83 protein-coding genes and 1 tRNA gene (1 of these 84 cut by a window edge) are annotated in these 85,680 nt (G+C 58.5%); 39 read left to right on the top strand and 45 right to left on the bottom strand.

The genetic code is table 11. The annotated features are described in order from the left end of the window. A partial coding sequence (locus VK574_RS10310; RefSeq protein ID WP_472799758.1) for a GNAT family N-acetyltransferase occupies positions 1-319 on the top strand: 319 nt, incomplete at its 5' end. Between the two features lie 20 nt (positions 320-339). On the opposite strand, the gene VK574_RS10305 is transcribed toward VK574_RS10310, so the two are convergent. Next, the gene (locus tag VK574_RS10305) at positions 340-1,224 is read right to left on the bottom strand and encodes a menaquinone biosynthetic enzyme MqnA/MqnD family protein (protein ID WP_472799757.1); all 885 of its coding nucleotides are present in this window, start codon (positions 1,222-1,224) and stop codon (positions 340-342) included. 189 nt (positions 1,225-1,413) lie between these two features. Between VK574_RS10305 and dprA the strand changes: the two genes are divergently transcribed. The 6 genes from dprA to VK574_RS10275 all read left to right on the top strand — a co-directional run bounded on the left by dprA (position 1,414) and on the right by VK574_RS10275 (position 8,127). After that, positions 1,414-2,595 (top strand): DNA-processing protein DprA, encoded by a 1,182-nt coding sequence (gene dprA, locus VK574_RS10300; protein ID WP_472799756.1) that lies wholly within the window; start codon positions 1,414-1,416, stop codon positions 2,593-2,595. 308 nt (positions 2,596-2,903) lie between these two features. Next, positions 2,904-5,780, top strand: a complete 2,877-nt coding sequence (topA, locus tag VK574_RS10295) for a type I DNA topoisomerase (RefSeq protein WP_472799755.1) — start codon at positions 2,904-2,906, stop codon at positions 5,778-5,780. 132 nt (positions 5,781-5,912) lie between these two features. Further along, positions 5,913-6,374 carry a DUF4760 domain-containing protein gene (locus tag VK574_RS10290; RefSeq protein ID WP_472799754.1) on the top strand — a complete coding sequence of 154 codons (462 nt, stop codon included), beginning with the start codon at positions 5,913-5,915 and terminating at the stop codon, positions 6,372-6,374. 100 nt (positions 6,375-6,474) lie between these two features. Continuing rightward, positions 6,475-6,798: a hypothetical protein gene (locus VK574_RS10285; RefSeq protein WP_472799753.1), complete on the top strand. Its 324-nt coding sequence runs from the start codon at positions 6,475-6,477 to the stop codon at positions 6,796-6,798. Between the two features lie 554 nt (positions 6,799-7,352). Beyond that, entirely contained in the window at positions 7,353-7,637 is a 285-nt protein-coding gene (locus VK574_RS10280; RefSeq protein ID WP_472799752.1) for a DUF427 domain-containing protein, read from the top strand. 28 nt (positions 7,638-7,665) lie between these two features. Next, the gene (locus VK574_RS10275) at positions 7,666-8,127 is read left to right on the top strand and encodes a DUF3574 domain-containing protein (protein WP_472799751.1); all 462 of its coding nucleotides are present in this window, start codon (positions 7,666-7,668) and stop codon (positions 8,125-8,127) included. Between the two features lie 155 nt (positions 8,128-8,282). On the opposite strand, the gene VK574_RS10270 is transcribed toward VK574_RS10275, so the two are convergent. The 4 genes from VK574_RS10270 to VK574_RS10255 all read right to left on the bottom strand — a co-directional run bounded on the left by VK574_RS10270 (position 8,283) and on the right by VK574_RS10255 (position 11,155). After that, positions 8,283-8,735: a nuclear transport factor 2 family protein gene (locus VK574_RS10270; RefSeq protein ID WP_472799750.1), complete on the bottom strand. Its 453-nt coding sequence runs from the start codon at positions 8,733-8,735 to the stop codon at positions 8,283-8,285. Positions 8,736-8,945: 210 nt separating this feature from the next. Then, the gene (locus tag VK574_RS10265; protein ID WP_472799749.1) at positions 8,946-9,371 is read right to left on the bottom strand and encodes a hypothetical protein; all 426 of its coding nucleotides are present in this window, start codon (positions 9,369-9,371) and stop codon (positions 8,946-8,948) included. A 354-nt stretch (positions 9,372-9,725) separates the two neighbouring features. Then, positions 9,726-10,556 carry an Ig-like domain-containing protein gene (locus VK574_RS10260; protein ID WP_472799748.1) on the bottom strand — a complete coding sequence of 277 codons (831 nt, stop codon included), beginning with the start codon at positions 10,554-10,556 and terminating at the stop codon, positions 9,726-9,728. Next, complete coding sequence (locus VK574_RS10255) at positions 10,553-11,155, bottom strand: hypothetical protein (RefSeq protein ID WP_472799747.1); 603 nt, start codon at positions 11,153-11,155, stop codon at positions 10,553-10,555. The genes VK574_RS10260 and VK574_RS10255 overlap by 4 nt, the downstream gene beginning before the upstream one ends. A 374-nt stretch (positions 11,156-11,529) precedes the next feature. Here VK574_RS10255 and VK574_RS10250 point away from each other — a divergent pair, with 374 nt between their 5' ends. Together VK574_RS10250 and VK574_RS10245 are read left to right on the top strand one after the other, a co-directional pair. Next, the gene (locus VK574_RS10250; RefSeq protein WP_472799746.1) at positions 11,530-12,432 is read left to right on the top strand and encodes a TIM barrel protein; all 903 of its coding nucleotides are present in this window, start codon (positions 11,530-11,532) and stop codon (positions 12,430-12,432) included. Positions 12,433-12,545: 113 nt separating this feature from the next. Further along, positions 12,546-13,115 (top strand): dihydrofolate reductase family protein, encoded by a 570-nt coding sequence (locus VK574_RS10245; RefSeq protein WP_472799745.1) that lies wholly within the window; start codon positions 12,546-12,548, stop codon positions 13,113-13,115. Between the two features lie 301 nt (positions 13,116-13,416). Here the strand turns inward: VK574_RS10245 and VK574_RS10240 are convergent, their stop codons facing one another. Beyond that, positions 13,417-14,901, bottom strand: a complete 1,485-nt coding sequence (locus tag VK574_RS10240) for a hypothetical protein (RefSeq protein ID WP_472799744.1) — start codon at positions 14,899-14,901, stop codon at positions 13,417-13,419. 158 nt (positions 14,902-15,059) lie between these two features. Between VK574_RS10240 and VK574_RS10235 the strand changes: the two genes are divergently transcribed. Then, positions 15,060-16,334 (top strand): PP2C family protein-serine/threonine phosphatase, encoded by a 1,275-nt coding sequence (locus VK574_RS10235; protein ID WP_472799743.1) that lies wholly within the window; start codon positions 15,060-15,062, stop codon positions 16,332-16,334. 539 nt (positions 16,335-16,873) lie between these two features. Here VK574_RS10235 and VK574_RS10230 read toward each other — a convergent pair. The 3 genes from VK574_RS10230 to VK574_RS10220 form a co-directional block, all read right to left on the bottom strand. Continuing rightward, entirely contained in the window at positions 16,874-17,443 is a 570-nt protein-coding gene (locus tag VK574_RS10230) for a GNAT family N-acetyltransferase (protein WP_472799742.1), read from the bottom strand. Next, a complete protein-coding gene (locus tag VK574_RS10225) occupies positions 17,440-17,859 on the bottom strand; it encodes a VOC family protein (RefSeq protein WP_472799741.1) in 420 nt (139 codons plus the stop codon). The genes VK574_RS10230 and VK574_RS10225 overlap by 4 nt, the downstream gene beginning before the upstream one ends. Positions 17,860-17,925: 66 nt before the next feature. After that, on the bottom strand, positions 17,926-19,362 hold the full coding sequence (locus VK574_RS10220) for an ATP-binding protein (RefSeq protein ID WP_472799740.1): 1,437 nt from the start codon (positions 19,360-19,362) through the stop codon (positions 17,926-17,928). Between the two features lie 180 nt (positions 19,363-19,542). On the opposite strand from VK574_RS10220, the gene VK574_RS10215 reads away from it, so the two are divergent. Continuing rightward, positions 19,543-21,774: an alpha-galactosidase gene (locus tag VK574_RS10215; protein WP_472799739.1), complete on the top strand. Its 2,232-nt coding sequence runs from the start codon at positions 19,543-19,545 to the stop codon at positions 21,772-21,774. 413 nt (positions 21,775-22,187) lie between these two features. Here VK574_RS10215 and VK574_RS10210 read toward each other — a convergent pair whose 3' ends face one another. From VK574_RS10210 to VK574_RS10190, 5 genes are all read right to left on the bottom strand, one after another. Beyond that, positions 22,188-22,964, bottom strand: a complete 777-nt coding sequence (locus tag VK574_RS10210; protein WP_472799738.1) for a class I SAM-dependent methyltransferase — start codon at positions 22,962-22,964, stop codon at positions 22,188-22,190. A 387-nt stretch (positions 22,965-23,351) separates the two neighbouring features. Beyond that, positions 23,352-24,428 carry a hypothetical protein gene (locus VK574_RS10205; protein ID WP_472799737.1) on the bottom strand — a complete coding sequence of 359 codons (1,077 nt, stop codon included), beginning with the start codon at positions 24,426-24,428 and terminating at the stop codon, positions 23,352-23,354. A gap of 295 nt (positions 24,429-24,723) precedes the next feature. Beyond that, complete coding sequence (locus VK574_RS10200; RefSeq protein ID WP_472799736.1) at positions 24,724-25,854, bottom strand: alpha/beta hydrolase; 1,131 nt, start codon at positions 25,852-25,854, stop codon at positions 24,724-24,726. Between the two features lie 143 nt (positions 25,855-25,997). Further along, positions 25,998-26,855: a 3-hydroxybutyryl-CoA dehydrogenase gene (locus VK574_RS10195; RefSeq protein ID WP_472799735.1), complete on the bottom strand. Its 858-nt coding sequence runs from the start codon at positions 26,853-26,855 to the stop codon at positions 25,998-26,000. A gap of 330 nt (positions 26,856-27,185) precedes the next feature. Beyond that, a complete protein-coding gene (locus tag VK574_RS10190) occupies positions 27,186-28,118 on the bottom strand; it encodes a hypothetical protein (RefSeq protein WP_472799734.1) in 933 nt (310 codons plus the stop codon). A gap of 350 nt (positions 28,119-28,468) precedes the next feature. Between VK574_RS10190 and eno the strand changes: the two genes are divergently transcribed. From eno to VK574_RS10170, 4 genes are all read left to right on the top strand, one after another. Then, complete coding sequence (gene eno / locus VK574_RS10185) at positions 28,469-29,869, top strand: phosphopyruvate hydratase (protein ID WP_472799761.1); 1,401 nt, start codon at positions 28,469-28,471, stop codon at positions 29,867-29,869. Positions 29,870-30,004: 135 nt separating this feature from the next. Continuing rightward, the gene (gene ampH, locus VK574_RS10180; protein ID WP_472799733.1) at positions 30,005-31,270 is read left to right on the top strand and encodes a D-alanyl-D-alanine-carboxypeptidase/endopeptidase AmpH; all 1,266 of its coding nucleotides are present in this window, start codon (positions 30,005-30,007) and stop codon (positions 31,268-31,270) included. 1,038 nt (positions 31,271-32,308) lie between these two features. Beyond that, the gene (gene gpmI, locus VK574_RS10175; protein WP_472799732.1) at positions 32,309-33,922 is read left to right on the top strand and encodes a 2,3-bisphosphoglycerate-independent phosphoglycerate mutase; all 1,614 of its coding nucleotides are present in this window, start codon (positions 32,309-32,311) and stop codon (positions 33,920-33,922) included. Positions 33,923-34,147: 225 nt separating this feature from the next. Further along, positions 34,148-35,122, top strand: a complete 975-nt coding sequence (locus VK574_RS10170) for a DMT family transporter (RefSeq protein WP_472799760.1) — start codon at positions 34,148-34,150, stop codon at positions 35,120-35,122. Positions 35,123-35,192: 70 nt separating this feature from the next. Here VK574_RS10170 and VK574_RS10165 read toward each other — a convergent pair whose 3' ends face one another. Beyond that, the gene (locus VK574_RS10165; RefSeq protein WP_472799731.1) at positions 35,193-35,675 is read right to left on the bottom strand and encodes a hypothetical protein; all 483 of its coding nucleotides are present in this window, start codon (positions 35,673-35,675) and stop codon (positions 35,193-35,195) included. A gap of 210 nt (positions 35,676-35,885) precedes the next feature. Beyond that, a complete protein-coding gene (locus VK574_RS10160; protein ID WP_472799730.1) occupies positions 35,886-36,857 on the bottom strand; it encodes an MBL fold metallo-hydrolase in 972 nt (323 codons plus the stop codon). A 163-nt stretch (positions 36,858-37,020) separates the two neighbouring features. Between VK574_RS10160 and VK574_RS10155 the strand changes: the two genes are divergently transcribed. Beyond that, positions 37,021-38,163, top strand: coding sequence for a prenyltransferase/squalene oxidase repeat-containing protein (locus VK574_RS10155; protein ID WP_472799729.1), 1,143 nt, complete (start codon positions 37,021-37,023; stop codon positions 38,161-38,163). A gap of 162 nt (positions 38,164-38,325) precedes the next feature. On the opposite strand, the gene VK574_RS10150 is transcribed toward VK574_RS10155, so the two are convergent. Continuing rightward, a complete protein-coding gene (locus tag VK574_RS10150) occupies positions 38,326-38,724 on the bottom strand; it encodes a VOC family protein (RefSeq protein WP_472799728.1) in 399 nt (132 codons plus the stop codon). 55 nt (positions 38,725-38,779) lie between these two features. Between VK574_RS10150 and VK574_RS10145 the strand changes: the two genes are divergently transcribed. Then, positions 38,780-39,220: a MarR family winged helix-turn-helix transcriptional regulator gene (locus tag VK574_RS10145; protein ID WP_472799727.1), complete on the top strand. Its 441-nt coding sequence runs from the start codon at positions 38,780-38,782 to the stop codon at positions 39,218-39,220. A 30-nt stretch (positions 39,221-39,250) separates the two neighbouring features. On the opposite strand, the gene VK574_RS10140 is transcribed toward VK574_RS10145, so the two are convergent. Together VK574_RS10140 and VK574_RS10135 are read right to left on the bottom strand one after the other, a co-directional pair. Then, entirely contained in the window at positions 39,251-39,967 is a 717-nt protein-coding gene (locus tag VK574_RS10140; RefSeq protein ID WP_472799726.1) for a lysostaphin resistance A-like protein, read from the bottom strand. Between the two features lie 89 nt (positions 39,968-40,056). After that, entirely contained in the window at positions 40,057-41,349 is a 1,293-nt protein-coding gene (locus tag VK574_RS10135) for a sensor histidine kinase (protein WP_472799725.1), read from the bottom strand. Between the two features lie 143 nt (positions 41,350-41,492). Here VK574_RS10135 and ribA point away from each other — a divergent pair, with 143 nt between their 5' ends. Then, a complete protein-coding gene (gene ribA / locus VK574_RS10130) occupies positions 41,493-42,155 on the top strand; it encodes a GTP cyclohydrolase II (protein WP_472799724.1) in 663 nt (220 codons plus the stop codon). Between the two features lie 117 nt (positions 42,156-42,272). Here the strand turns inward: ribA and VK574_RS10125 are convergent, their stop codons facing one another. Next, on the bottom strand, positions 42,273-42,740 hold the full coding sequence (locus VK574_RS10125) for a DUF1801 domain-containing protein (protein WP_472799723.1): 468 nt from the start codon (positions 42,738-42,740) through the stop codon (positions 42,273-42,275). Between the two features lie 164 nt (positions 42,741-42,904). Then, positions 42,905-43,315 carry a nuclear transport factor 2 family protein gene (locus tag VK574_RS10120; RefSeq protein ID WP_472799722.1) on the bottom strand — a complete coding sequence of 137 codons (411 nt, stop codon included), beginning with the start codon at positions 43,313-43,315 and terminating at the stop codon, positions 42,905-42,907. Positions 43,316-43,450: 135 nt separating this feature from the next. Here VK574_RS10120 and VK574_RS10115 point away from each other — a divergent pair, with 135 nt between their 5' ends. Together VK574_RS10115 and VK574_RS10110 are read left to right on the top strand one after the other, a co-directional pair. Further along, a complete protein-coding gene (locus VK574_RS10115) occupies positions 43,451-44,704 on the top strand; it encodes an ABC transporter permease (protein WP_472799721.1) in 1,254 nt (417 codons plus the stop codon). A gap of 146 nt (positions 44,705-44,850) precedes the next feature. Continuing rightward, on the top strand, positions 44,851-46,092 hold the full coding sequence (locus VK574_RS10110) for an ABC transporter permease (protein WP_472799720.1): 1,242 nt from the start codon (positions 44,851-44,853) through the stop codon (positions 46,090-46,092). A gap of 62 nt (positions 46,093-46,154) precedes the next feature. Here VK574_RS10110 and VK574_RS10105 read toward each other — a convergent pair whose 3' ends face one another. Further along, positions 46,155-46,772, bottom strand: a complete 618-nt coding sequence (locus VK574_RS10105; RefSeq protein ID WP_472799719.1) for a TetR/AcrR family transcriptional regulator — start codon at positions 46,770-46,772, stop codon at positions 46,155-46,157. Positions 46,773-46,965: 193 nt separating this feature from the next. Between VK574_RS10105 and VK574_RS10100 the strand changes: the two genes are divergently transcribed. Together VK574_RS10100 and VK574_RS10095 are read left to right on the top strand one after the other, a co-directional pair. Further along, positions 46,966-47,406 carry an SRPBCC family protein gene (locus VK574_RS10100; protein WP_472799718.1) on the top strand — a complete coding sequence of 147 codons (441 nt, stop codon included), beginning with the start codon at positions 46,966-46,968 and terminating at the stop codon, positions 47,404-47,406. A gap of 10 nt (positions 47,407-47,416) precedes the next feature. Then, positions 47,417-47,818 carry a DUF1761 domain-containing protein gene (locus tag VK574_RS10095; protein ID WP_472799717.1) on the top strand — a complete coding sequence of 134 codons (402 nt, stop codon included), beginning with the start codon at positions 47,417-47,419 and terminating at the stop codon, positions 47,816-47,818. On the opposite strand, the gene VK574_RS10090 is transcribed toward VK574_RS10095, so the two are convergent. Further along, the gene (locus tag VK574_RS10090) at positions 47,815-48,018 is read right to left on the bottom strand and encodes a LolA family protein (protein ID WP_472799716.1); all 204 of its coding nucleotides are present in this window, start codon (positions 48,016-48,018) and stop codon (positions 47,815-47,817) included. The genes VK574_RS10095 and VK574_RS10090 overlap by 4 nt on opposite strands. A gap of 62 nt (positions 48,019-48,080) precedes the next feature. Here VK574_RS10090 and VK574_RS10085 point away from each other — a divergent pair, with 62 nt between their 5' ends. Continuing rightward, entirely contained in the window at positions 48,081-49,265 is a 1,185-nt protein-coding gene (locus VK574_RS10085) for a PP2C family protein-serine/threonine phosphatase (protein WP_472799715.1), read from the top strand. Between the two features lie 98 nt (positions 49,266-49,363). On the opposite strand, the gene VK574_RS10080 is transcribed toward VK574_RS10085, so the two are convergent. From VK574_RS10080 to VK574_RS10070, 3 genes are all read right to left on the bottom strand, one after another. Beyond that, positions 49,364-50,023, bottom strand: coding sequence for a LolA family protein (locus VK574_RS10080; RefSeq protein WP_472799714.1), 660 nt, complete (start codon positions 50,021-50,023; stop codon positions 49,364-49,366). Between the two features lie 74 nt (positions 50,024-50,097). Continuing rightward, positions 50,098-50,634 (bottom strand): prepilin-type N-terminal cleavage/methylation domain-containing protein, encoded by a 537-nt coding sequence (locus tag VK574_RS10075; RefSeq protein WP_472799713.1) that lies wholly within the window; start codon positions 50,632-50,634, stop codon positions 50,098-50,100. Positions 50,635-50,883: 249 nt separating this feature from the next. Beyond that, a complete protein-coding gene (locus tag VK574_RS10070; protein WP_472799712.1) occupies positions 50,884-52,158 on the bottom strand; it encodes a M16 family metallopeptidase in 1,275 nt (424 codons plus the stop codon). A 223-nt stretch (positions 52,159-52,381) separates the two neighbouring features. Between VK574_RS10070 and rlmN the strand changes: the two genes are divergently transcribed. Beyond that, positions 52,382-53,482: a dual-specificity RNA methyltransferase RlmN gene (gene rlmN / locus VK574_RS10065; protein ID WP_472799711.1), complete on the top strand. Its 1,101-nt coding sequence runs from the start codon at positions 52,382-52,384 to the stop codon at positions 53,480-53,482. Positions 53,483-53,570: 88 nt separating this feature from the next. On the opposite strand, the gene apaG is transcribed toward rlmN, so the two are convergent. Beyond that, positions 53,571-53,978: a Co2+/Mg2+ efflux protein ApaG gene (gene apaG, locus VK574_RS10060; protein ID WP_472799710.1), complete on the bottom strand. Its 408-nt coding sequence runs from the start codon at positions 53,976-53,978 to the stop codon at positions 53,571-53,573. Positions 53,979-54,273: 295 nt separating this feature from the next. Between apaG and VK574_RS10055 the strand changes: the two genes are divergently transcribed. Next, a complete protein-coding gene (locus tag VK574_RS10055) occupies positions 54,274-54,741 on the top strand; it encodes a Spy/CpxP family protein refolding chaperone (protein ID WP_472799709.1) in 468 nt (155 codons plus the stop codon). After that, on the top strand, positions 54,738-55,517 hold the full coding sequence (locus VK574_RS10050; protein ID WP_472799708.1) for a DUF4383 domain-containing protein: 780 nt from the start codon (positions 54,738-54,740) through the stop codon (positions 55,515-55,517). Before VK574_RS10055 ends, VK574_RS10050 begins: the two co-directional genes overlap by 4 nt. Before the next feature lie 45 nt (positions 55,518-55,562). On the opposite strand, the gene VK574_RS10045 is transcribed toward VK574_RS10050, so the two are convergent. Beyond that, positions 55,563-58,718 carry a M14 family zinc carboxypeptidase gene (locus VK574_RS10045; protein ID WP_472799707.1) on the bottom strand — a complete coding sequence of 1,052 codons (3,156 nt, stop codon included), beginning with the start codon at positions 58,716-58,718 and terminating at the stop codon, positions 55,563-55,565. 275 nt (positions 58,719-58,993) lie between these two features. Between VK574_RS10045 and VK574_RS10040 the strand changes: the two genes are divergently transcribed. From VK574_RS10040 to VK574_RS10030, 3 genes are read left to right on the top strand one after another with little or no spacing between them, the layout of a single operon-like run. Then, the gene (locus VK574_RS10040) at positions 58,994-59,440 is read left to right on the top strand and encodes a GntR family transcriptional regulator (protein ID WP_472799706.1); all 447 of its coding nucleotides are present in this window, start codon (positions 58,994-58,996) and stop codon (positions 59,438-59,440) included. After that, a complete protein-coding gene (locus VK574_RS10035) occupies positions 59,437-60,369 on the top strand; it encodes an ABC transporter ATP-binding protein (protein ID WP_472799705.1) in 933 nt (310 codons plus the stop codon). The genes VK574_RS10040 and VK574_RS10035 overlap by 4 nt, the downstream gene beginning before the upstream one ends. After that, positions 60,366-61,949, top strand: a complete 1,584-nt coding sequence (locus VK574_RS10030) for a hypothetical protein (RefSeq protein ID WP_472799704.1) — start codon at positions 60,366-60,368, stop codon at positions 61,947-61,949. Before VK574_RS10035 ends, VK574_RS10030 begins: the two co-directional genes overlap by 4 nt. Positions 61,950-61,992: 43 nt before the next feature. On the opposite strand, the gene VK574_RS10025 is transcribed toward VK574_RS10030, so the two are convergent. From VK574_RS10025 to VK574_RS10015, 3 genes are all read right to left on the bottom strand, one after another. Then, positions 61,993-63,048, bottom strand: a complete 1,056-nt coding sequence (locus VK574_RS10025) for a gluconeogenesis factor YvcK family protein (RefSeq protein ID WP_472799703.1) — start codon at positions 63,046-63,048, stop codon at positions 61,993-61,995. A gap of 62 nt (positions 63,049-63,110) precedes the next feature. Then, the gene (locus VK574_RS10020) at positions 63,111-63,674 is read right to left on the bottom strand and encodes a tetratricopeptide repeat protein (RefSeq protein WP_472799702.1); all 564 of its coding nucleotides are present in this window, start codon (positions 63,672-63,674) and stop codon (positions 63,111-63,113) included. Between the two features lie 145 nt (positions 63,675-63,819). Beyond that, complete coding sequence (locus VK574_RS10015; RefSeq protein WP_472799701.1) at positions 63,820-64,437, bottom strand: DUF4254 domain-containing protein; 618 nt, start codon at positions 64,435-64,437, stop codon at positions 63,820-63,822. A gap of 82 nt (positions 64,438-64,519) precedes the next feature. Between VK574_RS10015 and VK574_RS10010 the strand changes: the two genes are divergently transcribed. From VK574_RS10010 to VK574_RS09975, 8 genes are all read left to right on the top strand, one after another. Continuing rightward, positions 64,520-65,725: an ATP-grasp domain-containing protein gene (locus tag VK574_RS10010; protein WP_472799700.1), complete on the top strand. Its 1,206-nt coding sequence runs from the start codon at positions 64,520-64,522 to the stop codon at positions 65,723-65,725. Positions 65,726-65,849: 124 nt separating this feature from the next. After that, on the top strand, positions 65,850-66,533 hold the full coding sequence (locus VK574_RS10005) for a TetR/AcrR family transcriptional regulator (protein WP_472799699.1): 684 nt from the start codon (positions 65,850-65,852) through the stop codon (positions 66,531-66,533). A 25-nt stretch (positions 66,534-66,558) separates the two neighbouring features. Continuing rightward, on the top strand, positions 66,559-67,011 hold the full coding sequence (locus VK574_RS10000) for a GyrI-like domain-containing protein (RefSeq protein ID WP_472799698.1): 453 nt from the start codon (positions 66,559-66,561) through the stop codon (positions 67,009-67,011). Between the two features lie 73 nt (positions 67,012-67,084). Further along, on the top strand, positions 67,085-67,528 hold the full coding sequence (locus VK574_RS09995; protein WP_472799697.1) for a DoxX family protein: 444 nt from the start codon (positions 67,085-67,087) through the stop codon (positions 67,526-67,528). 108 nt (positions 67,529-67,636) lie between these two features. Further along, entirely contained in the window at positions 67,637-68,104 is a 468-nt protein-coding gene (locus VK574_RS09990) for a YybH family protein (RefSeq protein WP_472799696.1), read from the top strand. 22 nt (positions 68,105-68,126) lie between these two features. After that, complete coding sequence (locus VK574_RS09985; RefSeq protein ID WP_472799695.1) at positions 68,127-68,342, top strand: helix-hairpin-helix domain-containing protein; 216 nt, start codon at positions 68,127-68,129, stop codon at positions 68,340-68,342. A 33-nt stretch (positions 68,343-68,375) separates the two neighbouring features. After that, entirely contained in the window at positions 68,376-69,353 is a 978-nt protein-coding gene (locus VK574_RS09980) for an alpha/beta fold hydrolase (RefSeq protein WP_472799694.1), read from the top strand. Positions 69,354-69,404: 51 nt separating this feature from the next. After that, a complete protein-coding gene (locus VK574_RS09975; protein ID WP_472799693.1) occupies positions 69,405-70,451 on the top strand; it encodes a UDP-glucose--hexose-1-phosphate uridylyltransferase in 1,047 nt (348 codons plus the stop codon). A gap of 53 nt (positions 70,452-70,504) precedes the next feature. On the opposite strand, the gene VK574_RS09970 is transcribed toward VK574_RS09975, so the two are convergent. From VK574_RS09970 to VK574_RS09955, 4 genes are all read right to left on the bottom strand, one after another. Next, a complete protein-coding gene (locus VK574_RS09970; RefSeq protein ID WP_472799692.1) occupies positions 70,505-71,551 on the bottom strand; it encodes a diguanylate cyclase domain-containing protein in 1,047 nt (348 codons plus the stop codon). A 300-nt stretch (positions 71,552-71,851) separates the two neighbouring features. Then, a tRNA-Lys gene (locus tag VK574_RS09965) sits at positions 71,852-71,927 on the bottom strand. A gap of 259 nt (positions 71,928-72,186) precedes the next feature. Then, positions 72,187-73,779: a pilus assembly protein TadG-related protein gene (locus VK574_RS09960; RefSeq protein ID WP_472799691.1), complete on the bottom strand. Its 1,593-nt coding sequence runs from the start codon at positions 73,777-73,779 to the stop codon at positions 72,187-72,189. Between the two features lie 9 nt (positions 73,780-73,788). Beyond that, complete coding sequence (locus VK574_RS09955) at positions 73,789-74,175, bottom strand: hypothetical protein (protein WP_472799690.1); 387 nt, start codon at positions 74,173-74,175, stop codon at positions 73,789-73,791. Between the two features lie 130 nt (positions 74,176-74,305). Here VK574_RS09955 and VK574_RS09950 point away from each other — a divergent pair, with 130 nt between their 5' ends. Continuing rightward, complete coding sequence (locus VK574_RS09950) at positions 74,306-74,776, top strand: SHOCT-like domain-containing protein (protein ID WP_472799689.1); 471 nt, start codon at positions 74,306-74,308, stop codon at positions 74,774-74,776. 141 nt (positions 74,777-74,917) lie between these two features. Here VK574_RS09950 and VK574_RS09945 read toward each other — a convergent pair whose 3' ends face one another. From VK574_RS09945 to VK574_RS09935, 3 genes are all read right to left on the bottom strand, one after another. Beyond that, positions 74,918-76,042: a universal stress protein gene (locus VK574_RS09945; protein ID WP_472799688.1), complete on the bottom strand. Its 1,125-nt coding sequence runs from the start codon at positions 76,040-76,042 to the stop codon at positions 74,918-74,920. After that, positions 76,042-77,448 carry a HAMP domain-containing sensor histidine kinase gene (locus VK574_RS09940; RefSeq protein ID WP_472799687.1) on the bottom strand — a complete coding sequence of 469 codons (1,407 nt, stop codon included), beginning with the start codon at positions 77,446-77,448 and terminating at the stop codon, positions 76,042-76,044. Before VK574_RS09940 ends, VK574_RS09945 begins: the two co-directional genes overlap by 1 nt. A gap of 98 nt (positions 77,449-77,546) precedes the next feature. Beyond that, entirely contained in the window at positions 77,547-79,019 is a 1,473-nt protein-coding gene (locus VK574_RS09935; protein WP_472799686.1) for a hypothetical protein, read from the bottom strand. 340 nt (positions 79,020-79,359) lie between these two features. Between VK574_RS09935 and VK574_RS09930 the strand changes: the two genes are divergently transcribed. After that, positions 79,360-80,184 (top strand): polyprenol monophosphomannose synthase, encoded by an 825-nt coding sequence (locus tag VK574_RS09930; protein WP_472799685.1) that lies wholly within the window; start codon positions 79,360-79,362, stop codon positions 80,182-80,184. A 20-nt stretch (positions 80,185-80,204) separates the two neighbouring features. Here the strand turns inward: VK574_RS09930 and VK574_RS09925 are convergent, their stop codons facing one another. The 7 genes from VK574_RS09925 to VK574_RS09895 form a co-directional block, all read right to left on the bottom strand. Then, positions 80,205-80,930, bottom strand: a complete 726-nt coding sequence (locus VK574_RS09925; protein WP_472799684.1) for a ZIP family metal transporter — start codon at positions 80,928-80,930, stop codon at positions 80,205-80,207. A 12-nt stretch (positions 80,931-80,942) separates the two neighbouring features. Continuing rightward, positions 80,943-82,028, bottom strand: a complete 1,086-nt coding sequence (ychF, locus tag VK574_RS09920; protein ID WP_472799683.1) for a redox-regulated ATPase YchF — start codon at positions 82,026-82,028, stop codon at positions 80,943-80,945. A 139-nt stretch (positions 82,029-82,167) separates the two neighbouring features. Beyond that, positions 82,168-82,986 (bottom strand): CPBP family glutamic-type intramembrane protease, encoded by an 819-nt coding sequence (locus tag VK574_RS09915; protein WP_472799682.1) that lies wholly within the window; start codon positions 82,984-82,986, stop codon positions 82,168-82,170. A 61-nt stretch (positions 82,987-83,047) separates the two neighbouring features. Next, positions 83,048-83,650: a hypothetical protein gene (locus VK574_RS09910; protein WP_472799681.1), complete on the bottom strand. Its 603-nt coding sequence runs from the start codon at positions 83,648-83,650 to the stop codon at positions 83,048-83,050. 9 nt (positions 83,651-83,659) lie between these two features. Continuing rightward, the gene (locus VK574_RS09905) at positions 83,660-84,151 is read right to left on the bottom strand and encodes a DUF4149 domain-containing protein (RefSeq protein ID WP_472799680.1); all 492 of its coding nucleotides are present in this window, start codon (positions 84,149-84,151) and stop codon (positions 83,660-83,662) included. Positions 84,152-84,308: 157 nt separating this feature from the next. Next, positions 84,309-85,592: a peptidase associated/transthyretin-like domain-containing protein gene (locus VK574_RS09900; RefSeq protein ID WP_472799679.1), complete on the bottom strand. Its 1,284-nt coding sequence runs from the start codon at positions 85,590-85,592 to the stop codon at positions 84,309-84,311. A gap of 31 nt (positions 85,593-85,623) precedes the next feature. After that, a protein-coding gene (locus tag VK574_RS09895; RefSeq protein WP_472799678.1) for a hypothetical protein crosses the window boundary here: on the bottom strand, positions 85,624-85,680 show its 3' end. The gene runs 225 nt beyond the window's last position; 57 of the gene's 282 nt are visible here — the last part of the coding sequence; the start codon falls outside the window, past its right edge — the gene reads right to left on this strand; it ends in the stop codon at positions 85,624-85,626.

The raw sequence follows: 85,680 nt of genomic DNA, 5'->3' as shown, positions 1-85,680 counted from the left end.
GGCGGCACGCCAGTGCGACACGGGCTACTGGGTTCGCAAGAACGCACACGGCCGCGGCCTGGCAACCGAAGCCACGAATGCGCTGCTACGGTACGCGTTCGAAGTGCTGGGGATGCGCCGCGTGGGACTGACCCACGCCAGTGGCAATGAAGCCAGCCGCCGCATTGCACTCAATCTTGGTTTTATTCAAGAGGGCGTGCAGCGGTCAGCGAGCCTGCTTCCCGGAGGGCGATTCGCGGATAAGCTTCTCTACGCGCGGCTCGACGCAGTGGGCTTGCCTCAGTTGGAGGTCTCCTGGGGCGCGGAGCAGACGTATTGAAGGCACTGGATAGCCGCGTTTCAGTCCCCGGTGGCGGGCGCGATGAGTTCGAGCTTCGATGGCAGGTTATATTCGGGCAACACGCCGGTTTCAGCGGCCATCCGGAAAAAACCACGCATGCCTTCAATGCATTCCTCATCAAGAACGTAGTGGATATTGGTCGTGAGGTAGGAGCGGATTGTGCCTTCGGACAGCGGCATTTGGCGCGACCATTGAGCGACCAGCGCGTCGATGTTTTCGAGGCCGTGATCACGGGAGCGAATGAAATCCCGGCCAACGCGCTCGTCCAAAGGGCTGCCCGGCGCAGCCGCCCAGACTGCGGAGACAAAGGGAAGGCTGGTGAGCGTTCGCCATTCTTCGGCCAAATCGTGATAGACAAGCTCTTCCGCGGTGCGCTCGAAACGATTGGCGCGCTCTTCGAGTGCCATGAGAGCCGGATCGCCGATGAGAATTGCGGCATCGGCACGGTCGAGCATGGCATCAAGATCCGCCGTCATCGGAACATAGGGCACGGCTGCATTACCCCATTTGTGAAACATGATGCGCGTGTACGCAAGTGTCGCGCGGCTTGCCAGATCGGCGGCGATGCTGCGCAGATTTGCGAGCGGCTGATTTGCGCGCCGCACGAGCAGCAGGGAGCGGACACGCTGTTTGGAGGCTATGGTGCATCCGGGCAAAATGCGCAGTCCCGGCGTCGTCGCCAAAGATGCGATGGGAACGAGGCCGATATCCGCAGCGCCGCCAGCCAACCGATCCGCGCACTCCGAGGGAAGCATCCACTGGACGTCATAGCGCTCGGCGAATTCGGCGTTCAGGGGCGGATGTTCGAAGTCCCACATCAGCGGTGCGGGATTTAGAAAACGAATGGCGGCGACACGAATTCGAGGTTGCGAAGTTGAATTCACTCTGCTCTTTAGACTATCAACCCGGGCTTTGAGACTCTGCAGATGCGTGTCCGCGGTCACACCCTTCACCTTGACTTCCAAGTCGCGTCAGCTTAATGTGAGCCTCAAATACTAAAGAGATCTCTTTAGGCTAACTTGAAGGAAAGCACGCGTGTGCCTGCGCATGAAGCGCGTATGTAGATGTCAATATTGAACGAAGCAACTAGAAACACATCAACCCTTTCCGGTACGAAGATCGAGGAAAGCCAATTAGCCATGCTGGCCCTGGCGCTGACCCCGAACCTTGGACCGAAGCGCATTGTCGATGCGATCGCCCAACTGCATACGCCGGACCAGATCTTTGCCCTGACACTGACCGAGCTTGAGGGCCTTCGCCTTCCAGCGGATGCGGCGCAGTTCATATTTGACGGCAAGGCCCGACGCGCAGCGGACGAGGAGTGGGGCAAGATTGTGCAGCATGGCGGTTCGATCGTGACGCTGGCGTGCGCGGAGTATCCCGAGAGGCTGAAGGAAATCTACGATCCGCCTCCGGTGTTGTGGGTTCGCGGAGCGGTGCAACTGCTGACACGTCCATCGATCGCGGTGGTGGGAACGCGTCATCCTTCGCCCTATGGAACGGGCGTGGCCGAGATGTTGTCGCGCGATCTGGCAGCGCGGCGCCTGGTTATTGTGAGTGGCATGGCACGCGGAATCGACACTTGTGCGCACAAGGGCGCGCTCGCTGCGCGCACGCCGACCATTGCTGTATGGGGAACGGGCATCGACGTGGTCTATCCCAAGGAAAACAAGAGGCTAGCGGACGAGATCATTGCGACGGGAGGGACGATTGTGAGCGAAATGCCAATCGGCACCTTTCCCGCGCCGCAGAACTTCCCGCGCCGCAACCGGATCATCAGCGGACTCAGCATCGGCGTGCTTGTGGTGGAAGCCAGCGAGAACTCTGGCACACGCGTGACGGCGCGCTGCGCAGCAGAGCAGGATCGGGACCTTTATGCCGTGCCGGGCAACGTTACTGCGAAAAACTCGTGGACGCCTAACACGCTGATAAAACAGGGTGCCAAGCTTGTCGCAAGTTGGGAAGACGTGTGGGAGGATCTGCCTTCGCAGGTGCGGCTGCAACTGGAGCGCGAGGCTGGTGCTGAATCCAAACCTGAGGTTATGGCATCTCTTCTGCCGGACCCGGTGCTGCGGCCGGAAGAGGGTATTGTGCTGCATGCATTGCGCGCCGACGAGTCGCTGCAAATCGATGAGATTCTTGAAAAACTCGAGACACAATTGACGTCGTCCGAGGTGTTTACGGCGTTGTTTGAACTTGAAATGAGCGGCCGCGTACGCTGCTTGCCGGGAAAGAACTATGTTCGCACGCTGTAGTTGACGACGGACATCGCGCAATATTTTCGATGGTGCGCGAGAGGCGATGAGCCACACATTTCAGAAACTTTGCACGGTACCATGCAAACGATTTTGCGGCGAGAAATATCGATTTGGAGTGGAAACGAAGATGCCTTCCATGTTAGCTTGCAAATCTTGCGACCCATTTTAGGTGGGGAAGGCCAAGCGAGGCAGTCAGCCTCTCTACACCTGTGAAGACTTTCTTACAAACGCAAAAGAAACGGAAAGACCTTTATCCGAGTCCAACAGGCCGGATGGAGTAGAGTAGTACGGAATCAAGGATGGCAATGACCAAATCACTCGTGATCGTCGAATCTCCCGCGAAGGCGAAGACGATCGAAAAGTATTTAGGCAAGGGCTACGAAGTGCTGGCGTCAATCGGGCACATCATGGACCTGCCGAAGAACGACATCGGGGTGGAGCTGCAAAACCGCACCTTCGTACCGACTCTGATCGTGTCTCCAGGCAAGGAAAAGGTTGTAGCGCAGCTGAAGAGAGCCGCTGCCGGCGCGGACGAGATCTACCTGGCGCCTGACCCTGATCGCGAGGGCGAGGCTATTGCCTATCACCTTGCGATCCAGTTGGGAACGAACGCGAAGGAACGTAAAAAGATTCGCCGCGTGACCTTCAACGAAATCACCAAGAAGGCGGTTCAGGAAGCTTTCAATCACGCTCGCGACGTTGATCAGAATCTTGTGGATGCCCAGCAGACGCGACGTGTGCTCGATCGACTTGTTGGTTATCAGATATCTCCTTTGTTGTGGGACAAGGTCCGTCGGGGACTTTCGGCGGGCCGAGTCCAGACCGTGGCCGTGCGTCTGATCGTGGAGCGCGAGGCCGAAATCAATGCATTCCAGCCCGTGGAGTATTGGACGCTTGACGCGTTGCTGCACCCCGAGCGTCAGGCCGACAAGAGCTTCAAAGCGCGATTTGTCGGTATCGATGGCGAACCGGTGCGCGTCGCGAACGGCAAGGACAAGGATGGGAAAGACCAGTTCCTTGCTAATGCTTTGCCTGATCAGAAGTCGATGCAGGAAGTTCTTTCCGCTCTTGAGAAGGCAACGTGGTCACTGGCATCGGTACAGAGCCGAGAGCAACAGAGAAGGCCGCTGGCTCCATTTATCACCAGCCAGTTGCAGAGGGACGCAGCAAGCAAGCTCGGATTCAATGTCAGACGCACGATGGGAGTCGCGCAGCGGCTTTATGAAGGCATCGAGATCGGCGCCGATGGAACCACGGGCCTGATCACATATATGCGTACCGATTCGCCGCGCGTTTCGCCGGAAGCAGTTGAAGGCGCGCGCGAGTGGATCAAGAAGTCGCTGGGCGCGCAATATTTGCCTGCATCCGCTAATGAATACAAAGGCAAGAAGGATGCGCAGGATGCGCACGAAGCGATTCGTCCGACCGATGCATCGCGTACGCCGGAATCCATTGCACGCTATCTGAGCGACGAGCAGTTGAAACTTTACACGCTGATCTGGAGACGGTTCATCGCATCGCAGATGGTGCCTGCCATTTTCGACGTCACGACAGCGAAGATTGCGGCGGTATCTGAGAAGAACGGCAAAACCTATGACTTCAGGCTCAGCGGGTCCGTCGTTCGATTTGATGGCTTCCTCAAGGTCTACGAGGTTTCAGAGGACAAGAAGGACGACGATGATGAGTCGGCCAACAAGCTTCCGAACCTGGACAACGTGAAGACCCTCGAGTTGGAAAAGCTTGAGAATGAGCAGCACTTCACGTCGCCGCCTCCGCGCTATAACGAAGCGTCTCTCGTGAAGGTCCTGGAAGAAAAGGGTATCGGTCGCCCGTCGACTTATGCTTCGATCATCAACACCATCCAGGATCGCGAGTATGTGAAGAAGGTTCAGGCGAAGTTCGTGCCGACAGAGATTGGCACGGTTGTGACTAAGCTGCTGGTGGACAACTTTCCGTACATCTTCGACATGCAATACACGGCGAAGTTGGAAAGCGAACTGGACGCGGTCGAGGACGGCGAGGAGCGCTGGACTGACCTGTTGAATGGTTTCTATGACCATTTCGAAGAGGAGCTTGCCGTTGCAGGCAAGCACATGGAAGACATCAAGCGTATGGAAGAACCGACGAACGAGTTCTGCGACAAGTGCGGAAGTCCGCTGGTTCTGAAGTGGGGCAAATTCGGCAGCTTCTACTCCTGTTCGAACTTCAGCAAGAAAAAGCCAGTTACGGTTGCGATGGGCCCATGGAAGAAGGATGCGAAGGCGGTCACGAAGAAGATCACGACCGCGCTTCATTTTCCGATGACGGTTCGCGCCACCGTGGAGGACACGAACGTGTTCTCAAAAGAAGTGGCGGACACGAAGGCGTTGGTTGCCGCGATCGGCGAGGCGGCAGATGAACTGGCGACGAAGGGCAAGAAGATTTTTGTCGAGCAAGTGAGTTGCGACTTCACGAAGGAGAATTTCGCTGCCAAGCCGGATCTGAGCGCGCCCGGTGCAGACGACGTTCCTGAAAAAGAGTTTTGCGACAACTGCGGCAAGGAGATGGTGCTGAAGAACGGCCAGTGGGGGCCGTTCATGAGTTGCCCGGATTACTCAGCCGATCCGCCATGCAAGACGATTCGCAAACTTAGTCAGAAGCAGCAGCAGAAACAGAACACTGCCCAGCCGACCGGCGAAGCGTGCCCGGTTTGCGGCAAGCCGCTGGTGCTGCGACAGGGGGCGTACGGAGAGTTTGTATCGTGCTCGGGATATCCGAAGTGCAAGTACGTGAAGCAGAACCTGATCGAAGGGATGAAATGCCCCAAGTGCGGTGTGGGCGATATTGCCGAGCGCAAGGCGCGCCGCGGAAATGTCTTCTGGGGCTGTACCAATTATCCGAAATGCGACTTCACGTCGAACTACAAGCCGGTTGCGCAAAAGTGTCCGGAGTGCGGCAATCCCTATCTGATCGAGAAGACGCTCAAGAGCGGTATTTTCCTCGAGTGCCCCAACAAGAAGAGGGGCGCCGAAGAAGAGGTCAAGCCGAAGAAGGGCAAGAAGACGGCCGAGCCCGAACCGGGAGCTGCGGTGGTTTGCCACTACTCGAAGCGGATCGGGGATGCGCCTCCGCCGCCTACGGCCGAGACGCATGGTCCGGTGATTGAGAATCCGGACGCAAAGAAGGAATTGCAGCCGGCCTGATTGTAGGCGGGTTTTGGCTCAATCCAAGCATGGCGCGATCTTTCCGATCGCGCCACATCTTCATTCTCCGGCGCAATCAGGCACCACCCTTCGATGCGATCCGGTAACATTGGCAGCGGAGACCTATCACGAATGGAACGGATGCTCGCTACTCCCGCTGATGCTGAAATTATTCTCAAGCTATATCAATTGCGCACGGAACCGCTGATGCGCGAGGCGCGCGCCTTTATGACGGGAGAATTCTGGCCTAATACGCCGGAGGAGTTCTTTGCAGTGGCGCAGAATCCGGCCGATCCGCACAACGCTTTTTTCCGGCAGGTGGTGACGTACTGGGAGATGGCTGCTGCGATGGTGCTGCATGGTGCTGTGTCGGCCGAGTTGTTTGTCGACTGCAATGCCGAAGGTTTTTTCCTTCTTGCCAAGTTCTCACCTATTCTTGAACCGATCCGCGAGAAGATGCCGACTTTCCTCAACAAGACTTCGGAGTTGGTGAACCGGTTCACGGCGGCTTCAGCGCGGTACGAGGGGGTTCTCAAGAATGTCGAAGCGCGCCGTCAGAGATTGCAGCCGGGTCAAGAATGGCAGGTCAGGTAGTTCATCGGACGGAATCGTTTTTGCGGCGGCCTTGTGCAACGCGCGTCCGGTAGCGCATGATCAGGGTCGGCAAGATTAGATATCCCCATGGAGGTCACAAGTGAAACGTATCATCGCAATGCTGGTAGTTGCTCTCGCGTTTGCCGCCGTCGCGGCCAATGCTGCTGACTCGAAGACCATCAACGGTTGGATTTCCGACTCGATGTGCGGCGCCAAGCACGCGGGGTCGGGAGCAGCGTGCGTGAAAAAATGCATCGATGGCGGTATGACACCGGTGTTTGTGGATGAAGGCCAGAAGCAGGTCTGGACCATCGACAATCCCGATGCCGTGAAGAAGTACTATGGCGATCACGTCACCGTCAAAGCAACCGCCGACAGCGACAAGAAGTCAGTACACATCGACTCGATCGAAGCGGCCAAGTAGCCAGCCAGCCGGTCAATTCGGGTTTGCGTTATCCCCAGATGGCTAAGACGACATCTGGGGCACCTGAATGTAGTGTTGCGAGATATCCTACCCCCTATGACCCGGTCTCCTAGAGCGAGTGTTCTATTTTCCGAGGTTTACGGAGGGGGGCTGTCGCTAAGTGCTTCTACGGATTTAGCTTAGCCGTAGAGGTTTCTTGCCAAAGGACTTGCTGGGACGCATTCGCCTGATCAGGGAGACCTTGCCTGCTGCGTTGCCCGAATTCAGAATATCTGCGGCAGAAGAAGGTCTTTCCGATTGCTGACTTCATTCTGCTCCGAATCGGGAAATAACCTGCAAAACGGGCACAGGAATCTTTCATTTGGAATCAGGAACTTAGGGCATGGTTCAAAGGAAGGGGACTTGACATTGCCCTTTTGGTTAGACAGTTTGAGATTTGACTGTCTGGCGGAATCCAGCGCACTCGCCACAGAATCTAATCTCTGTTACTGTTCTAACGGTTAGCGTTCGCCCAGGCAGTAAAGCTATGAGGCGAATGCCGGTGTGGAAAGATCATGGCAAAAGCAGTTTGGAACGGCAAAGTGATTGCCGAGAGCGAAACTACAGAGATCGTCGAGGGAAATGTCTACTTCCCGGAAAACAGCCTGAAGCGGGAATACTTCCGACCCAGCAGCACCACCTCTACCTGTCCCTGGAAGGGGCAGGCGCGGTATTTGAGCCTGTATATCGATGGACAGGACAATCCGGACGCGGCCTGGTACTATCCTGACCCGAAACCTGCAGCCCGCAAGATCAAAGGATTTGTAGCTTTCTGGCGTGGAGTTGAAGTAGAAAAGTAGATTTCGCCTGTCGGGCCCGGGGGCCTCCATGCACGTCCGTCGCGTATTTCTCGCGCCACTTCTGGCGCTTGCGCTGGCAGCTTGTGCGCACAGACCGATCGCGCCTTCAGCAGTGACCGCGCCCACCTTACAAGGAGACGCGGCGCACCCCGGCCAGACGAGGGGCTGGGTGGATACGAAGCTGTACTTTGGACTGGGGCCGGTTGAGCATCCAGAACAGGGCGTGAGCGAAGCGAGCTGGCGGGGATTCCTCGACCGGGAGGTGACGCCGCGGTTCCCGGGCGGATTGAGCGTGGTGGATGTCTATGGACAGTGGCAGGGGAAGAGCCAGACTACGCCGGAGCGGCTGCGGTCGAAGATGTTGATTATCGACTACCCGGACACGGCGGAGAACCGCGCGAAGATTGAAGCGATCCGGTCGGCGTGGAAGTGGAAGACCGGCGACCAGTCGGTGATGCGGGTGACGGAACCGGCGGATGTGTCGTTCTGAGCATGGCGGACAACCGGGAAATACTGATCCTGGTTTTCCTGCAGTGGTTCTTAAAACTTGTGTGATGGCATCAACCACACCGGTCTGTACCGAAATTGGGTTATTACTGGGTAGGCGGTTACTCGACCGCAACTTCCGAAAATACCCCTGGAGTCTCAGTGGCCTTTGTCGAATGCTTGAAATGCCTCTCGCACCGCAACTGAAGCTTTCTCCTGACGAGACGAATGGCGTTCGGCTACCAGCCACTTTTCATTTCGAAAGACCCAAATATCTGTAATCAGAAAGTTGCCACTGATGTCGCGACCATTCAGGGGCTCTGCAGCTTGGGTGATGGCGAGCGTCACGACCGCCAGGTCGTTCCAGATAGACACATGCATATCCGTAATTTCGTAGTCATGGATTACATAACGGGGTAGGGCGGAGAGCCATAGCTCCTTCGGTATCACCTGTAGAGATTGACCCTCGACCCCAATGACTAATTTGAATTCTGACGCTTGAAAACTTGCAGCAGAGTCAACATCCCTTCTCAGAATGGCATCATTCCACAACCGCTCCACGTTTTCGATATCCACGACCATTGCATCCCTTGACTGCGCAATATCTGCCATGGTGACAGCCTCTGATTCTGAGAGGGAGGCCGAAAGTCATCCCTACAACGAGTGCTTGGATTCTCAGCTGCTTTTCGGGAGCCTAACCCGGATCATACGGTCGATCCGGAAATACCCCCCCCGTCTTTCCGTTTTCTGCGTTACTTTCCGCATAGGGGTCACGGACCCGAAATCGCAGTATCAGTGCCTTGGAACCAACGGAGAAAGCCATCATCGCAGAAGTTCATCAAGTGGGGGCGCATAACCTCCCAAATTGCCATTTTCCAGGGAATAGGGGCCGCGTACATCGTGGCCATCGACGTAGAGAATGGAATATCCAGAAATCTTTCCAAAGGGTTCACCAATTGGCTGTATGGCGACTGGTATTACTCGCTTCCCCGCAGCCTTCAGCGCATCGCAGAGCCCAGGTTGGGCCTCAATGTTCACAATATTGGGATACCGGGCAAAGTGCAGCGTCACGGGCTTGGCCTCAGGGTTGTTCCTGACAAAGTCGCTGACGTCGAAGTGTTCAGGTAGACCACACTCCCAGAGCATAGAGACAGTAATCGTTTTGTCTCGCAGACGTAGCCAGCTTACCCATACGGTCAGGAAAAGCGCCACTGCGGTGACTGGCCAAAACACTGGCTTCAGCTTCATACATGCGTTTCCCTTCCGATTGAACGATAAGACCCCGACGGAGGCTGATCCAGTTTATCTTTAGCTCGCGTGAACCCACGTGTGATCGGTGTGCGCTGATTTGTTGAAAAGACCGTAGATGCCTCTGGGGAGGATCGCGGACAACCCTGAACTAACCCGTTTTGGCGTTTCGAGGTTACGTCAGGATGGGCGGTCCTTGGGAAATTCTCGCGATCTAAGGAGAGTTGTTCCCACAATCAACGGTGGGTCAAGACGCTGGACTGGCGGGCGCAAGGTACGAAATCCTGGTGCCCGTGTTTGGCGGACCGAAGGGAATCAATCGGCCCGTCCGCTCAACGGGATTGGGGGCAACAGTTACTTCACTGTTATGTCTCGGGTTGCGGTCACCTTCAGACCAGCCGAATTACGTGCGGCGAAGGTCAGGTGGTATGTTCCGGAAGCCAGCGCGAGCTGCTGATTCATAGTTCCGCTGAAGGGCACGGATATCAGCTTCGTACTGCCCGACCACAATTCAAACCGGTATACTCCGCCATCCATGTTTGCCGCTGCATTGATCTGCACCGGCGAAGACACAGCGGAGTTTTCTGTCGGTGAACAAATGTTGATGGCATTCAAAGTGGTCTCGCCGCAGGAGGCCGCGGTGGAGCTCACCACGACCAGATTCACAGGGCTCGGGATCGAAATGACCGCTGACCGCACCATGATCTGCGAGTTCACCGTGAAGACAAAAAGCTTGTTCTCGCTTGTTGACGTGGCGTAAAGATGCCCGCTGGTGTCCCATGCCAGCTGGTCGATCGGATCCGTAACAGTATTCCAGGAAAGGGTTAGTGGAGAGGCTCCATTGAACTTGTAGATCTGGAGCCCGCTGCCCGGGTTCCCCCCGTAGTCACCCGCGATGGCGAAGAAAACTCCGTCTGGGGAGAAAGCGGACTCGGTCACCTGCAGATTCGTCTGCGGCATGTTGGCGGAAGTATTCGTGCTGGTGAGCGCCCCGTTCGGGCCTACGCTGAAGCTGCCAAGCTGGGGAAAACCGCTGTCGTTCAGATATTCCTGCAGAACGACGAAGTTTTCGGTGGGAGAGGCGTCTGGCCGATACGCCGTATAGCTCTTGCTGCCGCTGAACGTTGGATTCAGAGAACCGGAGTATTGGAGTGTCCCCGTGCTTTGCCGCTGAAATCCGATCACCTGATTGTTGAAGCTGAAGAAGTTGTCAGCGTATGCGAACGTCTCGTTCCCCAGAATGGAAGGAAGGGTCGTATAGCCCCCGACTGCACGCTCACCTGCGAGTCTCCATTGAAGGTGAAGCTGCCGTCGCTGTTCACGTTGTAGGTCTGGTAGGTGGTGCACAGCTGATCGCCTCCGCCCTGCAAAAGCACATAGGCGGTCTTTCCAGTGTGATCGAGCGCGGCCTGGGCGCCGACCGCGTTGGTGCTGCTGCCGCACGATCCGCCGGCGTAGTTGAAGAAACCGACCTGCGATAACTGGGAACCGAGCGCTCCGTTCGAGCCCACTGCATAGCTGTGCAGAAGGGACTTGCCGATGGTGAAGAATTTCGAACCTGTTCCGCCGACAATTTTGGTTCCCGGCTTGAAGGGCGAGCCGGAGATTGCAGTAAATTGGCCGTTGGACAATGCGGTGTATCCATAGACCGGCCCAGCGTTTCCCGCGGACTGCACGTAGATGTGCGCCAACGCTGACTGGGCTGAAATGGGCGGAACTGCCGCAAGGCTGGAAACGAACGCGAGGCCACCGGCAAGGCCGGAAACCCTGAAGGCTAACAACATGATTGTCCTCCAAAATCAGCTGTGCTGACCCGCTCTTCAATTTTCTGGGGGAAGTGAGAAAGCCAACCGTGGGCTACCGGGCTAGCCAGCGTGCATCCGGAGTAGCACGATCTGCTTAGAACCAGGATTGCAAAACCTTGGTTGCTTCCGGTCGGAAACGCTGACGAGAACGGATAGTGCCTCTTTCCTATGCCTGATCTTGACCCGGAAAAGAAGGAGGCAGGTTGAGGTTCGAGTAGGGATGGATTCGGCAGTCATAATCACCGCAGCGAGTAGCGGCTGGGTTATTGTCTGCTTCAGCGCGCGGGAGCATACTCTGCCCGCGTTCTTCTGCACTTTTGCTTGCCTCATAGCATCAGTTATTATCCGGACGCATGATCAATCGACGCAGATTTCTTGCTGGTTCTGCAGGAGTGGCCGCGATGGCTGCCGTTCCGGGTTCGGCTCTTCCAGTGGGCGACACCATTTCTCGCCAGGCCGGCGTGAAGCTCAAGCTCGGTCTCAATGCCTTCTCGTTCAACGGGCCGCTTCTTGCGGGGACGATGACGCTGGCGGATGCCGTGGATTTCTGCGCAATGAATGGTGTGGACGCGCTGGATGCAACCGGCTACTACTTTCCCGGTTATCCCAACGTCCCCACGGATGAGCACATCTACGCGCTGAAGCGGAAGGCCTTTGTGAACGGAGTCGCCATCAGCGGCACCGGAGTACGAAACAATTTTGCGGTGGCAGACGAGGCCGCGCGGAAGCGCGATGTAGAGATGGTGAAGGACTGGATTGTTGTGGCCAGCAAGTTGGGTGCACCCGTGATTCGCGTATTTGCCGGACCGGAGCGGCCCGCCGGGTACACGTTCGACCAGGCGCAGGAGTGGATTGTTTCCGATTTCAAGCAGTGTGCGGCGTTTGGCAAGGAACACGGCGTTGTCGTGGGCCTGCAGCAGCACAACGACTTCCTTAAGACTGCGGCGGAGACTATCCGCGTGATTGAGGCGGTGGATTCGGAGTGGTTCGCCTCAATTCTCGACATTGGCAGTCTTCGCTCCGGTGATCCCTACGCCGAGATTGAGAAGCTGGTCCCGTACGCCGTTTCCTGGCAGATCAAGGAGGAGGTGGGTCGCAACGGCAAGCCGGAGCCTACCGACCTCGCGAGGATCAAGGCCATCATCGACTCGCACGGCTACCGCGGATACGTGCCCTTCGAAGCGCTCGGTTCGGGAGACGCGCGCCAGAGGATTGTCAATTTCCTTGCAAAGATTCGCGCAGCATTTGGTTTGTAGAAATCGCACCTAAGTGGATTGGGCTAGCTGGATCCGGCGACTGAGCGCTCAAGGCGAGCAGTTTGGTCGGATTGTGGGGCCAACCGGACGTTGAGCCAAGGGCGGGAGGAACTATGCCGGGCGAGGGAAATGCAACGGGATCACGAGTCACATTGCATGTGGTTTCAAGCCTTGATGGGTTCATCGCGAGGAAGGACAACAATGTCTCCTGGCTCGATGTGCATGGGAGCGTCTACGAATCCGGGGTTTCCATTTCGGAGGAGGAAGCTGCGAGTTTCGTCAAAGGCATCGACTGCTATGTACTCGGTTCGCGAACGTATGAACACGCGCTTGAACTGGGCTGGCCCTATGGCGATACTCCGACAGTGGCGGTAACCGGCAGAACATGGCCGTCGACGAGGGAGAGCGTCGAATTCTATTCGGGCGATCTTGAAACGCTCGTTCGTGCGAAACTTGCGCCGCGATATCGAAACATCTGGCTGGTTGGCGGGGCGATGCTGTGCCAGGGTTTTCTCTCGCTCGGACTGGTGGATGAAATCCGGTTGACCATTGCGCCTGTTCTGCTGGGTGACGGGCTTCGGCTCTTTGGCGGTCTCCTGACAGAGTCAAATTGGGATTTGAGGAATGTTGTCGCTTACAAGAACGGCTTTGTTGATTTGACATATGCTGCATCGTCGGTGTGAGAGCGTGCCCAATGCATCCCGAATCTGAAAAGGAAACCCTTCAGGGGCTAAAGCCGATTGATTTTTCCTGCGCGTTTGCCGCAACCCAGAGGGTACTCCGAGTCGTACCCCGACACACGAGTCCGGAGGTGTTCCCGTTGCAGTGAAAAGGCAACTGCAGGTTCCTCGGCTCCCGGTGGTCGCTCGGAATGACAGTGCTGACCTGGGATGACAGATGCACGCTCTCTCCAGGCCAGAGGGCAAATCGCAGGATGACAGATCAATTGTGATGCGAATTTTAGAGGCCGGACACCAGGTGGGTTTACCGTTCGCTCTTCGTCAACAACGCCAGGCCCAAGCCTTCTATGGCGCCTCGGCGGCCGGGAGCATCCACAAGGGATTTGCGAAATGTGACGCCAGCCTCGTAGAGGTGATGCTGCTGGAGCAGGAGGTAGCCTAGCTGTTCGCGGGCGGGGATGATGGGGCCGGGAGTGGCGGGGGATTTCTCTATCGCGTCTTCCTGGTCGGCGGCTGCACGCATTTCGGTCAGGGCTTTTTGAGGATCTCTGTTTGCCTGGGCTGACCAGGCAGCCACTTCCGAAGCCAGAATGTGCACCTGCGCGGCCCAATATTCGTTACCCGCGCGATGCAAGTCATCTTCGTACTTTTGCAACTGCGTAATATTAGCGCCTACATCGGCCGGCTGCTTACCGCGCACGATACCCAATGTGCGCGCCCATACGGCGATGGCCGCAACGTGCGGCGGGGAACCTGGGATGGGCTGGATGTTTGCTGCCTCGTCCCACCTGGCCTGTTCGACGGCGAATCGCACGGGCATGGCGGTCGCGGCGTAGCCTGACTTGAAGTCGCCCCTGATGGCTTTGTTCATGCTTGCGAGATGGTCGAGAACCTGGTGCGCGTCATCATAACGACCAAGTTGAAGGTAGGCGTAGACGAGATAGTCCATCGAGTGAAGTTCTTCACCGAGGTCGCCTTGATCACGCGCAGCCTTGCCTGCGGCCAGATTCGACGCAATGGAATCCTGCCACAGGCCGAGACGCGTGAAGATATGCGATGGCATGTGCAGCGCGTGAGGAGCATCGGGCGCGATCTGCGCGTACTTGCGGGCGGCCGGCAGACCCCGTTCGGCGAGTTCGCTGCTGTCGCAGGCGTGGATGATGTAATGCGTGATCCCGGGGTGATCGGGATATTTGCGATCGAGCGGCTCGAGAATCGCGAGCGCCTGTTTCTGACGCGCGTGGGTTTTGTCCGCGAGGGAGACATTTGAAAGCAGGGACAGGGCGTAAAAGACCTGGGCTTCGACGTCGTCGTTGTCGCGTGCCAATTCGGCCATTGCGTGTTCGTAGTTCAGATCACGGGCAGCGAAGGGAACCGTATCTGAATTCGCAAACACAAGGGAAAGCGCATGAATGTATTCGCGTTCGCGCGTGCTCGGCGAGCCGAGGGTCTGCGCCAATTCGATTTCATGCTTTGCCTCAGGCAATGTTGCGGGCGGCAGTTGCGGCTCCCATTGCTCGTGAAAATCGGACATCGCTACGCCCCAGTGCGCGATGGCGCATTGAGGGTCTTTGGCGGCTATTTTGCGAAAGGTAGTGTGGGCGGCCGCGAATGCGAAGGAATGAAGCAAGGCGACGCCGCGATTGAATTCCGCACGGACTGCGGGAGCGCAGGAGATGTGAAACGACACGGTGCCGAGCCTGGCCGGGACGGGGTGGTCGCGCATCTCCTGGGCAGAGAGACCGAGAGGCGCGCATACCAGAAAAAGGAATATCCCGCGGGCAATCACGATGGTCGACCTCCGCTGCAGGTTACATAGATTTCTACCAGAAGCTGATGGCCTCACCTCCTGGCCCACCGCTTCAGGCCGGCAAAAGTGTTGAATCATGTTGCTTTTCCGGGCATCCATAAAGCAGGTGTCGCCCGCCCAGGGCAAAGGGGACTTCCATGGCTTCAGTCAGTGCAGGTCGTCCACGTGGCGCATTCATCCCAGCCCGCATTCACTCATCCGCAGACTTTACACAGACGCTGATGAAGCTGCAGCGGGCCACGCACCTGATTGCTTCGACCCTGGACTTCGAGACTCTTGTCGATCGCGTGGTGAAAGAGATTGCCAGTTCGATTGGGAGCGTTGAAGTGGCTGTCTGGCTGCGTGACGACGACGCAAACGAGATGGTCATGCAGGGCGTGTGTGGCTGCACGAAGTTCTCCAAGGGGAACCGGCTGCAGATCGGCACGCAGGGAATGGTGGGGCACGTTGGGGCTTCAGGGTGCATGCGCTATGCTCCCGACGTCAGCGTGGATCCGTACTTTATTCCATGCGAACCGGGAACGCGTTCTTCGGTGACGATTCCTCTGAGGACGGGTGAACGCGTGATGGGCGTGCTCTCGATCGATCACGAGGAACTGAATGCATTTTCGCCGGACCAGTTGACGGTTCTGGAGGCGATCGCAGGCCACATCGCGATTGCGATTGAGAATGCCCGCATTCTGCAACTGGAGCGGGAGCATCGGCAGCGATTGCAGAAGGAGTCGGCCGATGCGCGGGCTATCCAGGAGGCATTGTTTCTCAAGCCGGTGCCCTTGATTCCGGGGTTTGCGCTGGAGACGGCATGGCATCCGGCGGGTTCGGTTGCCGGCGACTGGTTTGACTTTATTTGTCTTGGGGAGGATCGGTACGGCATCGCCCTCGGTGATGTGTCAGGGAAGGGAATGCCGGCGGCGCTGTTGATGTCGGCCACGCGGGCGCTGCTGCGTTCGATTGCGCCGCTTTATCCCACGCCCTCGGAGACGCTCGGTCGCCTGAATCGGGCTTTGATTGAGGATTTTCCGGCAGGCAAATTCGTGACGATGATTTATGGAGTGCTGGATGCGCGAACGCGGCAGCTGACACTGGCGAGCGCGGGGCACCTGCATCCGCTGGTTGTGAATCACAAGACGGCGTTTCTTGAACTTGATACGGGTCTGCCACTGGGGCTCAGGGAGTCAGTGTATCCGGAGAAGACCATTACGCTCTCGGCCGATACGCATGTGGTGCTTTATACGGACGGGATTACGGAAGCCGAAAACACGTTGAGCGAGGAGTTTGGGGCCGATCGCCTTCGCGAACACTTTCTTGCCCCGGGAGCTTGCGTGGACGGCCTTGTGAACCAGGTAAAGGAATTCGTGGGCGGATCCCCGGACGTGGATGATGCAACGGTCGTGCTGCTACGCAGCCGGTAATCGTGCTTAGGGCCGGGGGAGCCGGTTCAAGTGGGTTTCCCGTGCACGCCACGGCGCCGGCTGAGTGGGCATCAGGGCCTTGGCGAGGAAGAATATCAAGTAAGACGAGCAGGAGATTGCCAGGTGCAGCATGGTGGGCCTCCGAAGGTGGATTGGTTCACAGCCTTGCGACGCACATGGAAGATGCACGACGCGTGCCAAACGAGCGTCAGGTGGCTTCGGCATTGTGGTTGTTTGAGTTGCGAGATCGCGACGGGTCGGCGGCGGCAGAGAGTGGCGAAGTGACGATGACGAGATGTCGTCATGTGACGAAAGGCCGTCAGTTGGAGTTCGTTGCAAATGAGAGCTTGCGGGATCTGGCGGGGGCAGTGGAAGGGCACCTGCAGGTTCCTCCACTCGCTTCGCGTCGGTCGGAATGACACGGGCTTAAGACTGCGCGGCGAATGACATGGGCTTGAGACTGCGCGGCGAATGACACGGGCTTGAGACTGCGCTGGCGAATGAGATGGGCTTGAGACTGCGCGGCGGTGAAGAGCGAATCAAAAACAGCGGACGTAGCTGAAGATGTCGCTTTTCTTTTGCGGCTTTAGATTTGGGAAGACGAAGTGCTCGCGGTGGACTTCCTCGCGGGTGAAGCCGCACTTCTCGAGGACGTGGGCGGACGGGGCGTGTTCGGCGTGGCAGATGGCCTCGAGGCGCTCGACTCCGGTCTGCTGCGCGATGTCGACCATGGCCTGCAGAGATTCAGTGGCATAGCCCTGGCCCCATGCATCCCTGGCAAAAACATAGCCGGTGATGGCGCGGGTGGGGCTCTTGTAGAAGAGGCCAGTGCTGCCCACGAGCTTTCCGGCGACGTCGCTATCTCGCGTATGCACCAGGTAGGGGCCAGCGGGCCAGCGCTGCCACTCGTCGTCGCTCATGGCGAGAAATGCGAGAGTGTCTGCAACGCTGCGGTGTGTGGGCCAACTGAGGTAGCGCGTGACATCGCGGTCGGAGGCGTAACGGTGAAAGACGGCCTGGGCGTCGCTTCGTTTGGGTCTGCGCAAGAGAAGGCGTTCAGTCTCGATGGTCTCCGGCGCTTTCAGGTCTTTGCCTTCCAGTTCCATCATCGCTCCGAGAGATCCTTGCCGATTTCCCAGTGGTGGCCGAAGGGATCGAGGACGCGGCCAATGCGCCATCCGTAGGACTCGTCGCGCACGGGGCTGATGGAAGTAGCACCGGCCGCAATGGCCTGATCGAAGAGGGTGTGGGGATCGTCGACGATGAGGACCATGTGCATGGTGCTGCCGCCGAGCGACTCGGGGCTGAAGTTCTGGTGGACCGGCGATTCCTCTGAGACCCAGAAGTCGCCGTTGCCCACGTCGAGGTGCGCGATGACGCTGCCATCCTCATTGTCCATACGTTCGATGGACGTTGCACCGAATGCGCGGAGGTAGAAGTCCAGCGCTGCGGCGCTACGTCGGACGTAGAGCATCGTGGTTAGGGTCGTCTCGACTCTTTTGCTGGTAGACACGGAATCGGCCATTGGAAGGCTCCTATGCTGGAAAGCTCCTATGGTGTGAACGAGCGGAGTTTTTTCAGTCTTGCTGCGTCAATAGGCCTGAAGCTGGTCGAGCGGGAGGCGAACGCGGAAGCAGGTTGACCCCGGATCGGAACGGACGCTCAGGTGGCCGCGATGTTTCCGCACAATGCGCATGGCGTTGTCGAGGCCCAGACCGAGACCCAGACCGGGCGCCTTGGTGGTGAAGAAGGGCTCGAAGATGCGGTCCTGCAACTCGGGAGGAATGCCGGGGCCCGTATCCCAGATCTCGACCAGCATCATCTCGCCTTCAAGGCGGCACGTGAGCTTTAATTTGCCGCCGTGATCTGTTTCTGCGAGGGCGTCGAGCGCGTTCTCGATGAGTGCCGTCCAAACCTGGTTCAGTTCGCTGCCATAAGCGCTGATGCGAGGCAGATCGGGCTGGTAATTGCGCTCGATCACGACCTTGTTCATGCGCGACTGAAGCATCTGGATGGTTGCATCGAGGCCGGCGGGTACGTCGACTTCGAGAATGGGAGCGCGGTCCATGTAGGAGTACGCCTTGACGGCGCTGATGAGATCGAAGATGCGCGCTGTTGAGTTGAGCAGAGTATCGACAGAGCGGGTGGATCTTAAGTAGCGCGCGAAGTATTGCAGGGAAACACAGGCTTCGTCGGAGCCGATGAGTGCACGAAGTTCCTCGAGGTCGGCGACGGTGGCGCGCTGCTCCGCGAGCTGAGCGGCTACTTCCCAAGCGCCTTCGCAGGGCAAAGCGGTGAGCCAGTTGCGGAGTTCCTCTTCGAGCTGGATCTGCTGGCCTGCGTCCTGGCGAGTGGAGCGACTCATGATTTTCTGTTCCCAGGCCTCGACGCCGTGGGTCTGTTGCTCGGTGAGGGCGAGGCTGACGAGCTTGAAACGGTTTTCGCGGTTCGAGCGGAGCTCCATCACCAGGCTGGAGGCAGAGCGCTGGGCGGCAGATGCGGGATTGTTGAGCTCGTGAGCCAGATTGCCAGCGAGCTTGCCGAGAGCGGTGAGCTTTTCGGCTTGCTGTTCGATGCGCGTGACTTCGCGCACGCGGTCGAGCAGGGTGGAGACGACGCGTTGCGTCATGGAGGGAATGGCCGCGAGCATCTCAGGGAATTTTTCCTTATGGACGAGCAAGGCCCAAACCGGTGTGATCGCGAAACCCTGGCCGCCTGACATCTTCATACGCGAGAAGGGAAGCAGGCCGGTCATCTGACCGGTGCGGCCGATGAAGAGTTCCATGGGTCCACCGCGCTGGCGGCGTACGTGGATCTCTCCCTTAAGGATGAGGATCATGCGATCGGCGGGCTGACCCTCTTCGAACATAATGTCGCCGGGCTGCGCGACGACCTCTTCGCCGTTTTGCGCGAGCCAGAGGCGGTCTTCGAAGGGAAGTCCCTGCAATGGGACGACGCGATCAATCGCCGCCGCGATGGTTTCGGCGGGAGTGGGACAGGCTGGCGCGGTTAGGGTAGGGGAGAGCATCCTGAACCTCCGGCTAGGTCAGCTTCAGGATAGCCCATACCCCGGTTGAAGCCTGAAAAGAAGTGTTGTGAAGCGGTATGGCAGATGGGTGAACGGCGAATGGCTGGCGGTCAAGTGCGGCGAAGTGGGGATGCCGGTGCTATGATGAGCGGTTTGAAAATTCACTTCAGGAAAGAGTTTATGTTCCGCAGAATATTTTCCGTTGCACTCGTTGTTTCCTCTTCATTTATCGCCATCGCGCAGACGTCCAGAGGTTCATTCGACGCAAACACAAAGGTATTTCGCCTGGACGGGGGAAACGTTACGTATGCGTTTGGCGTGAATGCGCGTGGAGAATTGCAGCAGCTTTACTGGGGCGGGCGGCTGGGGGCGGAGGATGGCGTTCCGGGTGCGGTGCCGGCGCGCGAATGGGCTTCGTTTGACTCGTCGTACAGCAACACTGCGCAGGAGTATGCGGGATGGGGTGCGGGTCTGTTTGTGGAGCCGGCGCTGAAGGTGACGTTCGCGGATGGGAATCGCGACCTGGTGCTGCATTACGACCGGCATGAGACTACATCGGATGGTTTCAATGTTGTCCTTAAAGACATCAAACGAAAGGTCTTCGTGACGCTGCACTACTCGATTGACGCGGGCAGCGGAATTCTGGCGAGGTCGGCGACGATTGAGAACCGGGAGGCGCAGCCGGTCACGATCGAGCAGGCTGCCGCGGCGGCGTGGGCTTTGCCGGCGGCGCATTACACGCTGAATTATTTGACTGGCCGCTGGGCGGGCGAGTGGACGCTGACGCAGGAGCAGCTTCGTCCGGGAGCGCGCGTGCTTGAGAGCCGGCGGGGGAACACCGGGAATCAGGGCAATCCGTGGTTTGCCATCGAGGCGGGTGACCGACCGGATGAGAACGCGGGCGAAGTGTGGTTTGGGGCGCTGGCGTGGAGTGGGTCGTGGAGGATAACCGTCGAGCAGGATCAACTGGATGCGGTTCGCGTGACGGGAGGATTCAATCCGTTTGATTTTGGATATGTGCTGCATCCCGGTGAAAAGCTGGAGTCGCCTGTGTTTTATGGCGGATATAGCGCGCATGGGCTGGGTGGGGCATCGCGGCTTTTGCATCACTTCGAGATCGCGCACGTGCTTCCGCATCGCGTTGGCGAAGGGGATGAGGAGGCACCCAAACCGCGGCCAGTTATCTACAACTCGTGGGAGGCGACCGAGTTCAAAGTCAGCGAAGAGGGCCAGATGGCGCTGGCGGAGAAGGCTGCGGCGCTTGGCATCGATCGCTTTGTGATGGACGACGGCTGGTTTGGTCAGCGCAAAGACGACCACGCTGGACTTGGCGACTGGTATGTGAACCCGCAGAAGTTTCCGCATGGGCTTAAGCCGCTGATCGACAAGGTGCATGCGCTGGGGATGGACTTTGGGCTGTGGGTTGAACCGGAAATGGTGAACCCTGATTCCGATTTGTATCGGCTGCATCCGGACTGGGTTTTGAATTTTCCGGGGCGTCCGCGGTCGGAGGAGCGCAACCAACTGGTGTTGAACCTGGCACGACCCGATGTGCGGGATTACATTCTTGGATTTCTTGACAAGCTGCTTACGGAAAACGATATTGCGTTTTTGAAGTGGGACTACAACCGGAACTGGAGCGAGCCGGGATGGGATCAGCTTCCACCAGCCGAGCAGAAGAAGGTTTACGTGGAGTTCACGCGCAACCTCTATGCGATTCTTGCGGAACTGAAGAAGCGGCATCCGAAGGTGGAATTGGAATCCTGCTCGGGCGGCGGAGGGCGCGTGGATCTGGGGATTCTGCAATATGCGGACGAGGTGTGGCCGTCGGACAATACCGATCCGTTTGACAGGCTCACGCAGCAGGATGGATTCACATACGCGTACACGCCGCAGATCATGATGGCGTGGGTGACGGATTCTCCTCATAATCTTGAGGGACAGCGCCGCGTGACTTCGCTGCAGTACCGGATGCTGAGTTCGATGCAGGGATCGCTTGGCATCGGCGCCAACATTACCAACTGGAATGACGAGGAGATGGCAACGGCCAAGCGACTGATCGCGGCGTATCACCAGGTGCAGGCGACGATTGTGCAGGGCGATCTGTACCGATTGATTTCGCCGCGGAATGGGAGCGAGTTCTCGGCTACGCAGACCGTGAATCGCGACAAGGGCCAGTCTGTCGTGTTCGCGTTCATTCATTCAACGCAGGAAGGACGCGGGTTTCCGCGGCTGAAGTTGGAGGGGCTCGATCCGAAGGCTAATTACGCCTTGACGTCGATTGAGGGCGCTGCGGCGAAGGGAACTCCTGCGATGGCGAGCGGCGCCTGGTGGATGAATCACGGGCTTGATATGAGTGACGATTTCAAAGGAGACTTTCAGGCGGCGGCCTTCCGGCTGGACAGGAAGTAGATCCCGAGTTGCGAGGTTACAGCGTGCGCGCACGGGTCCGACTCTGCATCGTTCTGCCGGCATTCATGACGGTTCTGCACATATGTCTGTTGGTCTTCGTGATTCAAGATAGTCGAAGCCTGCATACCTTACAAGACGCAAGGCAAACCAGCGTTCAACGCGCACCTCTTCAGGAAGATGAGACGGTCCCTTTTACTCCGAATCCACCAGGCCTTGGAGATCCCAGCGGGACAGCAGAAAATCAACTGCAGGTTCCTCCACTCCCCGTTCGCTGCGCTCAGGGTCGGTCGGAATGACAGAGATTTGATACGGAGAGCGGGCGAGACTCGCGCTTTCCCACCCTTGACTGCGTCAAGGATGGGGCACCCGGCGATGGCATTCCGGCTGGACAGGAAGTAGATGGAAGTCTCAAGTCACTTGACCACGCAATATTGTTTGCCGACATATCCCGTTGCTGGTGCCTGCTGCAGGTACACCAGTTTGCCGTTGAAGTCTTTGGCTGCAGTATTGGTTAACTGAATATCGGCGACACGGGCAGTGCCAAGGGCTTCCCGAACGACTGATTCGGGGAGGCAATGCATCTGCATGTCTCCGGCACTGGATCCAAGTATCCTTCGAATGCGGGAGCGCAGATGGAGCACGTGCCGAACGCGAACCAGCTTCGACGAGAGGTCAGGGGCTGCAAACGAATCCTGCACGCCGAACACCAGCACTCCGCCGCTGTCGAGCACACGAACAAACTCCCGAAGGTAATTCGTTGCATAGCGCCGCGGTACGTGTTGCAGGACAATGTTGCAATAGATGAAGGCAAACTCGCCGTCAGCAAACGGCAGGGTGGCGCTGGAGTTTACCAGGTATCGGCAGCGCGGGTATTTGTTCAGCGATTCAGCCTTGCGAATCATTTCTGCCGAGATGTCTACGCCGACGGCCGACTGAAAGCGACGCGCAATGGCCTGCGTCAATCGGCCGACGCCGCAACCGAAGTCCAACGCCGCACCCTGGAAATCAGGAAGCCCCTCGAGTGTTTTGAGATGGTTAAGGACGGTATCGATCTCGGCTTCACCGGTAGCGAAAAATTCCGCCAAATCCCATTTGCCGCCAGCCTTGCTTGCATCAGTGAGAATGGCGGAGAGCGCGTCCTTCTCCGCGAGCGACTCCCAGGTTCCGCGTAGTTTTTCGAGATCACTCACAGATTTGTACTCCGGTAAAACTTCTGCTACATGCAATGCTACCCGTTTTGATGGGCGGTGCAGGAGTCTCGTCTCAAAGTCTTGACGTCGAAATTCTGTCCCGCTGGTATGTGCTCGTGCGGCGGGGTGCTCCAAGCCGAGCGCGCACCGGGTCTAACTGGAAATTCGTTTCTGGAGATGGAGAAAACCCTCAGAGGGGCGAAGTTGCGGAGTCTCCTGGAAAGGATTCAATGGCGATTCCAGGTCATCCCGGGAAACAGCTGAAAAGCAACTGCAGGTTCCTCCGCTCACTCCGTTCGGTCGGAATGACATTGATTTGAGCAGGGGAGTGAATTGGGTTCGTGCTTTCCCATCCTTGACTGCGCCAAGATGGGTACAGACCGTCCTCTATGTCGTAACGAGGTGGACGGAGGCGCTGGGGCAGTGAGATTTGAGCTTCTGCTGAAGAAGCTGCAGGTCGGAGGCATGTTCCGGGGGAATGGGAATTCGCTGGGTTAGGATCGTGGAGGAAGACCCGTTGAAGGATTGAAACATCAGGGTCAAGTGGGCCGGCGGGTCGGTGGCAAGCGTGGCCTTCAGCAAATATCTCCCGGAAAGAATCCAGGGCATGTAAGTGCCGTTGCAAAATAGACCTTCATCACCGAACCAGGCCTCGGGTGCGGCGGTGAGGAGGCTTCGATAGCGGCGATCGAAATTGGTGCGCTTGAACCAGTAGGCTACGAGCACCAGCAGAATAATGAAGCCTGTGAGTCCGCTAACGATTATCAGCTTCTCTTGAACGCTTCCGCCGGAAATGAGAGTGCCAAGCGCGAAAAGTCCGGCACAGAATAGGACGAAGAGCGAGACGCGCTTCCAACTCCATGGCCCTTCCTGCGATTTTTCCCATTCGCGCTGGTTCTCAGCCCAGTGCGCCCAGAACTCCGGGGAATATTGCCAGTGCGCCCAGGGCGTGGCCAGGATCGCGGTCATACCGCGATCATTGCGACGCGCCATCATGTAGCCGATGGACAACATGGGGCCGCAAGCGAGCAGCATAAACCCTCCAAGCCCGATTGGCAGCCAGTTGAGCGATGGCGGAAGCACAAGCGCAGCGGCCGCGTTGATGAGCAGGAAGATTACGAGGCGCCAGATCCAGCGGTAGACCTTGTGCCGATTGAAGCTGATCAGCTTCGCCGATGATGGCAATTGTGCAACATGAGCGTCTGTAATGCGAACGATGAGAATGCTGGCGGCGGAGCCGAGCACGATGATGGCCAGGAAGCCGGCGATCCCTTGTGCGACCGGTGATTGGATGATTTTGCCGTTCACGATCGCCTGCGACGCGCCCATCACGACTACGACGATGAACAGAAATACGCCGATCAGCTTCAGCGTGGCTTTGAGGGAATAGAGCGGGCTCTTTCGCCAGCCGGCAAAGGCACCGACGACCGTGAGGATGGCGAAGATGAGGAGGGCAAATTGCATGGGGTCAGGATCGGTTCCAAGTGTTGCCGGTATTGTGTTCGCGCTTTTCGTCCGTTGACTGCGTCAAGGATGGCACCCGGCCGGGTCTAAAGGCTCTTTCTCTCAGCAGCCTGAAGGCTGCTGCCTCCACCGTATTCGATTCGCCTGGGTGTTCAGGATGACGCGGGTTTGATGCGGAGAGCGATTGAGGTTCGTGCTTTCCCACCCTTGACTGCGTCAAGGATGGGGCACCCAGCGATCCTGCTGGCGAGGTTACAACTTGTGTCTAGCTAGTTCTGTCCAGCTGATCTGATTGCTAACGGGACGGCTTGTAGCCTTGCCAGACGTATTCGAGGGCTTCGGGGAGGGTTTGGGCTTTGACGGCGCGATCGACGTGGCCGGCATTTACGGCGAAGACGAACTGGTAGTGATACTTTTTTGCCGCGAGCACTTTTGCCATGCGCTCGTTGGCTTCGACCCAGTCGTGCATGTTGTCGCGCATGACGTTGGGGTTGAAGAGATCGCGGTCGCCTACTTCCATCCATAGGCGGATCGGCTTGCGCTTGCTGCCGGGAATCAGGTGCTCGTGGAATTCCCATGCGCCGTGTGGCGTGCTCGCATCGTAAGGCCATTGCTGATTGACGTAGGTTCCCGAGTAGGTGAGGACGCGGTGATAGAGATCGGGGTGATACCAGGCCATGATGAGGGCGCAGGATCCGCCGGAACTGCCGCCCATGGTCGCGCGGCCATCGGGGTTATGCGTGAGCTTGACGTGCGCTTCGGTCTCGACGCGGGGAAGGACTTCGTTTTCGACGAACTCTGCGTAGCGGCCGGACATGGTGTCGTATTCGAGGCCGCGCTCGCTGCCCTGCGCATCGCCGCTTCCATTGCCGATGGAGATGGCGATCATGACGGGCAGCTTTTGTTCGGCTATGAGGCCGTCGAGCGCGGTGAAGAGCATGCGGTCGGTGCCGTCGGCGCCAACGATGAAGGCGGCTTCGCTGCCGGGGACGTAGGCCTTGGGAACGTACACCGCAACGTTGCGCGTGTAGGGAGCGGGATGGCTGGTGGTGATGACGAGTTTCGCGGGGTCGGTGGGATCAGGCGTGCCAAAGGTGCCTTTGTCGCGAGCGATGCCGGGGTAATACTTGCTGTCGGCAGAACTCATGGTGAATTCAACGACGGAGCCATTGGTCAGATCGGGGGTGGTTGTTTCAGGCGCGGGGGGATGGGTGGGGCCGATGATGAAGTTGCCGTCGGCGGTGGGAGAGGGGACGGCGCCATCGGGCAATTGGGTTGCGGCGACGTAGCCGGGGGTGTGGGGGTTGCGGGTGGGGAAGGCAGGGCGCGGGGATTGCGGCGTTTGGCCAAACGCCGTGCTCGCGATGAGGCATGCGATCAGGCAAGGGTGGAACCGGATTGCTTCAATTCCCGATCTGCGATTCACGCGCATTTTGAATCTCCTTTTAGCTTGTTATCGAAGTCCGGGAAATGGATTGCTTTCGTGGTCAATGAGGCTGCGTTGAAAAAGGAACTGCAGGTTCCTCGACTCCCGTTGGTCGCTCGGAATGACAGTTTGCCCCGTCATCGCTATTTCTCGTAGGCGAAGAAGCCGCGGGCGGATTTGCGGCCTAGCCAGCCGGCGTCGACCATGCGAATGAGCAGAGGGCACGGGCGATATTTCGGGTCGCCGAAGCCATCCTGCAGGACGCGCAGAATATCCACGCAGACATCGATGCCAATGAAGTCGGCGAGCGTAAGCGGGCCCATGGGGTGCGCCATGCCGAGCTTGAAGACCTGGTCGATGGCTTCGGGAGTGGCGACGCCTTCCATGACGGCGAAGGCGGCTTCGTTAATGAGGGGCATCAGAACGCGGTTGGAGACGAAACCGGGAGCATCGTTTACTTCTACGGGCGTCTTGCCGAGTTGCAGGGATAAATCGCGCACCGCGGTGAAGGTCGCGTCGCTCGTCGCCATGCCGCGCACAATTTCAACGAGAGCCATGATGGGGACCGGGTTGAAGAAGTGCATGCCGATGACTTGCGCGGGGCGACGCGTGAGCGCGGCCATTTTTGTGATCGAGATCGACGAGGTATTTGTGGCCAGGATTGCAGTTGCAGGGAGGATGCGGTCGAGAGCGCGAAAGACTTCGGATTTCAGATCGAGGCGTTCGGGTGCGGCTTCAACGGCAATCTCTGCGCCAGCCAGCGATTCCATGTCGACGGTGGTGCGGATGCGGCTGAGAGTCGGCTCGATTTCTGATTCGGGCAGCTTGCCTTTGGCGGCTTCGCGGCCGAGGTTGGTGCGGATGGAGGCCAAGGCGCGGTCGAGAAATCGCTGTTCCACATCGCACAAAGTGACTTGAAGCCCGGATCGGGCAAAGACATGGGCGATGCCTGAGCCCATGGTTCCCGCGCCGACGACGGCGACTTTCTGAATCTGATGCACGCACAAACCTCCCGGGCAAGAGGGAGTTTAGCAGGGTGGGGGTGCGTTCGAAGAACTGACCTGATGGGTGGTTGCGCGGCATAAAAGCAACTGCAGGTTCCTCGGCTCCCGAAGGTCGCTCGGAATGACAGTGGAGATGGGGAGGTTCGTGTTTCCCATCAAACAAGCTCGGATGGGGAACCCAGAGGTTGTGGCACTGAGGCGACGAGCAACTGCAGGTTCCTCGGCTCCCGAAGGTCGCTCGGAATGACAAGTCCTATTTAAGTGAGTTCAGACAAAAGCGGCGCGAACAGAGTCGCGCCGCAAATTTACCCAATTCCCGCGAAAGAGTTAATTGCCCTGGGAGCCCTCAGGTACGAGCCGCACCTGCTCGGTGAGCGTGAGCATGAGGTAGGATCCAGTTTCCAGATTGGCCTGAGGATGGCTGACCAGGAGATGCGTTGTGACCACGCCGGCACCGATGATGCCGCCAGCCAGCATTCCAACAGGGCCGCCCAACACTGCTCCAGTCACCATGCCGCCGCCGACCACGCCGCCGTATTCAATGCCGTTGCGTTTCAGGCGCGAGCCGGGGGTGATGACACCTTCTGACCCGACGCGCAGGTTCGAACCGGGGGTGGAGGCAACCATGGCGTGGAGCTGATATCTGGTGCCGTTTTCGAGCGTGACGGTCTCCGGCTCGAGAAGGAGGGAACCGTGGCCGGCGAAGTGACCGGTAGAGACCTGGGCGACTTTACCGTCGATCTCGGCGCCAGCGGGGATCACGACGCGGCCGTCCTGCAAAACATCGCTGACTACGCGGCTGCGGAAAGGCTCTCCCTGTTCGGATAGTGCGCTTGAAATTTCGTTGATGAGCTGGACGCGGATGAGGGTGCCCTCGCCGAGGGTTCCCGGAGGAAGAGGAGCGGGGTGCACGATGTCGCCATCAGGATCGGCTGAGGCTGTGCGCGTAGCCAGGCCGGGGGCCGAAGGGGCAACTCCGACGATGCCTTCGTCGGTGCCGTCGCCGTAGTTTCGCGGAACGGGACCGGCGTTTGGCAGGGCGTTCATGGCCTGCGGAGCCGGTTGGGTAACGGGCACCTGCTGCAAGGGATGACCGGCAGGCGGCTTGGGTATGGGAACCGGCTGCTCACTGGTGATGATGGTGTCGTCAGGAGGCGGATTGGAGGTTCCCTCGTAAGGATTGGTCTGGCTTGATTGCTGAGCCACGAGGGCTGTGGCAGCCAACGCAAAGAATGCACATGCAAGAATCGGCCGATTCATCCGAATTCCCCCTCTGATTTGATGCAGGCGGTACTCCCCTGCGCGTATAGACCCGCGATGCGGGAAAAAGTTCTTCAGACGCGACGCGCTGAATTGTTTCCGGCGCAAATCGCGACTGAATAAATGCTAGCTTGCGGCCGTTACCGGTGCAGCACTGCGAAGGGTGGCCGGTGCCTTCGGCAGTACGAATCAAGTGAGATAACCCAGCGTGCATTTTTCGGGGCAGCAATCGTTTGCTGAGTGTGACCGGCGTTACACGAAGCATTCATGGTGCGTTTGTTAGAATCCGAACTGAACCGTTTTCAATTTATTTCACGCTTTTTTGCGCGGACGGAGGGGAATTGAAGCACGTGCACGAGCTTCTGGAAACAATTCAGAGCGCTGCCGGAGAGGCCGTTGCCGTGGATCGCCGTCCCAAACTGAACGACCGGCTGCAGCACCGCATTGCGAGGACAGAAATGACAGAGATTGTTGCGATTCGCGCCCGCGAAGTACTTGATTCGCGTGGAAATCCCACCGTTGAAGCCGATGTGATCTTGGAGAGCGGTGCGCTGGGCCGTGCCATCGTACCTTCTGGCGCTTCCACCGGCGAGCATGAGGCCGTTGAACTGCGCGACGGCGACAAGAGCCACTATTTGGGCAAGGGTGTGCTGCAGGCGGTGGCCAACATTGAAACGGTCATCGCGCCCGAACTGGAAGGCATGGATGCGGCGAACCAGCGGCTGATCGACCAGACAATGATCGCGCTGGACGGCACGGCGAACAAAGGCAAGCTGGGCGCGAACGCCATTCTTGCGGTATCGCTGGCGGCGGCGCGGGCAACTGCGCAGACGCTGGAGATTCCGCTGTATCGCTACCTGGGTGGCGTGAATGCGTGCGTGCTGCCGACACCGATGTTGAACGTGCTGAACGGCGGAGCGCATGCCGATTCAAACGTGGACTTTCAGGAGTTCATGATCATGCCGGTCGGGGCAGAGCGTTTCAGCGATGCGCTGCGGTGGGCGGCCGAGACGTTCCACACGCTGAAGAGCGTGTTGAAGAAGAAGGGGTACAGCACGGCGGTGGGCGATGAGGGCGGGTTTGCTCCTTCGCTGAAGTCGAACAGCGAAGCGATTGAGTTGATTCTCGAAGCGATTACGCAGGCCGGTTACAAGCCCGGCGAGCAGATCGCGATTGCGCTCGATCCGGCTTCCAGTGAGTTTTTCGACAAGGAAAAGAATAAGTACGTTTTCAAGAAGAGCGATAAGCGCGAGTTGACGAGTGAAGAGATGGTCAACTTCTGGGACAACTGGAGCCGCCAGTATCCGATCGTCTCGCTCGAGGATGGATTGGCCGAGGACGACTGGGAAGGCTGGAAGCTGCTGACCGACAAGATGGGCAGCCGCATTCAGCTTGTGGGCGATGATTTGTTCGTGACCAATGTGAAGCGCCTTCAGCGCGGCATTGAAGAGGGCGTGGCGAATTCGATTCTGATCAAGGTGAACCAGATCGGCACGCTGACCGAGACGCTTGAGGCCATCGAACTGGGACGCCGCTACGGGTACACGTCGGTGATGTCGCACCGTTCGGGCGAGAGCGAGGATACGTTCATTGCGGATCTCGCAGTGGCGACGGGTGTGGGCCAGATCAAGACCGGCTCGGTGAGCCGCACGGATCGTATCGCCAAGTACAACCAGTTGCTGCGCATCGAGGAAGAACTCGGTGCCGGTGCGGTTTACCTGGGACTGGAAGCGCTGAACTACGAAGAGTAGTTTCGCGTTCAACATGGACAACGAATCGTGCTTTTCGTCCTGGATGTACCGGGATGGGAAGCACGATTTGCTGTTTTGGTACCTGACTTTTGGGACGTGGACAGCAGGCCAGGGAGCGGGCCTACACTAAAGACAATGCGCTTCCTCATAGCCTCCCTTTTCCTGCTCAGTCTCATTTCCGCCGGCCAGACCGCGCCTGTGGTGACCCTGCATGATTTGAAGGAAGCCGATACGCTAGGCGCCGATCTGTACGCAAACTCGGGTGCAACAGGGATGGTGCTGGTGATGGTGCGCGGGGACCAGGTGTATTTCAAGGGCTATGGAGAATCAGTGCCGGGATCGCAGGAAGTTCCGAGTCTGAATTCAGAGCTGCGGCTCTGCTCGCTGACGAAGATTTTCACCACTGACCTGCTGGCAAAGCTTGTAGCGGACGGCAGGGTGCATCTGGACGACACGCTGAAGAAATATGCACCGGAAAGCGCGGTTGTTCCTGAGAGAGATGCGCCGATCACGCTGGAGGAGTTGGCGACCCATACGGCGGGGCTGGAGCGCGAGATTGGAACAGCGCCGCGGCGAACGCCTCACTTTTCTTATCCCGACTACGAGATGCGATGGCACTGGCTGGCGAGCGCGGAGCTCAAGTTCACACCGGGAACGAAAGCGTTCTACTCCAACGTTGGGTTTGATCTGTTGAGCGACGCACTGGCAAAGGCTTCGCATACGCCTTACGATGCGCTGCTGGATAAGCGCACGCTGAAGCCGCTCAAAATGTGGAACACGACTTTCTATCCGAATCCCGGACAGTGCGAACGGCTGATGACGGGTGCGCACGAGGAGGGCCCGTGCACCATCACGGCGAATACGGAGGGAAGCAGCGGCCTCTACTCCACGCCGGCAGATATGGAGAATTTTCTCCGCTACCTGGTGGGCGCGGGTGCGCCGGCGCAGGCCGACGATGCGCATGGGGTGTATCTGCTGCCGTCGAAGCTGGCCGGACAATACGGACTGGATCACGCAGGCAAACCTAGCGGAATCGGCCTGGGCTGGATGCACGTGGGCGGGAACGATGACGTCGAGCACCTCATTGAGAAGACCGGGGGCGGGGCGGGATTCACCACCTACATCGCGTTTCATCCCGCGAGCCACACAGCGCTCTTTGTGGCGGTGACCGAAGGGCCGGGGCGGAGATGGAAGCCAGGCTTCAATCTCTTCAAGGCATCGAACAATGGATTGCTGGCGCTGGCAGGACTGCCACCGTTAGCGGACGCGCCCAGGCGGAGAATTGTGCGTCAGCACACGGCTCGAACAACGATGAGAGTCCGCGCGAAAAATAGGGGAACGCAGAAGCGCGGGGTGCGCGCGGCGCAGAGGACGGTTGGGGCTTCTAGAGCGGGAGTCTAATTGCGTGCGACTGTGCGCCCTGAAGTTTGCCCGCTGGAATTCCGGCTGAGCTTCGGTCTGTGCTTTCCCAGGTCCGAAAACACGGACCTCGGCCACCCGGCATAGTGACACTCGCGAAACTGTACTCATCGACCTGCTGAGGTCTTCGCTTCTTCCCTACGATCACCCTTGAGGAATGCGGGGTGAGACGGTGAAAACCAGATCTTTTCGGAATGTCCTGTGTATTTTGATGGCAGCGGTATTCGCAGCACAACAGACTGGTATGGCGGAAGAGCCGGTCAGCACGGGAACTCATGCGCAGACGGTTTTCGCATATCAAAGTTCTTCCTGGGCCCGTGCGCATCAAGCACTCTTCGGAGCTTCACTCCTTCCGGTTGACGTGCCAGTTGAACTAATTCCGGTCGACCCCTCTGCGTTGGAACGCGCGACCGTGAATTCGACTGTGACATTCCGGATCGTCCGTAACGTTGCTGGCGGGTACGGTTCCGCGGGAACACTCGTCGAGGCGAAGGTGACCCGAATTCGCGAAGGGAAGCTCCGCGTGCGCCGCGGAATGCTCGAACCGCGTGTGGTAGAGGTAACCGCGCCGGGGCTAATGGAATCCAGCCCGCCTCCCGGGTTTTTGAAGCTGAGATTGGAAAGCTCCCCGAGGAGCAGTTCCAGCCGAAGGGCAATGAAATTCGTTACCTTTCCCTTGACAGCTATTCGCATCTTCGTCATAACTCCAGCCGAGTGGGTATATCTCGTAACCCTCTGCGGAATCACACGTTGTGAGATTTGACATTTGAGCAAGCGAGGCGCCGGGAATCTTTCCGCCCCAAACTCAAAGCACTTGTCTTGAAGTCGTTCGCGCCCAGCGAGAAGAAGTTCAGATTAGATTGTGCTTTCCCATGTCTCTAAACCGAGACACCGGGCACCCAGTTTTGTCTGCGTACCAAAATTTATGCGTGGGCGCATTGTGACGTTGCCGCGCGGCAACGTATGTCGAGCATTTATCCTGATATCAAGTAAATCGCTCGATTACGAGGTATCTTCTTCGTGGCTTCAAGCAAACATCCTCTTGTTCTTACCATCCTCGATGGATGGGGATTTCGGGCCGAAACGGCCAACAATGCGATTGCGCTGGCGCGCAAGCCAAGTTACGACAAGCTGCTGCGCGAGTTTCCGAATACACTGATCCAGGCTTCGGATCATTTTGTCGGACTGCCGGATGGACAGATGGGGAACAGCGAAGTTGGCCATCTGAACATCGGGGCGGGACGCATTGTGCAGATGGATATCACGCGCATCGACGCGCTGATCGCTGCTGGGCAATTTTCGAAGGAGCCGACGATTGTGGAAGCGATGCTGAAGGCGCGGGATGGCCGGCATGCGCTGCACCTGTTCGGGCTTGTTTCGGATGGAGGGGTGCATTCGCACCAGGAGCATCTCTACGCACTGCTGCGCACGGCGCGCGCGTACGGGCTGCCCAACGTGTTTGTGCATGCGTTCATGGATGGACGCGATACAGCGCCGGACTCGGGCGCCGGATACATTGCGAAGCTTGAGCAGAGGATGCGGGAGTACGGCGTGGGCAAGGTGGCCTCGATCAACGGCCGCTACTACGCGATGGATCGCGACAAGCGCTGGGAGCGCGAGCGCAAGGCCTTCGATGCGATGGTAAGCGGCAAGGCGGAGGGCGGCGCGTATCCGGATCCGGTGGCGCGGCTCAAGGAGAGCTACAACAACGGCGTGACCGACGAGTTCGTGATTCCGTTTGTGGTGGTGGACGCAGCAGGGAAGCCGGTTGGGCAGATTCGCGATGAGGATGTCTGCATCAATTTCAACTACCGCGCCGATCGTGCACGGCAGATTACGCGGGTGCTGGCGCGCGAGAGCGGGTTGAACAAGGATGGCGGTCGCAATCTCGAAGGGTGGGAAGCGCTGGATGAGGCGATTCCGCGCAGCGAGATTCCGAAGAATCTGCATTACCTGTGCATGACGCAGTACGACAAGCTGTATGCGCTGCCCATGATTATTTTGCCGGAGTCGATGGACAACATTCTGGCGAATATTCTTTCGGCACACAATCTGCGCAATCTGCGCGTGGCCGAGACGGAGAAGTTCGCGCACGTGACGTACTTTTTCAATGGCGGCATCGAGAAGCCTTTTCCGGGCGAGGATCGCACGATGATTCCATCGCTGAAGGTGGCTACATATGATCTGGCGCCGGAGATGAAGGCCGAGGCGATTGGCGACACCATTGTAAAGGCGATTGACGACACCGCGTTCGACCTGGTGGTTGCGAATTTTGCCAACGCGGACATGGTGGGCCATTCGGGCAAACTGGAGCCGACGATTCGCGCGTGCGAGGCCGTGGACGCGCAGCTTGGGCGCATTTATAAGGCGATCAAGGAGAAGAATGGGAGCTGGCTGATCACGGCGGATCACGGCAATGCGGAAATGATGGTCGATCCGGTGACCGGCGGTCCGCACACCGCGCATACTACCAATCCGGTGCCGATGATTTATGTCGCTGAAGATGGTCCGAGTTATCGGCTGAGGCCGGATGGCTCGCTGCGGGATATTTCGCCGACGTTGTTGAATCTGCTGAAGCTTGGGTTGCCAAAGGAAATGACGGGCGGGGATATGCGGGTGCCGATCGCGAAGTAGATCAAAATCGGTGCGCTATCTCAGAAGTTCGTGACCTAAGTCGCAAAATGCAACCGCAGATCCTTCGACTCCGTTGGCCGAAATACCGGCCAAACTACGCTCAGGATGACAGATCAGTTCAAATGCGAATTTCAGAGACAAGGAACCAGCGAGCCTTTGTGTCTCGTTTCTGTGGCATGCGGGAGTTGTTACTCTTAATTTGAGTTCGATTCCGGTCCTGCCAATCTGACTACGCGTGCCCATCACGGTCTGCTCGATCGCAAACGGATTCCCCGAACATCCGATCTGGGAGCGATCGGGCTCGCGTTGAGCGGCTTCACATTCTGGGTTCTAGCCGACAGCGTCATCAAGGTGGTTGGCCGATCGCGGCTGCCGGCGTACGAAGTAATCGCATTTCTGGGGTTATTTATCTGTGGTTATATGGCGGCGTACGCGGGGGCGCGTCATGAGATCGGGTCGCTCTGGCCTACGCGACCGCGCCGGCAGCTCGTACGCTCGTGTCTCGATCTTGTGAACAATCTGTGCGTCGTTGTCGCACTTCGTCACGTCACGCTGACGCTGTTCTACATCCTTATCTTTCTGGCGCCAATGGTCGTTACTTTTCTGGCTGCGATTTTTCTGCATGAGAAGATAGGCGTTCGAAAAGCGCTGGCCATCATCGTCGGCTTTGCCGGCGTCGTGATTGCGGTAAATCCTTTTGGAGCGTCCAGGCAGGGCGATTGGGTTGGCTTCGCGGCATGCATGGTTTGCGTCGGCTGCTTCTCGGTAAACATGGTCTGGTCGCGGGTTCTGACGAGGACCGAATCGCCGGAGAGCCTCGCATTCCTTTCAGGAGTCGTAATGGCGATTGTCGGATTTGGTGCAATGCTGTGGCATGCTGAGCCGCTGAGCTGGCGCTTACTCGAGGGGCTGTTGGGCACGGGCGCATTCTGCTCGGCGGGAAGCATCTGCTTCTTTCTTGCGCTCAAACACACTTCCGCTTCCAATGTGTCGCAATACCACTACACGCAGCTGATCACGGGAGCGCTGGTTTCCTATCTTGTGTGGCATGAACTTCCGACTGTCTGGATGGTGCTGGGCGGTTGTCTCATTATTGCGTCAGGGCTCTACATCGCGGTGATGGCGTCACGAACGCGAGTGGCGGACCGCGATCTGGCAGCGGGGCAAATTCTGCACGACCAGCCGGGCAGCTTACCTTGAAGAGAAAGCAGCAGGAAATGGAAAAGGCCTCCCATTGAGGAGGCCTTTTGATTTTGAAGTGGGCGCGGCGTTAGCGGGGGCGCAGGGACTTGATGGCATTGGGGAGGCGCTCGAAGGCTTCGGGAAGCCGCTCTTCGAGGATGCGGGCGCGCTCGGCGGCGATTCCGCCGAGATACGAGGGAAGGGGGGTCGCCGTGAGCACGAGCACAAACGCAATCACCGAGAAGCAGACGCCGGCGACGGCTGCCGAAACCAGCATGTGATAGGTGTCGACGATGTCGAGGCCGAGGATGTTGAAGGCGACATGCTCGAGGGGCTTGATGTGGCGCAGCACCGCGAGCGCGAAGAGGGAGAAGAATACGGAGAGAGAGGTGAGAACGACGAGAGTAACGTCGAGACTGCGGTGGAATTTCAGGCGGGCGCGGCAGCGGCTGCAATCGGCGAAATGCTGCTCGTAATCTCTGCGCATTTCCGGGGAAATTCCTGAAATGTCATACCGCCAGCTCGCAAGGATAGCGCCAACAACGCGGTCGGTACATTCAGTTTTCGCCATAGACTTTAGACTCGCTCTGTGCAGAATCTGGATGTTGTCGCGGTTTGCACGGGAGCGCGGCAACTCAACGCAAACATTGGATGCTCGATTAGTACCCAATGATGCATATTACTGAAAACCTGCTGAAAAGATGAAGCTTACATCGCAGGGATTGCGATGAATCCTCAGCAAGGGCCCATTACCCCCACTTACGATTGTAATCGAGTTTCATCAAAAACAAATAGTTGACATGGGCTCATGTTGCTCTGCGAGCAACAGCCGGTTGCCCAGGAGGGTGGCTCTTCCGTTGAGAGCGCGCTCCGCCGCGATGCGTGCAAGCTCAGGAAGATTATTGCTTTCAGAGAGATGCGCGAGGATGACGTAAGTGGCCTTGCCGTCGTACTCGGATTCGAGGTAGGTGGACGCTGCTTCGTTGGAGAGGTGTCCGACGCGGGAAAGTACCCGCTGCTTGACGGACCACGGGTAGGGGCCGTCGCGGAGCATCTCCAGGTCGTGGTTGGATTCAAGGAGAAGAAGATCAACACATTTCAGCTGGGCTTTGACGTTGGGCGGTATGTAGCCGAGGTCGGTTGCTACGGCCATGCGCACGCCTTCGACCTGGAAGACAAAGCCAACGGGATCAGCGGCGTCATGGGGAATGGTGAATGGGCTGACAGAGATATCGCCGATTTGAAGCGGCTTGCCGGCCTGGAAAAACTGGAGCGCGGGCAGCCAGGTGGGGTCTTTTTCGGGGGCAGCCTTCAAAGGAGCTGCCTCAGAATTTTGAGTCGGGGATGGTTCGGCAGACGGTTCAGCGTCTTCGGGGTCGCATTCTTCAACGGTGCCGGCATCGGCTTCGGCCATGCGCGCGGTGGCCTGCTTGCGGCATTGCTCGAGCCATTGGGCGTAAGTCATTTGCTTGCGCGGGGAGAGCCAGCGAACCCAGGCGCGGTGGGTGCCCTCGGTGAAGTAGACCGGAATGCCAAGTTTGCGCGCGGTGACGGCGAGGCCGCCAACATGGTCGGAGTGCTCGTGGGTGATGATGATGGCGTCGAGGGTGGCCGGATCTTCGTCGGCCTGGCGCATGCGGCGGAAAAGTTCGCGGCAGCTAAGGCCAGCGTCGACAAGGATTCGTGTATTGCCGCCGGTGATAACCGTGCAGTTGCCCTTGGATCCCGACGCCAGTACCGTGAAGCGCACCATAGAGTGAGGATACCGCGATGGGCTGTGCATTGCGCAGATCGCGGTTGATCGTTAGGGAACATCCTTCGATTTGGAAACTGAAAAAGGAAAATATGCCGGGATGGAACTTGCGGTCGTATGCTGGCAGGTGAACGATCCCCGGAATGATTCTGAGGTCCCGAGCATGACGAACAAGCTCCTGCGTGGTGGGATTACCCTGGTCGCCTTAAGCGGCGCGTTCTGTGTTTGCGTGATGCGTGTGCCGGGCGGGGATGTGCAAGCGGCCGACAAGCCCGCGGTTACGACCTCGGGCTGGAATCCAACGGCCGCGGCACACTATCTCGACAGCCGCGAAACGTGGTGGCAGGGTTGGGGGCGCGCGCAAAAGGACCACGGCACGCTGTGCGTGAGTTGCCATACACAGGCAAGCTACGCACTTGCACGCCCCATGCTGCGCAGCCGAGCCGGGGAGCGCGCGCCTACTACGCAGGAGCAAGTGATGCTGGCCAGCGTGGAGAAGCGTGTGCGCGACTGGAAAGACGTGCAGCCGTTTTACAGCGATGCTGTTTCCGGCGCGGGAAAAGAAGTGGAGTCGCGCAATGCCGAGTCGGTGCTGAATGCCTTCATCCTTGACTGCTACGACTCGCCTCAGGGCCACCTTAGCGAACGCACGCGGATGGCTTTCGACAATGCATGGGCGCTGCAATCGAAGACCGGGCCGGATGCCGGGGCGTGGGTTTGGCAGAATTTCGATTACACGCCGTGGGAGTCGAAAGAATCGCAGTACCACTGGGCCGCGTTGGTGGCGCTCGCTGTCGGAGCTGCGCCCGATCGCTACATGAACGACCAGAAGATTGCAGTGAACCTTGATCTCTTGCGCAGCTACCTGCGGAGTCACTATGACGCGCAGCCGCTGGTGAACAAGATGGTCGCAATGTGGGCTTCGAGCTATCTTCCCGGTGTCCTGACATTGGACCAGATGCATGCGCTTGTCGATGACGTCGACGCCCTTCAGCATAAAGACGGTGGTTGGAGCCTGACGGATCTTGGCACCTGGAAGCGACGCGATGGCACGCCGCTCGAAACGCGATCCGACGGTTATGCCACGGGCCTCGCGGTGCTTGTGCTCAAAGAGAGTCCAGTCACATCGGACAAGAAACCGCATGTGGCACGCGGTCTTGCGTGGCTTGAAACGAACCAGGACAAGACAACGGGCTCGTGGCCGGCGTGGTCGCTGAACAAGAATCGCGACCCAAAGTCGGATGCGGGGATGTTTATGAGCGATGCGGCGACCAGCTATGCGGTGCTGGCGCTGGAAGATCGATAGCGCATAGGGCAAAGCCCGGAGCCTAATTGATCGTTTCCCAATTGGAGGACCACCCCCGAACCTACCCACAGAGCTAATGCTCTGCGGAGCCCTGGTGCGTTCGGGGCTCCGTTCGCTCAGAATGACACCGCCAATTGGGAAAAATATCTCAGACTCGGGACACTAGCTTCGCACTTCGCACATGATGCCGAGGATGTTGCCGGCGGGGTCTTTGAGGGATGCCATCCACAGGTCGTGGTCCGGCATTCTGGCTATCAGGTGGGGCTCTTCGAGGAGCGCGGCGCCGCGGGACTTGATTGCGGCGCAGGTGACGTGGATATCGTCGACCTTGTAGTAGAGGATGGTGCCGCCGCGCGGTTCCGGTTTCTCTGGGGTGGTGAGCATGAGGCGGACGTTGCCGCACTGGAGGAAGGCGAGGTGGCCGGCGTCGAAGAGGAACTTCATGCCGAGTGTGTTCTGGTAGAAGTCCTTTGCGCCCGCGAGGTCATCGACAGTGATGGCGATCTGACCGATCGTATCGAGATGGACGGGTGCCGCGGTTGTGGTGTCGGGATGACTCATCGGGTTCCTCCACTTCGTTAGCTCAGCTAACGATATATCATGAAAACGTCACCATATGTCAACTCAAATTTCAGAAGAGTCGAAGATTCTGGCGGACGTGCTGCATTCGGCGGCTATTCATCTGCTGCGCAAATTGCGGCGCGAGGATGCGGCGAGCGGGCTGAATGCGCCGCGATTGTCGGCGTTGTCGGTGGTAGTGTTTGCGGGGCCGGTGACGCTGGGCGATCTTGCGGGTGCAGAGCAGGTGCGCCCGCCAACGATGACGCGCATCGTGGATGCGCTGGCAGAACAGGGTCTGGTGGTGAAGAAGCGTAACCGGGACGATGGGCGGAGTACGTTGATTCACGTGACGGCAGCCGGAAAGAAGCTGCTGATGCAAGGGCGCGAGCGACGAGTGCGCGCGCTGTCGGCGCAGATTGCGGCGCTGGGTGAGAACGATCGCATGGCGCTTGAGGATGCGGCGGAGATTTTGAAGCGGGTTATCGCGGCAATTTGAGCTTGAAACTCGCGCGGGTGGCGTAGGTTCTTAGCCTAGGCTGCCTTTGAACATGAAGAAGCCGATCCATGAGAGGGCTGTAGCATCATTGAGGAAATGGGCAACCATGCACGGTACGAGGCCGCGTCGGCCGAGCAAGTAGGCGACTCCCCAGAGCATGCCAAGAATCGCGGTGGGGATCATGATGCCCGCTCCAGCGACGAATCCGTGCACGGTGTATCCGAGATGCGAAAAACCGAAGGCAATGCCGGGCAAGATGACCTGGGCAGTCTTTCCAAATCCAGCTCTCTTGAAATCGCTCATTAACAGCGCGCGGAAGAGGACTTCCTCGCAGAATCCAGCCGTGATGCCGGTGGCGAGCGCGGCGATGAGATGGACGCCCCGTGGCGCGAATGCGTAGGAAATGGGAATGCCCATCCTGGGAAAGAATCGCAGATTGCTTGCGATTGTCAGTGCCGCAGCCAGCAGGGCCAAAGACCATCCCGCCCAGTTTCCAAATCCCCATGCGCCGAGAGAGGAAAAGGATTCGCGGTTGGCCCGCAGAAAAACCCAGGCAGCGACGACGAAGATCCATTCCGCGATCACACCACCGGCAATGCTCAGCAGATAACGATCTCCCAGGGTTCCGTGCTGTGCGGCCGGAATTGCGAATTGAACGAGGTTTGACGATGCAGCGATGAGACCCGGCAAACCGAAGGCGAGAATGCACCACTCGAGCCAACAACGCTGCTGAAACCTTACGTTCATATCGTCATCGGGAATTACGAAGCGACCCCGGGAGCCAGTTCCGGTATTAAACAACGCCAGGCGTTCCAGGGATTTAGATGCTTCCGTCCCTACAAGGGCAGGTCGGCGGGGATTTCGATGGAGACAAGCGTGCCGCGACCGGGATTGCTGACGACTTTGAAGCTGGCCTGCGCTCCGTAGAGGACTTCAAGGCGCTCCTGCACATTTTTCATGCCGATGCCGTTTCCGTTGCTGTGCACACCGGTAAGAGGACGGTCGCCCATGCCGACGCCGTCGTCGGCGACTTCGATGAGCACGCGGTCGCCTGTCAACTTGCTGCGCAGGGTCACGGTTCCGCCGTGAATGCGGGGCTCGAGGCCGTGCTTGATGCTGTTCTCGATGAGGGGCTGCAGCAGGATGCTGGGAACGAGGACGTCGAGTGTGTTGGGATCGATTTCTTTTTCGACATGCAGCTTGTCGGCGCCGAAGCGAACGACTTCAATGTCGAGGTAGTCGTCGGTGAAGCTGAGTTCGCTGCGCAGAGGGACGTAAGTGTCGTGATCCTTGAGAAGGGCGCGCAGGATGTTGGCGAGTTTGACGGTCATTTCGCGGGCCAGTTCGGGCTTGACGCGCACCAGGGATGCGATGGAGTTGAGTGTGTTGAAGAGGAAGTGGGGATTGATCTGGCGCTGCAGGGCATCGAGTCGCGCTTCGAGCAGTAGATGCTTCTGTTCCTCGAGTTTCATTTCGATGCGGAGGGCGTTCCAGACCTTGAGCGCGATGCCGACGACGATGGGCGCGCTGAGCCAGACCAGTACCTGCACCCATAGCTGTGTGGCGACCAGCGCGAAAAGCTTGCGGGGGAACGCACGTGCAAGCCAGTCGCGGCATGCCTCGGCGGCGACGATGAGGAAGAGCATGAGGAACTGGCGGTCGATGCGCGGGCGGCGCAGGATGCGGCGAACCCAGCGGTAGAGGCTGAGGTCGACGAAAGGCGTGAAGGACCAGATTTCCTCGCGCTCGACAAAGCTACCGAGGATGCCGGAGAGCAGTCCGACTGCGGCATTGAAGGGGAGGGAGAGATACTCTCCGTGGTGTAACGCGGGAGCGGACAGGATGACGCCGCCAAGCATGGCCCAGCGCGGCCCGATGAGCAGACCGAGGAGGATGATGGTTTCGAAGGAGATGTCGGCGGCGAGAAAGTTGGGGACGGAGGTGCGGATCCAGACGCCGAGGGTCAATGGGACTAGAAAGAATGCGAGCAGGGCGACCGTCTGACGAGGCCGGCGGCGCTCCGCGAAGAACAGGCGCCGGAAAGTGCTTGCGCGTGCCAGTACGCTGGCGACGGAAGCCACCACGCCCAGCTTCACCAGCAGAGTGATCAGGATGAGCCTGTCGGTCACCCCACCACTGTAACGCGCCGCGAGTGTGCGACCCAAACGCAAACCGGCGCCAGGTCAGTAATTTGCGATCCCTTGTGCATGGGATCCCACTCACAGTGACGGAGAGCGCTGGCTGGGCACCTTGCTCCAAGTACAATGGAAGCATGGCATTCGAGAGCGTGAAGAAGGTTGCCGAGGCGGATTTTCCCACGCGCTGGGGAGCGTTCCGCATTCTCGGGTTTGAGGGCACGCTTCCTGCCGCCTCCGGGTCGCAAAACCCAACCGGGTCGCTCGCACAGCCCGGGAAGGTGGAGGGGCTGGTTGCGCTGGTGATGGGCGACATTCACACGGCACCGCCGCTGGTGCGGATTCACTCGCAATGCCTGACCGGGGATGTGTTCGGGTCGCTGCGCTGCGATTGCCGGCTGCAGCTTGAGCTGGCGCTGACGCAGATTGCGGCGGAGGGTGCGGGGATCCTGCTGTACGAGCAGCAGGAGGGCCGCGGCATCGGGTTGATGGCGAAGCTGAAGGCCTACGAACTGCAGGACGAGGGGCTCGATACAGTCGAAGCAAACGTCGAACTGGGGTTTGAGGCGGACTATCGCGAGTACGAATTGCCTGCGCGGGTTTTGAAGATGCTGGGAGTGAAGCAGGTGAAGCTGATGACCAACAATCCTGACAAGGTTGCGGCGCTGGAGTCGGCGGGAATCAGGGTCAGCGAGCGCGTCTCGGCAGAGGTTGCGCCGCAGGAGACGTTTGCGGCCTACGTGCGGACCAAGCAGGAGAAGATGGGGCATATCGTCGAGACGATGGTCAGCGACGAGTAGGCGGCGCCCGTCTCAAAAACAAAAGCAGATCCTTCGCGCCACTTACCCCATGGACGATAGTCCACGGGGCCCCAAGCGTGCGGCGCTTCAGGATGACAGTTCTTTGTGGGACAATTCCTACTTATTGCGACGCGTGCGCGGGGCGGGTCTGGATCTTTTTGGCGCGGCTTTTGACGCGGGCTGTGTGGGCGGGTCGTTGACCTGCTGGATTGCTGCTTGAAGATAACGGCGAACTGCGGGCCGCTCCAGATCGTCGTGGTTGTGAAACGTAATGTGTCGAATTAATTTGCCGGTGCCGATCAGAATTTTGCCTGGATCAGGAAGCAGCGTGCCTCGATTGAAGCCGAGGTTCACCCAGCTTTTGCATGCCACGATGTGACAAAACCCATCCTTGAGTGGTTTGCCTGTAAACGAGAATCCAATGGCGAGAGCGTATCCCATGGATGTCGATTCGATTGCGGCCGGCGCCTCTTCGAGGACAATTTCGCGCAGGGCGAGAAACAGGCTCGCGACATGCGGATCGTACGCGGCGAGGTAGTTGAGCAATTGACGGTCGGGTGGCCGGGGCATGTGGGAGATTAGCATGGATGGTTCTACCCTCCGTACTGAATCTTGTCCGGCGCTGTACCAAAAACAACTGCGGGTTCCTCCGCTCCCTCCGGTCGGTCGGAATGACAGCATGGGACTAGATGACAGATGGGACTAGCTGTCGGAATGAGAGCATAGGAACTGCCTGAGCAGGGTGCTGGCTACTTGCCGGTCGCCATCAACCTGCGGATTGGTTCGTTGTCGGCGTAGACGCGCCACTCGGCGACCAGGTCATCTTCAATCGAAGCGCGGATCGCAATGGGCGTCTGCCAGTGGTTTTCAGGATTCAGTTTGCCGTCGCGGGTGAAGGTGCCTGAGGCCATTCCCAGCATGACGACGGTCGGGGCGCCCGGGTAGAACTCCTCGATCGCCACGGAGTAGTCGGGGACCATGCGGAAATAGGCGGCCCAGCCCGCGCGCATCTTTTCGCGGCCCTCGACGGTGTTGCCCAGCGAGTCAATGAAGCGATGGGTGGGTGCCATGAGCTCGGCCAGGCGGTTGACGTCCTGCCGATTAATAGCACGCAGGAATGCCTGCGCGACGGACTCCGCGGAGTGGCCGATCGATTCCATGAGGCTCCTCTGAAAGCCATTTTGCCACAAAGGCCGACGGAACCATCGTCACTGGAAAGCCGTATCTTGTCACAGACGCTGAAATTACGGCTCTGCATCAGCGAGCCAATCCAGGGATGGCAGCGTCGAAGGACTATGCAAAGGTTTACCGACACGCTGAGCGAGGTATTCCGGGCCATCGCAGCGAACAAGCTGCGCAGCTTTCTGACTATGTTCGGGATCGCGTGGGGCGTGGGCTCGCTGCTGGTGCTTGTGGGTCTGGGCGAGGGATTTCGCTCGGGGCAGCATCGCAACCTGGAGAAGATGGGCAACGACCTGGTGATGATGTGGAACGGGACCATCCCCGCTGTCGCCAACCAGCACACGGGGATGCGTCCTTACCAACTGACGATGGCGGATGCTCAAGCGGTGAAGCAGTTGCCGGAATTGCGCGCTGCGACCGTGGAGCTGTCGCGCTCAGATCTTTACGAGGTGAGCCAGTTCAGCAATACGTCGAGCCATGTGATTGGCGTGTGGCCCAACTACACACAGGTTCGTTACATTCCGATGGCGCAGGGACGATTCCTCAACGACCTGGACGTGAGCGATCGCCGGCGGGTGGCGGTGCTTGGCGCGAAGGCAGCGCGACTCTTGTTTCCGGGACGACCGATGGTGGGCGAGACGATCACCATCAATGGAACGGACTTCAGGATCGTGGGAGCTGTGGACAAGATCAGCCGTGGCAATAACGACTACGACGACCAGAAACTGTATATTCCTGTGACGACGATGCAGGAACTGTATCCGCTGAAGGGCGACAACATCGCGCAGGATGCGCTGACATCGATCCAGTACCAGCCGACGAGGCCTGGAGATGCGACCGCGGCGGTTGCGGCGGTACATCGCGTGATTGCCGAACGGCATGGGTTCGATCCTTCGATGAAGGACGCGTTTCAGGAGTGGGACACCATCAAGGAGATGAGGATGGTGGGCGCGATTTTTAACGCGATGGATATTTTTCTGGGCGGTGTGGGGATTGTGACGCTGGGGCTTGGGGCGGTGGGGATTATCAACATCATGCTGGTATCGGTGTCGGAGCGGACCAGCGAGATCGGTTTGCGTAAGGCTCTGGGCGCAACCAAGAGAAGTATTATGGAGCAGTTCTTCTGGGAAGGATTGCTACTGACGGCGGTAAGCGGAGCGATCGGCATTGCGGCGTCGGCAGGGCTGATGGGTCTGCTGCAGGCGTTGCTGACGGGCAAGATGCCGGGTTGGGATCCGCCGAGGCTGGTGCCGTGGTCGGCGGCGCTGGCGATGGGGACTTTGATTTTGAGTGGGATTGCCGCGGGATTATATCCGGCAAGCAAAGCGGCGCAGATGGATCCGGTAGAGGCGTTGCGGAAAGACTGAAGAGACAGCGGAGTTAGCGGTGCTAGCCGCGCTTCGCGCGTGTTAGCGGAGTTAAATCCGGGTACGGAATTGGCTTTTACTAACACCGCTAGCTCCGCTAACCTTGCTAACTCCGCCCGGTGATGGTTCGCGACACGGAGAAGAGGATGCTGAGAGACATACTGGGGCAGGCTTGGGAGGCGATGGTTTATAACCGCCGGCGCACGGCCATCACGATGATCGGGATGGCGTGGGGGATTGCGACGGTGGTGTTGCTGCTGGCCTATGGAGCGGGATTCAGCCGGGCGATCGAGGCGATTTTTGCGCAGTGGGGCACGAACATTATCGGCGTCTTTCCGGGGCGGACGAGCGAGCAGGCGGGCGGCGAGAAATCGGGCGTGAAGGTGCAGTTCACGCAGGATGATGTGGACCGCATTATTGCAAGCGTACCGGGAATCAATCACATTTCACCGGCGGTGTACAAGGACGTGACCGTGCAGAACGATCTGCACTCCTACACGTGGACGGTGAACGGCGTGATGCCGGTGTTTCAGGACATCTGGAAACTGGAAACCGATTCGGGGCGGTTTTTCAACGGACAGGAGCAGCAGCAGCGTGCACACGTGTGCGTGATCGGGTCGGAATCGAAGACGAAACTGTTTTCGGGCGGATGGGCGGTGGGGCAGACGATTCGCTTGAATGGCGTTGTGTTCACGATTATCGGTGTGCTCAACCCGAAGATGCAGGAGGGAGCGGACAGCGATCGGAATCGACAGATCTATGTGCCGTTCAGCACGATGAGCGATCTGACCGATACGAAATACCTGGGCGGAATCTGGTACAACTACCAGGGAAATTACATGCTCACCGAGCAGAACATGCGGAATGTGCTGGGCGCGGCGCACCACTTCAGACCTTCGGATCATAACGCCATCTATGTCGCTAATCTGATGACAGAACTGCACCAGTTCAGCATTCTGTCATTGGCGCTGCAGGTGCTGCTTTCGCTGGTGGGTGCGCTCACGCTGGGCATCGCGGGCATCGGTCTGATGAACATCATGCTGGTGGCGGTGCAGCAACGAACGCGCGAGATCGGCGTGGAAAAAGCCCTGGGCGCACAGAGACGCCACATTCTCACACAATTCCTGTCTGAGGCAATGGTGATTACGGGCGTCGGCGGCGGGGCGGGCATTGCGCTGGCCTATCTTGTTTCACTGTTGGTAGGGCGGATTCCGTTTTATAGCGAACTGGCGCTGCACGCGCAGGACGCGGACATTCAGCTTCTGATTTCGCCGACTTCGGTGATCGTGGCGACCTCGATCCTGATCGTGACGGGGCTGGTGAGCGGGATGATTCCGGCGATACGCGCGGCGAACCTGGATCCGATCGAAGCGCTGCGGTACGAATAAAGCAAGGGACCAGGGACTAGAAGCCCTTGAGGCGAGCAATCGACCGTATCGCGCGTTGCGAGTCAGCGCGTCTTTGTTTTTCCGAAGGCTAGCAGTAGACGGAAATGCTCGCGCAGTTGGGCGACGGCGCGATCAAACGGCTCTACGGAGCGGTAGGAACGCGAGAGCATCACGCCGCCCTCCATGGTCACGAGCACGAAGGTCGCGAGCGCATCGAGATCGGTGCCGCGCGGCATGGAAGATTTCATTTCGATGAGGCATTCGCCAACGGCTTCGATCCATCCCTGGAAGTTGCGGGCAATCAGGTTGTGGGCAGGGGCATTTTCGGGGTCGATCTCGAGGGCGAGGCGTCCGAGCGGGCAGCCGTATTGGCAGCCAGTGGCGAGGATGCGCTGGCGATAGCCGGCAAGAATGGCAAAGACGCGTTCGAGGGGTTTCGGCGCGGAGGCGAAGGCGGGATCGACGACCATGGGGCGAAGGAGTTCGCAATATTGCTCAAGTACGGCGCGAAGCAACGCTTCCTTGCTGTCGAAGAAGTGATAGAAACTGCCGGAGTTGACCTCGGCGTGGGCGAGCAGTTCGGCCATGCTGGTACCGGCAAAACCGCGTTCCCAGAAGAGAAAGCGGGCCGAATCGATGAGGCGGTCGCGGGTCGAAGTCGAATTTTTGGAGGCAGGCATCGATTCTTCTTGACAGAGAGAATATTGCTTGCCTATATCTTACTTGAATGATCAACTAACTACTATGGAAAAACAGAAGATTCTCTTTGCCGGAATGTTGCTTTGTCTTGTTCCCGCCGTGTGTGTGGCGGGGCAAAGTGCTTCCGCGAACCTAGTCGCTGAGCCTCCCCACCAACTAGTGATTGAGGTTGAGGTGCCGGCACCGGTCCCTGAGGTGTGGAAGGCCTTCTCCACAAGCGAGGGTTTGAGCACCTGGCTATTTCCGAATGCGACGGTCGATCTGCGGCCTGGTGGGGACTGGCTGGTGCATTTTCCTGGAGGCAGCACGGGGGGCGGAACGATTGTGAGTTTCGTTCCGGAGAAGGAAATGGTGATTGCCGCGTTGGCGCCCGATAAGTTTCCGCAAGTGAGAGCAGCGCGCACGCATGCTGTCTTTCAGTTCGAGGCTCGTGGGAAATCGACGGTGGTGCGCCTGACGCAGACAGGCTGGCAGAGTGGCGACGAATGGACGCGCGCCTATGAATACCTGGCTGCCGGGAATGCGCAGTTGCTGGCGTCGCTGCACAAGCGCTTTGTAGATGGTCCGGTGGATTGGAAGAAGGTGATGGGAAACTCGAAAGCGAAGACGAACTAGGAGGTCAATCATGGATTTTCATACGTTGAATTTCTGGGCAATTCTTGTGGCTGCACTCTCCGCGTTTCTTATCGGGGGAGCCTGGTATTCGCCGGCACTGCTTGGCGGAGCATGGAAGAACGTGAATGGATTTGGATCCGATGCACAAGGAGCAGGCCCCAGGGTATTCGTTGTGGCTTTCGTACTGAGCCTTGTGATGGCAGTGAATCTCGCGATGTTTCTGAATGACCCAAAGACCAACCTGGTGTGGGGAGCGACCGCCGGATTTCTGGCGGGTTTCGGTTGGGTGGCGATGGGAATCGGCATCGTTGCGCTCTTCGAGCGAAGATCGCTCAAGTACGTGCTCATCAACGGCGGCTATCTTACAGTCGCGCTGACTGCAATGGGCGCGATTTTAGGAGCATGGCGCTAAGGCATCGGCTGTCCAATCAAACTCCGAGTTACACGGGATCCATCTACCACGGAGACTCCGGCGGGCGGGATGAAGTGGAAGGTGGCCGGAGGGATGGGGGCGTTGAGCTGTTCGTTGGTGAAGGTGAAGATGGCCACCCACTTGCGCCGGCGGGTCGGCTTTTGGGTCAACTGACCGATCCAGTTAGAATTTCTGACCAACAGGGTTTTCAGACGGTACCCTAGGGTAGGCTGCTGCGTGGAAATTGCGCGAGGGACCGCTGATGTCCATAGAACGATCGCTTCTTGGGATGGCCTCGGGCGCTGCCATTGTCATGCTGTTGGCATGGCTACTTTTCCGAAGAATGGGCGTTGATTGGTTCGGCAGCCATCTCCGGGATTTGCCCATCAGCCGTCTCAGGTATCTTTTGGCAGCGCGATTCCTTCGCATGGCTTCCATGGGCTTCCTGGTGGACATAATCCTCGGCGGGGGCATGTCGCGGTCGCTCGTTTTGCTCTTCGCTTTGTTGTTTGGCCTCTGTGGTCCGGTGGTTCTGTTGCTGCGCCACCGTCCTGCCTTTCAACGATTGCTGTTCGTCGTTCCGATCGTCTTTATTCTTTATGGAATCGCAATACTTCACCGGAACGGCGCCGATCTGCCATCTTCCACCATAGCCGCGGCCTATCGCTTCGACGCTTTCTCTATCTTCGCCACCCTTCTGGCCAGTGCATTCGTAACGACCAAGCACATCAACATGGAGGGGGCCCGCCAGCTTCGCGCGGAGACTGAACTGGAAGCGGCCCGAGCCGTCCAGCAGGTGCTGATCCCGGACGAGATTCCGAGTCTGCCAGGATTCAAGATCGAAACCGCGTATCGACCCGCTGGCCAGGTCGGCGGAGACTTCTTCCAGATTCTGCCGGTGACGGGTGGTGCGGCTCTCATCGTGATAGGTGACGTGAGCGGCAAGGGCATGGCAGCCGCGATGACGGTATCGCTCCTGGTCGGCACATTCCGCACCCTGGCGCATTACACCGCGAACCCATGCGAGATTCTGGCTGCGATGAACCGGAGGATGCTCGTTCGGAGCAAGGGTGGATTCACGACCTGCCTGGTTTTGCGGGTCGATCCTGACGGTACTTTGACAATGGCCAATGCCGGGCATATTGCGCCGTATTGCAATGGCGAGGAACTCTTAATCGAAAACGGCTTTCCACTAGGGCTCTTGGCTCAATCTACCTATGAGGAAGCAAAATTCAAATTGGAACCCGGCGCCCAAATTACACTTCTCACTGACGGCGTAGTTGAGGCTCGCTCCGCCACCGGAGAACTGTTCGGCTTCGCACGCACAGAGACCTGGAGCCGCAAAAGCGCAGAGCAAATCCTGCAAGCAGCGTGTGCTTTCGGGCAGGACGACGACATCACGGTTGTCACCCTTGCCTTCTCCGGCGGAACACCAGTCACGACCTAAACAGGCGAATTCACCCCAAGATCACGGCGTGCCATCGGGCCGCGCCGTTGCTTCGATTCACGCTGCGCGCGGTTGGAGCGGGTCGTCGAGATCGAATGCTACACGGGGGCGAGGGCGTCGACTACGGGGACTCCGGGGGGCGGGGTGAAGTGGAAGGTTGCCGGAGAGATGGGGGCGTTGGGCTGTTCGTTGGTGAAGGTGAAGCGGGTGTCGGCGCCGTCGGTTTCCTGGATGTCGATGGCGGTGATGACGCCTTCGGCGGTGACGGTGAGGGTGAGACGCTGGACGCGTTGTTCCTGACCGTGGGGGATGCCGACGAGGGTGAAGGCTCCGTTGGCGGCGGGTGCCGCGGTGAGATGGTCGATTTCCTTTTCAAGCTGGGTGTGGCCGAGAAGAAAGCGCAGGGGTGAACGGAAATCGTCAAGCTGTTTGGCAGCCATGCGCTGCACTTGCGAGTCGCCGTTGGTGTAGAACCAGGCGAACTTGCCATCGAGTAGAAAGAGCTTGCCGGAGGGGTGGGAGTAGTCCCAGCGCATGCGGCCGGGCTTGAGGAGCAGGAGGGTTCCGCTCTCGGAGCGGGTGCGGCCCAGGCCTGCGTAGTCCTCTGTGAATAGGGCTTTGAGGGAGTGGAGCTGGTTGTAGTGGCGATCGACGCGCTGGGCGAGGTCGCGGGCGGTGGGTTGTTGGGCTTCGGTCGGTAGGAGGATCAGAAGAGAGAAGGCGAGAGACAGAAGCTTGATGAGTCGGTACTTTCCCACCCAAGCCGCAAAAGGCGCGGCTTGGATGGGGCACCCAACTTCTTGACCAGGGATTGGCAGGCTGCTGATCTGGGTCATTGCACCATCTGGGTGCAGTTGCTGCCTCCGGCGGGATCCATCTTGATGGGGCCGCCTGATTCGACGCAGAAGCCGCGATCGCCGGTTTTGCCGGGGGTAGCGGGAACGGCGGTGAGGACGTAGCCCGTGACGCGGTCGGTATTGTTGACGGTCACCTTGGTGCAATTGGTGATGCTGAAGATGTAGCCGTCCTTGATGCCGGTGGTGAGCTGGCCGCTGATGAGCTGCGCGGAGGTGGGGCTGGGCGGCCCGGCGGTGGATTCTCCGGCGAGCGCCTGCAGAGTGCAGGCAAAGCCGTTGACGGGGTAGTTGGTGGCGTACATCGATTGCGCCTGCTCGATGGTTTGGAGGGATTTTTGCGCGGAGACTTCGTCGGTGTGTTTCCGGATGGTGTTTGCGGTGGGAATGGCGATGAGCATCAGGATGACGATGATGGAGATGACGATGAGCAGTTCCATCAACGTGAAGCCGGAGGAAGTTGCGCGGCTGCGCTCACGGCGCGGTGTAGCGAAGATCCAATACGTACAAGTCATGTGAACCCCATGCCCTCTGGGAGCAGCGAGACGCACTGCCACCCACGAGAAAATCCTACAACTTACAGACGCGGAAGGGAAATGGAACGCTCAAAAACAGTGAACAGTGAGCAGTGAACAATGGTCGGCGGCAGTGCTTAACTTGGCGTCAGTTTGCATCTTAGTAGAGGTTCGAAATGCGAAGCGCGAATGATCGCATTATCGATGAATCAAAACTGATCACTGTTCACTGGCCACTGTTCACAGTCTTCAACACACCAGGCGGTCGCGGTTGAGCTTGATGCCGGTCAGGCGGCCTAGAAGCGTTACTGCGATGCGGTCAGAGACGAAGAGACGCTGGGCCATGGCCTGAATTTGTTCGGCGGTGACGGCTTCGATGCGGACGATCACTTCATCAGCAGTGAAGAACTGGTGGAAGTACATCTCCTGGCGCGCGAGGTTGGCCATGCGCGAGTTGGAGCTTTCGAGGCCCATGAGGATGTTGCCCTTGAGCTGATCCTTGGCGCGGGTGAGTTCTTCCTCCGTCAAGGGAACTTCTTTGAGGTTGCGGAACTCGGCGAGGACAAGGTCGATGACTTCGAGAGCCTTGCCGGCGGATGTGCCGGCGTAGACGCAGAGAGAACCGGTGTCGCTATAGGGGCTCAAGTCAGAGTAGATGGCGTAGGCCAATCCGCGCTCTTCACGGATGGTCTGGAAGAGGCGGGAACTCATGCCGCTGCCGAGTACGGTGTTGAGGATCAGCGTGGCGTATCGATTGTCGTCGGTAATGGGTGGTGCGGGCACACCCAGGCAGAGTTGGACCTGTTCAAGGGATTTCTTGTTCTGAAGCAGGATGCGCGCGGTAGCCAGGGGCGCCCGCATCTCGTGCGCGGCTTCGCCGGCCGGCAGAGGGGCGAACTTATCGGTAACGGCCTGGACGAACTGGTCGTGCTCCAGGTCGCCGGCAGCGGAGAAGACCATGTTGCCGCCGCGGAAGCTTCCGATGTGGTAGTCGATGAGTTTTTGTTGATCGAGGCGGCCGACGGTCTTGGTGGTGCCAAGGATTGGTTTGCCGAGAGGATGATCTTTCCAGAAATTCTGCGTGAAGAGTTCGTGAACGAGGACGTCGGGATTGTCTTCGTCGATCTTGATTTCTTCGAGGATGACGCCGCGTTCGCGCTCGATTTCAGTGGAGGCGAAGACGGGATTGAGAACCAAGTCGGCGAGAACGTCCAGGGCGATGGGCACATGCTCGGCGAGAGATTTGACGTTGAAGCAGATGGTTTCTTTTCCAGTGAAGGCGTCGAGGTTGCCGCCGATGGAGTCCATTTCGCGGGCGATGTTCAGAGCGGAACGGGAACGGGTTCCTTTGAAGACCATGTGTTCCACGAAGTGGGAGATGCCGTTGATCTCGGCGGATTCGCAGCGAGAACCGGATTTGATCCAGACACCCATTGCCACGGAGCGGAGGTGCTCCATGCGCTCGGTCAGGACAATTAGTCCATTCGGCAATACCGTACGGCGGAGGTTACGCTGATTTGTCATGGTCACTCGATCGACTTCGATTGTAGGGGAAGAGGGTGCAAACGGCCTTCCGTCCGCCGTCCGCGTTCGAACACAAAAATTAGCACTTTACCGGGAGGATCGCGGAAGGCTGCAAGGGATGTAGAAATGCTCTATGCTGGGCGCAGCCGTGACCACGAACTCACAACTAATCCCATTAGACGCCAAGAACAGGCTCGGTGGAAGCCTGCGAAGTTTATTTGGCATGAATACGGCCGAGTTGGCGGAGTGGATGGTGAGCCTGGGGGAGCCAAAGTGGCGCGGGCTCCAGCTGGCGGAAGCGATCTATCGCCAAAGGATTGTTGATGTTGAGGGGATTACGACCCTTTCAAAGCCCTTGCGGCAAAAACTTGATCATGAAGGCTGGCAGGTGGGACGGCCGAGGATTGTCCAGGCTTTTACCTCGGCGGATGGGACGGAGCGCTACCTGGTGCAGGGGCAGGGCGTGGATGGACTGACGGTGGAAACGGTATGGATGCCGGAGGGGGATGGCGGCGAGGCGGGAGATGGTTCGGAGAATTCCGAAACTACCGGGGCAGAGTCCGGCAAGGGGTGGAACCGCGCGACGATTTGCGTTTCAAGCCAGGTAGGCTGCGCGGTGAACTGCCAATTCTGCCTGACGGCAAAGCTGGGATTGCAGCGGAATCTAGCGGTGGGCGAGATTGCCGGGCAGGTGGTTGCTGTGCTGGACCGGCACGGCGTTGAAGTGGGCAAGGAGCGCGTGAACCTGGTTTTCATGGGGATGGGCGAACCGTTTTTGAACTACGACAATTTCATGGGTGCGGTGCGGCTGCTGGTGGAGGAAGTCGGACTGAGTCCGCAGCGCATGACGGTTTCGACTTCAGGAATTGTGCCGGGGATTGAGCGATTTGCGGAAGAGCCGCCGGAGGTTCGGCCGAAACTTGCCATCAGTCTGAACGCGCCGAATGACGAGATTCGAAGCGAGGTGATGCCGATCAATCGCAAGTGGCCAATCGAAGCGGTGGTGGACGCTGTTAAAGGTGTACGGCTGCGTTCGCGGGAGCGGATCACGTTTGAGTATGTGTTGCTGGGCGGCGTGACGGATCAGCCGGAACATGCGGCGGAAGTGGCGCGGCTGGTGCGGCGCACGGGGCTGCCGGCGAAGGTGAATCTGATTGCGTGGAATCCGGGGCCGGGAATCGCGTATTCGACGCCGCAGCCGAGTGCGGTGGAAACATTTCGGCGAGCGTTGAGTGCCGAGGGCGTTCCGGTATATCTGCGGCGTCCGCGAGGTCGGGATATTTATGCGGCGTGCGGGCAGTTGAAGCGGACGGTGGAGGGCTGAGGGGAATTTGGATTCGGAGCGGCACTACTGCTAAAGCGCGCGAAGCGCGAACCCTCATCTTCGATCTTTAACCCACGATATCTATTTCTCAATTTAGAAATGCGCCGGTATTCGGGCGATCGAGCGAGAATGTCGGTATCTCAATATCAAAAAGCTCGCCGTTCTCACTCTCCATCTGGTAAGCCCCGCCCATCATCCCCGACGGCGTGTTGAGAGGCGCGGCACTCGAATATTCAAAGCTCTCTCCTGGCTTGAGGACCGGTTGCTCCCCGACGACACCTGGTCCTTTGACCTCGGTCAATTCGCCACGAGCATTCGTGATCATCCAGTGCCGGCTCAGCAGGTGCACCGTTTCCCGTCCCTGATTCTCGATGATCACTCGATAAGCCCAAAAATACTCCGAGGTGTCCGGCGATGATCTCGTCTCAAGGTAAGTTGGCTCAACGCTCACCGCTATTCCTCGAGTGTTTGCCGTATACGGTGTCCAATTTGCCATAGAGGGAGTTTAGATCAAAGCCGTTGGCTGAGCTAGCCCGGCGTGATTCTGGACTGACGCCAGGAGGACTTAGCGCAAATCGGCCAGCGTGGATGTGAAGAGGCACCCGAAACGGTCATCGCCGCTGATGATCATCCGAGCCATTCCCATAGGCAGCAGCTCCGAATTTCGACCTTAGCGCATCTCCGCCCAGTCACAACGGGCCTTAGCGAAACTTTATACGGCTTAACAAATCTTTATCGCATGCTCTGAGAGCAAGTGCTCGAATGGAATTGCGAGCAGAAAGGGAGTTGTTATGAAGCGAATCGCAATCTGGTCATGCGTTGCGTTATTGCTGGGAGTGACGGGCGTGGCTGTCGCCCTGGCGAACGCGCGGGGATGGCATGGCCACCATTGGAGCCGCTTTGGCGCTATGGGTTATGTGGCGCGCGAATTAGATCTGAGCAATGCACAGAAGCAGCAGATTCGTTCGATGTGGCAGGCAGAGCGTCCCGCCGTATCCGCGCTGGTTCAGGAGTTCTCTGCGGAGAGCAAAGCAATGGATCAGGCCACGGCGAATGGCAATCTCGATGAAAGCAAAGTACAGGAGATTGCCGCACGGCAAGGCGTAACGCTGTCAAAGCTCCTGGTGGAAAAGGAGCATTTCAAAACCAGGATCTACGCGTCGGTTTTGAATCCCGAGCAACGGACCAAGGCCGACAAGCTGCAGTCCCAATGGCACGAACGGCTGGATCATATCGGCAAGGGAATGGGGGCGCGATGAAAACGAAACTTACGATGCTTTCCAAGTTGACGGTGGCCGGGTTGGTCGGCGCGGCAGTAGCGATCTGGATGCAATGGCTCTCTGGCGATCCCGCCTATACCAGGTTCCCGCCGGGGCCCGTGATCTTTATTGCTATAGCAGGGATCATTGTTCTGGGAGCGCGCTGGTGGTGGACGCCGTTGATTGGCGCGCTGATAGGCCTGCTGGTCACCTCGGGCTGGTTCGCTCGGCTTCCCGCGGCGATCCTTCGTCTGTCTCATCCCGGTTCCGTCGGCAAGTTCGCCGCCGGGATATGGATCGGATCGATACTTCTAATCGTCGCGCTTGTGGTGACCGATGTCGCTGGCCTGGCCGCGACTGTTCAGAACTACCGGCATAGTGGAAACACGACTGACAGTGCAAAAATGCTATGTCGGTTTTTCGGCGGAATATTTGTTCTGATAGGAATCATGGTGATGGTCGGCGGAGTTCACGCGGATAAATATCACAACCTCATGCACATGATCTGGGGAGCTCTGGCGTTGGGCGCAAGCTTCCTGGGGTTGACCATTGCAAAGCGCTTCTGCATTGGATCGGGTGTGTTTTACCTCGCACTGGCGATCCTCGGCCTGCTGCTCGGAAATCCATCGATGAACCGAGCATGGGACCTCGGGCCCCTGATGTTACACACCGGAGACCACATCTTTCACCTGGTGCTTGGTTCTCTCTTCCTCGGCGTGGGACTCGTCTCTGGTCGGGAGTGGAGACCTCGGCATGTCCAGCTCTCGGGAAATTGAGTCCTGGTTGTTGGCATCAGGTCAATGCGCTCAATGAGCAGGCAGTTAAAATGTGGTCTTTGCTGGATGGGCTGCGGGGGCGGGGGGTGCTTTGCGGCCCGCATCCAGATGGTCGAAATTGAGGGCGGCGTTGAGGACGAGCATGAAGCTACCTTGCGTCTCCTGGCGCCACATGGGATTGTTGGCGAAGAGCACGATGTGGCCGCGGCCTGAGGGCACATCGACAATCGCGGGAGCACCAGCCAGCTCCGAGCCTCCGGCGAGCATGCCGCTGATCCATAAATTCTTTTCGTCGGAAAAGCGCAGGACTACACGCGGATACAGAGAAGGCGGCGGAAGTTCGCTGCTGAAGAAGACGCGGTTCTGTGGGTCCACGTAGAGTTCCTGTTCCGCGCGGCTCCGCTCCGGCTCGGTCTCAGGAATTTTCCAATCGCGACCCTGCGGGATGTCGGGATCGGTGGTGGAACCGCGTCCGCTGGGACGCGCAGCTTCTGCCTGCGGACGGCCTTCTCCAGTCAACGAAACTTTGAAGACCGGTGCCTGGTTGAAGTAAACGCCGACGGTTTCGTCATAGCCATAGGCGATCGGGCTTTTGGCGTCCTCAACCTTGGCGCGGAGGATGGAACCGCGTGCCTGCAACTGGTGTGTGTCTGTGATGGTTACCGAATCGGTCAAGCCCAGATCGACGGGCAGGTGCGTGCTGGAACCGACGGCGACAAACAGTCCACCATCTTCAACGAATTGCTTTAAGTGAGCTACGCCCTCAAAGCCAAGCCCGCCGCGTATGTCGGGAGACTCGTCGATGCCTCCCCAGTTTGGTGTGACCTCGGATTTCTGCCAGGGAATAGGACCGGCATCGGTGCCGTCGGGCAGGATGCGCTTCGGAATACCCGCAAGCAGTTCGCGCAAGTCGGAAAACGTGGGCGGAAAGAGGATGACATCGAATTTGTCGCGCAGGTTCGGCGTGGTGCGCACCGCGGTATCGGAGATGTACGTGTAAGGAACCCCAGTGGCTTCGAGAGCCAGTCGAAACCAGCCTTCATTTTGGGTGCTCGTCCAGGTATGGAGCAGGGCGATGCGCGGCGCCGTCAGCGCGTGGCGTGCGACCGTTGGTTCTGCGGCTGCGCTCACGACCTGGATTCCGAGATCATTCGCGGCCTTTTGCAGATCCGCTTCAAGATTGGAGGAGTTGCCGTCGGTGGGAATCAGGAAGGATCCAGCGGCGAATTTTCTATCGGCGGCATCGAATGGCTCTTCGGCGGCGAAGATCTTTGCGTCTTTGAGGCGATAGCGCAGAGCTGCCAGGTTCGGTTCGGCGTTGGCTTGAATGATGTAGCACTTGATTGCCGGCGATTTGCCCTTGACGGCGGCCGGCTCGGAGACGCCGCCGATGAGATTGCGCGCCGGAGTGTCGATCATGGTCATGGTCGCTTTCAAAATTGCTGCGTCGGTGATGCGCAAAGTATTGACGTTGCGCAGAGGACCGAGTGTCCATCCGGTGTCATCGTAGGGGCGCGGATCAGCCGTCGAATAATACTGTGTATCGAGAAGCATGTCCGCCATGCGGCTGTACGGTTGATCCATGCGGATGATGTAGCTGCCCTTGGGAACCTTGATGATTTTGTTTTCTGTTTTTTTGGCGTCCGCATCCTTCGCTTTGTTGCTGCTGCTTTCGGGTTTGTCGGTCTGGGGCTTTTCCTCTGACTTGGAATCTGCTTCGACGGTTTTCTCTGGGGCGGGTGTCGATTTGACATCAAAATCCTGATCGAGCCTTTGCACTTCAACGCCTTGTGCCTGCATTAGACCCGCGAGTTGAGCGGACAGCGCTGGACGCTTTCCATCATTCAGAATCGCCCAGGCCGCAGGGCCTTCGGTGTTCGCCTTGGCAACGGAGCGCTTGCTCTTGAGATAGAAATTGCTGAGAAACTCCTGCGGATGCTGGGCCATATAATCCAGACCCAGGAGCAACCCGCTCTCCTCGAGGTTGGTGTTATTGCGCAACGACCAATTCACTTTGGGCAGTGGCGGGTTGGGACGGTACCAGGTGCGCGATGTTTCAGATGGACGCAAGGTGCGCTCGGTGGTTTCGGGATACAAGTTGCCGAAGGTCTCGTAGAAGCGGCCGATGGAGTTGTGGCCGTTCGCCACGTAGAACATGTAGTTCGGGGCCCAGCCATCGTAAAAGCCATGTGTCCACACACCGACGACGCCCTTTTCGGTCAGTTGTTCGATTTCGTTATACGCCATTTTTTGCCACTCGCTTACGACGATAGGGTCGAGCCACGCGTTGTAGGGACCGGTGCCGGTGGAGATGTACAAATAGGGTTCGGACTCGTGCAGATCGTGAAGCACCTGCGGATGCCACTCGAGAAAATTCTTCATCATTACTTGCGACAGCTTGAGACCCATGCCAATCGAGTCGCGATTGTTGTCGTGTTGAACGTAGTGTCCCCAATAGACGAGGTCGGGCTGCGGCCTGGTGGGATAGGCCTTGCGGTAGTTGGTCCAATCAACCATGCGGTCGTGGCCGTCCACTTCCACAATCGGAGAAATTAGAAAAACCATATTCTTGCGGATGTTCTGAATCATCGGCGTGTCTTCGACGGCCAGACGATAGGCCAGCTCCATCAGCATCTCTGGCGAGCCGGATTCGGGTGAGTGAATCGATCCGGAAGCCCAGTAGAACGGCTTGCCCGTGGAGATGAGCTGCTGCGCGTCGGCTTCAGATATCTTGCGCGGGTCAGCGAGTTTGGCGGTGATTTCCTTGAGATGGTCGAGCTGGGCGATGTTTGCCTCGTCGCTTATCGCGACCAGCACGAAGTCGCGACCCTCTTCAGTTTGTCCGACTCTGAAGACCTTGACGCGCGGCGATGCCTTGGCCAGTTCATCGTAGTAGCGGTAGATGTCCTTGGAGTAGGTGAGTACGTCGGGAGCGCCGATGATGTGACCGAGAACCTTCTCGGGCGTGGGAACGGTGGCGGAAGCGGGAAGATGATCGACCAGGTTGGTCAGGAAAAACGGCTCGGTCGTGTATTCCTTGATCTTTTTGCTGTAGCCCTCATCATTCGCGGAGGTGCTTTGAGCACTCGTTGAAATTGCCCCAAGGCCGAGCAGCAACGCTGTGCCGGCTGTACACCAAAGCCGCGAGGACGAACTCCGCGCGTTCCTCGAAAACATAGTTCGGAAATTGGGCCGATTCATCCTTGGTTTCTCCTGCCTTTGTCCTGGTGCTCCAGAGCAAGGTCTCATACGGGAACGTGAGTCAGTGTTCTGCGGCAAATTTGCGCCTTTACGGCACGGGGCCTCTCGAAGGAACCCGGAATGCGTGGGGAATGGTACCGGAGAGGAAAGCACCGGAGTGTCAATTCTCGGCCTCACGAGTTGGCCGGGAATTGAATGCACGAATCATAATCCACCGGATTGCGGGGAATGAAAGAAAATCGTGCGAGGTTCAAAGCTTGACATTTATGTGTACTATGCGTAATAGTACACACGTGATTCCATTCCGAGTTCAATTCCGCGCGGGGCTTTCGCTCTTTGAGCAGGTTGTCTATGCCTCAAAGAAGGCCATGGTTGCCGGACAGCTGCGCCCGGGAGATACATTTCCATCGGTGCGAGCGCTGAGCAAGGAACTCAAGATCAATCCCAACACTGCGGCGAAGATCGTGGCACACCTTGTCAATGAAGGATTACTGGAGACCCGACCGGGCGTAGGGACTGTGGTTGCCGCGCTTCCTGATTCCACACGGAAAGAGCGGCTGCAGTTGCTCGGACAGGAGATCGAAGAAATTGTGGTCGAGGCCAAGCGACTGGGGATCGACCTGGACGAGATGCTCGATTCAATGAAAGACCACTGGAAACGCCTTACGCGCGAGGATATGACCGGGAACAAGCCGACTGATGGAGGCCGCAGGGAACGATGAAACTCGCCATCCGCACAGAAAAGCTGTCACGCAGATTCGGAAAAACAGTGGCTGTAGACCGGGTCGATCTCGAAGTGCCAGAAGGCGCAATTTACGCGCTGGTGGGCGCGAACGGCGCCGGCAAGACAACGATGATCAAGATGCTAATGAATATCTTCAGGCCAAGTGACGGGCGCGCGGAAGTTCTCGGAGTCGATGCCGCGCACCTGGCGGGCAATGCCTTTACGCGAATCGGCTACGTGTCAGAGAACCAGGAAATGCCCGAATGGATGACCACCGGGGGCATGCTCTCCTACTACCGATCTTTCTATCCACAATGGGATCCAGTGCTCGAAGAGCAACTGGTACGCCAGTTCGATCTGCCGCTCAAGCGCAAGCTCAAGCACCTATCGCGCGGCATGCGGATGAAGGCGGCGTTTGCGAGTTCGCTGGCGTACCGGCCGTCTCTCATCGTGCTGGACGAGCCCTTCTCAGGGCTTGATCCGCTGGTGCGGGATGAGCTGATCGAAGGGCTGCTGGAACGCGCTCCTGAAACGACTGTCTTTCTTTCGAGCCACGATCTTGCGGAAATTGAGAGTTTTTCAAGCCATATCGGATTTCTTGAAGAGGGCCGGCTGCTTTTTTCTGAAGAACTGCCGGTGCTGTCGGAACGCTTCAGAGAGGTCACGGTAACGCTGGAGCGTCCTTCCGTACTTCCAGAGAAATGCCCGGCATCGTGGCTGCAGATTGAGGCTGCTGAGTGCGTCGTGCGCTTTGTGCACAGCAACTACAAACATGAGATTACTGAGCGGGAACTGGCGGAATTCTTTCCTTCAGCCCGCAATATTTCGCTGGACCCCATGCCGCTCCGCTCCATCTTTCTGGCAATCGCCAAATCCGGTAGAAGTCATGTTCAGTCGACGGCAAATACCAAGGGGATCAAAGCATGAAACAGATCCTGCACATCTTCGCTAAAGACGCCCGCCACCAGTGGCTCGAAATCCTGCTCTCCCTGGCGGTGACCGTAGGCTTGGTGTTCGCATGCCCCTCCCGGTGGCGCACCGGAGCGGCCGGTTTTGTCTCATTTTCGCCCATTGGGCTCGTGAGTAATTTGCCGGATCTCCTCGTTTATATCGTTCCCTTGAGTTGGTGGCTGTTGATCTCTCCCGTCATTCACGAGGAAAAACTTGTGGGGGATCGCCAGTTCTGGATTACCCGGCCCTATGACTGGAAGAAACTGCTAGCGGCAAAAGTGTTGTTCCTGATTGCGTTTCTTTACGTCCCTCTCTTGCTCGCGCAATGTGCGATGCTCGCGGAGGCGGGGTTTTCACCATTTCCGTCTTTCCGTGGCCTTCTCCGTGATTCGCTCTCGCTCACCTGCCTCCTGGTGCTCCCGCTGGTCGTTCTGGCGACAGTCACCAGGAACTTCGCACGCATGACATTAGCGGTGTTAGGAGCGGCAGTTTGCTTCATCGCGATTTTGCTGCTGGCGCTGAACGCTCCCCCTGACAGAATTGCGACTCCACACGAAAACCAGATCGCGTTCTTCCTTGCTCTCGGTCTTTGTGCGGCCGTAGTTGTCGTGCAATATGCGCGCCGCAACACCAAAGTTTCCTGGGTTCTGGTGGCCTCGCTGATCGTGCTTGTCGGCTTCTTGGCCTTAGGGGGAGCGCCCGACAATGCTCAAATGGACCGCGACTATCCGCACGGACAGCGGGGAATGGCAACAGCGCAATTCGCGTATCAGCAAACGGCAGCGACTGCACCATCAGCCTTCGTGACGCAAAGACGTGACCGGGTCGGAATATCAATTCCCGTTCTTGTCTCCGGTGAGCCGGATGGGACAGTCACTATTCCTGATTTCTTGCAGGTAACGCTCCAGGCCCCCGGCGGCGCGGGCTGGACGTCCGTATGGCAGACCGCCGCAATGGACAAGTTTCTTCCAGGAGAACGGGTGGCGAATGCGCAATTCACAATGCCACGGGCGGCCTATGACGACCTCAAAGAGAAGCCGCTCAACGTACAGGTGACGTTTGCACTGACGCAGGCGCACGCGGAAAAGGTGGAACGACTTACTCTTGGCCAGAAGGACCTTGCCGTGCCGGGGGTAGGCATCTGCTCGCCGGTCAAGGGCTTCTCCGATCGTCTGGACGAGATCGGACTTGTCGCTTGTCGATCTCCCCTGCGGCCCGAACTGACGCTCGTCAATTCGGCCTGGTCCTCTGTTGCGTGCAGTAGCGCATCAACCAGCCCAGACGACAGGGTGCAAACCGCGGAGTGGATTGGGGCGCTCGAAAAGGAGTCGACGGAGTTCGGGATCGTTCCTGTCTCGATAACGCCCGTCAATTTCAGCAATCAATTCGCGATGGAATCCAACGGGCCGGGTAAAGCGCGGCACCTTTGCCCCGGAACTCCAATTACATTTACCAAATACACTTTGACGGGCCGCACGCAGTCAACAATTTGGATCAACGGCTTTCAACTTCCTCGCCTGGATGCTGGCCAAATCACCGTGATGAACCAGGACTGAACGTTGGAAAGGCCCGAGACGCGCGAGGATAACGTGCGGCAAGTTATGCGCGATTGGGCGAGATGCTGTGGCCGAGGGCGAGGAGTGCGCCTGTGACGCGGTCGGCGGCGTGGCGGACTACGTTCTCTTCGCTGGCGAAGTCGCCGGTGATGCAGCGAACGCCGAGCTTTTCAATGCGGGCGATGTCGACCTCGATGGGCGACGCGTGCTCGGCCGCGTAGCGCGCCAGCGTTTCGAGCGAGAATGGCGCGGTGTTGAGAATGGCGTAGTCGAAGATGGGTGCCCGGGTGTGCTCGTAGATGCGTTCGATGTGTTCCGATGCCTTGAGGCCGAGGCTCTCATTGGCCTGGGTCATGAGGTTGCAGATGAAGACACGCACGCCCTTGGCCTCTGCCAGCGCGGAGGGAATTCCCTGTACGAGCAAGTTGGTGATGAGAGAGGTGTAGAGCGAGCCGGGGCCGACGCTGATAAGGTCGGCGCGCTCGATGGCCTCCAGCGTCTCCGGCATGGCCGCGGCGTTGGGCGGATCGATCATGAGCTCGGAAATGCGCTGCTTGCTGGCAGTGATCTTGGTTTCCCCGCGCACGACCGAACCGTCTTCCATGTGCGCGACGAGGGTTGCGTTCGTCGTGGTTGCCGGATAGATGTGTCCGCGGGTGGCGAGAATTTTGGAGGCCAGCTTGATGGCGTGCGCAAAGTCGCCGGTAATGTCGGTGAGGGCCGCGACGAAGAGATTGCCGAAGTTATGGCCGCCGAGTCCTTTTCCTGCCTTGAAGCGGTAAGCGAAGAGCTTGGCGAGCAGGTCCTCTTCGGCGCTGAGGGCGACCATGCAATTGCGCAGGTCTCCTGGCGGCAGCATATTGAAGTCCTGGCGCAGGCGGCCGGACGAACCGCCGTCGTCCGTGACGGTAACGATGGCTGCGAGATCCGAGATGTGACAGGGAACCTGGGTTGGCCAGTCGGGGAAGGCGACGTGACGCCGGAGACCGCGGAGCAGGGTTGACAGGCCAGTGCCGCCGCCGATGGCAACTACCCGGAGGGCGCCAGGGGTGGCAGGGTCTTCGAGCGCTTGAGAGCCTGGCTCAGAGGCACCCGACATCGATGGAGCGAGCTTCGTTGACGAACCAAAAGTCACAGAAAGCCTAAGGGCGAGCTGCCACCCTACGGAAGTTCAGGATACAGCAACTCGGTGAAGCGTGGGTCGTCGACCATGCTCTGGAAGTCGTTGTCAGAACGCGCCTGGAGGCGGTTTTTGGGATTCAGCTCAATGGCCTGGGACAGACTGTCGAGGCAATCCTGCGTCTTGCCGGTGATGGAGTACAGGAGGGCGAGTCCATAGAAAGCGAAGTCCGCGCGCGGGTCGTCCGCGAGGATGCCCTTGAGCTGATTGGCAGCTTCCTCAAAATCACCGGCGTTGATCTGCGATACGGCGTAGTCGTAGCGCTCGCCGGGCGTGAGAAAGGCAAGGCCCTCCTTGTCGAGCTGGCGGCGGCAGGTGCTGATGTACATCTTGCAGCGCTCCACGATCTCAGGGGGCGCGGAAGGCAGTACCTTCTCGAAGGCGACAATGGCCTTTTCATATTTTCCCTGCTGCACGAGTTGAACGGCGGCCTGATAGTGCGTGAAGACAGGCCCCGTTGCGGTGCTCGAGTGACTGCCGGGCCTGGCAGGGGGTGGAGGAGTCTTTTTGCGGCTTGACGTCGTGGATTTGGCCTCTTGCGTCATGGATTTTATGGGGGACGTCCGTTCTACGGTGCAAAAGTTGAACCGGATGATTCCGGCAGGATCACCAGGATTGGGAATCAAACTACTTAGGCCCTCTTTATACCCATAACCCCGTTTCACGTCAATGGGTGAAGTCCGGCAGGGATCAGCGACCTGACTCTGATTGTGTACTGCGATAGATGGCGGGGTTGAGGGTCGGGTCGTTGTACATCTTGAGCTGGCGGTAAAGTTTGAAGCGCCGTGTGCCGTCCAGAGTCTCTCGCCACAGCAGATCCAGGCATTGGGCGAGGTCGGTACGCTGCTCGGTAAGGACGGCGAGGCGCGACCGGTTGCGCTCGGTGTGGCCCGGCGCGCAGTCGGTGCGTTCGGCCTCTTCGCGGGTGTGATAGATCTTCAGCGCAAGGATCGAAAGCCGGTCGATGATCAACCCCGGCGACTCGGAGTGGAGTTCGGCGTCTTCAGCGGGAAGGCGCTGCGGCGCAAGCCAGTCAAGGAGGGTGCGGTCGAGGTCTTCCGCGAGATCGTTGCGGAGCTGGTTGGTTTGGTCGATGCGGCGCTTTACATCGGCAAGTTGTGCATCGGTTGCCCCGGGCGTGCGGGCTTCGTCTTCAATGTGCCATAGGTCGAAGTTGGCGCGATGCTGGCGGGCGACGCGGAGGAGCCATGGGTCGGTGGACGCAGAGTTTGTAGGGCTCTCGGATGCGTCGTGCCACGCGGCGGTTGATTCGTCGTGCAGCTTTACAATTGCGTCGGCCGAAAGCATCGGGCTCCTGACGGTGCGGTTAGTTGCGTGCAGCGTCTATGGTAGAACTATCCTCACCCGGGCCCCAAGTGGCGGAGGAAAAATGCCGGACGGAAACCAGAGGATTCTCTGTATTTCAAGCTACGAAAAGGGACAGGACTTCATGCGGCAGTGCGCCGAGATGGGAGTGAAGCCGACGCTGCTGACGGTGGAAAAGCTGCGCGACGCGCCGTGGCCGCGCGAGATTCTGGAAGATGTGTCGTACATGCCGAATACCTATACGGTCGAGGAACTGATCAAGACCGTGTGCTGGATGTGCCGGGGACGGTGGTTCGATCGCGTGATCGCGCTGGACGAATTCGACCTGGACGCTGCGGCGAAGATTCGCGAGCATACGCGGATTCCGGGGATGGGCGTTACATCGACGGCCTACTATCGCGACAAGCTGGCCATGCGTACGGGCGCGAGCGAATCGGGCTTCCTGGTGCCGGAGTTTTGCCGCGTGCTGAATTATGACGAGCTGCGGGCTTATTTGAAGGCAATCCACGGACCGTGGCTCCTGAAACCGCGCGCGGAGGCCTCGGCGCTGGGGATCCGCAAGATCTACGAGCCGGAACAACTGTGGCGGGCGCTGGATGAGCTAGGTGATCTGCAAACGAATTATCTTGTGGAGCAGTTCGTTCCGGGGGATATTTTTCACGTCGACTCCGTAATCAGCGAGCACAAGGTGGTGTTTTCGGCGGTTCACCAGTATGGCAAGCCGCCGATGCAGGTGATGCACGAAGGCGGGGTGTTTACAACGCGGACAGTGGATCGCACGAGCCGCGAATGGAAAGATCTGACGGCGCTGAACGCGCGGCTGGCGCCTGACCTGGGCATGGCGCGCGGGGTCACACATGGCGAATACATCCGGGCGCATGAGGACGGACGGTTCTATTTTCTCGAGATCGCGGCGCGCGTGGGGGGGGCGTTTATTTCAGATCTGATTGAAACGGCGACGGGGATCAATCTGTGGCGTGAATGGGCGCGGATTGAAGTGGCTGAGTTGCGTGGCGAGCCGTATGTGCTGCCGAAGTTTACCGAGAAGTATGCGGGCAGCGTTCTGTGCCTGGCGAAGACGGAGGAGCCGGACACCAGCATGTTCGACGCGCCAGAGGTTGTTTACAGCATGAAGAAGCATCACCACGCGGGGTTGATCGTGTGTTCGGAAAGCGCTGGGCGGGTGAGGGAACTGCTGGAGCAATACAGCAGCGAGTTTGCGCGGCGGTTCCTGGCGGCGCTGCCTCCGCCGGATAAGCCGACGTCGTGATGAGAACAGGGATCAGGGAATAGGGATCAAAGGACGCTGGTCGCACTCTTCAGCCACGCGTGAGGAAAGCCGTACTTTTACCAAAATGAAAATAGGCGACATAAATCTATCCATGAGATTTCAGTTGACAACATACCGACTAGTTGGTATGTTTATCTCCATTGAGGGATCAGACGTGACTGGGACAGCGACCAAAGACGAGATCCGGCACGAATCCAAAACCCGGATTCTGCAGGCGGCATTGCGGGTTTTTCGAGAGAAGGGCTATAGCGCGACGCGCATCGAAGATATTTGTGAAGCGGCGGGGTTGACGAAGGGTAGCTTCTTTCATCACTTCAGCACCAAGGAAGAGCTGGCGATCGCGGCCGCGGACTACTGGAGCGAGATGACCGCCGTGTTGTTTGCGAGCGCGCCGTACCATGCGCCGGCTGATCCGCTGGAGCGAGTGCTGGCGTACGTGGACTTCCGCAAGGAGTTGCTGCGCGGGGAACTGCCGGAGTTTACCTGCCTGGTGGGCACGATGACGCAGGAAGTGTACGGGACACATCCTGCAATTCGCGAGGCCTGCGAAGCGGCGATCAGCGAGCATGCGGCGACGCTGGTACCCGATATCGAAGCGGCCATGAAGAAATATGGCGTGAAGGGCGACTGGACCGCGGAGAGCCTGGCGCTGTTTACGCAAGCGGCGTTGCAGGGCGCGTTTATCATTGCCAAGGCAAAGAACGGCGTGGGGCCGGCCATTGATATGGTGGACCATCTGCGGCACTATATTGAATTGGTCTTTTCGAACAGAATTCGCAAGGAATAGAGAATTAATTCCCGAAGGAGAGGTCATGAATCTTAGCGAACATCCTGAAGTTGTAACGTGGCCCGAGACGCACTACGTGTATGTCGAAAAGATCGGACCCTTCATGGAAAATGCCGGGAAGGCCTGGCAGGAAGCTCATCTCTTGGTGCCCGCATTGAGCGAAAACAACAAGATCACCGGCTACATGGCGCTCTACAAGGGACCGAAGATCTACCGCGCTGGGTTCTCGCTTGCGGGACCTCCGGTGAAATTGCCGGAGGGATTGAAGTACGAGAAGGTTCAGGGCGGCAAGTACGTGCGGTTTGAGCTGACCGGTCCGTATGATCAGTTGCCGCAGGCTTCGGGGCGCGCGTGGGCGATTGTGGCGGAGAAGAAGATTGAATTGCGCGACGATTTTGCGATCGAGAATTATGTCAACGATCCGCGGGTCACGCCGCCTGAGCAACTGGTTACGCATATCATGATTCCGACGGTCTGACCGCACTTCCTCTCTGCACTACGCGGTCCATCCATCAACCAATTGACCAGGAAAGAAAAGACGGAGGTCACCCATGGCACAGGTAGCTACAAGCACGCAGGCGGGAACGATGGAGCGGCCCGCGAACGAAACAAAAACCGCATCGAGGGGACTGCTCTGGACAGGCCGCGTGCTCTCCACCCTGACGGTTCTGTTTATGCTCTTCGATGCGTTCGGGAAATTCACGAAGCCAGTTCAAGTGCTGGAGGCATGCGCACGGCTGGGGATCCCAACCTCGCAAATCCTAAGCATCGGAGTGCTACTCCTGGTGAGTACGATCCTCTACGCGATTCCGCGAAGTGCGGTGCTGGGCGCAGTTCTTTTGACCGGCTACCTTGGCGGCGCGGTTGCCATCCAGATGCGCGCGGGCAGTCCGACGTTTGAGACAGTCTTTCCGGTGATCTTTGGGGTGGTGCTCTGGGCGGGCGTGTATCTGCGCGAATGCGGATTGCGCCGAGTGTTCCCGATCAAGCGATAAGCGAGACTTCGCCAAACGACCAAACCTTTGAGTGACCTGCTACGGCGCTAGAGGACCAGTGTGTCTACAGATAGTTCCGGGCTTCGTCCCGGAGCGAAGGAGGAGAATATGGCCACGACAATTCTGCGAGAGAACGCGGCGATGTATGCCATGCGCGATGAGTCAAAGATCCGTGAGTTGCTGGAGAGCATATACCGGGCGCACCACGACAAGAATGCGATCGGAATCACGTCTCCCTACGCTGAGGATGCTGCTGTCTTCAATCTCGCTCCGCCCCTGGCACACTGTGGCAGAGATCGCGAGGAAGTGCAGGCATGGCTTGATACCTGGGCGACGCCAATCGAAATCAGCGCTCGCGACCTCGAGATCACCGTGACCGGGGACTTTGCTTTTGCCCACGGCTTCCTGCACATGCAGGGGACCAAGAAGGGAGCCGATAGCCCGCTGGACTTCTGGATGCGAGAGACGGTGTGCCTCGAGCGTAGAAGAGGATCGTGGCTGATTGTTCATGAGCACACGTCGGTGCCGTTCTATATGGATGGCACGACTCGGCCGGCTTTCGATCTGAAACCGTAGGCGAGGAAGGAGACGCAGACCAATGGCAAAAAAGGCAATTTCCGAGGGCAAGGAGACCTGGCCAAAAGGGGTCGCAAAGCCGGCGCAGCGCGCGCTTGCTTCGGCTGGATACAAAAGCGTTGACCAGTTGGCAAACGCGCGCGAAGAAGATCTGGCTGCGTTGCACGGCATGGGGCAGAAGGCGCTGGACATTCTGCGCGATGCGCTGAAACAGCGCGGCAAAACTTTCAGCAAGTAGCAAAAGAATAGATCCGCACGAGGAGAATAGTTCATGAAAAGACTTTTCCGTTTGGATGTCTCTGGCCTGGTGGCAGCGACGGTGATCTCGGCCGCCTTGTGTCTCCCGCGGTGTGCAACAGCTGAGCAATCCGCTGCGCAGCTTGCAGCGGGGCTTGGACACGGGTTCAAATCGAGCACGGCGCATGTGAATGGAATCGACCTGCATTATGTGCGCGGAGGCAGCGGTCCGGCGGTCATTCTGATTCACGGGTTTCCCGAGGATTGGTATGAGTTTCGCAAGGTGATGCCGCTGCTCGCAGACAGGTTCGATGTGATTGCGGTGGATCTGCGTGGAGTGGGCGGTTCGACCGCTACGGAATCGGGCTACGATGCGGCGAACCTTGCCACGGATATCCATGAACTTGTGCATGAGCTGCATCTTGATCGGCCTTACATTTTCGGCCACGACATCGGCGGCATGGTGGCATATGCGTACGCGCGCCAGTTTTCGAATGACGCGCGAGGCGTGATGATGCTGGATGTCGCGCTGGCGGGCGTAGGGCCATGGCAGGAGATCAAGACGGATCCAAACCTGTGGCACATCTACTTTCACCAGATTCCCGGCTTGGCCGAGCAGCTTGTCACAGGCCGTCAATCAATCTACTTAGGTCACTTTCTGAGCTTCCCGGCGTTTAGCGACGAAGACCGAACACATTTCTATGCGGCCTACGGGGATGGAGCACATCTGCGCGCGGCATTCGAGTTTTATCGCGCGTTTCCCGCGGAAGAGACGAACAACGCGAACCCCCTGGCGAAGCCCTGCAGTCTTCCGCTTGTGTTCGGCGCGGGCGAACGTGATGTCTTCCACAGATTCGTTCCGCGCGAAGCGCAGGCGCTGCGCGACATGGGATGGCAGAGTGTTTCAACGGACGCGATCGCGAACAGCATCCATTACGTGGTGGACGAGCAGCCGCAGGCTGTGGCTGAACTGATCGCCAGCCACGCGGCCCAGCACAGCGAAGTACACTAAATCTTCGGATAATCGGCCTTGGATCGATGGTCGATCCGCTCGAGGGAAAGAATGCCGCCGTTCAGTCAGTCGCCGCATCGCCGTTGGAATCCGCTGCGGCAGTCGTGGGTGATGGTTTCGCCACATCGTACACAGCGGCCGTGGCAGGGCGAGGTCGCGCAGAAGACGGCGCCGTCGGCAATTCACCATGATCCGAACTGCTATCTGTGCCCGGGCAACACACGTGCGGGCGGGGCGCTGAACCCGCAATACGAATCCATCTTCACGTTTGTAAACGATTACGCTGCGCTGCTGCCGGATGCGGCGGCGGAACAAAATGCGCAGGGGTCTCCGTTGCTGGTTGCGGAGCCTGCACGCGGACTTTGCAAGGTTCTATGCTTCCATCCTGACCATAGCTTGACGCTGGCGCGGATGACGCAGACGGAGATTCGGCGCGTAGTCGATGCGTGGACTCACGAATATGAGGAACTGGACGCGATCGACTGGATCCAGTACGTGCAGATCTTTGAGAATCGCGGAGCGATGATGGGTGCGAGCAATCCGCACCCGCATGGGCAGATTTGGTCGACGGGCTTTGTGCCCGATGAGCCTGCGGTGGAGACTGTGTCGCAGCGCGAGCATCTCGCGAAGACGGGCCGTTGCCTGCTGTGCGAATACGTCGCTGCCGAGAAGGCCGCGGGCGAGCGCGTGGTTCTGGAGAACGATCATTTCGCGGTGCTGGTGCCGTGGTGGGCGGTGTGGCCTTTCGAGGTGCTGCTGGTGAGCAAGCGGCACCTTGGTGCAATGCCGGAGCTGAGCGGGGACGAACGCGACGCTCTGGCCGATGCGCTGAAGCGGCTGACGACGCGCTACGACAATCTTTTCGAGACAAGCTTTCCGTACACGATGGGTTTTCATCAGACGCCGACAGACGGGGAGAAGCGCCCCGAGTGGCATTTTCACGCGCATTTCTATCCGCCGCTATTACGGTCGGCGACGGTGCGGAAGTTTATGGTCGGGTTTGAAATGCTCGGAATGCCGCAGCGCGACATCACGCCGGAGAGCGCGGCGGAGCGGCTGCGCGCGTGCTCGGAGACGCACTTCTGGGCACGAGGGTAATCGAGAGCCCTCAGCCGTCAGCTTTCAGCCCTCAGTGGTGGAGTTAGCGCCTGTCAGAAGACGTGCTTTTGAGTCAGTTCGCGTTCGCTCGACCGCACAGAACGGGTGCGTTTCATTTCGTACATGGAGCGATCGGCAGCTTCGAGCAGGTCGTCGACGTCTTTGCCGTCTTCAGGAAACCGGGCGTGGCCGATGCTTGCCGTGAGATCGAGTGTACGTCCTTCAAAGAGGAAAGGTTGATCGGTTTCCAGGGAGAGGCGCTCGACGATGGTGAGCAGATCATTGCGGTCGGAGATATCGCCGAGGATGACGCCGAATTCATCGCCGCCGAGTCGCGCCACGAGATCGGATCGCCGTGGTATGCGGCTGATGCGCAGCGCCATTTCGCGCAGGGCCGCATCGCCGGCGCGGTGGCCGTAGCTGTCGTTGACGCGCTTGAGTCCGTCCATGTCGATGACGAGGATGCCCAGGGGTTCAATCTGGCGGCGACCTGTAGAGACGCGACTGCGTAAACGGTCGAAGAAGAGGTTGCGGTTGGCGAGGCCGGTGAGCGAATCGTGCGTGGCCTGCTGGTAGAGCGCATTGGACTCGTTGCGCGCGGCATAGTACATGGCGGCGGCGATCAGATCGCTCATCAACTCGAGCACGCGCACGTCACGAGCGGTAAAGGCGTAGGTCGCTGTGGAAACCAGTTTGACGGCGCCCACCGCCGAGCCTTCATGTTTGAGCGGCGCGATCACCATGGAGCGGATTCCGGCCTGTTCACACGGCCCGTGGTCAACACGCGGATCAGTGAGCGTGTCGTCGGAGCGGAGGATCCGGCCTTCGCGTACGCACAAGCCGGAGAGGCTTGCTTCGCGCTTAACCCGTGTTCCGAGCAAGGGGAGGGCGATGCCGCTGGCTCCGCGGTAGACCATTTCCTCGCCCTCGCTGTATTCGACAATTGCGCCTTCGGCATTGGTGAGAGTTGGGATGCGTTCCACCACCGCGTTGACGACGCCGGAGAGATCGAGGCCGAGTTTGGCGATCTCCGTTTGCAGACGGATGATCTCCATCAGGATGTAGGGATCTGTGCTTACACTGCTTTGCACGTCGGTCATGGGCCCTCGGCTTTTGGAATGGTGGCGCTGGACGATTGACTCTTCGCCAAACGTCGTTTCGACCGTTTCTTGCAACGTGCAGGGATTGCTGGATTCCGATCTTTGGCAGGGGCAGAATTCCGCCGCAATCCCTATACAGTTTAGATGCGATTGCCGATCCATCGCACGGTTCAGGACAGTGCGGATTGTAACCAGGATGACAACGGTTTCCGTTCTGGATTTTGCACAGGCAAGGCCGGCGATTTGGGGAAAACGGGTGGATGTAGGGGAGCGATAGGCGAGAAAGCCCATTCGGAGGAATGGTGAGCCCGCTGGGACTCGAACCCAGGACCCACGCCTTAAAAGGGCGTTGCTCTACCAACTGAGCTACGGGCTCGCTGCCAAAAGGCTAAGCTGTCTTTTATAAATGACTTGGTTGGTCATCTGAAGGAAAGCTGCTTCTCGAATCGGGCGAGCAATCGACCGTCGGGATCCAGCCTCTTCCAAACGCAGCTGTTCTTAAACTTTAACAGATCATCCTTTTTTGTGGCGCCCCGGAGGAGATTGATCCTGCTGTTCGAAAGACGAGATCAGCGTTTAAAGGAATCAGCCGGGAAGAGTAGCGCTTCCCGGCTGAAGAGAATAAGGCAGCTTTGTTATGGCGTTGTTGTTGCAACTCCGTTTGGTATGAGCCGCACGGCAGTGAGGTCATAGGCGATCGTCTTGAAGATGTTGCTTAACGAGGTGATGGTGTTGTTTGGGCCTGAAGCCTGGCATCCGCTGTCGCTGCCTGGCAGGTAGTAGTCAGAGAAGAAGGTCGAAGAACTGGTCGCCATTTGCTGCATTGCCTGGCAGGGGGTGATGTTTTTGTGGTTGGATCCGGACAACCTGTCGCTCGCGCAATAGCTCAGTCCGTTGTAGCTGCCTGAGTGCGTTGACGAACCATAGGCAATGGTATAGAACTTCGTTGCATTGCTGGAGTCTCCCGGATAGGTCTTGGCATAATTCGCCGCGTCGACTCCCTGGGAACACTGGCCCACCCACGATGGGAATGTTCCCGAGGAAGTAGCAACGGTTCCGCTCTGGGATCCGACAACCATATCGTTGACTCCAGCCATGAATGTTCCGTCGGCGTAGCTATTGCGGTTATAGGTGAAGGTGCCGTCACTGTCGGTGCCCGGCGGATATTGCTCCTGTGCAGTCGCATTGCCATCGCTGAGGAGAATGATGACGTTCTGGGTGCCGGGTTTCGCCTGTTGCTCTGCGATGAGGGCGGACTGTGCAGCGTAGATGGCAGCTGCGTAATACGTATTCTCTGTGCTGGTCTGTATTCCAGTGCATCCGCTCTTTCCCCCGACAGCCTTGGTAAGGTTCGAGGTTGTGGTCAGGGACGTCGCCTGATTGTCAGAGCGATAGTCGCTGAGGAAGCCAGTGACCTGATATGTCTCTGTGACGGTAGTTGAGCCTGTTTTGTAGGTCATGTTGGTCAGGCTCTTCGCCGTTGTGGACGGGAAGGTATACGGGCCAACGGTCGGGTTGGAACTGGCGCAGTCGTAGTCGTTCGAGGTTGTCGTGTTGGTGATGTTTGGGAAGGTAAACAGGCTGACGTTATCTACGGATGGGGACACGTTCAGCAATAGCTGCTGGATGCCTCCTACGGCACAGGACAGCTGAGTTGCTCCGCTGCCACAGTTGGTATCTGAATAATCCATCGACGGTGTCGTATCGAGAATGATCGCGATGTTATATGGAAGAGGTTTTGAGCCACGCATGGCGGCGGTTGCGGTTGCTGAAATATTCAAGGACTTGAAGCCGAGGAGTCCGGCAAAGAGCATGGGAACGCTGGCTGATTGCTGTACCTGCAGTGCGTTTGCCGCTGCGCTGCCGGAACATGGAAGGCCCTGGCTCTTGAGAAAGGCGACGCATAGCGGTTTCACCACCGCATTGGAGGCGGAGAAACCTTTGGAATCGTTGGAATTACCGACACCGGCGCCAAACGATTTTGCAGAACCGGCGTAATCGCCATCGGGCATCTGCTGGGCGCCCGCCAGGGCCGCTGCATTGGTTGCAGACTGGAGTTGGCGGTGGATGACCATCACGCGGGCGACGTCGAGAGTCAATCCGCAGAGCCCGAGTAACAGAACCATCATCATGGCTAGCCAGGGAATAATCTGTCCGCGTTGGTCCTGGAAGAGCTGTTGTGGAAATTTCAATTGTTCCTTGTAGATCATGGCCCTTTCACCTTTCATATGGTTTCTTCACTGCATCAGTTCGGTGGTTTGTGCACTCAAGGTCATAGCGACCGGCTTCCAACCAAACAGCATGAGGGTGTATGGATACGTTGCCGTGACCTGCGCTGTCTTGCCGGAAATGACGTTCGCCTCACCATTGGTGCAGGTAGTTACGTTGTTGTATGCGTTTCCGTTGAGACTGACGCTGAGCTTGATTTTCGAGGCGGTCAGGGTTGGCGCAGCGTTGGTAATGGTGGCCAACGCGGCAGCGCATGGGTCGGGAGTTGTACCGTCGGAGTTTGTGGCACGGATGACCGCCACTGTGCGAGCGCCGACGTCGACAGCGTTATTCAACTGCAGGTAGAAGACGAGTGCAAAGCCTAAGCCGAAGATTCCGGTGACAAGAGCCAGCATCAATGGCGCTACTCCACCTGCGTGAGCTTGTGCCGATTCTCATGCATTTTTGCAGCGCGCAGATTCCGGCGCTGGCCGAGGCCGTGCACCACGCGTTCTCGCCGATCACGGAACTTTGGGGAGGACAGATATGAACGACAACAGACGTCAGATTCTGGAGATGCTGGCTGCAGGGAAAATCACGGCCGACGAAGCCGAACGACTGCTTGCGGCGCTCGAACCCGACACTGCCCAGACGGCAGGAAAAACGCCGAACAGCGCCGGGAACGGACAGCAGCCCGGCGCACCCCGTACGCGTGCCAAATATCTGCGCGTACTGGTGGAGGCCGATGAAGAGATGACCGGCCTGAAGGGCCCGACGACGGTGAATGTCCGCGTGCCCCTGCAGTTGTTGCGCGCCGGTGTGCGGCTGGCAGCACTGATTCCGCAGACGGCTCACAACCAGCTTGACCAGGCACTAAGCAGCCATGGTGTGCCACTGACGCTATCGCAGATCAAGCCGGAGAATATCGAGGAGCTGATCGATCACCTCGAAGATCTGACCGTGGATGTGGACGGCAAGGACGGCAACAAGACTCGGGTGCGCGTGTTTAGCGAGTAGGCCCACACTTTCCACCACAAATTCCAAACCCACTGACCGTACTAAAAGTCATGTCTACACTTGCGATGCGCAAGCCCATGCCGATCGGGGAATCGAAGGAGCAGGCGTGGAGTGTGAACGGAATTGCAGGAGTTGGAGGGGCTACCCTCGCCTGAGCGGCTTCTGCATCGGCACTACCTGCACGGTTACGTCGCGCACTTCGGCCAGGAAGCGGTTAAGCACGGATCCGCGCAGGAGAATGTCAAGGCGCGAGCGCACGGGTTGGCCGAAGATGACGTGGGAGATGCTTTCCTGCTGAGCAAACCGGATCAGCGCGTCAGCGACATTCTTATCATTCAGCGTGATTACCTGGGCGCCGAGGTCGCGCGCCATGCGTCGATACTCCTCGATGCGTTGAAAGGCTTCAGGATCTCCGTGGCCCTTATCTTCGTCGGGCCGATTTACGTAGACGGCGTACCAGTTGGTGGCAAGCCGGCCGGCAACGCGCGCGCCTACCCGGATGAGACGCTCGGTTCCGGGCCGCGTGCTGAGGCAGACCATCACCTTGTCGGGGATGGGCGCTTGCTCGAGGCCCTGGGTGCGGCGGTAATCCGATGCGCGCTTGCTTACCTGTTCGGCCGTTTCGCGTAGTGCGAGTTCGCGAAGGAGGTTAAGGTTGCCCTTGCGAAAGAAGTTGGCGAGCGACTGCTCAACTTTTTCGGCGGCATAGATCTTGCCTTCGCGTAATCGGGAGCGCAGTTCTTCCACGGTAATGTCGACGTTGATGACTTCGTCAGCGCGCTTGAAGAAGCTGTCAGGAACCGTTTCGCGGATGATGGTGTTGGCTGAGCGATTGACGGCGTCGTTCAGCGTTTCGAGGTGTTGGATGTTGACGGCGGTCCACACGTCGACGCCCGCATCGAGGAGTTCGAAGACATCTTCGTAGCGCTTGCGGTTTTTGCTGCCGGGGACGTTGGTGTGGGCGAGTTCGTCAACGATCACGATCTGCGGATGGCGCGCCAGAATCGCCTCGATGTCCATTTCCTTGAGGTCGACGCCACGATAAGGGATCACGCGTTGGGGTACGATTTCGAGGTCGCAAATCTGCTCCTGAGTTTCGGCGCGGCCGTGCGTTTCCACCAGGCCAATCACCAGGTCGACACCCTGCTTGCGCTTCAGCCGGGCATCGTTGAGCATGTGATAGGTTTTGCCGACACCGGGAGCGGCGCCGAGATAGATGCGGAGTCGGGCCGGTTCCTGCAGGCGTTCGATCTGGATTTCAGCCATCAGCCAACCTCGACCGGGTGGGGAATCGCTTCGGCCACTGCGACGGGCAGAGTGAAGCGGAAGGTGGTGCCGTGTCCGAGGCGGCTCTCGACGGCGATCTGACCGCCGAGGGATTCGACCAGGCGCCGGACGAGCGCCAAGCCCATGCCGGTGCCGCTCTCTGAGAAGGGATTGAATCGATCGAAGATGTTGCTGAGACGTTCGGCCTCAATGCCGCGCCCACTGTCGCGCACGGTGAATTGCACGAATTCTTTCAACTCTTCGGCGGCGAGAAAGATTTCACCCTCGGCCGGGGTGTAGCGCAAGGCATTGCCGACCAGGTTGTCGAGGATGGAGCGGACCGCACGGCGGTCGGCCATGATGAACGAGAGGTCTGCAAAGGCGCTGACTTCAATGCGGACTTGTTTGGCTGCTGCTTCGTCAACGTAGCGGTTGCGTGCTTCATCCAGCAGGGCCAGCGGGCGCAGGCGCTCAAGGTTGAATTCACGTTTGCCCGTGTCGAGTTCGGCGACTTCGATGAGGTCGGCCATCAGATCGTTCAGCTTCTCGGCCTCGTTGCCGGCTTCGACGACCAACTCGGCCTGCAAGGGGAGCAATTCGCCGCCGAATCCATGCTGAAGGGCATAGATACCCCGACGCAGCTGCAAAAGGGGATCGCGGAGTTTCTTGCTGGCGACGGAGATGAACTGCGTCTTGAATCGGTCGGTGTCCTGCAGTGTGGTGACGTCTTCAAGCGTTGTCACGGTGCCGAGCAGCCGTCCTTCGGAGTCGCGCATGGGCATGGTACGGAGACGATAGCTGCGTGACTGCTTGCCGATGCGCATAGGAAGCATGGAAGCCTCGCCTTCGACGGCAATGGGCTTCTGCATGGAGATGGCATCGCGGATCGCGCTCAGGATTTTGTCGCCGCCGGGGGTGTTGGTCAGGGCCAGCCGATCGCTCGCAGCCTCCCCGAGCACGTCGGCGGCTGCCTGGTTGAGCTTGAGGATGTGGCCCTTGGCGTCGGTGACGATGATGGGCTCGAAGATGGACTGAAGTACGGCATCGGAGAGCTGATACTCCATCTGGTGGCGGCCGGCTTCGGTGTCGCGCAGTTCGCGCAGGCGTACGGCAATGCGGTTGAGCTCGGCTGCAATCTCGCCGAAACTGTCACGGCCGCCCCACTCGACGCGATGTTCAAGGTTGCCGCGAGCGATTTTGCGAGCATCGGCGGCGAGCATCCGGATGGGATGCAGCACGAGCATGACGGTGGCCACCTCAACAAGGATGAGGGAGATGAGCAGCGCGATGGCGAGGTGCATCTGGCCGGCTGCGGCCAGTGCGCGGTGCGTTGCGGCGACCAGCCCCATGGCGAGGGCGGCGATCACGACACAGCCGAGAATCAACCTCTGCGTGAGATTCAGCATCTTTCGGGCTCCCCGCCGGTAAGAACCACACTTTCATTTTTGCGCACCTACCCTCACGGCGCAAAACGTGCGGGAAGGCTGGTGTTGTTTCGAGCCGTTCAGGGAATGCGGCAGACGGAGAGCGAGGCATTGTGCCATTGGCAAGCGAGTCCGACAGGCTGAGGATAAGAAACGATCACCCAGTCAACGCCAAATTCAGACTTGAGGCGCTCGAAGTCGGCGATTTTGAAGTGCTGCCATCCGGCAGTCGCGTCGACTTGCCGCTCCCATGCCGGCCCGAGCTCGGGCACTTGGGTGACAACCGAAGTGTCCTTGACCATGTCGGCCAGCTGGCTGCGCTCGGCAAGCGCGCGAAAGCTGTGATAGTCCTCCTGGGGCGCGGCGAGGTAATAAGGATCCATGGCAAAGTAAGCGTTGACCGGGGTATTGGTTCGAATCCACGCAAACGACTGCAACCACGGATTTGCTGACTGCCTTCCGGGCAGTTCCATGTGCTCGCTGCTGGCGAAAAGGGCGCGTTGCGAAGCGAACATGCCGGCATTGATGACAACGAGGAAGACCGCCCAGCGCCAGGGGCTCGATTTGAGCAGATACTTGCCCAGCAGGCAACCGCCGATCAAAGCGAGGAAGCAATAGATGAGATGGAGAAAACGCATAGGCTGCATGGGCGTGATCCGTACCAGCGCGGGAGACTTGAGCACGATCATCGCCACTGCCTGCTGGAAGATGCCATAGGAAAAGATCGCGAGGGCGAAGTGCGCCAGCAGAGTTTCGCCGCGCTTGAGCGCGACGCGCCACAGCAGCCAAAACAGGAAGAGGGGGCCGAGCGCGCCCAGCCACTCGTACCATGTCCAGCTGTAAAGGAAGTAGTAGCTGCGCGTCTGAAGGGCACGGTGCCAAATGGGTGTGGGAGACTCGAAGATCCAGCCCAGGGGCACTGCGGCCGCAAGCGAGTCGCGCCACGAACGCAGCCAGACGTGGACCGGTTCGAGCATCGCCATGGTCAGGAAGAAACAGAAAGAGATGCCCAGCGCAGCCATGATGGGGTGGAGCACGAAAGCGACGAGCAGCAGGGGAACGGCCAGCCATCGCTGGCCTGCGAGAATGCGGGAAACAGCCAGAAGGACAAGCGCAGTGGCAATATTGCGCGGGTGCAGATGCTGGTCGGCAAGGTAGAGGGCTGTGCCAGCCACGGGAAGTGTCATCATTGCGGCAGTAAGAGCGATGCCGGCCCACTGCACGCGTTCGTCCTCGAAGAGCATCCGGGCAATGCTCCAGCAGCCCACGATGATCAGCAGAATGGATATGAACTGGAACAGCAGTTCCGTGACGGATACGGGAATATGGGTGATGCGTATAAATTCTGCGACCCACTTGTCGAAGAGCGTCGCCTGCAGCTGGACACGGAAAAATGCTGCGTCGTACGGATAGAGCGCCTGGTTCAGGTCACTCTTGACGGCGGTTAGATAGACACCGTCATCCTCGATCCCGGGGTGATAGCCCATCGTCGCCATCGCCAGAAGTGAGAAGGCGAGGATCAGGAGTATGTTGCGCTTGCTACGGTTTTCCAAAAGATTCAGCTCTATACTTCCAATTCAGATTTCCAATGAACGAGCAAAACACGGCCCGCTTACAAAATGAGCGCATCAACCCTCGGGCAAGTCTTAGACTCTGCAAACCTCCCTTGGCGAGAACATGTCGCATTCAGAGGCACTTATTTCATTGGACGAGGAGGGAAGGCCTTTAGCTGACTATAATCGAGATTGGGCAAGACGTGCTTCCCTAAATCTCTTATTTCCAGCGTACCGTAATCAGGTTTCGTATTCAGGGATATTAGAATTTGGGAAAGTCCTTTGTATTGCGTACGCTTCTGCGGGTTAATACGTCTATATTCCCATAGACATCTAACGCATGGTATCGGCATCCATTCATCCAGTTCGTGTCGCGATCGGCGAGTCAACGATCCCGCAACCGCGGGAACTCGTTGGCCCTCGTTTTCCTCAGAAGCTGGCACTGGCGATACCGACCCTTTGCGAGGCGGGAAATCTCTCCGTACTGCTGGATCGCGTGCGCGGCGCCCTCGACCCGCTCAACTTTGATTACGAAATCCTGATTGTGGATGACGACAGCTGCGATGGAACGGCAGAGATTGTCTCTGCCCTTGCGCTGCAGGATCCGCGGATTCGCCTGCTGGTACGCAAGGGACAGCGCGGTTTGTCTGGCGCGATTCTTCATGGATGGGAAAATACCGACGCCGGGATCGTGGGAGTCATGGATGCGGATTTTCAGCATCCGCCGGAACTGTTGCCGGAACTCACGGCGGCGATTGCTTCAGGCTGCGACCTGGTAATTGGCAGTCGCTATACCCCGGGCGGGGGACTTGGCGAATGGAATGTCCTGAGGAAGTTGCTGTCGGCTGCGGCGGTGTGGGCTACCTGGCCGATCCAGCGCATAGGGCTCCGCGCCAAGGATCCCATGTCCGGCTTCTTTTTCGTACGCCGCGACTGCCTCACGGGAATAGCGTTTCAGCAGGCGGGATTCAAGTTGCTGCTTGAGATCCTGGTGCGCGCGCGCATCTCCTCGGTTCGCGAGGTTCCGTTTGCCTTTGGGCAGAGGTACCGCGGAGCCAGCAAGGCCAATGTGAAGGTCGCTCTCGATTACGGCCGTCTGCTTGCCCGGCTCTATCGCGGCAGATTCGGATCGAGTCGCGCGGTTCCGGTCAGCACGTACGATTGATGCGGCTCTCATCGGCTGGTTTAGAGCGCAGGGAGCGCCCATCGCATCACCAGGAATCCCACGACACCTAGAAAAAATACCAGGGCCATGCGAATGCCGGGCTCGCGATTGACTTCGGGCACCAGGTCGCTGGCACCGACATAGAGCGCTACGCCGGCCGAAACTGGCAGGCCGTAGGGCATCCACTTGGGGGCAAGTTCGATCACCAGCACTCCGACGATGGTGGCGGCTGCCAGCATGACGGCCGAGTAGAAGGCCGCTTTCCGGCTGCGCCCGCTCGCCAGCATCACTGAGGCCATCGTGAAGCCCTCGGGCGCCTTGTGGAGGAATACCGCGAGAAAGATCAGCCAGCCGAGGGCGCTGTTCACCACGAAGCCCGAGCCAATGGCCACGCCGTCGAAGAGTGCATGCACGCTGAGTCCGCCTAGCACGGAGTAGCCGGTGCGCGCAGAGACGAATTCATGGTGGTGCGTCTCTTCGCCGTAGTGGAAATGCGAGTTGATGGTGTGCTCGAGCAGGTGAACGGCGCAGTAGCCGATCATGATGAGGATTGGGCCGAGTGTCGGGCTGAGCTTGAGGCTCTCGGGCGTCATTTCGAGAAGCGCTACAGCCATCAGGAAGCCGGCGCCCAGTGCGACAAAATAGCGCAGGTAGCGCTCCACGCCGCGCGCCCGCACCAGCACCAGTCCGCCGGCGATATCCGCGAGCGCGGCCAGGATGCCCAGGGCCACCGAGAGTTTGAGCATTCTTGCTTACCCTTACCCGCTGTGCCGAATGTGCATGACATCGCCATCCTGCACCACGTACTCTTTGCCCTCAAGCCGGAGAGTGCCCAGCGCGCGCGCATTCGCTTCGCTGCCGGCCGCCAGCAAGTTGTCCCACCGGATGGTTTCTGCCCGAATGAAGTGATGCTCGAGATCGGAGTGAATCGCGCCGGCTCCCTGGGGTGCTTTCGATCCCGCTGGAATCGTCCACGCGCGGCACTCATCTTCGCCAGCGGTGAAGAAGCTGATGAGGCCGAGAAGCTCGTAGCTCTTGCGAATCAGTCGCACCAAGCCGCTCTCGTGCAGGCCGTAGCTGGACAGAAATTCCGCCGCCTCGGCTTCGTCCATCTCCGCTAATTCGGCCTCGACTTTGCCACAGATTGCTGTCGCTCCCGCATTCGGCCGTTGTGCAACCTCGGAAAGACCATAGCGTGAAACGGCAGCCTCCAGGTCGTCGCCAAGCTTTGTGCTCTCACCGATGTTAACTGCATACAAAACAGGTTTTTGCGAGAGAAACATGAAGCCTTTAATAAGCTTCTTTTCTTCTGCGGTCATTTCCAGTTCGCGGATCGGCTGCTCTTTTTCCAGCGCTTCTTTTGAGCGCAAAAGCAGAGCCTGCTCGCGTTCCAGTTCGCTGGTACGACCCTTTTTCAAATCCTTCTCGAGCCGTTCGAGGCGCTTTTCCACTTGGGTGAGATCGCTGATCATCAGGTCGAATTCGACGTTCTTGACGTCGCGAAGTGGATCGTTCGCGCCGACATGCGGAATGGAATCATCCTCGAATGCGCGCAGCACGTGGATCAGCGCGTCAACGTTGCGAAGGCTGGTGAGGAAGGCCGTTTCCTTCAGCGCTTCCTGGCCGATGGCGGCGACGTCGACAAATTCAACCGAGGCGTGCGTTGTCTTCTTCGGGGAGTAGAGCGCGGAAAGCTTGTCGAGCCGATCGTCGGGAACCTTGGCAACTCCTATGTGCGCCTCGCGCGGATTGGAATAGCCGCGATCTTCGAGCTTGGCCTTGGTAAGAATCTTGAATAAGGATGTCTTGCCCACCTGCGGCAGGCCGATGATGCCAGTTTTCATGCGAATCCGATGGTGCCCCTGCACGCTACCTTGCGCGCTTCAGGGCCTCTACGATGATACAAGAGCGAAGAGCAGGGATTAGGGACTAGGGACTCGGGATCAGGGACTGGGGAATTGTTTTCTTGCACTCGCTGTCGCATCACTTCAAATTCGGCAAGACGGTCATCATCAGCGCGCCCGCAATGTCCATGGGCCAGTGGGCCACGATTAGGGGAGCAAGCCTTCGCGTGCGCCAGTAGATTGCCATCAGCGCAAAGGCTCCTGGTGCAAAGGCCAGCGTGCGGAACGCGATATATCGCCAATCCAATACACAAGGCAGGAGACTATGCTGGAACGCCCAAATGAACCCCACCGCAACGAACGCAACCCACGTACGGCCGGTGATCGCCCGGATGCGCGGGAGTGCGAACGCCTGGTACGTGGCTTCCTCTGTCGGAGACCAGATGATCCACCAGAGCGACAGGCTGTAGATGACGGCCCAAAGTGGCATCGCATGCGGCTGAAACAGGTATGCTCCTGGATCCACGCGTGACGCAGGATAGAACAGCTTGTGAAACACCACGCCACCAAGCAGGAACAGTGGAAAGACCAGCAGGAAATAGCCCAGTCCCAGAAAGATATCCTTGCCGAAACGCAGGTGTACGGGACCGAGCAGATCGCGCAGCCGAATGCCTTCGCGCTTTGTGAACCAGAACATCGCCGCGAGACAGCCGATGTCTACCAACGTGCCGTACACCGTCCACCAGTATCCCGCCGCATGCCATGGATCGGGACGATGCATGCCGGCAAGGATCAGTGCCACCAGTCCCTGCGAAGCGATCATTAGAAGAGGTCGGGCAAGTATGACGATGAATGGGCCTGCCCACGGAATGCGTCCGGTCGCAGCGCGGGTCTCGATTGCGAGCTTTGCGTTTGGCTCTTCGCGAATCTCAAGGGCAGTTTCAATGGCTAGTGGCATTGGATCTTCATTAAGCGAGAGAGCATAACACCGCCTTGGAATCAGCGCAGTGACAAGCCGATCAGGTTCGGCGCTTCACAAATCGGAGAGCTGAGAACTCCGCCGACACCGCCGCGATCTTCGTATCCACAATCCCAGTAGCCAATGCCGTCTCCCTCACAAGGTTTTCATTCAACGGATGCCCCGGACCCTTGCGGTAGATGAACCAGATGGGAATGCCGGACTTGAGTTGGCTGGCGGCTTTTGCGAGCGCAGCGCTCAACTCGGCCGGAGTATCGACGCGTGCCAGGATCAGATCGCCCTTCGAATTCGAGACCGCAAGCGCGACGTCGAGCGCGGTCTTCAATGCTGCATCATCGATGGGGCCGATGGTACGCACGGTTGTCTCCGGCGTGATGCCCAGTTTTTTCGCCAGCGTCGGAGGTGGCTTGAGCAGTGCATCGGTCCATTTTGCCGCCATCCGAACGCCAAGTTGAATCGCGACAGATTCACCCTCGAACTTAAACCGAAGCCAGTCTTCGTCAGCCCGAACATCTTTCATCTTTGTAAACGGAACCCGGCGCCGTATCTCTCCACGCACGATGAGTTCGGGCGGCTCCAGCAGCGCTTTCACGTTGTGCTGCGTTCCGTTCCACACGCACGCGCAGATAGCTTCACGTCCCATGCGTTCCTCCTAGGTACGCGTTGATTCCGCCCAGCCAACGAGAGCCACGGTAGCGATTCCCAGAAGGAGGATCACACCTTCAACGTGTTCGCTGCGGTTGTGGAGCATGTTGAAGTGTACCGTGGTGGGATTGGTAGCGTCAGAGGTGTCGATCGCTCCGCCGGCGGCAGTGCGGTCGCGTTCCATTGCGGGGATGATTCCGTATTGCGAGTAGGCTGTGCAGGCCAGCATGAGGATAACGAGAACCATGGGCGCGAGGACGGCACGCGGCTTATAGATATTCCATGCGGGCGCAAGGGCCATAAGAGCGAGGAGGACAAGGCCGCAGACAATTCCCATGCCGTGCAGAATGCGGAGCAGTTCACCGACGATGGTTCCGGCAGTGTGGGTAGCGCCGGGCAGGGAGTTGAAGGTAACAGCGGCAACAATGGGAAAGAAAATCTCCGCGCCAATCCAGACAATGAGAGCGAGAAAAAGCAGCGTGCGAAGCAATGTCTTCATTTCGGAAGAATACTAAATGCGGGGAACGGGGACTCGGGACTAGGGGAACAGGGTTAACAAGCAAGAGAGATTGTTGAGATGGAGGGCGGCACGCTCAGCAAAGCGACAGCGATCGCATATTGCATCTGTGCGAGCGCTGTTGTTCTGAACCTCATTTTTACGACTTGTTTTTGAGGGCGCGCTTGAGCACGGTTTCGAGCGCAGCTTTGGTCTCGGCGTACTCGCCTGGCGATACGGCTCCGGTCAGCTTCTCGCTCTCTAATGCGAAGAGTTCTTCCTTCAGCACTCCGAGCAGAGCGCCGTTGTGCGACGCCGTCAAGCGGGGTTCGGCGGCTGGATAAATGGGAGGCGCCGCCGCGCCAGCTCCCTGTGTTGCAGGTACGCCCGGAACTCCCGCGGGCTTACGCAACAAGAATGCCGCTGCAACAACAAACAGCAGAGCCAGGCCGCCGAGGATCCACCACTTGTATTTGCTGAGCGGGTCGGGGGTGTTAATCGGTTCGCCGAGTCCGCCGCCAGGCTGGCCATTGCCGGGCGCAGCGGCTTCCGGGCCACCAGGTCCTGCCGCGCCTTGATCTTCGCGCGGCATCGAACCGGTACCTGAAACGGTAAACTCCAGCGCCTTGCCGGGAACCACATTTTTGGCGATGAACGTCTGGATGTTCGGGTCCTGGTTGATCGTTGTAAATGTCGAGCCTGCGCCCGCTTTGAAGGTGATGCTTTTCGGCAGCAGCACACCGACGCTTTGCGTGCTCAGAGACTCCTGCGGATGGAACGTGAAGGATCCGCTATAGGGAATGGTGTAGCTGATATTGAACTGGGTGTCCTTTTCGCCTTCATCCGGCTGGATGGGGAAGTTGAAGGCGTAGTGGCCCTTCTCTCCATCGGGCTGCAGCTTCAGCGTGGTGGGAAGGCTGCCAGTGCTCGGCCGCTGCCCCTGGGCCGACTCGACAACGGCCTCTGCAGGGAGGACGATCTCGAAGCTCTTCGGGCTCCACTGGGTCCGTGGCGGCATGCTGGTGTTGTGGATGAAGTAGCGCTCGATCACGTGCAACTGGCCGTTCGAGCTTTCGACTTCGAGTACGTCGGCTTCAGCAAAAACGCCTTCCACCTTCGAGGCCACGTCGTATACGGCGATGTCGGGGACCGAGCCGCTCTGGGGAGCGTCGGCAAAGAACTCGGCTCCCTGGTGCGTCACCTTTACCAGCGACGGTGCGTTGCTTGGTCGATTGAGCGTGTAGTGTCCGCTGCTGTCGACGGTGGTGTGCGCCACTTCGGTCATGCCCGTCATTGGTTCGACCAATATCACGGGATCGCCAGCCGCTGGCTTCCCGGTTGTTTTGTCAGTCACTGTACCTGTCAACTGCACGGCGTGCGCGAGTGTGCCGGCAAAAAGAAAGCCGGCAACGACTGCATGCAAAAAAGTCTTCATCGATCTCATGATTTTTCCCGGAGTCCTTATCTTTAATTGCCTATCCTTGCTGCTGCAGGTGATTCATTTCGGCGAGCAATTGCGCTGTTTCATTTTC

This window comes from Occallatibacter sp., from assembly GCF_035317045.1.
GTDB lineage: Bacteria > Acidobacteriota > Terriglobia > Terriglobales > Acidobacteriaceae > Telmatobacter.
The sequence above is the reverse complement of the archived record's forward strand: the minus strand, read 5'-3'. Positions and strand labels throughout refer to the sequence as shown.

Coding starts and splice junctions, on each gene's coding strand:
- topA (WP_472799755.1), top strand. CDS start 2,904: ATGACCAAATCACTCGTGATCGTCGAATCTCCCGCGAAGGCGAAGACG.
- VK574_RS10290 (WP_472799754.1), top strand. CDS start 5,913: ATGGAACGGATGCTCGCTACTCCCGCTGATGCTGAAATTATTCTCAAG.
- VK574_RS10280 (WP_472799752.1), top strand. CDS start 7,353: ATGGCAAAAGCAGTTTGGAACGGCAAAGTGATTGCCGAGAGCGAAACT.
- VK574_RS10275 (WP_472799751.1), top strand. CDS start 7,666: ATGCACGTCCGTCGCGTATTTCTCGCGCCACTTCTGGCGCTTGCGCTG.
- VK574_RS10270 (WP_472799750.1), bottom strand. CDS start 8,735: ATGGCAGATATTGCGCAGTCAAGGGATGCAATGGTCGTGGATATCGAA.
- VK574_RS10265 (WP_472799749.1), bottom strand. CDS start 9,371: ATGAAGCTGAAGCCAGTGTTTTGGCCAGTCACCGCAGTGGCGCTTTTC.
- VK574_RS10255 (WP_472799747.1), bottom strand. CDS start 11,155: ATGTTGTTAGCCTTCAGGGTTTCCGGCCTTGCCGGTGGCCTCGCGTTC.
- VK574_RS10250 (WP_472799746.1), top strand. CDS start 11,530: ATGATCAATCGACGCAGATTTCTTGCTGGTTCTGCAGGAGTGGCCGCG.
- VK574_RS10245 (WP_472799745.1), top strand. CDS start 12,546: ATGCCGGGCGAGGGAAATGCAACGGGATCACGAGTCACATTGCATGTG.
- VK574_RS10235 (WP_472799743.1), top strand. CDS start 15,060: ATGGCTTCAGTCAGTGCAGGTCGTCCACGTGGCGCATTCATCCCAGCC.
- VK574_RS10230 (WP_472799742.1), bottom strand. CDS start 17,443: ATGATGGAACTGGAAGGCAAAGACCTGAAAGCGCCGGAGACCATCGAG.
- VK574_RS10225 (WP_472799741.1), bottom strand. CDS start 17,859: ATGGCCGATTCCGTGTCTACCAGCAAAAGAGTCGAGACGACCCTAACC.
- VK574_RS10220 (WP_472799740.1), bottom strand. CDS start 19,362: ATGCTCTCCCCTACCCTAACCGCGCCAGCCTGTCCCACTCCCGCCGAA.
- VK574_RS10215 (WP_472799739.1), top strand. CDS start 19,543: ATGTTCCGCAGAATATTTTCCGTTGCACTCGTTGTTTCCTCTTCATTT.
- VK574_RS10205 (WP_472799737.1), bottom strand. CDS start 24,428: ATGCAATTTGCCCTCCTCATCTTCGCCATCCTCACGGTCGTCGGTGCC.
- VK574_RS10190 (WP_472799734.1), bottom strand. CDS start 28,118: ATGAATCGGCCGATTCTTGCATGTGCATTCTTTGCGTTGGCTGCCACA.
- ampH (WP_472799733.1), top strand. CDS start 30,005: ATGCGCTTCCTCATAGCCTCCCTTTTCCTGCTCAGTCTCATTTCCGCC.
- VK574_RS10165 (WP_472799731.1), bottom strand. CDS start 35,675: ATGGCGAAAACTGAATGTACCGACCGCGTTGTTGGCGCTATCCTTGCG.
- VK574_RS10160 (WP_472799730.1), bottom strand. CDS start 36,857: ATGGTGCGCTTCACGGTACTGGCGTCGGGATCCAAGGGCAACTGCACG.
- VK574_RS10155 (WP_472799729.1), top strand. CDS start 37,021: ATGACGAACAAGCTCCTGCGTGGTGGGATTACCCTGGTCGCCTTAAGC.
- VK574_RS10150 (WP_472799728.1), bottom strand. CDS start 38,724: ATGAGTCATCCCGACACCACAACCGCGGCACCCGTCCATCTCGATACG.
- VK574_RS10145 (WP_472799727.1), top strand. CDS start 38,780: ATGTCAACTCAAATTTCAGAAGAGTCGAAGATTCTGGCGGACGTGCTG.
- VK574_RS10140 (WP_472799726.1), bottom strand. CDS start 39,967: ATGAACGTAAGGTTTCAGCAGCGTTGTTGGCTCGAGTGGTGCATTCTC.
- ribA (WP_472799724.1), top strand. CDS start 41,493: ATGGCATTCGAGAGCGTGAAGAAGGTTGCCGAGGCGGATTTTCCCACG.
- VK574_RS10125 (WP_472799723.1), bottom strand. CDS start 42,740: ATGCTAATCTCCCACATGCCCCGGCCACCCGACCGTCAATTGCTCAAC.
- VK574_RS10120 (WP_472799722.1), bottom strand. CDS start 43,315: ATGGAATCGATCGGCCACTCCGCGGAGTCCGTCGCGCAGGCATTCCTG.
- VK574_RS10115 (WP_472799721.1), top strand. CDS start 43,451: ATGCAAAGGTTTACCGACACGCTGAGCGAGGTATTCCGGGCCATCGCA.
- VK574_RS10110 (WP_472799720.1), top strand. CDS start 44,851: ATGCTGAGAGACATACTGGGGCAGGCTTGGGAGGCGATGGTTTATAAC.
- VK574_RS10105 (WP_472799719.1), bottom strand. CDS start 46,772: ATGCCTGCCTCCAAAAATTCGACTTCGACCCGCGACCGCCTCATCGAT.
- VK574_RS10095 (WP_472799717.1), top strand. CDS start 47,417: ATGGATTTTCATACGTTGAATTTCTGGGCAATTCTTGTGGCTGCACTC.
- VK574_RS10085 (WP_472799715.1), top strand. CDS start 48,081: ATGTCCATAGAACGATCGCTTCTTGGGATGGCCTCGGGCGCTGCCATT.
- VK574_RS10075 (WP_472799713.1), bottom strand. CDS start 50,634: ATGACTTGTACGTATTGGATCTTCGCTACACCGCGCCGTGAGCGCAGC.
- VK574_RS10070 (WP_472799712.1), bottom strand. CDS start 52,158: ATGACAAATCAGCGTAACCTCCGCCGTACGGTATTGCCGAATGGACTA.
- rlmN (WP_472799711.1), top strand. CDS start 52,382: ATGAATACGGCCGAGTTGGCGGAGTGGATGGTGAGCCTGGGGGAGCCA.
- apaG (WP_472799710.1), bottom strand. CDS start 53,978: ATGGCAAATTGGACACCGTATACGGCAAACACTCGAGGAATAGCGGTG.
- VK574_RS10055 (WP_472799709.1), top strand. CDS start 54,274: ATGAAGCGAATCGCAATCTGGTCATGCGTTGCGTTATTGCTGGGAGTG.
- VK574_RS10050 (WP_472799708.1), top strand. CDS start 54,738: ATGAAAACGAAACTTACGATGCTTTCCAAGTTGACGGTGGCCGGGTTG.
- VK574_RS10045 (WP_472799707.1), bottom strand. CDS start 58,718: ATGAATCGGCCCAATTTCCGAACTATGTTTTCGAGGAACGCGCGGAGT.
- VK574_RS10040 (WP_472799706.1), top strand. CDS start 58,994: ATGCGTAATAGTACACACGTGATTCCATTCCGAGTTCAATTCCGCGCG.
- VK574_RS10035 (WP_472799705.1), top strand. CDS start 59,437: ATGAAACTCGCCATCCGCACAGAAAAGCTGTCACGCAGATTCGGAAAA.
- VK574_RS10030 (WP_472799704.1), top strand. CDS start 60,366: ATGAAACAGATCCTGCACATCTTCGCTAAAGACGCCCGCCACCAGTGG.
- VK574_RS10025 (WP_472799703.1), bottom strand. CDS start 63,048: ATGTCGGGTGCCTCTGAGCCAGGCTCTCAAGCGCTCGAAGACCCTGCC.
- VK574_RS10020 (WP_472799702.1), bottom strand. CDS start 63,674: ATGACGCAAGAGGCCAAATCCACGACGTCAAGCCGCAAAAAGACTCCT.
- VK574_RS10015 (WP_472799701.1), bottom strand. CDS start 64,437: ATGCTTTCGGCCGACGCAATTGTAAAGCTGCACGACGAATCAACCGCC.
- VK574_RS10010 (WP_472799700.1), top strand. CDS start 64,520: ATGCCGGACGGAAACCAGAGGATTCTCTGTATTTCAAGCTACGAAAAG.
- VK574_RS10000 (WP_472799698.1), top strand. CDS start 66,559: ATGAATCTTAGCGAACATCCTGAAGTTGTAACGTGGCCCGAGACGCAC.
- VK574_RS09995 (WP_472799697.1), top strand. CDS start 67,085: ATGGCACAGGTAGCTACAAGCACGCAGGCGGGAACGATGGAGCGGCCC.
- VK574_RS09990 (WP_472799696.1), top strand. CDS start 67,637: ATGGCCACGACAATTCTGCGAGAGAACGCGGCGATGTATGCCATGCGC.
- VK574_RS09985 (WP_472799695.1), top strand. CDS start 68,127: ATGGCAAAAAAGGCAATTTCCGAGGGCAAGGAGACCTGGCCAAAAGGG.
- VK574_RS09980 (WP_472799694.1), top strand. CDS start 68,376: ATGAAAAGACTTTTCCGTTTGGATGTCTCTGGCCTGGTGGCAGCGACG.
- VK574_RS09975 (WP_472799693.1), top strand. CDS start 69,405: ATGCCGCCGTTCAGTCAGTCGCCGCATCGCCGTTGGAATCCGCTGCGG.
- VK574_RS09970 (WP_472799692.1), bottom strand. CDS start 71,551: ATGACCGACGTGCAAAGCAGTGTAAGCACAGATCCCTACATCCTGATG.
- VK574_RS09960 (WP_472799691.1), bottom strand. CDS start 73,779: ATGAAAGGTGAAAGGGCCATGATCTACAAGGAACAATTGAAATTTCCA.
- VK574_RS09955 (WP_472799690.1), bottom strand. CDS start 74,175: ATGCTGGCTCTTGTCACCGGAATCTTCGGCTTAGGCTTTGCACTCGTC.
- VK574_RS09950 (WP_472799689.1), top strand. CDS start 74,306: ATGAACGACAACAGACGTCAGATTCTGGAGATGCTGGCTGCAGGGAAA.
- VK574_RS09945 (WP_472799688.1), bottom strand. CDS start 76,042: ATGGCTGAAATCCAGATCGAACGCCTGCAGGAACCGGCCCGACTCCGC.
- VK574_RS09940 (WP_472799687.1), bottom strand. CDS start 77,448: ATGCTGAATCTCACGCAGAGGTTGATTCTCGGCTGTGTCGTGATCGCC.
- VK574_RS09930 (WP_472799685.1), top strand. CDS start 79,360: ATGGTATCGGCATCCATTCATCCAGTTCGTGTCGCGATCGGCGAGTCA.
- VK574_RS09925 (WP_472799684.1), bottom strand. CDS start 80,930: ATGCTCAAACTCTCGGTGGCCCTGGGCATCCTGGCCGCGCTCGCGGAT.
- ychF (WP_472799683.1), bottom strand. CDS start 82,028: ATGAAAACTGGCATCATCGGCCTGCCGCAGGTGGGCAAGACATCCTTA.
- VK574_RS09915 (WP_472799682.1), bottom strand. CDS start 82,986: ATGCCACTAGCCATTGAAACTGCCCTTGAGATTCGCGAAGAGCCAAAC.
- VK574_RS09910 (WP_472799681.1), bottom strand. CDS start 83,650: ATGGGACGTGAAGCTATCTGCGCGTGCGTGTGGAACGGAACGCAGCAC.
- VK574_RS09905 (WP_472799680.1), bottom strand. CDS start 84,151: ATGAAGACATTGCTTCGCACGCTGCTTTTTCTCGCTCTCATTGTCTGG.
- VK574_RS09900 (WP_472799679.1), bottom strand. CDS start 85,592: ATGAGATCGATGAAGACTTTTTTGCATGCAGTCGTTGCCGGCTTTCTT.